Annotated in this window: 103 protein-coding genes, 3 pseudogenes and 2 riboswitches (2 of these 108 only partly in view); of the genes and pseudogenes, 54 read left to right on the forward strand and 52 right to left on the reverse strand. The window is 72.7% G+C overall.

Annotation, left to right across the window (positions count from 1 at the left end):
* A protein-coding gene (locus MILUP08_RS11220; RefSeq protein ID WP_051065693.1) for a hypothetical protein crosses the window boundary here: on the reverse strand, window positions 1–279 show its 5' portion. 420 nt of this gene lie to the left of the window's left edge; the window shows 279 of its 699 coding nt (coding positions 1–279); it begins with the start codon at window positions 277–279; its stop codon lies off the left edge, out of view.
* A gap of 121 nt (window positions 280–400) precedes the next feature.
* On the opposite strand from MILUP08_RS11220, the gene MILUP08_RS11225 reads away from it, so the two are divergent.
* Window positions 401–1,060, forward strand: coding sequence for a M23 family metallopeptidase (locus MILUP08_RS11225; protein WP_051065694.1), 660 nt, complete (start codon window positions 401–403; stop codon window positions 1,058–1,060).
* Between the two features lie 73 nt (window positions 1,061–1,133).
* The gene (locus MILUP08_RS11230; RefSeq protein ID WP_007457642.1) at window positions 1,134–1,364 is read left to right on the forward strand and encodes a DUF2188 domain-containing protein; all 231 of its coding nucleotides are present in this window, start codon (window positions 1,134–1,136) and stop codon (window positions 1,362–1,364) included.
* Window positions 1,365–1,460: 96 nt separating this feature from the next.
* Here MILUP08_RS11230 and MILUP08_RS11235 read toward each other — a convergent pair whose 3' ends face one another.
* The gene (locus tag MILUP08_RS11235) at window positions 1,461–2,483 is read right to left on the reverse strand and encodes a DUF4331 family protein (RefSeq protein ID WP_007457643.1); all 1,023 of its coding nucleotides are present in this window, start codon (window positions 2,481–2,483) and stop codon (window positions 1,461–1,463) included.
* A 169-nt stretch (window positions 2,484–2,652) separates the two neighbouring features.
* The gene (locus tag MILUP08_RS11240) at window positions 2,653–3,909 is read right to left on the reverse strand and encodes a glycoside hydrolase family 16 protein (RefSeq protein ID WP_007457646.1); all 1,257 of its coding nucleotides are present in this window, start codon (window positions 3,907–3,909) and stop codon (window positions 2,653–2,655) included.
* Window positions 3,910–4,188: 279 nt separating this feature from the next.
* On the opposite strand from MILUP08_RS11240, the gene MILUP08_RS11245 reads away from it, so the two are divergent.
* A complete protein-coding gene (locus MILUP08_RS11245; protein ID WP_007457647.1) occupies window positions 4,189–4,587 on the forward strand; it encodes a hypothetical protein in 399 nt (132 codons plus the stop codon).
* 79 nt (window positions 4,588–4,666) lie between these two features.
* Here MILUP08_RS11245 and MILUP08_RS11250 read toward each other — a convergent pair whose 3' ends face one another.
* The gene (locus tag MILUP08_RS11250) at window positions 4,667–6,115 is read right to left on the reverse strand and encodes an aminotransferase class V-fold PLP-dependent enzyme (protein WP_007457649.1); all 1,449 of its coding nucleotides are present in this window, start codon (window positions 6,113–6,115) and stop codon (window positions 4,667–4,669) included.
* Complete coding sequence (locus tag MILUP08_RS11255) at window positions 6,105–7,850, reverse strand: ABC transporter ATP-binding protein/permease (protein WP_007457651.1); 1,746 nt, start codon at window positions 7,848–7,850, stop codon at window positions 6,105–6,107. Before MILUP08_RS11255 ends, MILUP08_RS11250 begins: the two co-directional genes overlap by 11 nt.
* A gap of 187 nt (window positions 7,851–8,037) precedes the next feature.
* Here MILUP08_RS11255 and MILUP08_RS11260 point away from each other — a divergent pair, with 187 nt between their 5' ends.
* The 6 genes from MILUP08_RS11260 to MILUP08_RS11285 all read left to right on the forward strand — a co-directional run bounded on the left by MILUP08_RS11260 (window position 8,038) and on the right by MILUP08_RS11285 (window position 16,269).
* Complete coding sequence (locus tag MILUP08_RS11260; RefSeq protein ID WP_007457655.1) at window positions 8,038–9,216, forward strand: glutathione-independent formaldehyde dehydrogenase; 1,179 nt, start codon at window positions 8,038–8,040, stop codon at window positions 9,214–9,216.
* Between the two features lie 529 nt (window positions 9,217–9,745).
* Window positions 9,746–11,293, forward strand: coding sequence for a multiple monosaccharide ABC transporter ATP-binding protein (gene mmsA, locus MILUP08_RS11265; RefSeq protein WP_007457656.1), 1,548 nt, complete (start codon window positions 9,746–9,748; stop codon window positions 11,291–11,293).
* Window positions 11,290–12,588, forward strand: coding sequence for a multiple monosaccharide ABC transporter permease (mmsB, locus tag MILUP08_RS11270; protein ID WP_007457657.1), 1,299 nt, complete (start codon window positions 11,290–11,292; stop codon window positions 12,586–12,588). Before mmsA ends, mmsB begins: the two co-directional genes overlap by 4 nt.
* 52 nt (window positions 12,589–12,640) lie before the next feature.
* A complete protein-coding gene (locus MILUP08_RS11275) occupies window positions 12,641–13,744 on the forward strand; it encodes a substrate-binding domain-containing protein (RefSeq protein WP_007457658.1) in 1,104 nt (367 codons plus the stop codon).
* 111 nt (window positions 13,745–13,855) lie between these two features.
* Window positions 13,856–15,118 carry an ROK family transcriptional regulator gene (locus MILUP08_RS11280; protein ID WP_007457659.1) on the forward strand — a complete coding sequence of 421 codons (1,263 nt, stop codon included), beginning with the start codon at window positions 13,856–13,858 and terminating at the stop codon, window positions 15,116–15,118.
* 62 nt (window positions 15,119–15,180) lie between these two features.
* The gene (locus tag MILUP08_RS11285; protein WP_007457660.1) at window positions 15,181–16,269 is read left to right on the forward strand and encodes a DNA glycosylase AlkZ-like family protein; all 1,089 of its coding nucleotides are present in this window, start codon (window positions 15,181–15,183) and stop codon (window positions 16,267–16,269) included.
* A gap of 48 nt (window positions 16,270–16,317) precedes the next feature.
* On the opposite strand, the gene MILUP08_RS11290 is transcribed toward MILUP08_RS11285, so the two are convergent.
* The 3 genes from MILUP08_RS11290 to MILUP08_RS11300 are packed head-to-tail and all read right to left on the reverse strand — an operon-like array spanning window position 16,318 to window position 18,637.
* A complete protein-coding gene (locus MILUP08_RS11290; RefSeq protein ID WP_007457661.1) occupies window positions 16,318–17,298 on the reverse strand; it encodes an ABC transporter permease in 981 nt (326 codons plus the stop codon).
* Entirely contained in the window at window positions 17,295–18,185 is an 891-nt protein-coding gene (locus MILUP08_RS11295) for an ABC transporter ATP-binding protein (RefSeq protein WP_007457662.1), read from the reverse strand. Before MILUP08_RS11295 ends, MILUP08_RS11290 begins: the two co-directional genes overlap by 4 nt.
* A gap of 44 nt (window positions 18,186–18,229) precedes the next feature.
* A complete protein-coding gene (locus MILUP08_RS11300) occupies window positions 18,230–18,637 on the reverse strand; it encodes a GntR family transcriptional regulator (RefSeq protein ID WP_007457663.1) in 408 nt (135 codons plus the stop codon).
* A gap of 179 nt (window positions 18,638–18,816) precedes the next feature.
* Here MILUP08_RS11300 and MILUP08_RS11305 point away from each other — a divergent pair, with 179 nt between their 5' ends.
* A complete protein-coding gene (locus MILUP08_RS11305) occupies window positions 18,817–20,085 on the forward strand; it encodes an Nramp family divalent metal transporter (RefSeq protein WP_007457664.1) in 1,269 nt (422 codons plus the stop codon).
* Window positions 20,086–20,253: 168 nt separating this feature from the next.
* Here MILUP08_RS11305 and MILUP08_RS11310 read toward each other — a convergent pair whose 3' ends face one another.
* The 6 genes from MILUP08_RS11310 to MILUP08_RS11335 all read right to left on the reverse strand — a co-directional run bounded on the left by MILUP08_RS11310 (window position 20,254) and on the right by MILUP08_RS11335 (window position 27,917).
* A complete protein-coding gene (locus MILUP08_RS11310; protein ID WP_007457666.1) occupies window positions 20,254–20,526 on the reverse strand; it encodes a hypothetical protein in 273 nt (90 codons plus the stop codon).
* Between the two features lie 66 nt (window positions 20,527–20,592).
* Window positions 20,593–23,445: a DUF5682 family protein gene (locus MILUP08_RS11315; RefSeq protein WP_007457668.1), complete on the reverse strand. Its 2,853-nt coding sequence runs from the start codon at window positions 23,443–23,445 to the stop codon at window positions 20,593–20,595.
* On the reverse strand, window positions 23,442–24,554 hold the full coding sequence (locus tag MILUP08_RS11320; RefSeq protein ID WP_007457671.1) for an ATP-binding protein: 1,113 nt from the start codon (window positions 24,552–24,554) through the stop codon (window positions 23,442–23,444). The genes MILUP08_RS11315 and MILUP08_RS11320 overlap by 4 nt, the downstream gene beginning before the upstream one ends.
* A gap of 14 nt (window positions 24,555–24,568) precedes the next feature.
* Complete coding sequence (locus tag MILUP08_RS11325) at window positions 24,569–26,062, reverse strand: VWA domain-containing protein (RefSeq protein WP_007457673.1); 1,494 nt, start codon at window positions 26,060–26,062, stop codon at window positions 24,569–24,571.
* Window positions 26,059–27,450 carry a hypothetical protein gene (locus MILUP08_RS11330; RefSeq protein ID WP_007457674.1) on the reverse strand — a complete coding sequence of 464 codons (1,392 nt, stop codon included), beginning with the start codon at window positions 27,448–27,450 and terminating at the stop codon, window positions 26,059–26,061. Before MILUP08_RS11330 ends, MILUP08_RS11325 begins: the two co-directional genes overlap by 4 nt.
* Window positions 27,450–27,917, reverse strand: a complete 468-nt coding sequence (locus tag MILUP08_RS11335) for a hypothetical protein (RefSeq protein WP_193376617.1) — start codon at window positions 27,915–27,917, stop codon at window positions 27,450–27,452. Before MILUP08_RS11335 ends, MILUP08_RS11330 begins: the two co-directional genes overlap by 1 nt.
* Before the next feature lie 335 nt (window positions 27,918–28,252).
* Here MILUP08_RS11335 and MILUP08_RS35830 point away from each other — a divergent pair, with 335 nt between their 5' ends.
* The 5 genes from MILUP08_RS35830 to MILUP08_RS11355 all read left to right on the forward strand — a co-directional run bounded on the left by MILUP08_RS35830 (window position 28,253) and on the right by MILUP08_RS11355 (window position 32,368).
* Window positions 28,253–28,414: a hypothetical protein gene (locus tag MILUP08_RS35830; RefSeq protein ID WP_007457679.1), complete on the forward strand. Its 162-nt coding sequence runs from the start codon at window positions 28,253–28,255 to the stop codon at window positions 28,412–28,414.
* Window positions 28,398–29,375 (forward strand): NHL repeat-containing protein, encoded by a 978-nt coding sequence (locus tag MILUP08_RS11340; RefSeq protein ID WP_007457681.1) that lies wholly within the window; start codon window positions 28,398–28,400, stop codon window positions 29,373–29,375. The genes MILUP08_RS35830 and MILUP08_RS11340 overlap by 17 nt, the downstream gene beginning before the upstream one ends.
* Window positions 29,376–29,502: 127 nt before the next feature.
* Complete coding sequence (locus MILUP08_RS11345; RefSeq protein WP_007457683.1) at window positions 29,503–30,552, forward strand: nitronate monooxygenase; 1,050 nt, start codon at window positions 29,503–29,505, stop codon at window positions 30,550–30,552.
* Between the two features lie 71 nt (window positions 30,553–30,623).
* Window positions 30,624–31,721 (forward strand): SRPBCC domain-containing protein, encoded by a 1,098-nt coding sequence (locus tag MILUP08_RS11350; RefSeq protein WP_007457684.1) that lies wholly within the window; start codon window positions 30,624–30,626, stop codon window positions 31,719–31,721.
* Between the two features lie 14 nt (window positions 31,722–31,735).
* Window positions 31,736–32,368: a CG0192-related protein gene (locus tag MILUP08_RS11355; RefSeq protein ID WP_007457686.1), complete on the forward strand. Its 633-nt coding sequence runs from the start codon at window positions 31,736–31,738 to the stop codon at window positions 32,366–32,368.
* 40 nt (window positions 32,369–32,408) lie between these two features.
* Here the strand turns inward: MILUP08_RS11355 and MILUP08_RS11360 are convergent, their stop codons facing one another.
* The gene (locus MILUP08_RS11360; RefSeq protein ID WP_007457688.1) at window positions 32,409–34,445 is read right to left on the reverse strand and encodes a glycosyl hydrolase family 28-related protein; all 2,037 of its coding nucleotides are present in this window, start codon (window positions 34,443–34,445) and stop codon (window positions 32,409–32,411) included.
* Between the two features lie 221 nt (window positions 34,446–34,666).
* Here MILUP08_RS11360 and MILUP08_RS11365 point away from each other — a divergent pair, with 221 nt between their 5' ends.
* Window positions 34,667–35,773 carry a PIN domain-containing protein gene (locus tag MILUP08_RS11365; protein WP_039907735.1) on the forward strand — a complete coding sequence of 369 codons (1,107 nt, stop codon included), beginning with the start codon at window positions 34,667–34,669 and terminating at the stop codon, window positions 35,771–35,773.
* 111 nt (window positions 35,774–35,884) lie between these two features.
* Window positions 35,885–38,551 carry an AAA family ATPase gene (locus tag MILUP08_RS11370; protein ID WP_007457690.1) on the forward strand — a complete coding sequence of 889 codons (2,667 nt, stop codon included), beginning with the start codon at window positions 35,885–35,887 and terminating at the stop codon, window positions 38,549–38,551.
* 137 nt (window positions 38,552–38,688) lie between these two features.
* On the opposite strand, the gene MILUP08_RS33735 is transcribed toward MILUP08_RS11370, so the two are convergent.
* Entirely contained in the window at window positions 38,689–39,543 is an 855-nt protein-coding gene (locus MILUP08_RS33735; protein WP_051065695.1) for an ICP22 family protein, read from the reverse strand.
* Between the two features lie 4 nt (window positions 39,544–39,547).
* On the opposite strand from MILUP08_RS33735, the gene MILUP08_RS11380 reads away from it, so the two are divergent.
* From MILUP08_RS11380 to MILUP08_RS35835, 3 genes are all read left to right on the forward strand, one after another.
* The gene (locus MILUP08_RS11380; RefSeq protein WP_007457691.1) at window positions 39,548–40,615 is read left to right on the forward strand and encodes a hypothetical protein; all 1,068 of its coding nucleotides are present in this window, start codon (window positions 39,548–39,550) and stop codon (window positions 40,613–40,615) included.
* Between the two features lie 158 nt (window positions 40,616–40,773).
* On the forward strand, window positions 40,774–40,995 hold the full coding sequence (locus MILUP08_RS11385; RefSeq protein WP_030335934.1) for a hypothetical protein: 222 nt from the start codon (window positions 40,774–40,776) through the stop codon (window positions 40,993–40,995).
* A 421-nt stretch (window positions 40,996–41,416) separates the two neighbouring features.
* Window positions 41,417–41,575 carry a hypothetical protein gene (locus MILUP08_RS35835; protein WP_007457693.1) on the forward strand — a complete coding sequence of 53 codons (159 nt, stop codon included), beginning with the start codon at window positions 41,417–41,419 and terminating at the stop codon, window positions 41,573–41,575.
* A gap of 17 nt (window positions 41,576–41,592) precedes the next feature.
* Here the strand turns inward: MILUP08_RS35835 and MILUP08_RS11395 are convergent, their stop codons facing one another.
* Together MILUP08_RS11395 and MILUP08_RS11400 are read right to left on the reverse strand one after the other, a co-directional pair.
* The gene (locus tag MILUP08_RS11395; protein WP_007457694.1) at window positions 41,593–42,102 is read right to left on the reverse strand and encodes a pyridoxamine 5'-phosphate oxidase family protein; all 510 of its coding nucleotides are present in this window, start codon (window positions 42,100–42,102) and stop codon (window positions 41,593–41,595) included.
* Window positions 42,103–42,233: 131 nt separating this feature from the next.
* On the reverse strand, window positions 42,234–42,761 hold the full coding sequence (locus tag MILUP08_RS11400) for a DUF1062 domain-containing protein (protein WP_237747055.1): 528 nt from the start codon (window positions 42,759–42,761) through the stop codon (window positions 42,234–42,236).
* A 280-nt stretch (window positions 42,762–43,041) separates the two neighbouring features.
* On the opposite strand from MILUP08_RS11400, the gene MILUP08_RS11405 reads away from it, so the two are divergent.
* Complete coding sequence (locus tag MILUP08_RS11405) at window positions 43,042–43,284, forward strand: hypothetical protein (protein WP_007457698.1); 243 nt, start codon at window positions 43,042–43,044, stop codon at window positions 43,282–43,284.
* Between the two features lie 515 nt (window positions 43,285–43,799).
* Here the strand turns inward: MILUP08_RS11405 and MILUP08_RS11410 are convergent.
* The 3 genes from MILUP08_RS11410 to MILUP08_RS11420 form a co-directional block, all read right to left on the reverse strand.
* Complete coding sequence (locus MILUP08_RS11410; RefSeq protein WP_007457702.1) at window positions 43,800–44,861, reverse strand: Gfo/Idh/MocA family oxidoreductase; 1,062 nt, start codon at window positions 44,859–44,861, stop codon at window positions 43,800–43,802.
* Window positions 44,862–44,961: 100 nt separating this feature from the next.
* Window positions 44,962–45,627, reverse strand: a complete 666-nt coding sequence (locus MILUP08_RS11415; RefSeq protein ID WP_007457703.1) for a response regulator transcription factor — start codon at window positions 45,625–45,627, stop codon at window positions 44,962–44,964.
* Window positions 45,615–46,904, reverse strand: coding sequence for a sensor histidine kinase (locus MILUP08_RS11420; RefSeq protein ID WP_039905818.1), 1,290 nt, complete (start codon window positions 46,902–46,904; stop codon window positions 45,615–45,617). Before MILUP08_RS11420 ends, MILUP08_RS11415 begins: the two co-directional genes overlap by 13 nt.
* 163 nt (window positions 46,905–47,067) lie before the next feature.
* Between MILUP08_RS11420 and MILUP08_RS33740 the strand changes: the two genes are divergently transcribed.
* The 5 genes from MILUP08_RS33740 to MILUP08_RS11445 all read left to right on the forward strand — a co-directional run bounded on the left by MILUP08_RS33740 (window position 47,068) and on the right by MILUP08_RS11445 (window position 52,068).
* Window positions 47,068–47,763, forward strand: coding sequence for an SDR family NAD(P)-dependent oxidoreductase (locus MILUP08_RS33740; protein WP_007457707.1), 696 nt, complete (start codon window positions 47,068–47,070; stop codon window positions 47,761–47,763).
* Window positions 47,757–49,391 (forward strand): MFS transporter, encoded by a 1,635-nt coding sequence (locus MILUP08_RS11430; RefSeq protein ID WP_007457709.1) that lies wholly within the window; start codon window positions 47,757–47,759, stop codon window positions 49,389–49,391. The genes MILUP08_RS33740 and MILUP08_RS11430 overlap by 7 nt, the downstream gene beginning before the upstream one ends.
* Before the next feature lie 96 nt (window positions 49,392–49,487).
* Entirely contained in the window at window positions 49,488–50,030 is a 543-nt protein-coding gene (locus MILUP08_RS11435) for an SRPBCC family protein (RefSeq protein WP_007457712.1), read from the forward strand.
* On the forward strand, window positions 50,027–51,202 hold the full coding sequence (locus tag MILUP08_RS11440; protein WP_007457714.1) for a zinc-dependent alcohol dehydrogenase: 1,176 nt from the start codon (window positions 50,027–50,029) through the stop codon (window positions 51,200–51,202). Before MILUP08_RS11435 ends, MILUP08_RS11440 begins: the two co-directional genes overlap by 4 nt.
* A gap of 98 nt (window positions 51,203–51,300) precedes the next feature.
* Entirely contained in the window at window positions 51,301–52,068 is a 768-nt protein-coding gene (locus MILUP08_RS11445) for a TetR/AcrR family transcriptional regulator (RefSeq protein WP_007457716.1), read from the forward strand.
* A 15-nt stretch (window positions 52,069–52,083) separates the two neighbouring features.
* On the opposite strand, the gene MILUP08_RS11450 is transcribed toward MILUP08_RS11445, so the two are convergent.
* On the reverse strand, window positions 52,084–52,923 hold the full coding sequence (locus MILUP08_RS11450; protein WP_007457717.1) for a helix-turn-helix domain-containing protein: 840 nt from the start codon (window positions 52,921–52,923) through the stop codon (window positions 52,084–52,086).
* A gap of 134 nt (window positions 52,924–53,057) precedes the next feature.
* On the opposite strand from MILUP08_RS11450, the gene MILUP08_RS11455 reads away from it, so the two are divergent.
* Both MILUP08_RS11455 and MILUP08_RS11460 read left to right on the forward strand, forming a co-directional pair.
* Window positions 53,058–53,975 carry an SDR family NAD(P)-dependent oxidoreductase gene (locus MILUP08_RS11455; RefSeq protein ID WP_007457719.1) on the forward strand — a complete coding sequence of 306 codons (918 nt, stop codon included), beginning with the start codon at window positions 53,058–53,060 and terminating at the stop codon, window positions 53,973–53,975.
* 8 nt (window positions 53,976–53,983) lie between these two features.
* Entirely contained in the window at window positions 53,984–56,143 is a 2,160-nt protein-coding gene (locus tag MILUP08_RS11460) for a hypothetical protein (RefSeq protein ID WP_007457721.1), read from the forward strand.
* A gap of 17 nt (window positions 56,144–56,160) precedes the next feature.
* Here MILUP08_RS11460 and MILUP08_RS11465 read toward each other — a convergent pair whose 3' ends face one another.
* From MILUP08_RS11465 to MILUP08_RS34450, 3 genes are all read right to left on the reverse strand, one after another.
* Window positions 56,161–56,556: a hypothetical protein gene (locus MILUP08_RS11465; protein WP_007457723.1), complete on the reverse strand. Its 396-nt coding sequence runs from the start codon at window positions 56,554–56,556 to the stop codon at window positions 56,161–56,163.
* Window positions 56,553–57,002, reverse strand: coding sequence for a hypothetical protein (locus MILUP08_RS11470; RefSeq protein WP_007457725.1), 450 nt, complete (start codon window positions 57,000–57,002; stop codon window positions 56,553–56,555). Before MILUP08_RS11470 ends, MILUP08_RS11465 begins: the two co-directional genes overlap by 4 nt.
* 327 nt (window positions 57,003–57,329) lie before the next feature.
* Window positions 57,330–57,506 carry a hypothetical protein gene (locus tag MILUP08_RS34450; protein ID WP_007457726.1) on the reverse strand — a complete coding sequence of 59 codons (177 nt, stop codon included), beginning with the start codon at window positions 57,504–57,506 and terminating at the stop codon, window positions 57,330–57,332.
* 146 nt (window positions 57,507–57,652) lie between these two features.
* Between MILUP08_RS34450 and MILUP08_RS11475 the strand changes: the two genes are divergently transcribed.
* The 3 genes from MILUP08_RS11475 (at window position 57,653) to MILUP08_RS11485 (ending at window position 64,257) form a co-directional block, all read left to right on the forward strand.
* Complete coding sequence (locus MILUP08_RS11475; RefSeq protein ID WP_007457728.1) at window positions 57,653–61,120, forward strand: ATP-binding protein; 3,468 nt, start codon at window positions 57,653–57,655, stop codon at window positions 61,118–61,120.
* Window positions 61,121–61,191: 71 nt separating this feature from the next.
* On the forward strand, window positions 61,192–62,814 hold the full coding sequence (locus MILUP08_RS11480) for a Na+/H+ antiporter (RefSeq protein WP_051065696.1): 1,623 nt from the start codon (window positions 61,192–61,194) through the stop codon (window positions 62,812–62,814).
* A gap of 144 nt (window positions 62,815–62,958) precedes the next feature.
* Window positions 62,959–64,257 (forward strand): hypothetical protein, encoded by a 1,299-nt coding sequence (locus tag MILUP08_RS11485; protein WP_039905821.1) that lies wholly within the window; start codon window positions 62,959–62,961, stop codon window positions 64,255–64,257.
* 9 nt (window positions 64,258–64,266) lie between these two features.
* Here MILUP08_RS11485 and MILUP08_RS11490 read toward each other — a convergent pair whose 3' ends face one another.
* From MILUP08_RS11490 to MILUP08_RS11505, 5 genes are all read right to left on the reverse strand, one after another.
* Entirely contained in the window at window positions 64,267–65,013 is a 747-nt protein-coding gene (locus tag MILUP08_RS11490; RefSeq protein ID WP_007457734.1) for an amino acid ABC transporter ATP-binding protein, read from the reverse strand.
* Window positions 65,010–65,795, reverse strand: a complete 786-nt coding sequence (locus MILUP08_RS11495; protein ID WP_007457737.1) for an amino acid ABC transporter permease — start codon at window positions 65,793–65,795, stop codon at window positions 65,010–65,012. The genes MILUP08_RS11490 and MILUP08_RS11495 overlap by 4 nt, the downstream gene beginning before the upstream one ends.
* Before the next feature lie 39 nt (window positions 65,796–65,834).
* Complete coding sequence (locus tag MILUP08_RS11500) at window positions 65,835–66,764, reverse strand: ABC transporter substrate-binding protein (RefSeq protein ID WP_007457741.1); 930 nt, start codon at window positions 66,762–66,764, stop codon at window positions 65,835–65,837.
* Window positions 66,765–66,867: 103 nt separating this feature from the next.
* On the reverse strand, window positions 66,868–66,987 hold the full coding sequence (locus tag MILUP08_RS37275; RefSeq protein WP_337588107.1) for a putative leader peptide: 120 nt from the start codon (window positions 66,985–66,987) through the stop codon (window positions 66,868–66,870).
* A 34-nt stretch (window positions 66,988–67,021) separates the two neighbouring features.
* Window positions 67,022–67,133, reverse strand: a riboswitch (SAM riboswitch).
* An 85-nt stretch (window positions 67,134–67,218) separates the two neighbouring features.
* Window positions 67,219–69,159: an APC family permease gene (locus MILUP08_RS11505; protein ID WP_007457743.1), complete on the reverse strand. Its 1,941-nt coding sequence runs from the start codon at window positions 69,157–69,159 to the stop codon at window positions 67,219–67,221.
* A gap of 227 nt (window positions 69,160–69,386) precedes the next feature.
* Here MILUP08_RS11505 and corA point away from each other — a divergent pair, with 227 nt between their 5' ends.
* Window positions 69,387–70,514 carry a magnesium/cobalt transporter CorA gene (corA, locus tag MILUP08_RS11510; protein ID WP_007457746.1) on the forward strand — a complete coding sequence of 376 codons (1,128 nt, stop codon included), beginning with the start codon at window positions 69,387–69,389 and terminating at the stop codon, window positions 70,512–70,514.
* 10 nt (window positions 70,515–70,524) lie between these two features.
* Here the strand turns inward: corA and MILUP08_RS11515 are convergent, their stop codons facing one another.
* Window positions 70,525–70,710 carry a hypothetical protein gene (locus MILUP08_RS11515; protein ID WP_007457747.1) on the reverse strand — a complete coding sequence of 62 codons (186 nt, stop codon included), beginning with the start codon at window positions 70,708–70,710 and terminating at the stop codon, window positions 70,525–70,527.
* Window positions 70,711–70,938: 228 nt separating this feature from the next.
* Between MILUP08_RS11515 and MILUP08_RS11520 the strand changes: the two genes are divergently transcribed.
* Window positions 70,939–72,156 (forward strand): MFS transporter, encoded by a 1,218-nt coding sequence (locus MILUP08_RS11520; RefSeq protein ID WP_007457748.1) that lies wholly within the window; start codon window positions 70,939–70,941, stop codon window positions 72,154–72,156.
* Window positions 72,157–72,162: 6 nt separating this feature from the next.
* Here the strand turns inward: MILUP08_RS11520 and MILUP08_RS11525 are convergent, their stop codons facing one another.
* Window positions 72,163–72,786 carry a TetR/AcrR family transcriptional regulator gene (locus MILUP08_RS11525; protein ID WP_007457749.1) on the reverse strand — a complete coding sequence of 208 codons (624 nt, stop codon included), beginning with the start codon at window positions 72,784–72,786 and terminating at the stop codon, window positions 72,163–72,165.
* An 83-nt stretch (window positions 72,787–72,869) separates the two neighbouring features.
* Here MILUP08_RS11525 and MILUP08_RS11530 point away from each other — a divergent pair, with 83 nt between their 5' ends.
* Both MILUP08_RS11530 and MILUP08_RS11535 read left to right on the forward strand, forming a co-directional pair.
* Window positions 72,870–73,670, forward strand: coding sequence for an SDR family NAD(P)-dependent oxidoreductase (locus tag MILUP08_RS11530; protein ID WP_007457750.1), 801 nt, complete (start codon window positions 72,870–72,872; stop codon window positions 73,668–73,670).
* A 231-nt stretch (window positions 73,671–73,901) separates the two neighbouring features.
* A complete protein-coding gene (locus MILUP08_RS11535) occupies window positions 73,902–74,285 on the forward strand; it encodes a nuclear transport factor 2 family protein (RefSeq protein WP_007457751.1) in 384 nt (127 codons plus the stop codon).
* On the opposite strand, the gene MILUP08_RS37280 is transcribed toward MILUP08_RS11535, so the two are convergent.
* The gene (locus MILUP08_RS37280) at window positions 74,227–74,424 is read right to left on the reverse strand and encodes a hypothetical protein (protein WP_083915820.1); all 198 of its coding nucleotides are present in this window, start codon (window positions 74,422–74,424) and stop codon (window positions 74,227–74,229) included. The two genes, MILUP08_RS11535 and MILUP08_RS37280, sit on opposite strands and share 59 nt — an antisense overlap.
* 19 nt (window positions 74,425–74,443) lie before the next feature.
* On the reverse strand, window positions 74,444–74,959 hold the full coding sequence (locus tag MILUP08_RS11540) for a 2'-5' RNA ligase family protein (protein WP_007457752.1): 516 nt from the start codon (window positions 74,957–74,959) through the stop codon (window positions 74,444–74,446).
* Window positions 74,960–75,039: 80 nt separating this feature from the next.
* Here MILUP08_RS11540 and MILUP08_RS11545 point away from each other — a divergent pair, with 80 nt between their 5' ends.
* The 3 genes from MILUP08_RS11545 to MILUP08_RS11555 all read left to right on the forward strand — a co-directional run bounded on the left by MILUP08_RS11545 (window position 75,040) and on the right by MILUP08_RS11555 (window position 78,108).
* The gene (locus MILUP08_RS11545; RefSeq protein WP_007457753.1) at window positions 75,040–75,549 is read left to right on the forward strand and encodes a mycothiol transferase; all 510 of its coding nucleotides are present in this window, start codon (window positions 75,040–75,042) and stop codon (window positions 75,547–75,549) included.
* 91 nt (window positions 75,550–75,640) lie between these two features.
* Window positions 75,641–76,030, forward strand: coding sequence for an SCP2 sterol-binding domain-containing protein (locus tag MILUP08_RS11550; RefSeq protein ID WP_007457756.1), 390 nt, complete (start codon window positions 75,641–75,643; stop codon window positions 76,028–76,030).
* Window positions 76,027–78,108, forward strand: a complete 2,082-nt coding sequence (locus MILUP08_RS11555) for an amylo-alpha-1,6-glucosidase (protein WP_007457759.1) — start codon at window positions 76,027–76,029, stop codon at window positions 78,106–78,108. Before MILUP08_RS11550 ends, MILUP08_RS11555 begins: the two co-directional genes overlap by 4 nt.
* Window positions 78,109–78,477: 369 nt before the next feature.
* Here MILUP08_RS11555 and MILUP08_RS11560 read toward each other — a convergent pair whose 3' ends face one another.
* Window positions 78,478–78,981: a DinB family protein gene (locus MILUP08_RS11560; protein WP_007457762.1), complete on the reverse strand. Its 504-nt coding sequence runs from the start codon at window positions 78,979–78,981 to the stop codon at window positions 78,478–78,480.
* 131 nt (window positions 78,982–79,112) lie between these two features.
* Between MILUP08_RS11560 and MILUP08_RS11565 the strand changes: the two genes are divergently transcribed.
* The gene (locus MILUP08_RS11565) at window positions 79,113–80,069 is read left to right on the forward strand and encodes a DUF72 domain-containing protein (RefSeq protein WP_007457764.1); all 957 of its coding nucleotides are present in this window, start codon (window positions 79,113–79,115) and stop codon (window positions 80,067–80,069) included.
* A gap of 57 nt (window positions 80,070–80,126) precedes the next feature.
* Here the strand turns inward: MILUP08_RS11565 and MILUP08_RS11570 are convergent, their stop codons facing one another.
* Together MILUP08_RS11570 and MILUP08_RS11575 are read right to left on the reverse strand one after the other, a co-directional pair.
* Window positions 80,127–80,501 carry a hypothetical protein gene (locus MILUP08_RS11570; protein ID WP_007457766.1) on the reverse strand — a complete coding sequence of 125 codons (375 nt, stop codon included), beginning with the start codon at window positions 80,499–80,501 and terminating at the stop codon, window positions 80,127–80,129.
* 156 nt (window positions 80,502–80,657) lie between these two features.
* Window positions 80,658–81,290, reverse strand: coding sequence for a hypothetical protein (locus MILUP08_RS11575; protein WP_007457767.1), 633 nt, complete (start codon window positions 81,288–81,290; stop codon window positions 80,658–80,660).
* 195 nt (window positions 81,291–81,485) lie between these two features.
* On the opposite strand from MILUP08_RS11575, the gene MILUP08_RS35840 reads away from it, so the two are divergent.
* Window positions 81,486–81,656, forward strand: a complete 171-nt coding sequence (locus MILUP08_RS35840; protein ID WP_007457769.1) for a hypothetical protein — start codon at window positions 81,486–81,488, stop codon at window positions 81,654–81,656.
* A gap of 33 nt (window positions 81,657–81,689) precedes the next feature.
* On the opposite strand, the gene MILUP08_RS11580 is transcribed toward MILUP08_RS35840, so the two are convergent.
* The 3 genes from MILUP08_RS11580 to MILUP08_RS33745 all read right to left on the reverse strand — a co-directional run bounded on the left by MILUP08_RS11580 (window position 81,690) and on the right by MILUP08_RS33745 (window position 84,736).
* The gene (locus MILUP08_RS11580) at window positions 81,690–82,553 is read right to left on the reverse strand and encodes an alpha/beta hydrolase family protein (RefSeq protein ID WP_007457770.1); all 864 of its coding nucleotides are present in this window, start codon (window positions 82,551–82,553) and stop codon (window positions 81,690–81,692) included.
* A 100-nt stretch (window positions 82,554–82,653) separates the two neighbouring features.
* On the reverse strand, window positions 82,654–83,910 hold the full coding sequence (locus MILUP08_RS11585; RefSeq protein WP_007457772.1) for an SGNH/GDSL hydrolase family protein: 1,257 nt from the start codon (window positions 83,908–83,910) through the stop codon (window positions 82,654–82,656).
* Between the two features lie 145 nt (window positions 83,911–84,055).
* The gene (locus MILUP08_RS33745; RefSeq protein WP_007457774.1) at window positions 84,056–84,736 is read right to left on the reverse strand and encodes a hypothetical protein; all 681 of its coding nucleotides are present in this window, start codon (window positions 84,734–84,736) and stop codon (window positions 84,056–84,058) included.
* 238 nt (window positions 84,737–84,974) lie between these two features.
* Between MILUP08_RS33745 and MILUP08_RS11595 the strand changes: the two genes are divergently transcribed.
* The 4 genes and pseudogenes from MILUP08_RS11595 to MILUP08_RS37295 all read left to right on the forward strand — a co-directional run bounded on the left by MILUP08_RS11595 (window position 84,975) and on the right by MILUP08_RS37295 (window position 90,853).
* On the forward strand, window positions 84,975–87,032 hold the full coding sequence (locus tag MILUP08_RS11595) for a DNA gyrase/topoisomerase IV subunit B (RefSeq protein ID WP_007457775.1): 2,058 nt from the start codon (window positions 84,975–84,977) through the stop codon (window positions 87,030–87,032).
* Window positions 87,033–87,064: 32 nt separating this feature from the next.
* Window positions 87,065–87,322, forward strand: a pseudogene (locus MILUP08_RS37285) (DNA gyrase subunit A); the annotation flags it as partial.
* A 54-nt stretch (window positions 87,323–87,376) separates the two neighbouring features.
* Window positions 87,377–88,120, forward strand: a pseudogene (locus MILUP08_RS37290) (LAGLIDADG family homing endonuclease); the annotation flags it as partial.
* A gap of 423 nt (window positions 88,121–88,543) precedes the next feature.
* On the forward strand, window positions 88,544–90,853 hold the full coding sequence (locus MILUP08_RS37295; RefSeq protein WP_337588141.1) for a DNA gyrase/topoisomerase IV subunit A: 2,310 nt from the start codon (window positions 88,544–88,546) through the stop codon (window positions 90,851–90,853).
* 158 nt (window positions 90,854–91,011) lie between these two features.
* On the opposite strand, the gene MILUP08_RS11605 is transcribed toward MILUP08_RS37295, so the two are convergent.
* From MILUP08_RS11605 to pseB, 8 genes and pseudogenes are all read right to left on the reverse strand, one after another.
* Window positions 91,012–91,647, reverse strand: coding sequence for an alpha-ketoglutarate-dependent dioxygenase AlkB (locus MILUP08_RS11605; protein ID WP_007457777.1), 636 nt, complete (start codon window positions 91,645–91,647; stop codon window positions 91,012–91,014).
* Window positions 91,648–91,681: 34 nt separating this feature from the next.
* A complete protein-coding gene (locus MILUP08_RS11610) occupies window positions 91,682–92,341 on the reverse strand; it encodes an HAD family hydrolase (RefSeq protein ID WP_007457778.1) in 660 nt (219 codons plus the stop codon).
* A gap of 53 nt (window positions 92,342–92,394) precedes the next feature.
* Window positions 92,395–93,453: a PseG/SpsG family protein gene (locus MILUP08_RS11615; protein ID WP_051065934.1), complete on the reverse strand. Its 1,059-nt coding sequence runs from the start codon at window positions 93,451–93,453 to the stop codon at window positions 92,395–92,397.
* Window positions 93,450–94,147, reverse strand: a pseudogene (locus MILUP08_RS11620) (cytidylyltransferase domain-containing protein). Before MILUP08_RS11620 ends, MILUP08_RS11615 begins: the two are co-directional and overlap by 4 nt.
* Before the next feature lie 101 nt (window positions 94,148–94,248).
* Window positions 94,249–96,078, reverse strand: a complete 1,830-nt coding sequence (locus tag MILUP08_RS11625; protein WP_007457783.1) for a hypothetical protein — start codon at window positions 96,076–96,078, stop codon at window positions 94,249–94,251.
* The gene (locus MILUP08_RS11630; protein ID WP_007457786.1) at window positions 96,068–96,919 is read right to left on the reverse strand and encodes a hypothetical protein; all 852 of its coding nucleotides are present in this window, start codon (window positions 96,917–96,919) and stop codon (window positions 96,068–96,070) included. The genes MILUP08_RS11625 and MILUP08_RS11630 overlap by 11 nt, the downstream gene beginning before the upstream one ends.
* Window positions 96,920–96,929: 10 nt before the next feature.
* A complete protein-coding gene (locus MILUP08_RS11635) occupies window positions 96,930–98,087 on the reverse strand; it encodes a DegT/DnrJ/EryC1/StrS family aminotransferase (RefSeq protein ID WP_007457788.1) in 1,158 nt (385 codons plus the stop codon).
* Entirely contained in the window at window positions 98,084–99,067 is a 984-nt protein-coding gene (gene pseB / locus MILUP08_RS11640) for a UDP-N-acetylglucosamine 4,6-dehydratase (inverting) (protein WP_007457791.1), read from the reverse strand. Before pseB ends, MILUP08_RS11635 begins: the two co-directional genes overlap by 4 nt.
* Window positions 99,068–99,433: 366 nt before the next feature.
* Here pseB and MILUP08_RS11645 point away from each other — a divergent pair, with 366 nt between their 5' ends.
* Window positions 99,434–101,167 (forward strand): hypothetical protein, encoded by a 1,734-nt coding sequence (locus MILUP08_RS11645; RefSeq protein ID WP_007457792.1) that lies wholly within the window; start codon window positions 99,434–99,436, stop codon window positions 101,165–101,167.
* A gap of 110 nt (window positions 101,168–101,277) precedes the next feature.
* Here MILUP08_RS11645 and MILUP08_RS11650 read toward each other — a convergent pair whose 3' ends face one another.
* Window positions 101,278–101,787 (reverse strand): GNAT family N-acetyltransferase, encoded by a 510-nt coding sequence (locus MILUP08_RS11650; RefSeq protein ID WP_007457794.1) that lies wholly within the window; start codon window positions 101,785–101,787, stop codon window positions 101,278–101,280.
* A 99-nt stretch (window positions 101,788–101,886) separates the two neighbouring features.
* On the opposite strand from MILUP08_RS11650, the gene MILUP08_RS11655 reads away from it, so the two are divergent.
* Genes MILUP08_RS11655 through MILUP08_RS11670 form a run of 4 tightly spaced genes read left to right on the forward strand, consistent with a single transcriptional unit; the run spans window position 101,887 to window position 104,629 of the window.
* On the forward strand, window positions 101,887–102,138 hold the full coding sequence (locus tag MILUP08_RS11655; RefSeq protein WP_039905832.1) for an acyl carrier protein: 252 nt from the start codon (window positions 101,887–101,889) through the stop codon (window positions 102,136–102,138).
* The gene (locus MILUP08_RS11660; RefSeq protein WP_007457797.1) at window positions 102,135–103,427 is read left to right on the forward strand and encodes an AMP-binding protein; all 1,293 of its coding nucleotides are present in this window, start codon (window positions 102,135–102,137) and stop codon (window positions 103,425–103,427) included. Before MILUP08_RS11655 ends, MILUP08_RS11660 begins: the two co-directional genes overlap by 4 nt.
* Entirely contained in the window at window positions 103,420–104,175 is a 756-nt protein-coding gene (locus MILUP08_RS11665) for an SDR family NAD(P)-dependent oxidoreductase (RefSeq protein WP_007457799.1), read from the forward strand. Before MILUP08_RS11660 ends, MILUP08_RS11665 begins: the two co-directional genes overlap by 8 nt.
* Window positions 104,176–104,203: 28 nt before the next feature.
* On the forward strand, window positions 104,204–104,629 hold the full coding sequence (locus MILUP08_RS11670; protein ID WP_007457801.1) for a hypothetical protein: 426 nt from the start codon (window positions 104,204–104,206) through the stop codon (window positions 104,627–104,629).
* A gap of 59 nt (window positions 104,630–104,688) precedes the next feature.
* Here MILUP08_RS11670 and pseI read toward each other — a convergent pair whose 3' ends face one another.
* Together pseI and MILUP08_RS11680 are read right to left on the reverse strand one after the other, a co-directional pair.
* On the reverse strand, window positions 104,689–105,741 hold the full coding sequence (gene pseI, locus MILUP08_RS11675) for a pseudaminic acid synthase (RefSeq protein WP_007457803.1): 1,053 nt from the start codon (window positions 105,739–105,741) through the stop codon (window positions 104,689–104,691).
* A gap of 133 nt (window positions 105,742–105,874) precedes the next feature.
* A complete protein-coding gene (locus MILUP08_RS11680; RefSeq protein WP_007457806.1) occupies window positions 105,875–107,059 on the reverse strand; it encodes a glycosyltransferase family 2 protein in 1,185 nt (394 codons plus the stop codon).
* A 247-nt stretch (window positions 107,060–107,306) separates the two neighbouring features.
* On the opposite strand from MILUP08_RS11680, the gene MILUP08_RS11685 reads away from it, so the two are divergent.
* From MILUP08_RS11685 to MILUP08_RS11705, 5 genes are all read left to right on the forward strand, one after another.
* On the forward strand, window positions 107,307–108,572 hold the full coding sequence (locus tag MILUP08_RS11685) for an acyltransferase family protein (protein WP_007457808.1): 1,266 nt from the start codon (window positions 107,307–107,309) through the stop codon (window positions 108,570–108,572).
* A 93-nt stretch (window positions 108,573–108,665) separates the two neighbouring features.
* Entirely contained in the window at window positions 108,666–109,112 is a 447-nt protein-coding gene (locus tag MILUP08_RS11690) for a hypothetical protein (protein WP_007457811.1), read from the forward strand.
* Between the two features lie 277 nt (window positions 109,113–109,389).
* Window positions 109,390–110,160 carry a hypothetical protein gene (locus tag MILUP08_RS11695; protein WP_007457813.1) on the forward strand — a complete coding sequence of 257 codons (771 nt, stop codon included), beginning with the start codon at window positions 109,390–109,392 and terminating at the stop codon, window positions 110,158–110,160.
* A 285-nt stretch (window positions 110,161–110,445) separates the two neighbouring features.
* A riboswitch (cyclic di-AMP (ydaO/yuaA leader) is annotated at window positions 110,446–110,586 on the forward strand.
* Window positions 110,587–110,818: 232 nt separating this feature from the next.
* Window positions 110,819–111,661, forward strand: coding sequence for a C39 family peptidase (locus MILUP08_RS11700; RefSeq protein WP_193376572.1), 843 nt, complete (start codon window positions 110,819–110,821; stop codon window positions 111,659–111,661).
* A 117-nt stretch (window positions 111,662–111,778) separates the two neighbouring features.
* Complete coding sequence (locus MILUP08_RS11705; protein WP_007457820.1) at window positions 111,779–112,525, forward strand: alpha/beta fold hydrolase; 747 nt, start codon at window positions 111,779–111,781, stop codon at window positions 112,523–112,525.
* A gap of 4 nt (window positions 112,526–112,529) precedes the next feature.
* On the opposite strand, the gene MILUP08_RS11710 is transcribed toward MILUP08_RS11705, so the two are convergent.
* A protein-coding gene (locus MILUP08_RS11710; protein WP_007457822.1) for a CDP-glycerol glycerophosphotransferase family protein crosses the window boundary here: on the reverse strand, window positions 112,530–112,573 show its end. The gene runs 1,627 nt beyond the window's last position; only the last 44 of its 1,671 coding nucleotides appear in the window; the start codon falls outside the window, past its right edge; the stop codon is at window positions 112,530–112,532.

Here is a 112,573-nt window from a genome sequence, read left to right on the forward strand (position 1 = left end):
GCCGAGGCCGAGCACGATCCAGCGGGCCGGCCGCCACGGCACCATGTGGGTGACGATCAGGTCGAAGATTGGAATCTCGACGACCGACAGGCCGATGAAGATGCCGAGGATCGGCTTGACCACGCCGAGGTAGCCGAACGGCTCGTCACCGGGCGCCAGCGGCAGGGGGCGGCGCCGCGTCCACGCGTAGAGGCTGCGCCACATCGCGGCCTCGGCCACTGCCGCGCGGCGCAGCAGTGCCCCCACGGTCGCCCTGGCCGACGGTTTCGTGTCGGTCATCGTCGTCGCCTCGATCTCTTTCGCGATGCAACTGCATTGCATCGCACGCTACCGCCTTTCCGATGCAACTGCAATGTCACCGGGTGGGCGGCAGGTGCTCGTGGCGTTGTCGGCGTCTGCCATGCTCGGGCGGGTGACGACCGGCAGCCCCTCCCGAGCCCGCAGCCACCGCCGCATCCGCCGCCGGCCGCTCCTCGTTCTTCTCGCGCTCGTCGCGGCGACGGCCGTTGTCGGCGTCGCCGTGGTCGTCGTGCCGTTGCTGCGGCCTGCGGGTCCCCGTCCGCTCTTCCAGATGCCTGTCGCCTGTGGGGAGACGTGGCAGCTCAGCACGTACCCCGGTCACGACGACTTCGACGTCGACCTGTTTCCGATTCAGGGCGAGGCGTGGGGACGTCCGGTGCTCGCGTCCTTCGGTGGCACGGTCACCGTGGCGGGCATCAACGGTTCGCTGGGTGGGCGTACGCCGGAGAATCCGGAGGGTCCGCGCGGACGCGGCGGCGGCTACTGGGTGAAGATCGATCACGGTGGCAAGTGGGAGACGCAGTATCTGCACCTGCTCGAACCGCCGATGGTGAAGGTCGGTCAGCGGGTCGAGCAGGGCGACCAGATCGGGAAGCTCGGCAGCACCGGCGACTCGGGGGCTCCGCACCTGCACTACGAGCAGCGTCGCGGCTGGGACAAGGTCGAAACCCACTTCGGCGGTACGCCGTCGGGCATCACCACCGACGAACGCGAACAGATACTGCGACGGGTGAGCGACAACTGCCCGGCCGTCTCCTGAGGACCGCGGTTTTGCCCACCACGACTCGGGGCACTGCACTGGTGACAGTCCAGACGCAGGGGAGGAGCGGGCGATGGTCAAGGGTGACGTCGACACGTACCAGGAAGACGGGCAGTGGAAGAACCGTCCGGAGGGCAACGACCGGGCCAGCAGCACCCATGACTCCAAGGCCGACGCGCAGGCGCAGGGTCGCGAGATGGCGGCCGACCGGGGCGTCGAGCACGTGATCAAGAAGCAGGACGGCACGATCGGTGAGAAGAACACGTACCCGCGCAGCCGCGACCCACGGGACATCGCGGGCTGACCGCCACACCGCCTGCGGACCGACCTCTTCGGCGTGACCGAGGAGGTCGGTCCGCTTCTGCGGCGGTTGCGCGTGCCCACCTGCGCCCCGACGTGTTCAGGCCGGCACCACGTACGGGAAGGAGTCGGCGCGGGCGGCCTTCGTGACGTCGGGCGTGAGGCCCGAGGTGGTCCCGGCGTTGAGGATCAGGGAGAACATCACCTCGGGTGCGTTGTCGGCCATGGTGCGGCCGTTGTGCACCGCGAAGCCGTAGTTGGCGGCAGTGCCGACCGTGTACGACAGCACGTCCGGGTAGAGCGTCCGAGCGACGCTCCAGCCGTACGCCTGCGGGTCCGGCGCGGTGCCGTTGGCCGCGACGACCCCGGCGACCGCATTGGCGATCTCCTCCCCGTCCTCGGGGAGGTCCTGGCGGGGGTGCCGGAAGTTCGCCGGGTCCGAGAAGTCGGTGTCGTGCGGCCAGAAGACGGGCCACATCATGGGGTGGCCCGCGCGGTTGATCTGCCGCCACCCGCCCGCGTCGGTGGCCAGCAGGGTCCGGCACCAGACGCCGATCTCGGTGCCCTCGCGCAGCAGCGGCTCGTCGTGGGAGACCTCCAGCACGATCGACTCGACCGTGGTGCCGGCGAAGCTGTTCTTGGCCTGGTCGACCCGCCACGCCGAGCGGTCCACCTTCGCGCCGTTCTTGACCGCGCCGTTGATCGTGGCGAGTTCGTCGAGGTCGATGTAGAACGGGTCGCTGATCCGGCCCGCCCAGATCCGGACGCGCTGCCCCGTCGTCATCTCGCCGGTCCTGCCCTGGGCGATGGGAGTGCCCATGGCGGCGTCGTCACGGGCGTCCGCGCCGGTGAGTTCGTACAGCTCCAGGGTCTGCGTGGCGTTGCCGTCCGGCTCGCCGAAGGCGAATCGGTAGGTCAGCTCCTCCAGGTCCGAGCCGTTGAAGTGAATCTTGAACTCGTAACGGGCCTCGGCGTGGAAGCCGCGCTTGATGTCGGCCTTGGTCACCGAGCTGTTGACGTCCATGACGAACACGGTGGCGCGGTCGCCGTTGAAGACGTACAGGTCGTCGATGTAGAGCTGGCCGCCCTGGGCGGCGAGGGGGGTGTCGAGGTGGTGCGACATGGGCTCACTCCCGTAACGGCTGTATCCGGATTAAACCGAACATAGCGGGCGTGACGCGGCCGTCCGCTTCATCGGCCGAATCCGGCGCGCGGCGGAGGCCGGATGTCGCACGCGACAGCGGGCCGTCCGAGGCTGGTCTCGGACGGCCCGCTCGCTCGCGGTGACCCCGTCAGAAGCGGGACCACTTCTGGTTGGCCGCGCCGAGGCAGTCCCACAGGTGCAGCTTGCCGCCGTTGTTGGGGTTGGCGTCGCGCACGTCCACGCACTTGTTGGCGCTGAGATTGACCAGGTCGCCCGCGCTGTTGAGGGTGAAGCGCTGGGCCGGATTGCCGTTGCAGCTGACCAGGTTGACCTCGGTGCCGTTGGCGGTGCCGGCCCAGGCCGGGTCCATGCACTTGCCCATCGCGCGGACGGTGCCGTCGGAGGCGAACGTCCACGCCTGCGCCGCGGTCGTGTTGCAGTCCCAGATCTGCAGCTTGGCGCCCTCGACCGGGTTGGCGCTCGGGATGTCGACGCAGCGCCCGCTCTGCGCCCCCCGGATCCGGGTGGTGCCGGGCGCCGGGTCGCCGCCGCCGGAGGTGTAACTCGACACCCGGACGTAGTCGACGAGCATCTGCTGGGGGAACTGGGTGGAGCCGTCCGGGTAGCCGGGCCAGTTACCGCCGACCGCCACGTTGAGGATCATGAAGAACGGGTGGTCGAACACCCACCGGTTGCCGCCGAGCCGGGCGGGGTCGACCCGGTGGTACTGCACCCCGTCCAGGTACCAGGTGATCGCGTTCGGCTCCCAGTCCACCCGGTAGTCGTGGAAGCCGTCGGCGAGCGGGTTGCCGATGCTCCGGCTGCCGGTGATGCCGCCGCTGCCGGAGTAGCCGGGCCCGTGCACCGTGCCGTAAACGGTGTTCGGCTCGCGGCCGATGTTCTCCATGACGTCGATCTCGCCGGCGTCGGGCCACCCGCCGCCGGTGCCGAGCATCCAGAACGCCGGCCAGATGCCCTGGCCGCGCGGGATCTTGATGCGGGCCTCGAAGCGGCCGTACGTCTGGGTGAAGGTCGCCGCCGTCAGCAGCCGTGCCGAGGTGTACTCGCAGCGACCGTAGTGGCACTGGTAGTTGGCCGGGTTCTCCCGGCGGGCGGTGATGACGAGGTTGCCCTGGCCGTCGTGCACCGCGTTGCTGGTGCTGTTGGTGTAGTACTGCCGCTCGTTGTTACCCCAGCCGCCACCGCCGGTGTCGAAGCGCCATTTGCCCTGGTCGACGGGCGTGCCGGCCGGTGCGTTGAACTCGTCCTGCCAGGTGATCGGGCCGATGGCGGCCTCGGCCCGGTCGGACTGGCCCGGAAGGGTGAGGGAGGCGAGGGTGGTGACGAGGGCGACCGCCGCGAGGGCGAGGGGCCGCAGGCGGGGTGCGGGACGGGCTGTGAACACGGGAGGCTCCTCAGCGGAGGGGGTGGCGGAGGCTGCGCGCCGGAGAGGGTCGGAGAGCGCTCTCTAGACTGAAGCATGTCGATATCATGACTTTCTGTCAAGAGTGTTTCCAATGCGACGACGGTCCTTTACCGCCGGATAGCACCCCTCGATAGCGGTCGAATCGACCCTTCCTATTGCCGTGGAGCGTCCACGCGGGACAGGATGACGAGGTTCGCAGGAAACCTCCCCGTAACCTGCGTGCTGCTGGTCTCTGTCACAAGGAAGTGGGAGTCAGTCATGAGCGACGCGTCGACGGCGCTGGGTGTGCGCCTCTACCCGGACCTGGTCGAGCGGGGTGGCCTCGCCCCCGCGCTCATCGAGACCGCTGCCCGCCACCAGCTCGACGTCGGGCGGGTGACCGCCCCCGAGCAGGGGCGCGCCCGGTTCACCTGCGCCGAGTTGCACTCCGATCAGGGTGTGGTCTGCGTGGGGCTGGGCTCGCAGGCCCGATACTTCATGATCGACCTCCGGTCGGCGGGCGAGGTTCTCGCGCGCGGCGACTGCATGGACCTCGTTCAGGTCGCGCAGGTGGCCTCGGCCTGGGGGTCCGGGGTGACGCTCGCCGAGTTGACCGCCCGGTTCGCGTTCATGGAGGAGATCAAGCACCGCCCGGCGTCGGTGGCGCAGGCCGTCTAGCCAGCAGGCGCGTCAGCAGCGCAAGCCGTCTAGGCCGCTGGGCTCGTCAGCAGCGCAGGCCGTCCGGCTCGCGGACGCGTCAGCAGCGCAGGCGGGGAGGCAGCGACGGCTCGGCGCCGACGTGCCGGTCGAGGTAGGACGCCTCGACGAAGGCGAGGAAGCGTTCCGCGTCGGAGGCGTTGGAGGCCAGGCCGAACGAGACCCGGACCGCGCCGCCGGTCGGCAACCGCAGCGCGCCGAGATACTCGTCGATCGTGTCGACCCGCGCGAGCAGCCCGCGCCGCAACGAGGTCCCGCTGATCTCGAACGCGCCCTCACCGGCGCCCGGGTTGCAGAAGCAGCCGGTCCGCAGTGAGAAGCCGGCCGCCGCGGACTCCCGCGCGACCAGCCGCTCGTCGACCGGGGAGCCGTCCGGGCGCAGGACGTTGAACGTCACGGTGCCGCCCCGACCCACGCCCGTCGTCGGCCCGTACACCCGCACCAACGGTTCACCGGTGCGGTGCCGCAGCGCGGTCAGGCGGTCCAGCAGCCACTCGGTGAGCAGACCGACCCGGGCGTGCACGAGGTCCACGCCGATCGCGTGGAGCCATCGCAGTCCGAACTCCACGTCCGGGATGCTCAGGAAGTTGAGCGTGCCGTCCTCGAACGCCGACTCGTCGTCCATCGAGCGGTACCAGTCGCCCTGCACGCTCACCGCCCGAATGGTGCCTCCGGCGAACCACGGCCGGCGCAGCCGGGCCAGCGCGTCACGGCGGGCCAGCAGCGCGCCGACGCCGGTCGGATAGCCGAAGAGCTTGTACCAGCTCAGGCAGACGAAGTCGGGTCGAACGGACCGCAGATCCAGCCGGTTCGTCGCGGCGAACGCGGCAGCGTCCAGCAGCACGTCGTAGCCGTGCCGGTGGGCCAGCTCGACCCAGTCCAACGGGTGCTGCACGCCGGAGAAGTTGCTCTGCGCCGGGTACGCGAACAGTCCACGGCGACCGGAGGGCCCCCGCCGCTCGGCGTCGAGCACCGTGACCAGGTCGGACTCGGCGACCCGCAGCTCCGGCCCGCTCAGCGGCACGTACCGCACCGGGGCGCCGGCCGCCCGGGCGTACTCCCGGATGCCGTTCACCGAGTTGTGGTTGTCCCAGGTCAGCGCGAACGGCGTGTCCTGGCCGAAGTCGTACGCCTCGCCGACCAGTCGACAGGCGCCGCTGGCGTTCGGGGTGAAGACCACCGCGTACTCGGTCGGGTCGGCGTGGAAGAAGTCGAGCACCGCCCGCCGGGTCGACTCCACAAGCGACCCGGCCGCCACGCTGGTGGGGCTCTCCGAGTGCGGATTGCCGTACAGGCTCGCGAGCAGGCGGTCGTGGTGCGCCCGCACCTGAGCCTGCGCGGTCACCCCGGCGCCGGCGTAGTCGAGGTAGACCTGGCCGTGCCGGTCGAGGTGCCGGTACTCGGTGGCCCGCAGCTCGTCGATCCGGGCGGTGTCGGCGTATCCGGGCAGGGCCGCCGGGGAGGGTGCCGGGGTCTGCTCAGGACGCACCGCGGGCCTCCCGGCGCACCAGCACCGCCCAGGTCGCGGCGAGGAAGAGCAGCGCGAACCCGCCGAGCACCAGCCAGTCGACCCAGACCGGCCGGGAGAAGCTGTCACCGTACGTCTGCAGCAGCGGCGGGCCGAGTGGCGAGCCGCCGTCGCGCCACAGCCGCTCCACGCCGGCGGTGTGCCCCAACCCCTCGAACGCCCACCGGTTCGACATCGCGTAGCTGAGCCACCGGCCGCCGGCCGCCATGGCCGGCACCGGCAGGATCGCCCCGACGAACAGTACCTGCGGGAAGCACAGCATCGGCAGCATGAGCGTCGCCTGGGCGGCGTCGGAGACGGCCGCCGAGCAGAGCAGGCCGAGCGCGAGCGCGGCCGCCGAGGAGAGCAGCAGGGTCGCGTACAGGGCGGCGAAGTCGCCGCCGTCGACCGGGGGCAGCCGGTCCATGCCGCGCAACACCCCGAGCAGGGCCAGGTCCACCAGGGCGAGCAGCGGCAGCAGCACCGCGACCTTCGCCAGCAGGTACGGGAGCAGACGGACACCCGCCAGCCGCTCCCGACGCAGGATCGGCAACTCCGTGCAGATCTGGAGCAGCCCGTAGGTCAACCCGAAGAAGAAGCCGCCGAACGCGATCCAGAACAGGATCATCACGGTGACGGTCGGACGGGGGTCGGCCGGGTCGAAGGCGCCGGGGCGGAACAGCAGCGCGAACATGCCGAGCACCATGAGGGGCGAGCCGAGCAGGATCGCCAGCGTCAGTCGGTTACGGGCGACGATCTCCGCGTTGCGCGCGGCGAGGACCAGCCACTGACGCCACCGACCGACCCGCCGCGCGGTCCCGCCCAGGTCGTCGGTCGGGCCCGGGTCATCGGTCGGGTCCTGAGCATTCCCGGCGGGGGACGGGCCGGTCGCGTCCGGGTCGACCGTGGCGTCGGCCGGGTCGGCGGCGCGGTACGCGGCGAAGCGCTCGGGCCACCCGGCCGGGTCGGACTCCTCGTCGAGCCGCAGGTGCACCTCCGCCAGCGACCGCAGGCCGAAGAACTCCCGGGCGGTGGCGGGCGTGCCGGCGTACGCCAACCGGCCCTCACGGGTGAGCACGACGACCCGGTCGCAACGGTCCACGTCGGTGACCTGGTGGGTGGTGAGCACGACTGTGGTCCCGGCGTCGGCGAGGGTGCGCAGCACCCGGAGCAGTTCCACGGCGATCGCCGGGTCCAGCCCGGAGGTGGGCTCGTCGAGGAAGAACACGCCGGGTCGGGTCAGCAGCTCGACGGCGATGCTGGCGCGCTTGCGCTCGCCGCCGCTGAGGCGACCCACCGGCACGTCGGCCCGCTCGCTGAGCCGCAGGTCGGCGAGCACCTCGGCCACCCGACGCGACGCCTCGGCCGAGCCGGTCCCGGAGGGCAGGCGCAGCCGCGCCGCGTGATGCAGGGTGCGGGCCAGCGGTAGCTCGCGGTGGATGATGTCGTCCTGCGGGACGAAGCCGACCGCTCCCGGCGCGGCGCTGCCGTCGTACGCCACGGTGCCCGCGGCCGGTCGGCGGACCCCGGCCAACGTCTCCAGCAGGGTGGTCTTGCCGGCGCCGCTGACCCCGATGATCGCGACCAGCTCGCCCGGCGCGACGGTCAGCGAGATGTCGTCCAGGACGCGTCGTCCACCTCGGACGGTCTGGCCCAGGCCGTCGGCCACGACGGCGACGCCGGTACGCGATGGTGCGGTGGTCTGCTCGGTCGTCATGTCGAAGGTGCCCGATCCGGTCGGTGACGTGGTGCGCCTGACATCGTGCCTCGCCGATGCTACGTCGCGCCGGGGGTGCCGCCGGGGCCCTCGATCACGACGTGCGACCGTTGCCGGGCGACCAACACCGGCATGAACCGCCCGGCGGGGGGAAGGCCGACACTCCACCACCGGAAGGGGAGTCGGGATGAGAGCCGTCGTCTACGCGGACGTCCGGACCGTAGCGGTGCGGGAGGTGCCCGACGCGACGGTGGAGGCCCCGACGGACGCGCTCGTGCGGATCACGTCCACCGCGCTGTGCGGCACCGACCTGCACATGTACGACGGGCGCACCGGCGCCGACCCCGGGCTGGTGCTCGGTCACGAACCGCTGGGCGTGGTGCAGGAGGTCGGCTCGGCGGTGCAGACCGTGCGTCCGGGCACCCGCGTGGTGATCCCCACGCACCTGTTCTGCGGTACCTGCGTGATGTGCGCCCGCGGACTGTCGGCCGCCTGCCTGCGGGCCCGGGCCGAGGGGCCGGGCGCCGCGTACGGCTACGCCGGGATGGGCCCGTACCGGGGGGCCCAGGCCGAGCTGCTGCGCGTGCCGTGGGCCGACGCCAACTGTGTGCCCGTGCCGGGGGAGCCGGGTGACGCGTACGAGGACGACTTCGTGCTGCTCGCCGACGCGTTCGTCACCGGGTGGCACGCCGCGGCCACCCTCGCCGGAGTCGAGGCCGGTGACACGGTGGCCGTGTTCGGCGCCGGCGCCGTGGGCCTGCTCGGGGCGTACTCGGCGCTGCTGCGGGGCGCCCGGGTCGTCTACTGCGTCGACGGTGTCGACGCGCGGCTGGACAAGGCCGGCGAGATCGGGGCGGTTCCGATCGACTTCCGCCTCGGCGACCCGGTCGAGCAGATCCGTGCCGACCGCGCGCGGGCGGGCCTGCCGCTCGGCGAGGAGAAGCTGGGCGGGATCGACCGGGTCATCGACGCGGTCGGGTTCCAGGCGCGCGACCGTGAGCGCCCCGACCAGGAGCGCCCGGATCAGGTCATCGCCGACGCGGCCCGGCTGGTCAACCCGGCCGGCTCGATCGGGGTCGCCGGCGTCTACCCGGACAAGGACCTGCACCCCCGGCCCGGCGCGAGCGCCCGCGAGGAGCTGGTCGCGCCGTGGGGGACGTTGTTCAGCAAGGGCGTCGCGGTCCGGTTCGGCCGTACGCACGACCGCCGCTACACAGTGCTGCTGCGCGATCTGGTCGTCGCCGGTCGCGCCCGGCCCGGCATCATCGTGACCCACCACGGCACCCTCGCCGACGCGCCGGAGCTGTACCGCGGCTTCGACCGGCGGGAGAACGGTGTGATCAAGGCGGTGCTGCGCCCGAGCTGACCGGCCAATGCGCCCTCTGGGGCCGGATCCACACTTAAGGGACGTCAAGTCGTCACTCCGTCCGCTGGTGGTGGGCGAGACGAGGTGGTCGGCGTCGATACGTCCGGCCCGGAGAGGCGTGGGTCACACCGTCGGTCGAGGGTGGTCGTTGCGCCCGCAGGGCGGTGCCGACGGCGCGGCTTGATCAAGAGTTGCCGATAGTTTCGTACTCGCGGGTAGGCTATCTTTTGCCCCGCCGCCGCGGATCGTGCCTGGTGGCGGGCCTGGTGGCAGCGACCGGAGCTGATCGTCCCACGATCCGGCATTTGACAACGTTGCCACGGACAGGCGATGGTGCCAGGAGGGGCTGCGGGGGCGGCTGTGACGGGCGAATACTCTGCTTCGTCTATATTGCCGGATTGTTACATTTTCAACAGGCTCTCGCCTTGCGGATGGCCTCTTCGCCGCAATACGTTGCCAGCAACAACAAAACCAAGTGAAGGTTCAACCTTCCGGAGGCAACGATGACGTTGGCGAGGTGGTACGAGCGATGAACGACGTGCCCACCCTCCTTGAGATGCGCTCCATCACCAAGGAGTTCCCCGGAGTCAAGGCCCTCTCCGACGTCAACCTGGTGGTTCGCGCCGGCGAGATCCATGCCATCTGCGGCGAGAACGGTGCGGGCAAGTCCACGCTGATGAAGGTCCTCAGCGGTGTCTACCCGTACGGAAGCTACGACGGCCAGATCATCTACCAGGGGTCGGAGAGCAGGTTCTCCGACATCCGGGCCAGTGAGAACGCCGGAATCGTGATCATCCACCAGGAGCTCGCGCTCATCCCGGGCATGTCGATCGCCGAGAACATCTTCCTCGGCAACGAGCCGCGCAAGCACGGCGCGATCGACTGGAAGGCCGCGAACCGGATGGCGCTGGACCTGATGGCCCGGGTCGGCCTCCAGGAGGACCCGGACACCCTGATCAAGGACATCGGTGTCGGCAAGCAGCAGCTCGTGGAGATCGCCAAGGCGTTCGCCAAGGACGTGAAGCTGCTCATCCTGGACGAGCCGACGGCGGCGCTCAACGAGGCGGACTCCAAGCACCTGCTGGACCTGCTGCGCGGGTTCCGCTCGCGCGGCATCACCTCGATCATGATCTCGCACAAGCTGAACGAGATCGAGGCGATCGCCGACCAGATCACCATCCTGCGCGACGGCCGGACCGTGGAGACCCTCGACGTCAAGGCGGACGGGGTCGACGAGGACCGGATCGTGCGGGGCATGGTCGGCCGGGAGCTGGGCAGCCGGTTCCCGGACCACACCCCGAAGATCGGCGAGGTCTTCTTCGAGGTCCGCAACTGGAACGTCCGGCACCCGATCTCCGCCGAGCGCCAGGTCTGCAAGAACGAGAGCTTCGTGGTGCGCCGCGGCGAGATCGTCGGCTTCGCCGGCCTGATGGGCGCGGGCCGCACGGAACTCGCGATGAGTGTCTTCGGCCGCTCCTACGGGGTGTACGAGTCGGGCACGATCATCAAGGACGGCAAGGAGATCGTCCTGAAGTCGGTCGCTGACGCGATCGACAACGGGCTCGCGTACGTCAGCGAGGACCGCAAGGCGATCGGCCTCAACCTGCTCGACGACATCAAGACGTCGACGGTGGCCGCCAAGCTGTCCAAGATCTCGCACCGCGGCGTCCTGGACGAGGTCGAGGAATACCAGGCGGCCGAGGCGTACCGCAAGGAGTTGCGGACCAAGGCCCCGACGGTCGACGAGAGCGTCTCCAAGCTCTCCGGCGGCAACCAGCAGAAGGTCGTCCTGGCCAAGTGGATGTTCACCGACCCGGACCTGCTGATCCTCGACGAGCCGACGCGCGGCATCGACGTGGGCGCCAAGTACGAGATCTACGGCATCATCCAGCGGCTCGCCGACCAGGGGAAGGGCGTCGTCGTCATCTCCTCGGAGCTGCCTGAGCTGATCGGGCTCTGCGACCGCATCTACACCGTGTTCGAAGGCGCCATCACGGGCGAGATCGCCCGGGCGGACGCCACCCCGGAAAACCTCATGAAGCAGATGACCTCGACGAAGAAGTTGGCCTCCCGATGAGCCGTATCAAGGACCTTCAGAAGAATCTGTTTGGAGGTACGACCTCCAACGCGCGCCAGTTCGGGATGATCTTCACCCTGGTGGCGATCGTCCTGATCTTCCAGATCTGGACCAACGGGCTGACGCTGCGCTCGGACAACCTGATCGCGCTGTTCCAGCAGAATTCGTACATCCTGATCCTGGCCATCGGCATGCTCATGGTGATCGTCGCCGGGCACATCGACCTCTCGGTCGGCTCGGTCGCGGCCTTCACCGGCATCCTGGTCGCCAAGTCGATGACCGAGTGGGATCTGCCCTGGCCCGCCGCCATCGTGTTCGGCCTCGCCATCGGCGCGGTGATCGGCGCGTGGCAGGGCTTCTGGGTGGCGTACGTCGGGGTGCCGGCGTTCATCGTCACCCTGGCCGGCATGCTGCTCTTCCGCGGTGGCAACCAGTTCATCGGCAACGCGCAGAGCATCCCGGTGCCGGAGGGCTTCCGCGACATCGGCTCCGGGTTCCTGCCCGAGTTCGGGCCGAACACCGGCTACAACAACGCGACGCTGCTGCTCGGCCTGGCCGCCGCGGTGGCCGTGGTGTGGCGCGAGCTGCAGGCCCGTAAGACCCGTCGGGCCATGGACGCCGACCCGGCGCCCATGTGGATCTCGGTCCTGCGGATGGCCATCATGGTCGGCGTGATCGCCTTCGCGGCGCTGCGCTTCGCCAGCGGTCGCGTCGGCACCAGCTTCCCGATCTCCGGGATCATCCTGCTGGTGCTGGTGATCGCCTACTCCTTCTACACCCGCAACACGGCCGGTGGCCGGCACATCTACGCGGTGGGCGGCAACTCCCGCGCGGCCGAGCTGTCGGGCGTGAAGCTCAAGCGGGTCAACTTCTTCGTCATGATGAACATGTCCGTCCTGGCCGCACTGGCCGGCATGATCTTCGTGGCCCGTTCGGCGGCCTCCGGTCCGCAGGACGGCAACGGCTGGGAGTTGGACGCCATCGCCGCGGTCTTCATCGGTGGCGCGGCCGTCGCCGGCGGTATCGGCACCATCAGCGGCTCGATCGTCGGTGGTCTCGTCATGGCCGTGCTCAACAACGGCCTCCAGCTCGAAGGCGTGGGCACCGACAAGGTCCAGATCATCAAGGGCCTGGTCCTGCTGCTGGCCGTCGCGGTCGACGTCTACAACAAGAGCCAGGGCCGCTTCTCCATCATCGGGAGCCTGATGCGGCCGTTCCGCCGCGACGACTCCGTCCCACCCGCCTCACCGCCGGACGCGGAGCGCGAGCCCGCCAAGGCAGCGGTGTCCGGCTGACGGTCACCGACCTCTCCACCCCGCTCCACTTCCAGAAAGGCAAGTCCTCACCATGCGTAAATTCTTCGGCACGTCGGTGGTCGCTGTCAGCGCCGCCGCCATGCTGGCCCTCGCTGGCTGCGGCTCCGGCCGCGACGGCGACTCCGACACCAAGGGCGGCGAGGCCAAGGGCTTCGCGGCGAACTCCCTGATCGGTGTCGCCCTGCCGGCCAAGACCTCCGAGAACTGGGTTCTCGCCGGTGACCTGTTCACCAACGGTCTCAAGGAGGCCGGCTTCCAGGGTGACGTGCAGTACGCCGGCGCGTCGACCACTGTCGCCGACCAGCAGGCCCAGATCACCGCCATGGTCACCAAGGGCGCCAAGGTCATCGTCATCGGCGCGACCGACGCCGCGCAGCTGTCGACCCAGGTCGCCGCGGCCCACCAGGCCGGCGTGAAGGTCATCGCGTACGACCGGCTGATCAAGAACACGCCGGACCTCGACTACTACGTCGCGTTCGACAACTTCAAGGTCGGCCAGCTCCAGGGCCAGGCCCTGCTGGACGGCATGAAGGCCAAGAAGCCGAACGGCCCGTACAACATCGAGCTGTTCTCCGGCTCGCCGGACGACAACAACGCAGGTGTCTTCTTCGACGGCGCGATGAGCGTGCTCAAGCCGGAGATCGACAAGGGCAACGTCGTCGTCGCCTCGGGTCAGAAGGACGTCAAGCAGACCGCCATCCAGGGCTGGAAGGCCGAGGGTGCGCAGGCCCGCATGGACCAGCTGCTGACCTCGACCTACGGCAGCAAGGAGCTGGACGGCGTCCTCTCCCCGAACGACACCCTGGCCCGCGCGATCCTGACCTCGGTCAAGGGCGCCGGCAAGCCGACCCCGATCGTCACCGGCCAGGACTCCGAGGTGGAGTCGGTCAAGTCGATCGTCAAGGGCGAGCAGTACATGACGATCAACAAGGACACCCGCAACCTGGTGAAGGAGACCATCAACATGGTCAAGGCTCTCCAGGCCGGTAACGCCCCGCAGGTGAACGACACCAAGTCGTACAACAACGGCAGCAAGGTCGTCGACACGTTCCTGCTCCCGCCGGTCGCCGTCACCAAGGCGAACGCGGCCGAGGCGTACGCGAACGACCCGAAGCTCGCGCCGCTCACCAAGTAATCACCACACGGTAGGCAGCAAGGCCGATGGGTCCCGGATCTCCTCTTCCGGGACCCATCGTCGTCCGTGCCGCCTCGCCCACCCGGCACCGATCCGGAAGGAGGTCTGACCGTGGAGACACCCGTACGGTCCAGGCCAGCCGGCGCCGGCCGTAACCCCGAATCCCCGCTGCCCCCGGTCCCCGGCGCGAGCCAGGAGGAGATCCGACGGCAGAACCTCGGCGCGGTGCTGCGCTACGTGCACCTGCACGGGCCGACGTCCCGGGCCGAACTGACCAGCCGCCTCGGTCTCAACCGCAGCACCATCGGCGCACTCGCCGCCGACCTGACCGCCAGCGGCCTCGTCACCGAGGAGGCGCCGACCACCGCCCGGCGGGCCGGCCGCCCCTCCCTCGTGGTCAGCCCCCGCTCCGACCGGGTCTACGCGCACGCGCTCAGCATCGACGCGGACCGCCTGCGCGCGGCGCGGGTCGGCCTCGGCGGTCGCATCCTCGACCTGCGCGAGGTCGCCCGTCCCGGTGGCATGTCGGCGGTCGACGCCGTCGGCCCGCTGGCCGATCTCGTCCGCGACATGGAACGCGGCGTCGCCTCCGACGCGCTCCTGGTCGGCGGGGCGGTCGCCGTCACCGACACCACCCGCGACGCGGACGGCAGGCTCCGGATCGTCGGCGTCGACGAGGGCCTCAGCGTGGCGCTCGAGGCCGAACTCACCGCCGGCCCGGGGTTCGTGGCCGGCGACCTCGCCGACATCGCGGGCCTGGCCGAGCACATCCGGGGCGTGGCCCCCGGCATCGACGACCTCATCTACCTGCACGGCGACCTGGGCATCAGCGCCGGCATCGTGGTCGGCGGCCGGTTGATGATCGGCCACCGGGGCCACAGCGGCAAGGTCGGCCACATGGTCGTCAACCCGAACGGCCTGCCGTGCGGCTGCGGCTCACGAGGCTGCTGGGAGACCGAGATCGGTGAGGCCGCGCTGCTGCGCCACGCCGGCCGCGACCCCGACGACCGTGCCGCGGTGACCGAGGTGCTGCGCGCGGCGGCGGACGGCGATCCGGCCGCCCTCCGAGCCGTCGAGCAGGTCGCCGACTGGCTCGGCTTCGGCGTGGCCAACCTGGTGAACGTGGTCAATCCCGACGCCGTGGTGTTCGGTGGCTCGCTGCGCGACATCTTCATCGCCGGCGCGGACACGGTGCGGCGGCGGCTGGACGCCATGCCCCTGCCAGCCTCCCGCGAGCACCTCCGCCTGCGGGCCGCGGCGCTCGGCCGCGACGCCGTCCTGATCGGCGCCGCCGAGCTGGCGTTCGACAAGCTCCTGGCCGACCCGCTCAACGTCGGCGTGGTGGGTCAGGCGGGCTCCGCCGAGCCGGCCTGACCCGCACTGTCCTGCTGGCCATCGTCGCGGTCCTGTCGGTGGCCGCCGTTAGGCTCTGCGGCGTGGTTCCCCACCAGCTCGATCGCGCGCAGGCACGGCGGATCGCCGTGCGGGCGCAACTGCTGGCCGCCCCGCGGCCGACCGACCTGCTGACCGTGGTGCGTCAGCTGACCCTCGTGCAGATCGACCCGACCGCCGCCGTCGCGCCGAGCGCGGACCTGGTCTGCTGGAGCCGGCTCGGCTCGTCCTACGAGCCGGCGCACCTGCAACAGGCCCTTGAGAGGGACCGGACGCTCTTCGAGCACCAGGCGATGGTGCGTCCCATGGACGACCTGGGGCTCCACCTCGCCGCGATGGCGGCCTGGCCCACGCACGAGCGGCCGCGTGCGTGGCTGCGGAGCAACGACTCGTTCCGTCGCGACGTGCTCGACCTGCTCGCCCGCAGCGGGCCGCTGCTCTCCCGCGACATCCCCGACACGTGCGTGGTGCCCTGGCCGTCGTCCGGGTGGACCAACAACCGCAACGTCACCCAGATGCTGGAGTTCCTGGTGCTGCGCGGCGAGGTCGCGGTCGCCGGCCGCCGGGGCCGGCAGCGCCTGTGGGACGTGGCCGAGCGGGTCTACCCGGCCGGCACACCCGCCGTCGGGTTGGAGGAGGCACACCGGCTCCGCAACGAACGCCGCCTGCGGGCCCTGGGCATCGCGCGGGAGAAGGCGATGGTCGTCCCGGGCGAGCCGGCCGACGTCGGCGACGCGGGGGAGCCGGCGGTCGTGGAGGGCGTCGCGGGCGTCTGGCGGGTGGACCCGGCAGCGCTCGGGCAACCCTTCACCGGGCGTACGGCGGTGTTGTCGCCCTTCGACCGGCTGGTGCACGACCGGGTCCGCCTCGCCGAGCTCTTCGAGTACGAGTACGTGCTGGAGATGTACAAGCCGAAGGCCAGCCGGCGGTGGGGCTACTTCGCGCTGCCGATCCTGCACGGCGACCGGCTGGTCGGGAAGGTCGACGCCACGGCCGACCGCCGACGCGGCACGTTCACGGTGCACACCGTCCACGAGGACGTGCCCTTCACCCCGGAGCTGACCCGAGCCGTGCACGACGAGCTGCGCGACCTCGCGTCCTGGCTCAAACTGAGCGCCGAGGGCCTGCGCTGACGGGTGATCGCCGGGGCCCCCGTGGCTCCGGCGATCACCAGTGGTCGGCTACGCGATCCGACGCACCCGGCGGATGGCGAGGTAGAGCAGGAGCACGGCGAGGGCGACGAAGATGCCCGTCTCGATCCCCTGGAACAGCCAGAACCGGTCCGCCGGCTGGTACATCTCCCAGTTGTACGCGCCCGGCTTGAGACCCAGCTCGGCGCCGCAGACCCGACCGTCCGGCCCCTTGCCGCCCGGCGGGCACTGGATCCGGGTGTTCTCTGCGACCATCGTTCCGTCGGGGTTCCGGATGCCCACGGCGAGAACCCAGTTGCCCCGGTCTCCCTCCGGAATCCCAGGCCCCTCGATCGGGAAGGTCTGGGTACGGGCGGGCTGGTAGTGCGGTCGGGCCAGCATCTCCACCGCTGCCCGTACGCCGATGAACCCGGCGAGGGTGATGCCCATGGCGGGCAGCATCCGCTTCCAGATGGTGCCGGCGAAGATGCCGAGCGCCACGGCGAAGAGGGTGTAGCCGATCGGCACGATGCCCTGCAGGTCGAAGACGATCACGCCGAGCCGGCCCTCGTGCGCGGCCTTGGTGAGCGGGTCGACCCACCACGACACACCCAGTCCGTAGCAGGCCGCGAGGAGCACGACGGCCCCGCCGACCAGCCCGAACTTCACAAGCGCCCAGCGGGTGCGGCCGACGCCCTGGGTCCAGACGAACCGGTGCGTGCCCTGCTCCACCTCGCGAGCGACAAGCGGTGCGCCCCAGAACAGGCCGACCAGCACCGGCAGGGTGATCAGCAGCACCGCCACCAGGTTCAGGCTGTCGTACCTGTCGCTGAAACGGCGCAGGCTCACGTCGCAGGTCTGCGCGGCGGCCTCGCTGAGGGTGGACGGGTGTAGACACCCCGCCAGCCCGAGGTCGGTGAAGGTGTGCCGCATCGACAGGCCGATCGGCACCAGCACGGCGGCGAGCACCGCGAGCCCCAGCAGGGTGTAGAACGCCAGCTTGCGGTGTTGCCGCCAGGTCAGCCAGATCATGCCGCCACTCCCCACTCGCTGTGACTGGTCTGCGCGACGCCGTCGGCCAGGTAGGCCAGGACGACGTCCTCCAGGCTGACGTCGCGGACCGTCCAGGCGGGGTCGGTGACCGGCCCGTCGGTGCGTACCAGCAGCGTGGACTGCCGGTCGGTATGGCTGGCCCGGACCACCTGCGCGACGCCGCCGATCGGAGCGCCGTCGTGGCGCGGGCCGACGAGCTGCCGGTGTGCCGCCACCAGCTCGTCGACCGAGCCGGTGAGCTGCACCTGGGCGGCGTTGAGCACGATCAGGTAGTCGCAGACGCGCTCCAGGTCGGCCAGCAGGTGCGAGGAGAGCAGGACTGTGGTCCCGGAGTCCGCGACGCTGCCCATCAGCGACTGGAGGAACTCCCGCCGGGCCAGCGGATCGAGGCTGGCCACCGGCTCGTCGAGCAGCAGCAGCCGGGGTTGCTTGGCCAGCGCCAGAGCGAGCGCCACCTGGGCCCGTTGCCCGCCGGAGAGTTTGCCGACCGGCTTGTCGGGCGGTATGCCGAGCTGCGCCAACCGGGTCCGGGCCAGCGCCGCGTCCCACCGTCTGTTCAGCTTGCCGCCGGCGATGACCAGCTCGGCGGCGGTGAAGTCCCGGTACAGCGGGGTGTCCTGGGCGACGAACCCGATGTCGGCCAGCCCCTCCGTGTCGCCGTACGTCGACCTGCCGAACACCCGTACCGTGCCCTCGTCGGGCTTGAGCAGCCCGACGGCCAGGTGCAGCAACGTGCTCTTGCCCGCCCCGTTGGGCCCGACCAGCGCGGCGATCCGGCCGGCCGGCAGGTGCAGCGAACAGTCCCGTAGCGCCCACGTCCTGCCGTACCGCTTGCCCAGCCGGTCGGCCTCCAAGACCAAGTCCATCCTCTGTCCTCTCGTCGCGCCGCGTGCTCGCTGCGCTCGCCCGCTCACGCGGGCTCCTTCTGTGGGGTGTCGTCGGTGAGGGTGGCGCGCAGCGTGGTCTCCACCAGGGCGACGACGTCCTCGGCCGTGAGGCCGGCGGCCTGCGCCCGGTGCAGCCACGCCACGAGGTCGTCGCGCAGCTCGGCCTGGTTGGGCAGGGACGCGCCGGCCAGGGTGCGCTGGACGAACGTGCCCACCCCCGGTCGGCCGCCGACCAGACCCTCGATCTCCAGCTCCCGGTACGCCTTCAGCACCGTGTTCGGGTTGATCGCCAGCGACTGGGCGACGTCCCGGACCTTCGGCAGCTGGTCGCCGGGTGCGAGCAGGCCGACCCGCAGCGCCTGCTTCACCTGCTGCACGAGCTGCATGTAGGTGTTCACCTTCGACCGGCTGTCCAGCACGAACTCGATCACTCGTGATGATCCTTCCTGTTGTCCTACGACAGTAGGACTAATAGACAGCTTGGTGCCGCGCGTGCCCCCTGTCAAGCGGCTACTCCGCCCTGGCACCCCCGGGCCAGGGATTGGCACCGGCGGGTCAACCGCCCGGGAAGGGAACAGGCACGCGATCCGTGCGGAGAGGGAGGTGCTCGATGGTCACCAACGAACTCACGACGCCGACGGCGACGCCGTTGCAGGTCGCCCGCGCCCGGGGTCGGGTACGCGGGCGGCTGATCCTGCTCGGTCCGGCGTTCGTCGCCGCCGTCGCGTACGTCGACCCGGGCAACTTCGCCACCAACTCGGCAGCCGGCGCCCGCTACGGCTACCTGCTCGTCTGGGTCGTGGTCGTGGCCAACCTGATGGCCATGCTGGTGCAGACCCTCACCGCCAAGCTGGGCCTGGCCACCGGCCGTAGCCTGCCCGAGCTGTGCCGCGAGCGCCTGCCCCGTCCGGTGAACCGGATGATGTGGGTGCAGGCCGAACTCGTCGCGATGGCCACCGACCTGGCGGAGGTGATCGGTGGCGCGGTCGCCCTGTACCTCCTCTTCGGCATTCCACTACTGCCCGGCGGGCTCATCATCGGCGGCGCCGCGTTCGTCGTGCTCGCCCTGCGCTCGCGCGGGTTCCGCGCGTTCGAGATCGCCATCGCCGTGCTGCTCGGCGTCATAGTCCTGGCCTTCGCGGCCAACCTGCTCGCCGCCGGTTCCGATCCGGGCTCCGCCATGGCCGGCCTGGTACCCCGGCTCCAGGGCACCGACAGCGTGCTGCTGGCCGCCGGAATCCTCGGCGCCACAGTCATGCCGCACGTCATCTACGTGCACTCCGCGCTCACCCGTGACCGCATCCCCGCGACCGACGACGCCGAGCGTCGTACCCTCTTCCGCGGCCAGCGCACCGACGTGCTGCTGGCCCTGACGGCGGCCGGCGCGGTAAACCTCGCCATGCTGCTGATCGCCGCGGCCAGCTTCCGGGGCGGCGGCCCGGTGGGCGCCGACAGCCTGGAGGGGGTGCACGCCGGCCTCGGTCAGAGCATCGGCACCGCCGCCGCGTTCGGGTTCGCGGTCGCCCTGCTGGTCTCCGGGCTCGCCTCCACGAGCGTCGGCACCTACGCCGGTGAGGTGATCATGCAGGGTTTCCTGCGCCGCCGGGTCCCGCTGCTGCTGCGTCGGCTGGTCACCCTCGTGCCCGCGCTGGTCGTGCTCGCCATCGGCCTCGACCCCACCCGCGCCCTGGTGCTGTCGCAGGTCATCCTCAGCTTCGGCATCCCGTTCGCACTGATCCCGGTGGTTGCCTTCACCCGCCGCCGCGACCTCATGGGCAACCTGGTCAACCACCCGCTCACCACCGCCGCAGCGGCCCTGGTGGCCGTCCTGGTCGTCGCGCTCAACGCGTTCCTGCTGTGGCAGGTCGTCGCCGGCTGAGCCGGCTGGTCAGCGTCGCCGGCTGAGCCGGCTGAGCTGGCGCTGCCGGCTGAGCCGGCCGGTCGGCGCTGCCGGCTGAGCCGGCCGGTCGGCGCTGCCGGCTGAGCCGGCGCGGACGGGCCCGATCGGTCCGCCGGTCGCGGCCCGGCCGGGCCGCGACCGGCGCGGTCAGGTGCGGCGGCCCTCGTCGCGCGCGGGGATCTCCTGACGCTGTTCGAGGGCGTCCGCCGGGTTGGCGTCGGCCGGCAGCGACGTGAACTCCTCGAGCGTGCCCGCCGGCAGGGCGCCCTGTTCGGCCAGGTCGGCCTCGGACGCCTCTGGGTCGACGTCGCCGGACACCCGGTCCGGCGGCCCGACGTCGAACGCGTCCTGCCGCTGCTCGGCGGCGTCCGCCTCCGGAGGAGGAATCGTCTCGCCCTGTTCATCCCGGTACGTGCTCATCGCAAGCCTCCTGCCCGGCGGGTGTCGACATGCCGCCGGGCCGCTGCCTACCCGCCGTCGTGGCGCTCACGCCTGGCCCACCACCCGCGCGGCGACGGCCTCGACCGTGTCGGGATGCGCCGCCAACAGCGCGGCAACGCCGCCCGGGTCGGCGGGGGCGTCGGTGGCCGGCAGCCACCCGCCGTCGTGTCCGAGCAGTGCGGCGATCGCGTCGACGGCCTCCGGATGCGCGGCGAGGAGGACGCCCACCCGCCGCGGTGGCGCGGCGACGAGGCGCTCGTCGTCCACCCCCGGCTGGGGCGGGGAGGCCACCCACGGCGGCACCCAGGAATCCAGTTCCGGCAGCGCCTCCGGAAAGGTGCGCCCCGCCTCGCGGATCAGCAGCGGTACCAGCTCCGGACCCTGGTCCCGCAGTGTCGTGATCAGGGTCGGCAGCCACGGCAGCAGCACCGGGTCGGGTAGCCGGGCGAAGGCCGTGGACATCGTCTCGACGACGAACGGCGCCAGCGCGGGCACCGGCTCCAGCGCGTGCACGAACCCGGCCAGATACTGGGGGAAGGCCGGCACCACAAGCGGGTTTGCCAGCAACTCGGCACACCGGGCCCGCAGCTCGGCCAGCGGCAGCAGGCCGAGCTGGTGTCGGCCCGCCCAGAGCAGGGCGACCTTCGCCGGCGCCGTCGGGTGCGACTGCCCGACGGCCAACTCCAACTGGGACCGGTCGCAACCCAGCGACAGCGCCAGACCCTCCATGGAGAACAGGAAGCCGAGCATCGCGCCGACCTGCCGGACCCCCGTCTCCTCGGCGGCGATGGCGGTCGGCAGCAGGGTGCAGTAGTGCGCGTACCCGGTGGTCACGAACGCCGCGCACCAGGGCGGAAGGGCCGGCGCGGTGGCCCGGTAGTGGGCCAGCAGACGCCGGATGCGGCGCAGCACGTCCGGGGCGTCGTCGACGGTGCGCTCGGCGGCGAGCAGGTCCACCGCACGCGCCCCCAACTCGTCGACCAGGCGAGGGCTGTCGAGCAGCCGGATGGCGTCCTCGACTGCGGCCAGCGCGCCCGAGGCGGTGGCGTCGGGCCCGCGTACCGCCCGGCGCAACCGCTGCTCCAGGACCTGCTCGACGGTCACGCCCTCGTAGCCCAGCTCGATGAGCGCCCGCTGGTGGCGGCCGAGCGCCAGGTCCCAGCTCTCCTGGACCGAGCGGTGCCCGAGCCGCCGCTCGCCCATGATCGGGCGGACCGCGGCCGGTGGCAGCAGGTGCCGCAGGATCCACAGCAGGTCCGAGCAGCGGCCCAGCTCCGGCTGGGCGGCCAGATCCAGCAGCGCCCGCTGCACTGTCCGCTTGTCCAGCGCCAGGCCGAGGGGCTGGAGCCGATCGAGCACGTCGCGGGCCAGCGGCGGGAGGGCGTCGTAGCCGACCTGGCCGATCCGGTCGCCGCCCAGCAGGATCTCGCAGAGCCGCCGGACGTCGCGCCGGCCGGGCACCACGTCCTTCTCGATGCAGGTGACCGCCGCGTCGGCGAAGTCGTACGGGGTGGGCCGGGCACGGTTGCGCAGGCCGGCCAGCAGGACCGAGGTCTCGAAGACGGCGATCGCGTCGGCGGTGCTGGCCAGGTATCCGTTGCGCCGGGTCAGCCGGACGATGTCCACGCACCAGCCGCGCAGCTCCGCCTCGTCCAGGCCGTCCAGGTCGGGCGCCGCGGCGAGGAAGCTGGTGAGCCGGTCGCTGACCGGCCCGACGGGGGAGGGCGCCGTCGTGGTCCGGCTCCGCCGCCCCCGGGTGCCCGCCGCGCGCTGGCCGTCCAGCCGGTACGGGGACAGCCCGTGCCTGCTCACCGCCTTCGTCCAGGTCGCCGCCGCGATCGACACCGAGCCCGGCGCCAGCCCGAACTGGGCCTCGATCGCGGAGTGGCTGGACGGGATCAGCCCGTACCGCCAGCGGGTGTCGGTGCGCGGCGTGATCTCGAAGTCGGCCGCCGTGGAGTCCAGCCCGAACTGCTCGACCCGGCTGGCGGCGTGGAACGCGCCGCAGACGTAGAGGCAGTCGGCCGGATCGACGCCGGAGGCGGCGAGGTGCTGACGCATCCGCGCCCACATGTACCGCTCGCGGTCCTCGTCGCGGTCCAGCCGATCCGAGCCGGTCGGGCGCAGCCGCCGGAACAGGCTGCCGATCAGCACCATCACCTGCCGGTAGGTGTCGTGGTCGGCGTCGGCGAGCGGCCGTTCCACGTACTGGTCCCACCACTCCGACCAGTGCCGCACCTTGCCGTGGTGCAGCAGGTACGCCTCCAGCTCCGCGAACCCGGGCCGCAGGTCACCGATCTCCACCCCGACGGCGTCGCCGTGCAGCCCGGACTCCTCCCCGATGGGGGTCGGCGCGGCCGTACCGCTCCCGTCGGTCGGCCCGGCCGTACCGCTCCCGCCGGGCGATCGGTCGCGCGGTGACCACTGGAAGACGTGGTCGGTGGAGCGGTCCACCAGCACCAGCTCCACGCCGGGGGTCTCCAGCGCGTACGCGATGGCCTGGTATTCCGCCGACGCCTCGGTGACGGGCGCGACGACGCTGAGTGGCCCCCAGTCGGCGGGAAAGCCGGACAGCTCCGACGCGAACGCCTGCACCGCGACGGGCAGACGGCAGTTGCGCAGCTCCCCGAGCAGTGGCTGGAGATCTTCGCACAGCTCCAGGTAGATCACCCGGGGCTGCTTGGCCCGCAGCCGACGCACCATTGCCAGCGCGGACGCCGGTGAGTGGTGGCAGACCGGGAAGATCTCCAGCCGCTCGCCGAGCGCCCGGTCGACGTCGTCGACGATGCCGGCGAGGATCGTGCCGAGCGCGTCGGCGGAGCCCGTGAACGCGGCAGCCGCGTCGGTCAGCTGCCCGCGGAGCGCGCCGAACGGGCCGGCGACGGTGGACGCGGTCACGACAGGGACGCGATCGCCTGACGACCGCCGTCGAGGAAGCCCGCCCACCCGTCGTCGTCCTTGCGGGCCCGGGGCTCCACCACGCCGTGCAGGTACTTGTTGAGGATCGCCAGGTCCTCCGGGCTACGCCGGGCCAGCGTCCCGACAAGCGACCCGGCGAGCGTCGCCGCGCGCAGCGTACGGTCGCCGAAGAACTGGCTGTGCAGGATCGCGTCCTCCAGCACACCGATCTGCTCGGCGGTGGACAGCGCGGACTCCAACTTCTCGTCGTCGCTTGTCGCGGCGGCGGCGCCGGCGCGCAGGTCGGCGAAGCTCTGCAACAGGATGTCCAGGAGGGTGGGCGGCACGTCCAGCTCGATGCGGTGTCGGCGCAGCAGCTCCTCCGTGCGGAACCGGACGATCTCCGCCTCGCTGCGCTTGTTGGTCACCACCGGGATCCGTACGAAGTTGAACCGCCGCTTGAGTGCCGAGGAGAGGTCGTTGACGCCCCGGTCCCGGCTGTTGGCGGTGGCGATGATCGAGAAACCGGGTTGGGCGAAGACGATGTTGTCCTGGTCCAGCTCGGGGATGGCGACGTACTTCTCGGACAGGATCGAGATCAGGGCGTCCTGCACGTCGCTCGTGGAGCGGGTCAGCTCCTCGAAACGACCGACCACGCCACGCTCCATCGCCGTCATGATCGGTGACGGGATCATCGACTCGCGGGACTGACCCTTGGCGATCACCATGGAGACGTTCCACGAGTACTTGATGTGGTCCTCCGTCGTGCCCGCGGTGCCCTGCACGACAAGCGTCGAGTTGCGGCAGATCGCGGCGGCCAGCAGCTCGGCCAGCCAGCTCTTGCCGGTGCCGGGATCGCCGATCAGCAGCAGGCCCCGGTCCGAGGCGAGGGTGACGATGGCCCGTTCGACGAAGCTGCGGTCGCCGAACCACTTCTGGGGGATCTCCCGGGACAGGCCGTCGGCCCGCTCCGAGCCGAGGACGAAGAGCCGGACCATGCGCGGGCTCAGGCGCCACGAGAACGGCTTCGGGCCGGTGTCGACCGACTCCAGGAAATCCAGCTCGTCGGCGTACGTGACCTCGGCGGGGGCGCGCAGCATCTCGGACATGAGGGGTTGCTCTCCTAGGTGAGGAAGTTCTTCAGCTCGACGACGAGCTTGCGGATGTGACCGGAGATGACCGGGGTGCCCTGGTCCTTCAGGCGCTGCCGGAACCAGGGGTTGACGCTCTGCTGCCCGGAGCTGCTGACCGAGCCGACCGGAATGACCTTGACGCCGGAACGGTGCACGGCCTGGAGCCCGTCGAAGACCGCCTGGTGGTTGACCTCGTAGAAGTCGGAGATCCACACCAGCACCGTGTTCTTCGGCTCGGCGATCTTGGGTCGGGCCAGCGTCAGCGCCGCCGTGCCGTCGGTGCCGCCGCCCAACTGGGTACGCAGCAGCACCTCGAACGGGTCGTGCACCCACGGGGTGAGGTCCAGGGCCCGGGTGTCGTACGCGACGAGGTGCACGTCGACCTTCGGCAGCCCGGCGAAGATCGAGGCGAGGATCGTGCAGTTGACCATCGCGTCGACCATCGAGCCGGACTGGTCGACCACGACGATGAGCCGCGACGGCGTCGTACGCCGCGCGGTGTGCCGGTAGTAGAGCCGGTCGACGTAGAGCCGCTCGTCGTCCGGGCTCCAGTTGGTCAGGTTCTGCCAGATGGTCCGGTCGAGGTCCAGGTTGCGGAACACCCGCTTGGGCGGCACCGACCGGTCCAGCGCGCCGACGCTGGTCTGTTGCACCTGCGTACGGAGCACCTCGGCGACCTCGTCGACGAAGCGCCTGATCAGCGCCTTCGCATTCGCCAGCGCCACACCGGACAGGTTGGCCTTGTCGCGCAGCAACTGCTCGATCAGCGACATGCTCGGGGTCAGCTGGCTGGCCAGCGCCGGGTCGGCCAGCACCTCCCGCAGGTGCATCCGCCGGACCAGGTCACCCTCCAGCCCGGCGAGGGTGCCGCCCAGCCCGCCGCCCTGGCGGCGCAGCTCACCGGGCTCGCAGCCGAGGGCCTGCTCGAACCAGCCGGCGTCGGACTGCCAGCGGGCCAGCTGGGTGGCGCTGACCGGACCGGATCCGGTGGCGAACACGTTCAGCAGCACCTTCGACACCAGCGCAGCCCGGCGCACCTCGGCCGCACCCGGCCGGTAGGCCGAGCCGTCGCCCGCCGGATCGCCCGCCGGCCCTTCCGGCCCGGTGCCATCCGGCGCGGCGGCGTGCGCCTCGCCGTTGTTCGCGGCGTCGTCCGGTTCGTCGCCGCCCGGCCCGGCCACGTGCGGCCCGCCGGCGTGCGACTGGGCGTCGTGCGTCCCGTCGGCGTGCGGCTGGGCTTCGGCGGAGGTGAGCAGGCCGCGCAGCTCTGCCGCGAGTGCCGGGAAGCGTTGCACGATGGTGTCCACCGAGACCGACGGGTCCAACAGGGCGGCGGGCAGCCCGAGGTCGTCGACCACCGCGACACTCGCCGACTCCAGGCCGGGCTGTTCGTCGCGGTCGAAGAGGCGGGACAGCAGCCGCCAGTAGAGGACCTGACGGCGGTTGGCGTCGGCGTACCCGCCGGTGGGGATCGGCGCGGTCATCGGCGCAGCAGCCGTCCCGCGCGCTCGCGCAGCACGGCCACGGCGTCGCCCGCCCGGGCCTCCTCCTTGGCGACCTTCGGATCGGTGACGCCGCACGCCCAGTCGCCGTTGTGCGCCTGCACCGTCCGTCGCTTGACGGTGGCCCGCACCGCCAACGGCTGGAGCAGCCAGCGGCCGTCGTCCCAGCGCAGGAGGCCCAGGCAGGCCGACGCGGCGGCGACCAGGTCGGCGGTCAGTGGGCCGGCCGCCGGTAGCCGGTCGACGGCCAGCGCGACCCGTTCGCCGTCCACCTCGACGGCGAGCGTGCCGTCCTCGTCGCGGATCGCGGTGCCCTCGACGAGCACCGGCTCGGCGATGCCCGTCGGGTGGCGATCGAGTGGGTCGCTCGCGGCGGTGCTCGCGACCGGCAGCAGCACCCGGGCGGTGGCGAACGGGTCGGCGGGCTCGTCGAGCTGGACCCGGTCGTCGAACCAGCTGAGGTCGCCACCGCGCAGCGGCAGATCGGTCACGGTCAGCGTCCGCCGCTCGGCCAGCGCGGTGAGCAGCAGCGGGTGTGCCGACAGCAGTCGCCAGATCGCCGGACCGACGATCGTGTCGACCTTCGCGGCGGCGACCCCTGTGCGGACCAGCAGCGCCGGACCGCCGTCCGCCGGCTCCAGGACGGCGTGCACCTGGACCTGCACGGCGGTGTCGTGGCTGTGCACGTCCACGCCGAGCGGCAACAGCCGCCCGGAGACCGTCGACGCCTCACCGGTCGGCGGTGCGCCCTGGGTGAGCAGGACGCCCCGGGCCCACAGGTCGGCCCAGCGGCGGGCCGGCACCTGCGCCATGGTGGCGACCGGCACGCAGGCCCGCAGCTCCGCGGCGAGCCCGTCGAGCAGCACCGCGGTCCGGCGCAGCTCCGGCACGGCCAGGCAGGCCTCGACCACCCCGGCGGCGGCGGAGAGCAGCTCGTGGTCGACGCCACGCCAGCCGGTGACCGCCACCTCGTGCCACCACGCCCGTGCCGCGGTGAGCGCGGGTGGCGCCTCGGAGGGCCCGGTGGTCGGCGTCGTCCAGGGCGACCGGGCGCGGCCCAACGCCTCGTCGAGCTGCCCGAGCAGGGCGTCGTGCGCCGCGCCGAGCAGCGCCGAGCGTGCGCCGGCGAGCGCGGCGAGATGCTCCGGGGCGGCCGATCCGGCGGTGACCGCGTCGACCGCGGCGGTCACCGGGCCGTCCAGTGGGGTGCCGGCCAGTGCGTCGGCGAGCGCGGCGAGCGCCGCGACACCGCGCTCGCCGATCCGACCGAAGCCGTCGGTGAGGGCGTCGTCGAAGCCGGCGACCACGTCGAGCGCGTCGCTCAGGCCGGCCGGGACCGCGTGCAGGCGCGCGACCTGGGTGCCGCGCATCAGCGGCCCGCCCCGGTGGCCGGGAACCAGTGCAGCTCGGGCAGCGCGACAGTGCTGACCGGAAGCTCCAGGTAGGCGAGGTGGCGCAGAAAGCGACTGAACACCACCGCCGCCGAGGCCGGCTCGGCCTGGCCGTCGAGTCGGGCCAGCAGTTCGCCGCCGTCGGCCAGCCCGTCGCCGACGTCGACCCGCAGGTAGCGGGCCACCCGGTCCACGCCGTACTGGAGGACTGCCTCGTCGGCGAGCGCGTGCAGGTGCTTGCACGGCATGCCGCGCAGGCCGCCGCAGGGCCGGTTGTTGTTGGTGCTGCACTGGTAGGCGTGGGTGCCGGCGGTGACCGACGAGACGTAGACCCGCTCGACGTCCGACCCGCTGGAGACCACGCCCTGCAACCGCCCGTCGGCCAGCTCGACGAAGGGCACCTTGGCCAGCTTGCGCGGGCGGGCGGGCGGCATCACCGCCACCACGCTGCGTCGCCGCCAGTCGGCTCCGTCGGCGTTCGTCACGTCACGGCCTCCCACATCGACAAGAATCCAGGATGGTGCGCACGCCGGCCGGAGCCGGCGGCGCCACGACGACACGATCATGGACCACGGGTACGACAGATCCGGTGGCGGTGCCGGTCCCCGAGAAACCGTTCGGCGCAACAAGCGCGGCGCCGGTTCGCGAGGCAGTCGGTCCACCTCGCGCCGGTTCGGCGGCGGGGATGTCGTCGGGTCCGCGCGGATGGTCGCCGCCGCTGGTCGCGATCGGCCAGGATGGGCGGGACGGCCGGGCCACGGCCGCGGCGAGGAGGCGGGCGATGCGGGTACGCGGCTGGGTGACCCGGGGGCGGCACGCCCGCGCGGCAGCGACGCTTGCCGCTCTCGTGGCCGGCGCGGCGCCGCTGGCCGCGGTGCAGTCGCCGGGCCCGGCGGCCGCCGGCGCGGCGTCGGCGGGGGCGGACGGTGTGCCAGGTCCGTGACGACCGGCTCACCGAGATCTCCGGCATGGTCGCCACCGACGACGGGTACGTGGTGGTCAACGACGGCGCCGACGACGAGGCCCGCCTCCGGATCTTCTTCCTGGACCGGCGCTGCGCGGTGGCGCGGACGGTCAGCTACCCCTCGCGGCCCCGCGACACCGAGGACCTGGCCCTCGGCCGGGACGGCACCATCTGGGTGGCCGACACCGGTGACAACGACCGCAACCGGGAGACCATCGCGCTGTGGCGCCTTGCGCCGGGGGCGGACCGGCCGGTGCTGTACCGGATGACGTACCCGGACAATCCGCACGACGCCGAGGCGCTGCTGCTCGACGCGGCCGGCCAACCGTTGATCGTCACGAAGGGCGGCAGCGGCACCGTCGTCCTGTACGCGCCGGCCACCGCGCTGAAGCCGGGGGCCACGACACCGCTGACCTCCGTCGGCAAGGTGGTCCTCCCGGCCAGCACCACAAGCAACCCCTTCTCGTTCCTCGGGCGGGGCGTCGTCACCGGTGCGGCGAACGCCCCGGACGGCCGCCGGGTGGTGCTGCGCAGCTACGCCGACGCGTTCGAGTACGACGTGGCCGGCGGCGACGTGGTCGCCGCGCTGACCAGCGGCACCCCACGGGTCACGCCGCTGCCCGACGAGCCGCAGGGCGAGTCGATCACCTACAGCCGCGACGGCCGGTCCCTGCTCACCGTCTCCGAGTCCGCCGACCAACCGGCCGGCAGCCGCCCGACGATCCTGCGGTATCCCGCCGCGACGACGACGGCGGCCGCCCCGCACCCGGCGGAGTCCACCACCGCGGCCCCGCCGTCACCCACGGCGGCCCGCCCGGCGGCACAGACGGCAGGCATCGGGGGCGGTCGGACCTGGCCGCTGGCCGCCGGCGCCGGGACACTGCTGGCGCTCCTCGCCGTGGCCGGCGTGCTGTGGCGGCGGCACACCGACCGACGCTGACCGGCCGACGGGTCGGCCGGCGGCACACCGGCCACCGCTGGCCGGCGACGGCGGGCCTGGTGCGGGCACGGCGGGTGGGTGCCGCGCCGCGGGCCGGGGGACCGGCACGGTGCGGCAGGATGGGTGGATGTCCGTGCTGTCCGAGCTGCGCCACCCGATCGTCGCCGCCCCGATGGCCGGTGGTCCGTCCACCCCGGCCCTCGCGTCGGCCGTCTCCGCCGTCGGCGGGCTGGGCTTCCTGGCCGCCGGCATGATCGACACCGCGCGGCTGGCCGCCGACATCGCCGAGGTGCGCGCCCGTACCGACCGACCGTTCGGGGTCAACGTCTTCCTGCCCGGCGACGGCACCGTCGACGAGGCCGCCATCGGGGCGTACGCGCAGCGACTCGCCCCGCAGGCCGACCGCCTCGGCGTGCGGTTGGGCGAGCCGCTGGGCGGCGACGACGCGTACCCGGAGAAGCTGGCCGCGCTTCTCGCGGACCCGGTCCCGGTGGTGTCCTTCGCGTTCGGGCTGCCCGACCGGGCCGTGGTGGCCGCCCTGCGGGAGCGCGGCACCGAGGTCTGGGCCACGGTCACCGGCCCGGCCGGTGCCACGGCCGCCGCCGAGCTGGGTGTGGACGCCGTCGTGGTGCAGGGCACCGAGGCGGGTGGGCACCGGGGCGGGGTCCCGGACGACGACGACTACGCGCTGTTGCCGCTGCTCCGGTTGGCCGCCGCGCGGTGTGACCGGCCGTTGGTGGCCGCCGGTGGCATCGCCGACGGCCCCGCCCTGGCGGCAGCGCTGACCGCCGGGGCGCAGGCCGCCCAACTCGGCACCATGTTCCTGCGCTGCCCGGAGGCGGGCAGCTCACCCCTGCACCGGGCGGCGGTGGCCAGTGCCGCGCCGACGGCGTTGACCCGGGCGTTCACCGGCAAGCGGGCCCGTGGCGTGGTCAACGACTTCCTGCGCGCCCATGACGCGGCGGCGCCGGCCGGCTACCCGCAGGTGCTGCACCTGACCCGCCCGCTGCTCGCCGCCGCCCGGCGCGACGGCGACGCCTCGGTGGCCAATCTGTGGGCCGGGCAGGCGCACAGCCTCGCCCGGGACGTGCCGGCGGCCGAGCTGGTCGTCGAGGTCAGCGCCGACGCCCGGGTCGCGCTGGCGGCGGCGGCGCAGCGGGCGACCCGCTGGGGCTGACCAGGCCACCGGTCGTCGGTTCGGGCGGGCGGGCGGAACGGGCCGGACGAGGAACCCGTTAGAGTCTCGCCGTGATCGAGATCGGCGCGCACGTCGACCTGTCCCACCCGCCCGACCGGGTCTGGCTCGCACTGACGGATCGGGAGCTGCTCGGCCGCTGGTTCGCCGAGGCGGACATGGTGGAGGGTGTGCCGGACCGGCTGGTGCTGCACACGGCCGGCCTGCCCGGCTTCGACGCCGACGTCGAGGTCGAGGTGACCGAGCGGTGGGTGCCGGAGCTGCTGGTGCTGCGCTGCGACGAGGCCGGTCGGCTCACCGAGCTGACCTGCGCGGTCACCGCCACCAAGCAGGGCAGCCGGTTGACCGTGCGGGAGGTCCCGACGCACGGCTCCTGGTCCGAGGAGCAGCACGATCCACGCGAGCAGCAGCTCCGGCAGGCGCTGACCGTGCGCCTGCCGGCCATTCTCGACTGGCTCGCGTTCCAGCAGGTCGACCTGCGGCGCGGCGAGGTCGGGATGACGACCGAGCTGCCGGTGCTCGGCGCGGCCGGCCCGGCGCGGGCCCGCCGTCGCCGACGTGCGGCGGTCGCGGGACTGGCCGGGGTCGTGCTCGCGGCGGGGCTGGTGGCGTGGCTGACGCTGCCCGGCGAGCAGGGCCCCTCCGCCGCCGCGCCGAGTGGGTCCCCGACGCCGACGACACCGTCGCCGAGCATGGCGGCGGCCGCGCCGACCGCGCAACCGAAGGCGACCCCGTCGGCGCGACCGACGCGCAGCCCCACGCCGACCACCAGCGTCCGTCCGAGCCGCACCCCGTCCGCGAAGCCGTCGCGTACGTCCACGGCGGCGCCGCCACCCCCACCGCCGCTGGTGGCGCGCTACGACACCGACTCCAGCCGGCTGTTCGGCTACACGGGGGAGGTGGTGGTCGACAACCCGGGCCCCGCGCCCGCCGAGCAGTGGGTAGTGGTGGTGACCCTCGCGGAGGGCAGCAGCGTCGACGACGTCGAGGGAGCGGACTGGCGACAGGACGGACAGTCCATCACCTTCAGCGGCCTGGCGGTGCCGGCCGGCGGTACGCGGACGATCCGGTTCGACGTCCGCGACAGCCGGCCGAAGGCCCGGGAGCCGGAGGGTTGCACGGTGGGCGGCAACCCGTGCGCAGGGCTCTGACTAGGCTTCTCGGCATGGCACTGCTGCACCGGGCGACGCTGCGCCCCACCAAGCTCGAACTGCTGACGACCTGGCTGCCCGGCCGACCCTGGTGGCAGGGGCCGGCCGACGTCGAGGTGGTGAGCCGGGGCGCGTACCGCTTCGACGACCCGACCGGCGAGGTCGGCATCGAGACCATCCTGGTCACCGCCGCCGACGGGCCGGTCCACCAGGTGCCGCTCACCTACCGCGCCGCGCCCCTCGCCGACGCCGACGAGTGGCTGATCGGCACGACCGAACACTCGGCACTCGGCCGCCGCTGGGTGTACGACGCCTGCGCCGACCCGGTGTACGCGACGGCGCTGACCCACGCCATCCTGGCCGGCCCTGGTCAGGCCGAGCAGTACTTCGAGGTCGACGGCCGGCGCGAGGTGCGACCGCCGACGATGACGATCGACGTCAGCGGCGACGGCGGGGCCGTGCCGGCGATCGGTGCCGTCCGGGAGGTCGTCGACGAGGTCGACACGGTCATCGTCACCGACGCGGTGGAACTGGTCGTGGTCCGCCGGCCGGACGCCGGGGCGGCCGGGGCCCGGGGCGCGATCCTGAGCGGCGCCTGGGACGGGCAGCCGACGCCCCTGCCGCTGGCGTACGCCCGGAGGCTCTGACGACGGTGGGCGGCCCGATCGTCCGGGCCGCCCACCGCGTTCACCACTGGGCCGGAGGCGGTGGCGGTGCCACCGGCGGTCGGTCGTCGCAGGTGATGGTGTTGGGCAGCAGCCACGGGGCGAGCCAGCCACCGTCGTTGCCGCCCAGGTCGGTCACCGTGAACTCGGACCCGGCCGGGGTGAAGTGGAACGATCCGCAGTTGTTGACGCCTACCGCTCCCACGTTGCGGGCGTCCACGTTTGCGAACGAGGCCGACCCGGCGGAGCGGGCGCTGAGCACCGAGGTGCCGGTGCCGTCGACCCGGACGTCGCGGAAGCGTACGTTGGTGATCGAGTAGAGGTCCTTCACCGGCCAGTCGCTGACCAGCATGATCGCGTTGTAGGTGCTGTCCAGGTACGCGTCGCCGGTCACCTCGACGAACGCGTCGATGCTGCGGTCCAGCGCGAACATCCAGATGGCGCCGAGCCCGATGTTCCAGTTCAGCTCGTACGTGCCGGCGCGGGCGGTGGTGTTGTTGGTGAACCGCAGGTGCCCGGCGAACGGCTCCGCGCCGAAGCGGGCGCCGGCGTGCAGACCGCTGCCCTCGCGGACCGGGTCGGCGACGAGGTTGTGCGAGACGGTGGTGTCGGTGCCGCCGTAGATGGCGATGCCGTTGGCCAGGGTCGGCGACTGCACGGTGTTGTGGTCGAACGTGTTGCGCGCGTCGGCGGTCTTCTCCGACCACATCGCCAGGCCGTCGTCACCGGTGTTGCGGACGAAGGTGTGCGCCACGAGGGAGTCGGTCACGCCGGTGTGGAAGTTGAGCGCGTCCGCGATCTGGTCGACGACCATGGTGTTGGTGACCCGGACGTTGCGCATCGGCCCGTCGAACCACAGGCCCGCCTTGGTGTGCCGCAGGTGCAGCCCGTCGATGGTGGAGTCGGTCATCGCCCCGCCGACCGCGTTGACCTGGTCGGTGTCGATGCGCTCCCGCACGTCGCCCTCGATGGCGAAGCCGGAGAGGTGCACGTTACGGCTGCCACCGTCGGCGGCGTCGCGGCCGTAGAAGCCGACGCCCGTGTGCACCGAGCCGTCCGGCGCGGGTGTCGGCAGGGCGACCTCGCGGCCCTTGAAGGTCGTGTACCAGTTGCCGGCGCCCTCGATGGTCACGTCGTCGACGATGATGTGCCTGTTGACCTGGTAGGTGCCCGGCGGCACGTAGACCTTCAGATGGGTACGCCGAGCGAAGGCGATGGCCCGGTCCAGGGCGTCGGCCGAGTCCCGCCGGCCGGTGGGGTCGGCGCCGAACGCCAGCACGTTCGCCGCGAGCAGCCGCACGCGCGGCGGTGCGACCAGTTCGGAGTCGAGCAGGTCGATGACCGTCCACGCGGCGGCGCTGCCGGCCGGCGCGGTGAGCCGGATCTTGTCGCCGGCCCGGTAGGTGCGCCCGAGCAGCAGCCGCTGCTCGTCGTAGAAGTGGGTGGGCCGGAACGGCTTGTCGATGCTCGGGGACGGAGTGGTGGCCGACGGCACGCACTGGCACTCGGTGATCCACCAGTCCGGGTGCAGCAGCCCGGCCTGCGGGTCGTTGGTGAACGGGTACTGGTTGTAGAGCCACGAGTACTGCGAGGTGAGCGTCATGGTGCGGAGGTGCTTGCCGTTGACGGCCACCCGCAGCGGCGCGGTGATCCCGCCGCCGGTGGGCGCGTCCGGGATGCTGTACCGCACGGTGATCCCGTTGGCCGCGCTGGGCAGGACGAATTCGACGTACTCGCCGGGGGTGAGCCGGACGGCCCGGCGGCCGGACGCCTCGGCGGGCAGCGTGTAGGCGGTCCGGTCGGGGCCGATGACCTCGCCGGTGGTCCGGGCGTTCTCGGCCTCCTGTTCGAGGAAGTCGACGTCGGCGCCGCGCCCGGCGACAAGCGCCGGGTCGAGGGCGGCGCGGGTGACCACCGGCCGCGCGGCGTCGGACACGGACGGGCCGGCGACGGCGACGGCGGGCGCGGCGGCCAGCACGGCGAGGCCGGTCGCGAGCGCGAGCGCCGCTGTGGCCGGCCGGCCCGGGCGTCCCCGTGGCGGCAGAATGCTGCGAAACATCGGTGATCCTCCTGGGTGGATGGTGGTGGAGGTCCGCCCGGCGTTCCCCCGGACGCCCGACATTGATCGTCATGATGCAGCACCGAACAGTGCACTGCAAGACGACAATTGAATATTGAAAAGAGTCGACTAGCAGGCCGCAAGAAATGGACGATCGACGAGTTGAGGTGTCGCGCGTCGCCTGCGCCCCGACGGCCCACGCCCGGCGTACGCTGGGCCGCGTGGATCAAGAAGACCGGATCGCCCTTTTCCTCGACTACGAGAACCTGGCGTTGGGAGCCCGCGACCACCGTGGCGGCGCGGCCTTCGACTTCCGGCCGATCGCCGACGCGCTGGCCGAGCGGGGGCGGGTCGTGGTGCGCCGGGCGTACGCCGACTGGTCGTACTTCGACGAGGACCGCCGGATGCTCACCCGGTCCCACGTCGAGCTCATCGAGATCCCCCAGCGCATGGGCGCGTCCCGCAAGAACGCCGCCGACATCAAGATGGCAGTGGACGCCATCGAGCTGGCGTTCGAGCGCGACTACATCTCCACCTTCGTCATCTGCAGCGGCGACAGCGACTTCACCCCTCTGGTCCACAAGCTCCGCGAGCTGAACAAGCGGGTCATCGGTGTCGGCGTCGAGGGGTCCACCTCGGCGCTGCTGCCCCCGGCGTGCGACGAGTTCCTCTACTACGACCGGCTGGAGGGCGTGGACATCCCGCCGCCGCGCGGTCGGCGCGCTCGTCCCACCGCCCGCCAGGCCGGCCCGGACCAGCGCCCGCCCGAGCCGGAGCGGGAGCACGAGCCCGAGCCCGAGCCGGAGGTGGACCGCCGGCCGGCGGGGGAGGAGCCCGGCCGCGACGTCGACGCGCTCGCCGTGCAGGTCGCCCAGACGGTGGCCGGGTTGCAGGGCAGCGCCAACGGTGAGGTCACCGCCTCCCGGCTCAAGCGCACCCTCTTGCGCAAGGACCCGACGTTCAGCGAGTCCGACTACGGCTTCCGCACCTTCGGCGAGTTGCTGCGCCACCTCGGTGAGCGCAACGTGATCGAGCTGGCCGAGGGGCCCGCGAAGGGCGACCCCGAGGTGTCCCTGCCCGAGCACGGCGACCGGGAGGTGGCGTTCGGCCTGCTCCGGGGCGTCGTCGCGGACCTGGGCAGCAGCGGCAACCCGGTGGCGTTGTCCGGGCTGAAGAACCAGGTGCGCCGGGCCCGTCCCGACTTCAGCGAGAAGAAGCTCGGCTACCGCAGCTTCCTCCAGTTCTGCAAGGCCGCCGCCACCGCCGGCGTACTCGACCTGCGATGGAGCCCCGAGGCCGACGACTACCTGCTCACCACCGCGGGGTGAACGCCGCAGCCCGGTAGCCCGGGCCAGCCATCGACCGCCGTCGAGCGGAAGTGTCGGGACTGCCCATAGGGTGGACGGCAGGGCTGCCCCGAGGGCGAGGTGAGGGTCGGCATGTCGGGACGTGGCGAATGGACACTCGTCGGCCGCGACGACGAGCTGAAGACCATCGAGGACGTCGTGTCGGCGCGGGCCCCCGGCCTGGTGCTTGTCGGCGACGCCGGGGTGGGCAAGACGCGGCTGCTGCGCGAGGCGCTGGCGCGGGCCGCCGAGGACGGCGTGGAGTGTCACTGGGTCTCCGCGACCGGCGCGGCCCGCTCCATCCCGTTCGGCGCGGTCTCCCACCTCATCCCCGCGCCCAGTCGGCCGCGCGCCGACCCGATGAGCCTGGTCGTCACCGTCGAGCGCGACTTCGCCCGCCGCAGCGCCGGCCGCCCGGTCATGATCGGCATTGACGACGCGCACCTGCTCGACGACCCCTCGGCCGGGCTGCTGCACCAACTCGCCGTGCACGGGCTGGCGGTGGCGGTGGCGACGGTCCGCGCGGGCGAACCACTCTCCGACGCCCTCACCTCGCTGTGGACCGGCTCCGGCCGGCGGCTGGAGGTGCGTCCCCTGCCCGCCACCGCCGTGGACCACCTGCTCGACGAGGCGGCGCCGGGCCCGCTCGACGCGCTCAGCCGCCGCCGCCTGCGCCAGCTCGCCGACGGCAACCCGCTGCTGCTGCGGGAGCTGCTGGCCGACGCGCTGGACACCGGCGGGTTGCGGGAGTCGCGGGGCGTCTGGCGCTGGCGCGGCACCGCGTCGGGCAGCCCTCGCCTGGCCGAGCTGGTCAGCGCCCGGCAGCGAGCCCTGGAACCGGCCGCCCGTCAGGTGCTGGAGGTGGTCGCCTGCGGTGAACCGCTCTCCCTCGCCCTGCTGGAACGGTTCGTCGACCCGGCCGCCATCGAGGCCGCCGAGCGCAGCGGCATGGTGGTCGCCGAGCGCTCCGGCGCGCGTACGGCGCTGCGCATGGCCCATCCGCTCTACGGCGAGGCGCTGCGCGCCAGCATGCCCGCCAGCCGGTCCCGCACCGTGTTCGGGCAGCTCGCCGACGTGTTGGCGAGCATGCCGCTGCGCCGCCGCGACGACGCGCTCGTCGCCGGTGTGTGGCAACTACGCTCGGGCAGCGTCCGGCATCCGGGCATCGCCCTGGCCGCCGCGCGGCAGGCAATCGACCGGTTCGACATCGACCTGGCCGAGCGGCTGGCCCGCACGGCGTACGACGCCGGGCAGGGCTGGGAGGCGCAGTGGCTGCTGGCCCGGGTGCTGCAGTACCAGGCGCGCAGCCAGGAGGCGTTCGACATGCTGCCACCGGCGCCACCGCCGGGCAGCAAACGCCTCGCCATCTGGGCGATCACCCGGGCCGGGCTGCTCTACTGGGGCCTGGACCGGATCGACGAGGCGCACGAGACATTGCGGATGGTGCCGTCGGGCTCGCCCGGACACGACCTGACCGAGGCCACCCGGTCGTGGGTGCTGTTCTACGACGGCCGGTGCGAGGCGGCGCTCGCGGTGGGCCAGGCCGTGCTGGCCCGGGCCGACACCGGCGTACGCGCAGCCAGTTGGGCGACCATGGGCGCCGCCTCGGCGGCCGGGATGCTCGGCCGGCTCGACCTCGCCGCGGAGCTGGCCCAGCGCGGCCGGGCGGTGCTCGCCGCCGAGCCGGAGCACCTGCCGTGGAACGAGGCGCAGGTCGGGCTGGGGCTCTGCTACGCCCGGTACGCCGCCGGCGAGCTGGCCGGAGCCGTCGAGCTGGCCGACGAGGGCTACCGCGCGGCGGTGGCAAGCGACGCGCGGGGGATGGTCGCCGTGTGGGCCGGGTTCCGGGGGATCATCGCCAAGTCGCAGGGGCGGCTCGACGGCGCCGAGGCCAACCTGCGCGAGGCCGTCGCCCTGGTCGAGGAGAACGACCAGTACCACCTGGTGCGGACGTACTGGGCCGAGCTGGCCGGCGTCCGGGCGCTGGCCGGTGACCTGCCCGGCGCCCGCCGCTGGCTGGCCGCGGCGGACGCGCGGGAGCGGACCGCGAACCGGATCTTCCACCCCTGGGTGGAGCTGAACCGCGCCTGGGTGCAGGTGGCCGAGGGAGATCTCACCGCCGCGATCCGTACTGCCCGGCACGCCGCCGACCTGGCTCGGGGCAGCGAGCAGCCCACCATCGAGGCGGTGGCGCTCTACGAGTGCGCGCGGCTGGGCGCTCCGGAGCCGGTGCGGGAACGGCTTACCGCCCTCGCCGACCTGCTCGGCGGGTTCGCGTCGACCCTCGCCAGCGCGGCCGACGGTCTGCTCCGTGACGACGGGTCGACCCTGGAGGCGGCCGTGGACGACCTCGTCGCCCGTGGCCACACCCTGCTCGCCGCCGAGGCGCTGGGCGCCGCCGCCCGGGCGTACGCCCGCCGTGGTCGACCTCGCCTGGCGGTGGCGCAGCGGGCCGCGACGCTGGCCCAGGCCTGCCAGGGCGTACGCACACCACTGCTGGCCGCGACCGCTCCGGGCGCGGAGCAGGCGACGCTTACCCGCCGCGAGCGGGACGTCGCGCTGCTCGCGGTGGCCCTGTCCAGCCGCAGCATCGCTGACCGGCTGGGACTGTCGGTCAACACCGTCAACAACAACCTGGCCCGCGTCTTCACCAAGCTGGGCGTCCGCAACCGCCGGGAACTCGCCGTGGTGCTCGGGCAGGAACGGCCGGACGTACGGGGGACAGGTCACCGCGAGCGATCCAGCCTCGACAGTAGGTAAGGGCGACTGATCTACCGGGTTACCGCACACCTCCCTACCGTGCGGTAACACACCTACCGGTGCACTCAGTCCCTGGAGGACGGCATGAGCCAACTGGATCCAAGCGGACCGCCAGGACGGCGACCCACCAGGTCGTTTCACGTCCACAATGTTCTGTTCGCCGCCGGGATGGCGGTGGCGGTGGCAATGGTCACCGCGGTCGTCGCCCCGGCAGCCGGTGGCGCCTCGACCACCCCGGTGAGCGCCGCGCCGGCGGCGGTGTCGTACGACGCGCCGCCCTGCACCCGCGAGCTGGAGGGCACGACCTGGCTGCTCGATCCGTGCGTCAAGCCGGGCGGGAAACTTCCGGTGGAGGTCGAGGCGCGGCTCGCGCAGATCCGTACCCAGAAGGCGGTTGCCGCCGCCGACTGCCCGGACCCGACGGGTTCGCCGTCGGCCTCGACGTCGGCGACGCCGACCCGCCAGACCCGGCCGCCGGTGACGGCCGAGCCGGTCGCGCAGCGGGCCCCCGCCGCAACCGCGACCGCACCCACCTCGACGGCTTCGCCAAGCGGTTCGCCCTCCGCGTCGGCGTCGCCCACCGGCTCGCCCTGCCCCTCGGGCAGCGCGTCCCCCTCCGGGAGCGCGTCCCCGTCGGGCAGTGCGTCCCCGTCGGGTAGCTCCTCGCCGTCGGGGAGCGCATCCCCCTCTGGCAGCTCATCGCCGTCGGGCAGCGCGTCCCCGTCGGGCAGCGCGTCGCCCTCGGGCAGCGCGTCGCCGTCGGGCAGCTCCTCCCCGTCGGGCAGCTCGTCGCCCTCCGGTAGCTCCTCGCCGTCGGGCAGCGCGTCCCCCTCGGGCAGCTCGTCGCCCTCGGGCAGTGCCTCGCCCAGCGGCTCGTCGTCGCCCACCGACGACCCGACCGACCCGACCGACCCGCCGACCGGGCCCACCGGGACGCCTCCGCCGCCACCCCCGCCGCCGACCGGCTGCCCGCAGGTCAACGGCAACCCCACCCTGGTGGACGCGAACAAGGACCGCATCCGCTGCCGCGAGGTGCAGACCGTCGAAGACGACACGGTCCTGACCCTGACCGGGGACTCGATCAGCTCCTCGCACCACCAGTTCGGCTTCGGCGTGGGCCCCGGCTGCCCGATGACCTCGTCCGACAACCGCGGCATGCCCGGCAACAACGGCGTCTACAGCTACGGCCGGCGCTACTTCGACATGGACGGCAGCATCGTCGACTACGACAACTACGCGCGCACCGGGTACGGCACCGGCGACATCATCTTCGGTCGCGCCGGCCCCGACGCGTGCGGCAACGGCTGGGGTCGGGTGGCCAGCCCGCTCGGCCTCGCCACCGCGCGCATCGCCAAGGCCAAGGCGGGCGGGCACAACGCGTACCACGCCACCACCGGCGGAGTGAACAACACCAACTGGACCACCGTGCTGACCCGGCTCGGCATGTGCCGGGGCCTGGAATTCGCGGCCGAGGCCCTGGATCCGTACGGCGTGTTCCGCTTCGAATGGGCGGCCGTGGGCGGCAAACAGGGCATCGTCACCAACGGCGGTGGTTGCAACTTCTGGCTCGACCTGCCGGTCGGCGAGGACTACTACATCAACATCGGGGTGCCGCGCTATGACGGCCCGGCCCAGTACGCAGGCATCACCGCCGACGCCACCACCATCGTCAACTCGCTGCTGGGCGCCGGTGCCGACAAGGTGGTGTGGATGCTGTACTACGACATCACCCCGGCGAACCTCGACGTCGGCCAGTACGGCTGGGCCAAGCTCAAGTCGCTGCTGCCGACCGGATTGCAGTCCTACCTGCCCTCGGCGCCCGTGTCGACGCTGCAACCACTGATCGACCCGTTGTGGGTGGGCACCGTACGAGGTGTGATCAGCGATCTCAACTGGGCCATTCAGCTCGGCGTCCCGTTCGACCCGGCCGTCCGGGTGGCCTTCCCGCCGCCGATCACTCCGGGTGACATTCAGGTCACCGCGGAGGGAGGGTCGCCGCACCCCAGCCCGTCCGGGCAGGACAAGTTGGCCAACACCCTGGCGGGCGTCCTCAGCGGCATGTGACACCGGCCTGATTCATCGCTCAGGACGGGGAGGAATCGCCGATGCGGTTCCTCCCCGTCGCCCGCACAGGTGGAAGTGTGTCTGAATTACGGCTATCACGGCGGTTCATGCTCACCTGCGCCGTACCCCCAGCACGAAAATTGCGTTACGGTCGGCGAATGAAGGTGGAGGAACACTGGTGGAACGGTGACACGACCCCGCGCGGGCGCCGGGACGTGTACATCCGTACTGACGGGCAGGGTTGGGAGGTCCGCGCCCAGATCGGTGGGGCGTCGGGTCGTGAGCGGGTGCAGCAGTGCCCAAGCCGGGCCTCGGCGGCCATCCTCGCCGACGCCTGGCGCGGCACCCACCCATCCTGGCGCGAGCTGAAGCAGCGCTGATCCGGCACCGGGCCGGGCCGGCAACGCTCCTGGGCTCCCCGCCCGGTGCGCCCCGGCCCGCCCGGTGTCCGACTTCCACTCAGGCGGCGGTCCTCCCGCCGCCCGGCGACTGTTCACTCGTAGGTCACCTCCTTCGCAGCATGACCGAGGCGACGTCAGCCGCGAACGCCGCGGGCTCGTCGATCGGCATGGCCGGCACCTTTCGCGAGATCACGGTCAGCCCCGCCCAGAGGGCTGGCGGCAACCACCGTGCCCGGTAGCCGAGGAGTTGGGTCCGGCTTGATCACGTGACGAAAAGTAGGTCGGAGAGGACTCCTGGGCCTATTTCCCATCACCTGATCAAGGGCTGGTCCGCGCATCCCCGTGTTCCCCGCGGCAGGCCGGGTACGCGGGGTTGGTCCGCGCCCGATGGAGGTCGCCCATGTCCCAGGCTCCCGACGAGGAGAACCCCAGGCTCGACGAGGAGGTCCGGGAGGCCGAGCGCCGGCTCGCCGCCCTCGCCACCCCGTCGGACGACGCAATGACCGACGACGACGCCCGGACGCCGGACGACGCCCCTTCGGAGCTGGACACCGACTAGGCAGGTCCTGTCGTCCCTCAGCGACGCCAGAACTGGCGGGGTGCCAACCCCTCACGACGCAGCCAGTGCTCCGTGTAGACGATCCGCTCGGCCTCAACGACCACCAGGGTGTCCTCGGGCGGCTCGGACAGCGGTCGCCCCCGCTCGGCGTGCTCGTTCTCCCAGCGGAACGCCTCCCAGTAGTGCGCGCGGTCCGGATGCCCCGGGTCGAGCACCCGGGCGGCGCCGAACACCTGAGCCCCGCGGCTGCTGGCCAGCCCGACCAGCGGTGCGAAGATCCCGACGGACACCCGTGGGTCGGCAGCGATGTTGCGCATCTTCGGCGAACGGGGCGCGACCGTGAACAGCACCGAGAAGTCGAGCGAGTAGTACCGCACCGGCGTGGCAATCGGTCCGTCCGGACCCGTGGTCGCGAGCACGCACATGTTCTGCGACGACAGCAGGTTGAGAATGCGCTCTTCAAGCCGCTCGCGATCGAGCCGCCCCGCAGGCGTGGGACCGGCCAGCCACGGATTCGTCAACGGCATGCCGGGTCCTCGATCATGGCGAGCACCTTACCCACACGGCCGAGCCGATCGGGTACCACGATCGGCCGGACGCGGGACCACGGGCCTGCCCGGCGAGACAACGCCGGACAGGCCCGTGGTCCCGAGGAAGCTCAGTGCTTGAGCGTGAAGGTGAAGTCGCCGGACAGCTTGCCGGTCAGGCGGACTGTCGAGACGAGCATCCCCTCCTCACTCATCCTGTCGACCTCGGCCCGCGAAAGGCCGAAACCCGCGGCGATCAGTCGTGCGGGCCGGACGGGGATGCGCGCCGCGAAGCGGACCGCGACCTCGACGATGTCGCGGTCCAGGTGCGCGGATCCGTTGGTGTCGAGACGCCAGGCGTCGTCCCAGTCCAGGACGAATCGATTGCGACGCTGCACGATCGGATCCTGAAGCAGCTCGGCGATCAGGCGACTGTCGTTGTCGTGCAGCCGGTCGAGCAGCTCAGCGGGGATGGAGCGCACGGTCGTCCGCTCCAGGACCTCGAGCTTGACCGTGTCTCCGCATCCGGTGCAGAGCGCGAGGAGCCAGATGTCGATGAGCTTGTGGTTGGCGTTGAGGCGGAATCTGCCGCTCGGCCGGAAGCGTGCGGACGCGCACGCATGGCAACGGCGGCGGATTATGGGCAGGCAGGTGGGCACGACGGCCCAGTTGATGAGCACAGAGGTACACCGGTTTCAGTGAGAAGTCCGCAGCAAAAAGGAGCGCGGCGCACAGGCGCGACGCGCGAATCAGCGCTCGGGAGGTCTCACAGGGTGTACAACGGCACGTCCTCGCCTAGACGACAGGTTGAGGCAGGACGCTAGCGGCGCCGGCGGCGGGGCTCCACCGGTTTTCGGGCACCACATGAATCCGGCGGCCCGGGCCTGTCCTGCCGATCGCAGACCGGTGCGGGCACGGCATCTTGGCTAGAGTCTCGCCGTGGTTGTGGTCAACATGGTGGAGAAGTTCGGTGTGGACGATGTCCTCGAACGTTCATGGGAACTGCCCCCAGACGTCGTCGAGCCGCTGCGCACGCATGTCGACGTGGCGCCCGGCGAGTGGGTCGTGAACTCGTGGCCCATGACAGCGCAGCTTGCCTCCATCGTGCAGCCCTGGGTTGATGAGCCCATCGATCTCACGACGAATTCCTGGTTCGTCAGCTCTGCGCAGGCCACTGCTTGACGCGAGTCCTTGGGTCATCGGAGGCGGTCAAAGCTGCGTTCCACGACATCGCGCTTGCGGTAACAACTCAATCGGTGGCAGATCTTGGACACTTTCCGTTAGTCAGGAACGGAAAGTGTCCAAGATCTAGCCCGCCAACTCTCCCTCGCGCCCCAGTCGGCGTCGCGCAACGGACGGGACCCTCAGCAGCGGTCTCCTCGGCCAGTTGTCGACTAAGCGTCCGCCCCTGCTCGCTCCGCGCCCGGTGCTGCTCGTCGGTGGCGACCCGGCCACCGCCGTACTCGCTGTGTTGGTCCTTCCAGTCCGACCACGCCCGCAGCCCGGCGGCCAGCTCGGCCGAGAGGCCGAGCGTCTCCGGGCTCACCATGCCCACGGCCTCGCGGCTGGAACGCCCACCGCGAGCGGAAAGCATTCCCCCACGTCGAGACCGGGAACGCGCCGTAGTCGAACGCGACGTCCAGTCGCCGCACACCGGGCAGGCCAGGCCACGCCGCCGGAACTCCCGCATCCCCGGGTCAGGCGGTCGGGACCGGCAGCACCACGCCCTCGGCCGCCGACCGGTGCGCCAGCTCGATCAGCTCGACCGTGGCGACCGAGTCGCGCGGGTCCACCGGCAGCGGCGTGCCGTCGCGCAGCGCCGCCGCCACCTGGGCGTAGAAGCTCTGGTACGACCCGGGCACGGTCGGCACCGGCCGCAGGTCGCCGTCGACGCCGAGCAGGCCGTACCGCTCCGGCGGCACCTCGCCCCAGCCGGGCTGGTCCGGCCGGCCGCCGTCGTGCAGCGCCGCCTCCTGCACGTCCAGCCCGTAGGTCGTGTAGCCGGCCCGGTCGCCCAGCACCCGCAGCCGCGGCCCGAGCTGAGCGGTGATCGCACCCATCCACAGGTGCGAGTGCACGCCGTTGGCGTGCGTCAACGCCACGAACGCGTCGTCGTCGACCTCGGCGCCCGCGCGGCGGCGGTCGACCTCGGCGTAGACCCGCTCGACAGTGCCGAAGAGCTGCACGGCCTGGTCGATGAGGTGCGCGCCCAGGTCGAACAGAGCCCCACCGGCCTCCTCCGGCCCGGCAAGCTCCCGCCAGCCCGGCTTGATCGCGGGGCGGAACCGCTCGAAGCGGGACTCGAAGCGCAGCACCCGCCCCAGCTCGCCCCGCTCCACGAGCCCACGGGCGGTCAGGAAGTCGCCGTCCCAGCGGCGGTTCTGGAACACCGTCAGCGGCACTCGGAGGCGGTCGGCCTCCTCGACCAGCGCCCGGGCGTCGGCGGCGGTGGGGGCCAGGGGCTTGTCGACGACGACCGGCAGGCCGGCCGCGAGGGCCGCCCGCGCCATCGGCACGTGCTGCCGGTTCGGCGTGGCGACCACCACCAGGTCCAGAGCTTCCGGGGTACGCCACAGCTCGTCGGCGTCGTCGACCAGGCGGGCGTCCGGGAAGTGCTGGTGCGCCTGCTCGCGTCGCTGCGGATCGCGGGTGACGATGGCGTCCAGCCGCAGACCGGGTGTCGCGGCGATCAGCGGCGCGTGGAACACCCGACCCGCCAGCCCGTACCCCAGCAGACCAACCCGCAGCGCCTCCGCCATGCCGTACTCCCATCTCCTGGCCCGCGCCCTGGACCGGCGGCGGTGCCGGTGCTCGAATCTACGCCGCGCGCCGCCGGGCCCGATCCGGGCCCGGCGCTGGTCAGCCCACCGGGTCGGCGCGTAGATAGGTGAGCACGGCGAGCACCCGGCGGTTGGTGTCGTCGCTGGGTGGTAGGTCGAGCTTCAGCAGGATGTTGCCGACGTGCTTGCCGACGGCGGCCTCGGTGACGTGCAGACGGGCGGCGATCGAGGCGTTGGAGCGGCCCTCGGCAAGCAGCGCCAGCACCTCCCGTTCCCGGGCGGAGAGCGCGGCGAGCGGGTCGCGGGGGCGGTGCAGCAGTTGCCGCACCACGTCCGGGTCGATGGCGGTACCCCCGTCGGTGACCCGCCGCAGTGTGTCGACGAACTCGGTCACCTCGGCCACCCGGTCCTTGAGCAGGTAGCCGACCCGCTGGCCGTCGCCGCTGTCCAGCAGCGCCGCGGCGTACCCCGTCTGCACGAACTGGCTGAGCACCACCACCGGCAGGCCGGGCCGCTCGGCGCGCAGCGCGACGGCCGCCCGCAGCCCGTCGTCGCGCCGACCGGGTGGCATCCGGATGTCGGTAAGCACCAGATCGGGCTGGTGTGTGCGGGCCGCCTCCAGCAGTTCCGGCGCGGAGCCGACGGCGGCGCACACCGTGAAGTCGAAGCGGGTCAGCAGCGCGACCAGGCCCTCGCGCAGCAGTACCTCGTCCTCGGCGAGCACCACCCGGGTCACCTGCGACATGGCAGCTCCACCCGGACCAGGGTAGGCCCGCCGGGCGGGCTGGACAGCAACAGCCGTCCCTCGGCGGCGGCGACCCGGTCGGCGAGACCGGTCAGGCCGGTTCCCCGGGCCGGGTCCGCGCCGCCGTGCCCGTCGTCGGACACCTCGACCACGAGGTCGCCGCCGACCCGGGACAGGCGCACCCCGGCGCCTGTCGCCCCGGAATGCCGGGCCACGTTGCTCAACGCCTCGGACACCACGAAGTACGCGGTGGTCTCGACGATCTCCGGCAGCGCGCCGTCGACGTCGGCGTGCACGGTCACCGCGACGGGAGCGGCGTCGGCCAGCTCGCGTACCGCGCCGGCGAGACCGAGGTCGGTGAGGCTCTGCGGCCGGATGCCGTGCACCAACTGCCGCAACATCACCATCAGCCCGCGCGCCTGGTCGTGCGCCACGGCGAGGGGCCGGGCGGCGGGGGAGTCCTCCGGCACGTCCAGCCGGGCCAGGCCGAGCTGGAGGGTGAGGCTGGTCAGCCTGGGCTGCGCCCCGTCGTGCAGGTCCCGTTCGATGCGGCGCCGTTCCGCCTCGTACGCGCCGACCAGCCGGGTACGGGAGCGGGCGACCTCGCGCAGCGCGGCCGCGTCGACAGGCGAGGTCAGCGCCCACCGGGCCACGGCGGCCTGACCGGCGGCGAGCAGCCCCACCCCGTAGCAGAGCACCGGGAGGAGCAGCACTCCGACGATCGCGTACGGGACGGCTTCGCCGGTGCTGTCGATCGGCTGCCAGATCACGACCGGTTCGTTGTCCCCGGCCAGCCAGGGGCTGGTGACCATCCCGACGTCGAGCAGCACCAGCACCAGGAACACCCAGTACGCGACAGGCACGAAACCGCCCAGCCAGAACAGGTACGCGACCTCCCGCCAGGTCGCGGCGCTGCGGTAGCGGGCGGCCAGGCCCGGCCACGGCGACGAGGGCAGCGGACGGTTGTCGACGAGCCGGACCCGCCACCGCTCGACGGCGCCCACCACGACGCTCAGGAGCGGGGCCAACACCACCAGGATGATGCTGCCGGTGATCAGGAACAGCATCAGCGCGATGCTCGGCGGTCGGCCCTGCCGCCGGAGCGTGCTGACGACGGGCAGCAGGGGCGCGCCGATGACGAGCAGCCCGACGGCGAGCACGCCGGCGATCGGCACGGTGCTGACCAGGTAGGCCAGCGCCCGCCACGGCCAGGCGGAGATCAGCCAGCCGCGGCGACGCAGCGACGCGGCCAGGTGCGAAGGGTGTTCCGAGGTCATGCCGCAGACGCTAATCGCCGGTGAGGAGCCGACCCAGCCGTCCAGATCCCCTTTTCGGGGTATGCCCAGCACTACCCGCCAACGGGTGTGCGGGGTCCGGAAACGGGAAGAACGCGCCGTCACGCGATCCGTGTGACCTGGTGGCGTCGGCGGCTGGAGAGACATGGGTGCCAGAACCTTCGTGGTGGTCGGCGGTACCAGCGGGCTGGGTCTCGCGGTGGCCCGACTGCTTGTCGACGAGCACCAGGTGGTGGTGTTCGGCAACGAGCCGGCCGAGGTCGCCGCGACGACCGACGAGCTGGGGTGCGGCGGCGCGGTCTGCGACGTCTCCTCCTACGAACAGGTCCGGGACGCGTTCGCCGAGGTGGTGGGTCGCTACGGCACCGTCGACGGAGTGGCGGCGTGCGCGTCGATGTGGGCGGGCGGCGACCTCGGGGACCTGTCCGTGGAGCACATCCGGCGGGCCGTGGACATCAACGTCCTGGGTACGACGTACCTGCTGCGGGAGGCGCTGGAGCAGCTGCACCGGCAGGGCTACGGGAACGTGGTGTACATCGGCGCGATGGCGCTGGCGGCCCCCCGGCCCGGCATCCCGATCTACCGGGCGACCAAGAGCTACGGCAGCAGTCTCGTCGAGTCGCTGGCCCAGGCCCAGCACAGCAACCGGGTCAAGGTGATGCAGCTGCATCCCGGGCCGATGCCGACGCGCCTCCAGGAACGCGTCGGCGCCGAGTTCCTCGACGAGGTGTACGCCCTGCCCGAGCAGGTCGCCGCCGAGGTCGTCCGGCTGCTGCTGCTGCAACCCGACGACCTCTACGTCTCCGGCGAGCGCGTGCTGCGCGCGGACGGGCGGTGGTGACGGCGGCAGCCGGACCGGGGGACCGTCCGGCCTCCGCGTGGGCGCCGCTGCGCGGCGCCGTCTACCGCAACCTCTGGCTGGCCCTGCTCGCCGCCAACATCGGCACCTGGATGCAGACCGTCGGGGCGCAGTGGCTGCTGATCCACCACTCCAACGCCTCCACGCTCGTCGCGTTGGTGCAGACCGCCAGCCTGCTGCCGGTGCTGCTGCTGGCGCTGCCCGCCGGGGTGCTGGCCGACAACTTCGACCGCCGGCACCTGCTGATCGCGGTGCAGCTGTTCCTGGTGGCGGTCGCGGTGGCGTTGACCCTGCTCACCCTTACCGACCGGATGCCGCCGGCCCTGCTGCTCACCCTCACCTTCGCGTTCGGGGTCGGGCAGGCGCTCACCCTGCCGGCCTGGGCGGCGGTGATCCCGGAGCTGGTGCCGCAGGAGCAACTGCGGTCGGCGTCCGCGCTCGGCTCGATAAGCGTGAACGTGGCCCGGGCGGTGGGGCCCGCGGTGGCCGGCGTGCTGATCGCCCGGATCGGCGTCGCCCCGGTCTTCGGCCTCAACGCGGTCGCGTTCGCCGTCTTCGCGTACGCGCTGTGGCGCTGGCGGCCGACCACCGCCCGTGCCGTCGAGGTGCCCGAACGGTTCACCGCCGCGCTGCGCGCCGGCAGCCGCTACGTACGCCACTCACCGATCGTGCGCCGGCTGCTGCGCCGCGCGTTGGTCTTCGTGATCCCGGCCAGCGCGTTGTGGGCGCTGCTGCCGCTGGTGGCGGCCCGGCGGCTCGGGTTGGGTTCCGGCGGGTACGGGCTGCTGCTGGCCGCCCTCGGGGTGGGCGCCATCGCGGGCGGTGTGCTGCTGGCCGTGATCCGGACCCGGCTGTCGGCCAACCAGCTCCTGCTCATCGCGGGTGCGCTGTTCACCGTCGCGCTGGCGGTGCTGGGCACCGTACGGGTGGTGCCGCTGGTGCTTCTCGCCCTGCTGCCGGCCGGGATGGCCTGGGTGACGGTGCTGGCCAACGTCAACGCCGAGATGCAGCTCTTCCTGCCGAGCTGGGTACGGGCCCGGGGGCTCGCCGTCTACCAGGTGTGTTTCGCCGGTGGGCAGGCCGTCGGCGCCCTCGCGTGGGGTCTGGTTGCCGACATGGGCGGGCTGGTCCTCGCCTACCTCGCGGCGGCGGCGCTGATGTTCCTCGGGACCGTGACGAGCCGGATCTGGCCGCTGCCGGACCTGCGGTCGGTGAACCGCGAACCGTCGGCCTACTGGCCGCAACTGCACCTGGCGCACGAGCCGGACCCGGGCGTGGGGCCGGTGCTGGTGACGGTGCAGTACACGGTCCGGCCGGAGCGGACGGGACCGTTCCTCGCGGCCATGGACGTGGTGCGCGGCGCCCGGCAGCGCACCGGCGCGATGCGTTGGGGGCTGTTCCGGCCGGCCGAGACGACGGACCGGTTCGTCGAGGTGTACCTGGTGCCGTCCTGGGACGAGCACCTGCGCCAGCACGGCGGCCGGTTGACGGGGGAGGACCGCGAGGCCGAGGCGCGGGCGCGGGAGCTGACCGACGGCGACCCGGAGGTACGCCACCTCGTGCCGGCCGCCGCCGGGCCGGCGCTGTCCGACGACCGCGAAGGGCTCTGATCTCCGTACGCCTCATCTCGTTTCCGATTTCTGCCCACGTCATGTGCAGGACGTGATTGTCGGGGTACGAGGGGGCTCGGAGAGGGGAGGGAACCCATGGATCTGCTGGCTACCACGACCATCCGCCGGCCGGTGTCCGACGTGTACGCCTTCTGGCGTCGTCTGGAGAACCTGCCGACGTTCATGGCTCATCTGCAGGAGGTGCGCAGCACCGGGGACCGCACGACTCATTGGACGGCGAGCGCGCCGTTCGACCGCAGCGTCGAGTGGGACGCGGAGATCACCGACGAGGTGCCCGACGAGCGCATCGGCTGGCGGTCCACCGGCGACGCCGACGTGCCGAACACCGGCAAGGTGTGGTTCGTGCCCGCGCCCGACGGCGTGAGCACCGAGGTGCACGTGCTGCTGGTGTACGACATCCCCGGCGGCAAGCTCGGCGAGGCCGTGGCCCGGTACTTCGGCGAGGAGCCGCACCAGCAGCTCGACGACGACCTGCGCCGACTCAAGCAGGTCCTGGAGACCGGCGAGGTGGTGCGCTCCGACGGTGCGCCGTGGGGCAAGCGCGCCCGCAAGGAGTTTCCGCAGCGGCCGGCGCAGCCGCTGTCCAGCGACGAGATCGCCAAGGGGGAGGCGGCATGAGGGCGAACACCTGGGCCGGTCGCAACAAGGTCGAGGTCCGCGACGTGCCGGACCCGAGCATCCTCAACCGGCGCGACGCGATCGTGAAGGTCACCTCGACCGCGATCTGCGGGTCGGACCTGCATCTGGTCGACGGGTACGTGCCGACCATGCAGGACGGTGACGTGCTGGGTCACGAGTTCATGGGCGAGGTGGTGGAGGTCGGCGCCGGCGTCGACCCGGGCCGGCTGCGCGTCGGCGACCGGGTCGTGGTGCCGTTCCCGATCGCCTGCGGCGCCTGCGCGGCGTGTGCGGCGGAGCTGTGGTCGTGCTGCGAGAACAGCAACCCCAACGCCGGGATCGCGGAGAAGATGTTCGGTCATCCGGTCGCCGGCATCTTCGGCTACTCCCACCTGACCGGAGGCTTCGCCGGCGGCCAGTCCGAGTACGTGCGGGTGCCGTTCGCCGACGTCGGGCCGCTGAAGATCGAGTCGGACCTGACCGACGAGCAGGTGCTGTTCCTGTCCGACATCCTGCCGACCGGCTACATGGGCGCCGAGATGTGCGACATCCAGCCCAGCGACGTCGTCGCCGTGTGGGGCGCCGGCCCGGTCGGGCAGTTCGCGATGGACAGCGCCCGACTGCTCGGCGCCGCCACTGTCATCGCCATCGACAAGGAGCCGTACCGCCTGCGGATGGCGGAGGAGGCCGGCCACACCACGATCAACTTCGAGGAGGTGGACGTCCGCTCCCGGCTGTTGGAGCTGACCGGCGGACGCGGGCCGGACAAGTGCATCGACGCGGTCGGCATGGAGGCCAGCCACGGCAGCGCGCACCTGCACGCGTACGACCGGGTGAAGCAGGCCGTGCGGTCGGAGACCGAGCGGCCGCACGCGTTGCGGCAGGCGATCCTGTCCTGCCGCAGCGGCGGCATCGTGTCGGTCATCGGCGTGTACGGCGGCTTCCTCGACAAGTTCCCCTCCGGCGCGTGGATGAACAGGTCGCTGACCCTGCGCACGGGTCAGTGCCACGTCCAGCGGTACATGACGCCGCTGCTGCGCCACATCGAGAACGGCGAGCTGGATCCCACCCGCGTGATCACCCACACGCTGCCGTTGCAGGACGCGGCACGTGGCTTCGACCTGTTCAAGAACAAGCAGGACGGCTGCGAGAAGGTCGTGCTGAAGCCGTGACCGGGTGAGTGCCGGCGAGCGGCCGTCAGCAGGCCCTCGCCGGCACCGTACGGCGCGTGACGTACGGCGTACGACCGCGTTGTTAGGATGGCCGCACCATGGCGAGTGAGCGCAAGGCGACCGCGGATCCGGCCCGCAGCCTGGCCATCCTCTGGCGCACCCGGGAACCGACCAGCCGCAGCGCCGGGCAGGGGCTCAGCGTCGACCGGATCGTCCGGGCCGCGATCGACATCGCCGACGCCGAGGGTCTCGACGCGTTGACCATGCGTCGGGTCGGTGAGGCGTTGGGCGTCGGCACGATGTCCGTCTACACGTACGTGCCGGGCAAGGCCGAACTCGTCGACGTCATGATCGACACCGCGTACGGCGAGATGCCGCGTTCCGCCGTCGAGGGGGACTGGCGGGCGCGGCTGGAGCGGATCGCCCGCGACAACCTGGCGCTCTACCAGCGCCACAGGTGGATGCTGCGCGCCGAGACGACCCGCCCGGTGCTCGGCCCGCACCTGGTGGCCAAGTACGACCACGAACTCGGCGCGGTCGCCGACATCGGGCTCACCGACGTCGAGATGGACGCGGTGCTCACCCTCGTCCTCGGGCACGTGAAGAGTTCCGCGCGCGCCGCGTCCGAGGTGGTCGACCTGGAGCGGGAGACCGGCATGACCGACGGCCAGTGGTGGCAGTCGCACGCGCCCTGGCTGGAGACGTTCCTGACGGCCGACCGCTACCCGACCGCGTCCCGGGTCGGCACCGCCGCCGGCCAGCAGCACGGCGGGGCGTACGGCCCGGAGTACGCCTTCGAGTTCGGCCTGCAACGCGTCCTCGACGGCATCTCGGTGGTGGTCGCCGAGCGGGCGGCCACCCCATAGGCCGGAACGGCTCCTTCAATTTTTCTGGCTCGTGTCTGGCGCTGAAACGGCTGCGCCCAGCCGGGCGAGCGCACGGTCGGACGGGCTGTCCGGCTCGGCGTGGTAGACGACCAGGGACTGACTCGTACCGTTGATCGTGAGCTTCTCGTAGCGCAGCTCCAGCTCGCCCACGACCGGATGCCGGAACACCCGTAGTCCACCGCCCGCGCGGACGGCGACGTCGTGCCGGGCCCACAACCGCCGGAACCGCTCGCTGCCGGCGGACAACTCCTCCACCAGCGCGGTGAGTCGGGGATCGTCCACCTCGACGCCGACCTGGGCCCGCAGGCCGGCCACCGCGTTGGCCGCGACCGCCTCCGCGGCCGGGTAGAGCGCCGGCACGCTCGGGTCCAGGAAGACCGCGCGCAGCAGATTCACCCCGACCCGGTAGATCGGCGTCAGCGCGGTCGCCATCGGGTTGGCGAAGAGCACGTCCAGGTGCCGGCCGTGCACGAAGGCGGGCGTCCGCGCCCACGAACCGACAAGCTGTCGGATGCCCACCGGTACCCGTTCCGGGCGTCGTACCGGCCGGCCGGCGGGCGCCTGACCGCCGAGGCGCCGCAGGTGCGCCGCGGCCTCCACGTCGAGCAGCAACGCCCGGGCCAGCGCGTCGAGCACCTGCGCGGACGGGCGCCGGTCGCGGCCCTGCTCCAGCCGCAGGTAGTAGTCGGCGCTGATGCCGGCCAGCAGGGCCAGCTCCTCGCGCCGCAGGCCGGGCACCCGCCGCCGGCCGTGCGCGGGAAGCCCGACGTCGAGGGGACCGATCAGGTCGCGCCGGGCGCGCAGGAATTCGCCCAGCGGGCCGGCCGTGCTCACCCGCCCATCGTAGGAGGCCCGCCCGGCCCGCCCAGCCTGGTCCTGCCACTACCAGGAAAACCAGGAACCCGGATAACGGGCGGTTGCCGGGTGACAGTGTTTGACAGGAAGCGTGATCGAGACAGGGGCTGCAGATGACCGAGCGAATCAGGACGCCATTCGGTTTCGCCTCGACCGCCGACGAGGTCCTCGCCGGAGTCGACCTCAGCGGTAGGCGGGCCATCATCACCGGAGGCGCCGCCGGCATCGGCGTCGAGACCGCCCGCGCGCTGGCCGCCGCCGGTGCCGAGGTGGTGCTCGCGGTACGCCGGGTCAGCGCGGGTGAGCAGGCCGCCGCCGACATCGCGGCCAGCATCGGCGCGGACCGGGTCACGGCCCGCGAGCTGGACCTGGCCGACCAGGATTCGGTACGCCGATTCGTCGCCGGCTGGGACCAGCCGCTGCACATCCTGGTCAACAACGCCGGGATCATGGCGCTGCCCGAGCTGGAGCGCACCGCCGAGGGCTGGGAGATGCAGTTCGCCACCAACTTCATGGGGCACTTCGCGCTTACCGTCGGCCTGCACGACGCGCTCGCCGCGGCCGGTGGCGCCCGGGTGGTGTCGGTGAGCTCCAGCGGCAACCTCTTCTCGCCTGTGGTCTTCGACGACCTGCACTTCGCGTTCCGGCCGTACGACCCGCTGCTTGCGTACGGGCAGTCCAAGAGCGCCGAGGCGTTGCTTGCCGTCGAGGCGACCCGCCGCTGGTCCGGCGAGGGCATCCACGCCAACGCGCTGAACCCCGGCGCGATCGCCACCGGCCTGCAGAAGCACACGGGCGGGCTGCGTACGCCCAAGGAGCGGCAGAAGACACCGCAGCAGGGCGCCGCCACCTCGGTGCTGCTCGCCGCGTCCCCCCTGCTGGACGGCGTCGGCGGTCGCTACTTCGAGGACTGCGCCGAGGCGCCGGTGGTCACCGAGCGGCCCGCCGACTACACAGGCGTCGCGGCGTACGCGGTCGATCCGGGCAATGCCGAGCGGCTCTGGACCGTGGCGTCGGACCTCCTCGCGTAGCGGCCCCGATGCCGCAGGCAGCGCCGCGCCACGGCGACCAACCGCGCTGCGACGACGTGGTGGAGTTGCGGGTGCACGGCGTGTCGGGGGCGCGGCCCTCGGTCATCCTGGGCGCGGAGCGGGTACGGCAGGTCGCGGGCGACGCCCGGGGAGGCTTCCACCGCCGCGACGGGCCGGACAGCACCGACCCGGACGGGGTGACGCTGGAGGCGTACCGCTGGGGTGATCTGCCCTCGGGCACTGTGGGCCGGACGCTCGCCATGGTCCTCCTGCTGCCGTTCATGCTCAGCAACGCGGCGGTGTGGATGCGGCCCACCGGCAGCGGCGCCGCCGGGGTCACCGTCCTGTGCCGGCTCCTCGCGCTCAACCTCACAGTGGTGTACGTGGTGTCCATCGCCGGGGTCGCCCTCGACCTGCTCGCCTGGCGGTGTCTCGGCGCGGCCGCCTGCCGCGCGCCCTTCGACACCCTGGCCGGGCTCGACGACCGACCCGTCGGGCAGCGGCTGGCCATGTCGGCGCTGCTGCCGATCGTCGCCGTCGGGGTCCTGCGACTGCTCGGCACCCGCCGCCCCCGCCCGGCCGGCAACCCCCTGTGGGCGGTGGAGCCGCTCGTGGTGCGGCTGCGGGCGATCCACGTCGCGGCCGCGCTCGCCGTCCTCGACCTTCTGCTCCTCACGGCCCGTCGCGGCGGCGGCGCGACGCCCGGGACGACGGTGCTGCTGACGCTCAGCGCCGCGGTCCTGGTGGCCTGCGTGGGCCTGCTCGTCGCCCCGGGGTTGATCGACCGGGCAGCGACCGCCCGCATCGCCACGGTGACCGCCCGAGCGACGGGCGTTCTGGCGGCGGGTCTGACGGTGGCGACTCTCGTGGCTGTCGCGCGCGACGAGCGCGGCTGGCAGTCGTCGGCCGGGCTCCCCGGCTACGACGGGATCACCGGGGGCGCCCTGCTCGGCCAGATGGTGCTGCTGGTGGTGCTCAGCGGCGTGGTGCTGTGGCACCGCGGCCGGTCCGCGCTGCCCCGAGGGCTGGGCGCGGCGCTGATCGCGGCCATCGCGGTTGGCCTGACCGGCGCGTTCTCCGCCGGTCTGGTCTACCAGGCGGGGGTGCTGCTCGGTGGCTACCGCGGCGACGGAGGGCCGCCGTTGCCGTACCGCTGGACGTTGCTGGCCTTCTTCCTGCACGTGGCCGTGGCGGTGCTGCTGTGCGGGGCGATGACCCTCCTGTCCCGGCGTCGCCGTCGCGGGGCGGCGGAGGCGATCGTCGCCCGCGACTTTCCCGCGCCGCCGCCGGAGGCGACCGGACGGTTGCGGCGGGTCACCAAGGCGGTGGCCCGGGCGCGGTTCACCGAGTGGGTGGGCCTGCTGGCGGCCACGTACGCGTCTCTGGCGGTGGTCGGGCTGGCCACGAGCCTGCTCGGGCAGTTCGGGCGCGAGCCGGACGAGCTGGCGCGGCACTATCTCCGGCTGCCGGCCGGTGCGGTCGGGATGGGGCTCGCGGGGGGTACGTACCTCCTCGCCGCGGTGCTCCTCGCGTTGGTGTTGGGAGGTCTGTTCGCCTATCGGAGGGCGTGGTTCCGCCGGTACGTCGGGATCCTCTGGGACCTGGGCACCTTCTGGCCCCGGGCCGCACACCCGTTCGCGCCCCCGAGCTACGCCGACCGGGCGGTGCCGGAGTTGGCCGACCGGATCGGCCAGCTGACCGAGCGGCACGCCGGGGTGCTGCTGTGCGGGCACAGCCACGGCTCGGCGTTGCTGGCCCTCGCGGTGCTGCGGCTGCCCCCGAGCGTGCGCCGCCGGGTCGCGCTGCTCACCTACGGCTCCCCGCTGGACCGCCTCTACGCCCGGCTCTTTCCGGCGTACCTCGACGAGAAGGTGCTGCGCGAGGTCGGGGAGCGGGTCGGGTGGCGGTGGCTCAACCTCTGGCGGGACACCGACCCGGTCGGCGGTTGGATCTTCGCGGCGCACCGACCCGGTGAGCCGCCGTCGGAGACGACCGATCCGGCCGGCCGCGTCGACCGGCGGCTGCGCGACCCCGCCGGCCTGCTGCCGTCAGCGGGGGAGCGTCGACCGCCACCGGTGCGCGGCCACCACCCGGGCGAGTCCGACCCCGCGTTCCGGGCGGCCGTCCGTGACCTCGTCGGCCGGCTGCGCTCCCCGGACGGCGGTTGAGCCGCCGGCCGGGCCCGTCACCGGTCCTCGGACAGCCGCTCGGACTCCGCGACCACCGAACGGATCTTGCGCAGGGTGGCGTCGGGGGCGTGCACGGCGGTACGCCACCGATCGAGCGTGCGGGTCAGCACCCGGACGACGAACTGCAACTGGTTGACCTGCTCGCGCAGCAGCCCCAGCTCGGATCGCGAGGTCACCGCCTGGCCCTCCAGCTCGGTGATCCGCGTCTGCAAGGGCTGCACGAGTGTCAGTGCGGCCTCCGTCAGCGTGTCGGCGGCGTCGGCCTTGAACTTGCCGCGCTGCGACACGACAGTGGCGATGGCGGCCAGGCCGGTCGTCCCGCCGAGGATGCCGAGCAGGCTGAGCAGCGCCTGGACCCACTGCGGCGCTTCGGGTGTCGGCGCCGAGATCACGTGACACCTCCCACGACCCGTCGGTGCGTCGCGCACTGGTGGTCGTACGCCAGACAGCGCAGGTCGGCGGCGACCTGGGCGGCCCGCCAGAAGGCGCCCAGTGGCATCGCGCTGATCAACGACGCCGCGACGAGGCCCTGTGTGCCGGACACCGCCACCAGCGCCACCGCGTACATGCCGGTGATGGTGCCGAGCACCAGGACGGACGCGAACTCGATGCCGAGGCCGGTGGACAGTCGACCGGGCCACAGGATGCCCGACAGCCCGCCCACGCCGACCACGATCAGGGCGACCTCCCAGCCGAGCTGGAGGGGTTCCGGCATGGACAGTTGGACCGACGGTGACCGGACGTCGAGCACGAGCAGGAGGAACCCACAGATGGGCGTCGTGACAAGTGCGGCGACCTCGAACGGCTGGTTCTTGGCCCGGGGGCGGAGATGTCCCACGGCGACTCCTTGATCGGACCACGATCGCCGGCTCCCCACCGGGTCGAGGTCGTGCCAGCTCGCGCGCACGATCAGGTTCGCCGGTGGCGTGTGGACGGTCGATGGTCGAGGCGATGGACGACTCGCCGTCGTTGGCTGCCGGTATCTGCTTGTGTAGCACCGGCGACCGGGTTCCGTCCACCCGACGCGACGTCGTCTTTCCGCAGGTCAGAGGCGGTTTACCGGACGTGTGGGTGGTTCACGCGCGAGGGGTGGCGGGCACGCCGGCGACCCGTCGCGATTGCTGACGGAAGTGTCGGAAATGCTACGGCGTCGTCCGGCCCCGGATCAGCGCAGCAGCAGGTCGCGCAGCGCCCGGACGACCACTGCCGGCGCCTCCTCCGCCATGAAGTGACCGCAGGTGACCGTCTGGTGCTCCAGGTCCGGGGCCCAGGCCCGCCACACCGCCGCCGCGTCGTAGCCGAGCGCCGCGCCCCAGTCCTGCTGGAGCACGGTCACCGGCATCCGCAGCCGGTTGCCGGCCGTCCGGTCGGCCGTGTCGTGGACGGAGCGCCCGTCGCCGTCGTACGTCGTCGAGGCTGCCCGGCGATGATCACCAGACGGTCAGCGCCGAATCAGTGCGGGCCGGCACGGCCGCCTAGATTGGTGCCATGACCAGGCAACCGACGCCATCGGTGGGGGTGACGTTCGGCGTGCTCGGACCGGTGACCGCCAGCACCGCGGGCGGTCCGGTCCCGCTGCGGGGGCCCCGGCAGCGCCTGGTGCTGGCCCGGTTGCTGATCGCCCACGGCCGGGTGGTGCCTGTGGAACGCCTCGTCGACGACCTGTGGGAGGTCCCCCCGGACGGCGCGGTGGGCGCGATCCGCACCTTCGTCGCCGACCTGCGTCGGGCGTTGGAGCCCGACCGGCCGCCCCGGCAGCCACCCCGCCTCCTGGTCACCGAGCCTCCGGGGTACGCGCTGCGGGCCGCCCCGGACGCGGTGGACGCCTACCGCTTCGAGGCGGCAGTCGGCGAGGCGGGACGGCTGCTGACCGGGGAACTCCCCGGGCCGGCCCTGACCGCGCTGGACGAGGCGCTCGCGCTCTGGCGCGGGCCCGCGTACGCGGACTGCGCGGGCGCCCTCTGGGCCGTCGCGGAGATCAACCGCCTGGACGAGTCGCGGATGCTCGCCGTCGAGCGGCGTGCCGAGGCGCTGCTCGCGCTGGGCCGTCCGGACGAGGCCGCCGCCGACCTGCCCGCCCACCTCGCCGGCCATCCACTGCGGGAGGACGCGTGGCGGCTGCTCGCGCTGGCCCGGTACCGCGCAGGCCGGCAGGGCGAGGCGCTGGCAGCGCTGCGCGAGGCCCGCGACGTGCTGGTGGCGGAGCTGGGTCTGGACCCGGGGCCGGAGCTGCGTCGGCTGGAGGCCGACATCCTGGCCCAGGCGGCACACCTGACCCCCGCCGTGGCCGTCCCGGACCGTGCCGGACCCGTTCGCGACGGCGCGTCGGGACCGGCGCCGCGGCGGCCGTTCGTCGGACGGGACGTGGAGCTGGAGCGGCTGCGGCACGCCGGCCGGGTCGCCACCGCGTCCGGGCGGCCCACGCTCGCCCTGCTCAGTGGGGATCCGGGCGCCGGCAAGACCGCCCTGGCCGAGGCGCTGACCCGGCAGCTCGCCGCCGAGGGCTGGACCACGGCCTGGGGCCGCAGCCCCGAGTACGAGGGCGCCCCGGCCGCCTGGCCGTGGACCCAGATCACCGACACGCTCACCGAGCCGGCAGCGTCGCGCGGGCCGGTGGGGCCGGGCGGGCCGGTGGGGTCGGGCGGGCCGGTGGGGTCGGGCGGGCTTTCCGGGTCCGGCGAGCCTTCCGGGGTCGACGTGCCGGTGGACGGTGGCGGGACGGCCGGGACCGGCGACGCGGCCGATCCCGCCGTGGCCCGCTTCCGTCGGCACCGGGCGGTGGCGTCGGTGGTCTCCGCCGTCGCCGACCGGGCGCCCGTCCTGCTGGTCCTGGACGACCTGCACCGCGCCGACGGCGACACACTGGATCTGCTCACCGCCCTGCTCACCGGGCCGCAGCCGGCCACCGGGCCGGTGCTGGTCCTGGGCACCTACCGGGCCACCGAGATCAGCCCGGAGCTGACCGCCGCCCTGGCCCGCTCCGCCGGGCTCGAACCGGTGCGCGTGTACCTCGGCGGCCTGTCTCCCGAGGCGACCGGCGAGCTGGCCCGCGCCCTCGTCGCAACGGAGCTTGACCCGCCGACCGTCGGGCTGATCCACCACCGCAGCGGCGGCAACCCGTTCTTCGTCCGGGAACTGGTCCAGTTGTACGCCGGCGCGGGAGGCTCGGCGCTGGCGGAGGTGCCGCCCGGGGTGCGTGACGTCATCCGGCACCGCCTCGCACAACTGCCCGCGGCGACCCGTACCGTGCTGCGGCAGGCGGCGGTGCTCGGCCGGGACGTCGACCCCACGGTGCTCGGCGCGCTGACCGGCGACCCGGCGGTGCTGCTGGACGCCGTGGACCGCGCGTTGCAGGCCGGGTTCCTGACCGAGCGCGAGCCCGACGGTCAACTGCGGTTCACCCACATCCTGGTCCGCGACACGCTCTACGCCGACCTGTCCGCGGCGCGTCGCGCGGCCTGGCACGCCGCCGTGGCCGAGGCGTTGCAGCGGTGTCAGCCCGTCGACCCCGCCACGCTCGCCCACCACCTGCTGAGCGCCGGCGGGCCGGCCGCAGCGCTCCGGGCCGCGGGCTACGCCCGCACCGCTGCCGAACAGGCCGAACGCGACGGCAACCCGCACGAGGCGGCCCGGCTGTGGGCGCAGGTCGTCGACGCGTACGACCGGGCCGGCGGGACCGAGCGGCGCGAGCGGTTGAGCGCGGTGCTCGGTCTGGGGCGGGCTCTGGCGGTGACGGGCCGGTTGGCGCGGGCGCGCGGATGCCGCGCCGAGGCGATAGCCGACGCCGAGGCGGTCGGTGACCCCCGGCTGGCGGCGGAGGTGCTGGCCGGGTTCGACGTGCCCGCCATCTGGACCCGCAACGACGACGACAGGCTCTCCGAGCGGATCGTCCGCGCCGCCGAGCACGCCCTGACCGGCCTCGGCCCGACCGGCTCGGCGCAGCGCAGCCGGCTGCTGAGCACGCTCGCGCTGGAGCTGCGCGGCACCACAGGTGACCGAGGTCGCCGGGCCGCCGCCGAGGCCGAGCGGATCGCCCGGACCGTCGCGGACCCGGGGTTGCTGGCCTTCGCGCTGAACGCGCGCTTCATGCACGCCTTCCACCGCGTCGGGCTGGCCGCCGAGCGGGCCCGGATCGGCGCGGAGCTGGTCGACCTGGCCGCCGCGCGCCAGTTGGTGACCTTCGAGGTACTGGGTCACCTCATCGGAGTCCAGTCGTGCTGCGCGCGGGCGGACCGGGCCGGAGCGGACGGGCACGCCCGCGCCGCCGACCGCCTCGCGCAGCGGTACGAGCTGCCGCTGGTCGGGGTCTTCACCGGCTGGTACGCCGCGCTGCGCCAAGCGTTGGACGGCGACCGGGAGGCGGCGGCGACCGCGTACCGGGCGGCTGCCGAACGGCTCCCCGCCGAGGCCATGCCGGGGTTGGCCCACGGTCTGCTGCCCCTCGCCCTGCTCGGTCTGCGCCTGTCCGACGCCGTCGGCGCCGACCCACTGGCGCACGCCCCGGCAGGTGCGCGCCGAACACGTGTCGACGTGCCGGCCGGTCAGCAGCCGATCCCCGGGCCGGACGACGAGGACTGGGCGAGCCTGGACTGGGGGCCGTACGAGCCGTGGGTCCGACCGCTGCTGCTCGCCGCGGACGGCGACCACGCCGCCGCCCGTGCGGCGCTGCGGGTCCTCCCGGACGGGCCGCACGACCTGCTGCGGGAGGTGCGGCTGTGCCTCACCGCCCGGGCCGCCGTCGCCGTCGGCGACCGGCCCACCATGGAGCGGGTCGCCGCCGCGCTCCGGCCGGCCGCCGACGAACTGGCCGCCGGCAGCGGGGTGCTCACCGTCGGCCCGGTGGCCGGGCACCTCGCCGACCTGGCCACCGCCCTGGGCCGCGACGAGGAAGCCGCCGGGCACCGCCGTACGGCCCGCCTGCTCGTCGCGCGCGCCCGCGCCGACGATCCGACCTGAGCCCGGCCGGGGCCTTTCCGTGGCCGGCGACTTGCCGGTTCGTGTGGAACGGGCATCCGGGGTGCGGTCAGATGGAACCGCCGGCGTCCGTCGCCGGCCGGGGATCGAGGGGGTACGCCGTGGAGGTGCTCGTCCTGATCGTGGTGCTGGGCGGCACCGTCCTGGTCGGGACCACCCTCGGCGGCAGGTACCGGGTCGCGCCGCCGGTGCTGCTCATCGCCTTCGGAGTGCTGCTCGGGTTGGTGCCGCCGCTGTCCGAGGTGACCCTGGAGCCGGACCTGGTGCTGCTGATCTTCCTGCCCGCGATCCTCTACCGGGAGAGCCTCACCATCAGCCTGCGCGAGATCCGGGCCAACCTGCCGGTGATCGGGCTGCTCGCCGTGGTGCTCGTGGTGCTCACCATGGTCACGGTGTCGCTTACCGCGCAGGCGTTCGGCGTGAACCCGGCGGCCGCCTGGGTGCTCGGCGCGGTCCTCGCGCCGACCGACGCCGCCGCGGTCACCGGCCTGGCCAAGCGGCTGCCCCGGAAGCTGCTCACCACCCTGCACGCGGAGAGCCTGATCAACGACGGCAGCGCCCTGGTGATCTTCGCGGTGACCGTGGGTCTGCTCACGCACAGCGACAAGCCGGGGGTGCTGGGCATCGGCGAGGAGTTCGTCGGCGCCGGCGTCGGTGGGGTGGTCGCCGGTCTGCTGGTGGGCGCCGTCGTGGTGCTCATCCGGAAGCGACTCGACGACCCGTTGCGCGAGGGGGCGTTGAGCGTGCTGACGCCGTTCGGCGCGTTCCTGCTCGCCGACTCGGTGCACGCCAGCGGTGTGCTGGCGGTCGTTGTCGCCGGCCTGGTGCTGGCCTACGCCGGTCCCCGGGTGATCCGCGCCCGGTCCCGGGTGCTGGCGTACGCGTTCTGGGACCTGTCCACGTTCCTCATCAACGGCGGACTGTTCGTGCTGCTCGGCACGCAGATCCCCCGCGCGGTGCGGAGCATCTCCAGCACCTCGCCGGGCCGGGCCCTGGCGATCGTGCTGGTGGTCACCCCGGTCGTCGTCGCCACCCGACTGCTGTTCGTCTACCTGACGACGGAGTCGGCGAGGCTGCGCCGCCGCCGGATGCTGGACCAGGACCAGCCGACATCCGGCTGGCGGGTGGGGACCGTGGCCGGCTGGTCCGGTTTCCGGGGCGCCGTGTCGCTCGCCGCCGCACTGGCCGTCCCGACGATGACGGCCGCCGGCACACCGGTGGCCGAACGCGACCTGATCATCTTCGTCACCGCGCTGGTGATCGTCCTGATCATGCTGGTGCAGGGCACCACCCTGCCGCTCGTGGTGCGCTGGGCGGGGCTGACCGGCGACCCCGAACGCGTCGACGAGACCCGGCAGGCCCGCCAGCGCGCCACCCAGGCCGGCCTGGACGCGCTGCCCCGCGTCGCCGCCGAGGTCGGCGTCGAGGGGGAGACGGTACGTCGGTTGCAGGCCGAGTACCAGCGGCACCTGGAGGACTTCAACGAGAGCGGTGGGCGTACCGCCGAGGAACGCCGGCTGGACCGCCGACTGCGCCTCGGGGTCCTCGCGCACAAGCGGCGGGAGCTGACCCGGCTGCGCGACAACCGGGAGATCGACGACCTGGTGCTCCAGGAGCTTCAGGCCGCCCTGGACAACGAGGAGATCCGGCTGCTGGGGCGGGGACCCAACGACTGAAAACCCGCCGGGACCGCTGGTTCGGGCCTGACGGATTGGTGACACCGCCCCACGCAGGTGCGGGACGTTCGGCCACGTCGTCGGCGGGTACGGTGAAAGGCGGTTCGGCGTCCGTCGATGTGTTCGGTCCGCGAGGGGGTGCCCGTGACCACCGGAGCGAGCGAGGCCGACCTGCGGGCGGTCACCGAGCGCGAGTTCCTCGACGAGCTGGTGGCGGTCACCCGCGAGCGCGTCGCCACCGAGTTCCTCTACCTGATGGCGTCCGACGACGCGGTCGTCGGTGTCCAGTGGGAGCAGCCCGGCGTGGACCATCTGCGCCGCTACCGGGTGCGCGACGCCTGCCCGCACTGCGTCGTCCTCGCGGGGGTGCTGGCGCTGGCGCCGGTGCTGCCGCTGGACGTGCTGCGCGCCGGGCGCGCCCGACCCCAGTACGAGACGGTGCTGCGCACCGGCCGGCTGCCCCACCTGGCGTTCGCCCGTCCGTCCGGTCCGCCCGGCGCGAGCTGGCTGGGCGACTGCCACGCGGTCGACGGTGACCCGCACTCGACCGCCGACTGTCCCCGCCACGCCATGCCCCCGCCCACCGGCGACCCGCTGGAGCTGCGCCTCGGGTCGCTGTCCCGGGCCGTCCGTGAGCTGTACCCGCACGACGGCGCCGCGACCGCCGACCTCCACCAGCGGCTGCGGATCGCCCAGGACTGGCGTGCCGACGCGCAGGCCGTGGCGAGCGGCATCCGTGAGGCGGCGGCGACCTGGGCGTTCCTGCGCAACTCCTGCGTGCTGGGCGTGCCGGTGCCCGGCGTCGACGGTCTCGTGCTCACCCTGCCGCCGGGCCGGGCCCCGGACGACCGGCCCCTGGCCGAGCTGCACGCCGCGACGGTGCGCGCCGTGCCCCAGGGTGGTGGCCCGCTGCCCTACCAGGAGCGGGCCTGCCTGCTGCCGGAGTCGGCGTCGGGAACGCGCCGCATGCCGACGTACGCCGGGGCGGTGGACCTGACCGCCGCGGCGCCGGTGCGCACGCTGCGTCTGCCGTCGCCGCGGCGGCCGTTGAGCACCACCGGCCGGGGCGTGCTGCTGCTGTACGAGGCCCGACACGCCATGGGCCGGCACGTGGCGAGCGCCCCGGTGCGCGACAGCGCGTACTGGGATTCCGAGGCGGCGTTGAACGTCTTCGAGTTCACCCTGCTGGAGCGGGTCGCCGGTCGGCACTACCAGGAGGCGGTGGCCGCCTACGTCCAGGCGCTGCGCCGCGAGGGCGACCTGCTCGCCCGCCCGCACAAGGTGCTCGACCGGCGTCGACGCAAGGCGTTGTCGCTGGCGTTCGGCGGGCTGGACGACGAGGAGCTGCACCTGTGGGCGTCGGTCGCGTACCGCAACGCCATCCTGGAACTGCTCGGCGACCTGAAGGCGTTCGCCGGGCACCTGCGCCGCCAGGCGGGCTGAGCGCCTGGCTCAGAGCACCTGGGCGAGGAAGCGGCGCAGCCGGGGATGCTCGGCCCCCTCGAAGATCCTTTCCGGCGGGCCGGCCTCCAGCACCACACCCCGGTCCATGAAGGCGACGGTGTCGGCGACGTGCCGGGCGAAGCCCATCTCGTGGGTGACCACCACCATGGTCATTCCGGCGGCGGACAGGTCGGCCATCACCCCGAGCACCCCCTTGACCAGCTCCGGGTCGAGCGCCGAGGTGGCCTCGTCGAAGAGCATCACCTCGGGCCGCAACGCCAGCGCCCGGGCGATCGCCACCCGCTGCTGCTGACCACCGGAGAGCTGCGCCGGCCGGGAGTCGGCCCTGCCGGCGATCCCCACCAGCTCCAGGTGGGCGCGGGCGACAGCCACCGCCTCGTCCTCGCCGAGCTTGCGCAGCCGACGCAGCGCCAGGGTGATGTTGCGCAGCACGCTCAGGTGCGGGAACAGGTTGAACTGCTGGAAGACCATGCCCACCCGCTGGCGCAGCGCGTCCGGGTCGTCGCGCAGGACGCTGCGTCCGTCCAGCAGCACGTCGCCGCGGTCGGGCTCGATGAGCCGGTTGAGGGTACGCAGCAGAGTGGACTTGCCCGACCCGGACGGTCCGATCACGCAGGCCGTCGCACCGCGCGGCACGGTCAGGTCGACGCCGCGCAGCACGCGGTTCGGCCCGAAGGCCAGGTGGACGTCGCGCGCCTCAAGGCTGACCGAGGTGGTGGTCGCGAGGGTGGTCATCGCCGGTCCCCTTCCGTGCTGCCGTCCGTGACGCCGGACAGCGCCACGTCCTCGTCCTCGTCGTCGGGCGCGGTGGCCGGCCGGCCGTGGCGCAGCCGCCTGTCGATCGCGTTCACGACGTGCGTCAGCGGGACGGTCAACGCCAGGTAGAACAGGCCCGCCAGCAGCAACGCGGACTCGTTGCCGGTGGTGGCCGCGTAGTCCTGCCCGATGCGGAACAGCTCCCGCTGGCTGGCCACCAGGCCGAGGAAGTAGACCAGGCTGGAGTCCTTGATCAGCGCGATGAGCTGGTTGACCCAGGCGGGCAGCACCCGCCGGATGCCCTGCGGGATGATCACCAGCCGCATCGCGTCGGCCCAGGAGAAGCCGAGCGCCCGCGCGCCCTCCAACTGGGTGGCCTCCACCGACTGGATGCCGGAGCGGAAGATCTCCCCGATGTACGCCGCCGCGATCAGCGACAGCGCGAGGATGCCCAGCGGGTACGGGTCCGGTCCCCAGACCCGCATGCCGAGCGGTGCCAGCCCGACGCCGATCAGCAGGATCGTCGCCGCGGCCGGCAGCCCCCGGAACACGTCGGTGTAGACGCGGGCCGGCCAGCGCAGCCACCGACTGCGGGAGATGCCGGCGACGGCCAGCAGCAGGCCGAACACCGTGCCGAGCAGGGCGGCGGAGACCGCCAGGATCAGCGTGTTGGGCAGCCCGACGGTAAGCATCTCGGGCAACGCCTCGCGCATCGCGTCGGCGTCGAAGAAGGTCTCCCACAGCGTGCTCAACGGATCCATCGGTCGCCTCTCCTACCGCCCCGCTCGCTCGTCACCGGTTCAGGACGCGGCCGACGCCGACGGCACGGCCGACGCCGACGGCACGGCCGACGCCGACGGCACGGCGGACGCGGACGGCACGGCGGACGCGGACGGCGCCGCGACGGTGCCGCTGCCCGGGGTGAAGTCCGCCGGGATCGGCCGGCCCGGGTAGTACTGGGCCTGCAACCGGCTCCAGGTGCCGTCGGCGATCACCTCGTCGAGGCCCTTGTTCAGCGCCTCGCGCAGCTTGTCGCTGCCCTTGGCCACTGCGTACGCGGTCGGCGCCGGGCTGAGCTGCTTGGCCGCCACGGTGATCTTGCCGTTGCTGTCGGCGGCCGACTTCTCGCCGATCTCCGCCGGGGCGATCCACGCGTCGGCGGTGCCCGCCTTGAGCTGGTTGATCGCGCCGTTGTAGTCGGGTACCCGCACCGGGTCGAGCTGCTTGCCGGTGGCGTAGTCGTCCTGGACCGTGCCCTGCACCACGACGACCCGCTTGCCGGCGAGCTGGTCGAACCCGGTGATCGGCGAGCCGGCCGGCACGTCCAGGCCGAAGTAGCCGAAGTCGTAGCCGTTGCCGAAGTCGACTGTCTTCCTGCGCGCCTCGGTGATCGTGATCGAGGAGCTGCCCACGTCGAACTTGTGGTTGTTGACCTGGGAGAGCAGCGCGGAGAAGTCGGTGCCGACGAACTCGACGGTGAGGCCGAGCTTGCCGGCGACCGCGGTCAGCAGGTCGTTGTCGAAGCCGGTGAACTTACCGTCCTTGAGGTACACGTTCGGCGGGGCGTCGGTGAGCGTGCCGGCTCGCAGCACGCCGGCCTGCGCCAGGCCGTACGGGTTGGCGGCGGTGTCGGTCGACGCGTCGTCGCCGCAGGCGGTCAGCGCCGTGGTGGCCAGGACGGCGGCCGCGCCCAGGGCGGCGACGCGGGTCAGGGCAGGAAGGAATCGCACAGGTGTCTCCGAAAGGGGTGCGTCTCGGCGGGCACGGACATGCGCCGCCGACGGTCCGCCCGATGGGCGTACCGCGGGAAATGGGTGTGGGGAGAGGGACGCGTCAGTGCGCGGTGCGGCGGCGACACGCCGCGCTGCACATTCGCATCAGGTCCACGTGCCGTCGCCGGGTCAGGGTCGGCGTGAGCCGACCGGCCGGTGGGGTGGAGCTGAGGATGCGCATACGGTCTCCCGGGTCTGGTGCTGACCTGGGTGCCAGGCCACGCTTGCACCGGCGTCCTGCCGGTGCCTGGTCTTCACCCGGGGCACCCCACCGCGGAGGAGGGTTGCCGGCCAGCGAGCCGGGGCTTCGCGCTGGCGCTCATGACCTGCGCCGAGGCTAGCAGCCCCGCCCGGTGCACCGTCCAGCCGTTATGACCACGCTCACCCGCCACGCGACGGTTCGACCCGCAGGTCAACCGGCGTGCACGTGCGGCCGGCGGCGCGGGTCGGGCTCCTGGCGACGCAGGATCTCCCGGGTGACCGAGGCGATGGCGCCCTGCCCGAACGCCAGGTAGCGCAGGATGTTGCGACCCGGGCCACCCTCGCTCCACTCGAAGTAGATGTGGGGGCGTCGCCGGCTCCGGTCGCGGATCTCCAGCAGCAGGGCGGCGAGCGCGGTGGGCACCGAGGAGCCGGTCAGGCTGAGCACCGGGTAGCTGTCGTGCGCCACGCTGCCGCGCACCAGCAGGTCGGTCTCGAAGTCCGACGGGTCGCTGACGTGGACCTCGACGAAGATGACGTCGCTGTCGTCGGGGAAGTCGTTGTCCGCCATGGTCTGTGCCAGCTTGGCGCGGTACTCGGCCGGATCGCGGCGCTGCGGCTCGTGCGCGATGAGGCGGATCCGACGGGTGGCGCGCTCGTCGATCATCCGGGCGGCCGCCCGGTCCAGCTCGACGTGGTCGACCCGCAGCTCGTAGGCCCGCATGATCCGGGACAGCACCGACACCAGGATCATCCCGCCGATGAAACAGGCCGCGATCTTGACGCCGTCGGGGCGTTCCACGACGTTCGCGACTGTGGTGTAAACGAAGATCAGCGCGATGGCGCCGAACGCCCACGTCCGCGCCCGCTGCCGCCGTCGCCGGGCCGCGAGGGTCACGGCCGTCGCCGCCGAGGTGATCAACACCAAAACCCCGGTGGCGTACGCGCCGCCCTGCGCGTCCACGCTTGCGGAGAAGACCACCGTGATCAGGAACGCCACTGCCGTGAAGACCAGCACCAGCGGCCGGACCGCCCGCGCCCAGGCAGGCGCCATGCCGTAGCGCGGCAGATACCGGGGTACGAGATTGAGCAGCCCGGCCATCGCCGACGCCCCCGCGAACCACAGGATCGCGATCGTGGACAGGTCGTAGACGGTGCCGAACACCCCACCGAGGTGCTGGTGCGCCAGGTAGGCCAGCGCCCGGCCGTTCGCCGGACCGCCGGGCTGGAACGCCTCCGGTGGGATCAGCACTGTGGTGGTCACGCTGCTGGTGATCAGGAAGACGCTCATCGTCGCGGCGGCGGTGGTGAGCAGCCGCCGCGCGCCCCGGATCCGGCCCAGCGGCCGGTCCTCCGAGTCCTGGCGGTCCCCCCGGATGTGCGGCATCACAGCCACCCCGGTCTCGAAACCGGACAGGCCCAACGCCAGCTTCGGGAACACCAGCAGGGACAGCCCGACCACAAGCAGGGGATCGCCGTGCCCGGTGCTCAGCGCGGTCGTCCAGTCCCCGACCGCGCTGGGGTGGGTCACCACCCGCCAGAGCGCGTCGGCGATGACCACCGCGTTCAGCGCCAGGTAGACCGCGACCAGGACGACCGCGATGCCGATGGCCTCCCCGAATCCCTTGAGGAACACCGCGCCCAGCAACGCCACCAGCAGCAGCGTGATGGCCACCTCGTGTCCCTTGAGCCCGCTCGGCCAGAACGGGTTCTCGTCGATGTGGGCTGTCGCGTCGGCCGCCGAGAGGGTGATGGTGATGATGAAGTCGGTGGCCGCGAAACCGAGCAGCACCAGCACGAACAGCTTGCCCGGCCAGTAGCTCAACAGGCGTACGAGCATCGCGATCGAGCCCTCACCGTGCGGGCTCTCCACCGCCACCCGGCGGTACACCGGCAGCGCGCCCAGCAGCGTCACCAGCACCAGCACCAGCGTCGCCACCGGCGACAGCGCCCCGGCGGCCAGCGCCGCGATGCCCGGCTGGTAGCCCAGCGTCGAGAAGTAGTCGACACCGGTCAGGCACATCACCTTCCACCACGGGTGGTGCCGGTCCTCCGGCGGGCGGCCGTGCGGGCCGGGATGCCGCGCGGCCTGCTCCGTACCGCCGTCGAGCAGCCAACCGCGCAGCCGCCCGGCGCGCCTGTTGCCCTGCACCGGCGCTTCCCCCGTCCTCCGCCCATGGTCACCGCGAGTATCCGCCCCGTCGCGCGCGCCCGTCCCGGGTACGCCGAACCCGCCCGTCGCCTGTGGCGACGGCCGGCCCGTCGGAGGGTTTCGGCCCGGGGGCAGGGGGGATGCAGCGCCTCCGGCGCCCCCGCGCAGAACCGTCCGGTCGGGCCGGGTGGCCGCCGGACGGGATGCCACCGGGGAAGGAGCGGGTCATGGTCGGCGGCCGTCGCTTCCGCCCGGGTGGTGGCTTCGGTCGCCAACTCGACGAGCACGAGACCCACGTCGGCGTGCCGCCACCGCCCGAGCCGCCACCGCCCGCCGGTGGCATGGTGGACAGTGCCGTCTACATCCGGGGGCACCGGTTCGCCTCGCCGGCCGGCCTCGCCGAGACGTACTCCTGCCTGCAGGAGCAGGACGACGCGATGGCCTGGATCGGGTTGTACCGGCCCGACATCGACCAGATCTCCTCGCTGGCGCGCGAGTTCCGCCTGCACGACCTGGCGGTGGAGGACGCGATCAACGCCCACCAGCGTCCCAAGCTGGAGCGGTACGGGCACACGCTCTTCGTGGTGCTGCGTGCCGCCCGCTACGACGACCTGCGGGAGGAGGTCGAGTTCTCCGAACTGCACCTGTTCATCGGACCCGGTTTCGTGGTGACGGTCCGCCACGGCGAGGTCCCCGACCTGGCCGCGGTCCGGCGGCGCATGGAGGCCGACGCGCCGATGCTCGCCCGGGGCCCCGAGGCGGTCCTGTACGCGATCCTCGACCAGGTCGTCGACGGGTACGCGCCGGTGGTCGCCGGGCTGGAGAACGACATCGACGAGATCGAGACCCAGGTCTTCGGCGGCGACCCGAACGCCAGCCGGCGCATCTACGGGCTCAGCCGGGAGGTCATCGAGTTCCAGCGGGCCGCCCGCCCACTGCTCGGCATGCTCGACGCGTTGGCCACCGGTGCCGGCAGCTACGGCACCGACGAGGAGTTGCGCCGCTACCTGCGCGACGTGACCGACCACCTCACCCAGGTGGTCGAGCGGGTGGACGGCTTCCGGCACCTGCTGCAGAACATCCTCACCGTCAACGCCACCCTCGTCTCGCAGCAGCAGAACGAGGAGATGCGCAGCCTGACCGCGGCCAGCTACGCGCAGAACGAGGAGCTGAAGAAGGTCTCCTCGTGGGCCGCGATCCTGTTCGCTCCGACGCTCATCGGCACCGTGTACGGAATGAACTTCGTCCACATGCCGGAGCTGAACTGGCGCTTCGGCTACCTGTTCGCGCTGCTGCTGATGCTGCTGGTCTGCGGCACCCTCTACCTGGTCTTCAAGCGGCGCGGCTGGCTCTGAGGCGCGAGGCTCACTCGATGCCGCGCAGGATGTGCCGCTCGTCCTCGCTGTCGTCGTCACCGGCGCCGATGCGACCGAGCAGCACGGCGGCGGCCCAGATGGTCAGTGGGGTGGCCGCCCCGGTCATCCCGCCACCGGTCCGGTCGTGGCTGGTCTGGCTCCGCTCCGTGCGCGGTGGCCTGCGCTGAGCCTGCATGGGCCCTGCCTCTCCTCGTCGAAGCCGCCGCGGGCGGCGCGGTGTGCGCCCGCGCCCCCGGCCGGGCGCCCACTCGCGCGGGTCGCCACCGGTACGGCATCCACGTCGAACCATCCCACGCCCGGGCGCATCCGCACCCCCTGTTTTCGGTTTCCCGACTGTCGCCCGCCAAACCGGACATCTCGCCTCGAGGTTGCATCGACCGGTCGACCGGGTAGCGAGGCACGGGTGAGTGAAGCTCTCGACACGGCCGCACCCGCCGTTCCCAGCCGCCGGTCGTTGCCCCACTACCTCGTCGCGGCGACGCTCGCCCGGGGTGCGGATGCCGGTGCCGCGGTGGGGGTGGTCCTGTTGGCCACCCTGCCGGAGGTCGGGGCCGGTCGTCCGGCGCTGCTGGGCGGGCTACTGGCCACCTGCCTGACCGCGCCGCATCTGCTGGGGCCGTTGCTCGCCCGTCCGCTGGACCGGGCACGGGACGGTCGGGGCCTGCTTGCCGCCGCCTTCGCCACGTACGCCGGAGCGGTCGCGCTGGCGGCGCTGCTGCTCGGCCGGGTGCCGGTGGGTGTGCCCGCCGCGCTGCTGATCGTGGCCGGGGCCTGCGGGCCGCTGCTGACGGGGGGTCTGAGCAGCCGGCTGGCCGCGCTCCTCGCCCCGGACGAGCGGGCGCAGCGCCGGGGACAGGGCTGGGACGCGGTGACGTACGGGGTGGGCGGCAGCGCCGGCCCGGCCCTCGTGGCAGTGCTCGCCGCGGTGGCCGGACCCCGGATGTCCCTGCTCGGGTTGGCCGCCGCCACAGTGGTCGCGGCGGCCCTGGTGGGCACACTGCCGGCGCGCGTGCCCGGAGGCGGTCCGGCGCGGAGCGTGCCCGCCGCGCGCGGCGGACTGCGGGCGCTGCTCGGACCCGGGCCGCTGCGCCGGGTCACCGGGGTCACCATGGTCGGCGCGCTCACCGGTGGGGCGATCTCGGTGCTCGCCGTCATGCTGGCGGCGGACCTCGGCCGGGAGGCGGTCTCCGGTGCGCTGCTCGCCGCCGCCTACGGAGGCGGAAACCTCGTCGCCGCGCTCCTGGTCACGGCGTTCCCGCTGACCGGCCCGCCGGAGCGGCTCACCATGAGATGGGCGGCGCTCGGCGCGGTGGCGGTCGCGCTCTGCGGAGCCGTGCCCGGCTTCCCGGTGGCGGTCGCCGCGTTCGCGCTGGCCGGGGCGGCGACCGCGCCGCTCTTCGCGGCCACCCTGGCCGCCCGGTCGGCGTACGCGCCGGACGCCGTGCGGGCACAGGTGTTCGTGTCCACGGCCGCGCTGAAGGTGGCTGCCGCCTCGCTCGGCACCGGCCTGGCCGGGGTGCTCGCCCCGCTGGGTCCGCGCCTGTTGCTTGTCGCCGGGGCGTCGGTCACGCTCGCCGCGACGGCCGGGGCGACGGTCTCGCGGCGGAGACGCGAGAGGTGACGAGGGCTAGGACCCGTCGGAGCCGCCGCCGCTGGTGGACGGCGGTGCGTTGACGAGGACCTCCATCAGATCGTGCAGTTGGCGGGTGAGGGCGCCTTGATCCATGTCGGTGAGTGCCGGGGTCGCGATGACCTTTCGCATCAACCACACTCCGGCGATCAGGGAGAGAAGCAGTTCCGCGCGTGGGGCGGCATCGGGCCCGGGCAGGAGGTCGGTCAGGTGTCGTCCCACGTGCTTCTCGATGCCCGCACGGATGATCTCCGCGGCCCGGGGACTGGCCACTGATCGCAGCATCAGCACGAACGGGTCCAGGTCGTCTGCCTCTGGCGAGGTGCGCGCCGCCAACCTGGCCGCCGTCCGTTCGCTCAGCGCGCTCGGGTCGTCGCTGACGACCGTTCGCGGAGTGAACGAGCGGTCGACCGCCTCGGCGAACAACTGTTCCTTGGAGCCGAAGTAGCGGTTGACAAGCATCGCGGTCACTCCGGCGCCCCCGGCGACCTCCCGTACGCCAGCGCCGTCGTAGCCCAGCCGGGTGAACGCCTCTATCGCGGAGTTCAGGATCGCCTCACGGGTGGCGCGGGCGTCGCGCCGTCGCTGCCCGTCTCGGGGTTCGTCTGTGTCTGCGGTCACGTCTACGAGTGTAGACTACTGCGTTCCGTGATGTATACAGTCGTAGACATAGCAGCCTGACGCCGAGAGTGAAGGAGAATCTGATGGACCTGCAGCTGACTGGCAAGCATGCCCTGGTGACCGGTTCGAGCTCCGGGCTCGGTGCGGCGATGGCGCGACTGCTCGCCACCGAAGGCGCGCAGGTGATCGTGCACGGGCGCAGCGAGAAGCGGGCCACGGCGGTGGCCGAGGCGATCCGCGCAGACGGCGGGAAAGCCGACGTCGCGCTCGGTGATCTCACCACCGACGAGGGTGCGGACGCGGTGGCCGCGGCGGCTCTGGCCGCAGGCCCGGTCGACATCCTGGTCAACAACGCCGGCGCCTACAAGCACCTGTCCTGGACCGACGCCACCCCGGACACCTGGCGCGAGACCTACGAGGGCAACGTCATCTCCGGCGTACGGATGATCCAGCGGTTTGTGCCAGCCATGCGCGAGCGTGGCTGGGGACGCGTCATCACCATTGGTGGTGGCCTCGCGACCCAGCCGTTGTTCCAGCACCCGCAGTACAACGCCACTCTCGCCGCCCGACACAACCTGGCGGTGTCGCTCGCCCGGGAACTGAAGGGCACCGGCGTGACGTCCAACATCGTCGCGCCCGGAGCGATCCTCGTCGACGCCGTCAAGGATCTGCTGATCGAGATCGCTCCGGAGCGGGGCTGGGGCGAGACCTGGGAGCAGATCGAGCTGGGCGCGACGAACGAGTTGGTGCCCAACGACGTCGACCGACTCGGCCGGCCGGAGGAGATCGCCACGGCGGTCGCCTTCCTCGCCAGTCCGCTGGCCGGCTACATCAGTGGCGCCAACATCCGCGTCGACGGCGGCACCATCCGCAACGTCACCTGACCCCCGCACCATCGCCGCCACGAGGCGACGACGTGTGGCGGCGCCGGTGGGCGTACGAAACGTCCATGCGGCAGTTGTTGACGCTGTGGGTCTGACCGGTACCGGTCCGACCCACAGCGGCCCCTCGGGTCGATGAGCGGGCGGGCGTCGTGCTCCTCGTACGGCGTCCGGGAGTGGACACACTCCAGCCCGCATCGACCTGGCAAAGAGCCGATTCAGAAGGAACACACAATGAGCGACGATGTTCGAGTGATCGCCAACGCGGCGTACGACGCCCTGATCCAGGGGTTCCAGACCGGTGCGTGGGAGAGCTTCTTCGACCTGTTCGACGATGAGGTGGACGTGATCCTCCCGGCTCCGCAGACCGGGCACTTCACCGGCACCGAAGGGCGCGAGAAACTGGTCGGGTTCTTCAGCGTGTTCGCGCCTGGTGCCAGCCGTTTCGACAAGGTCGAGGTGATTTCCCAGACCGTCGCCGAGGATCGCGTCGTCTTCGAGGACTGGGCCCGGGGCGTCTTCTTCAACGAGCCGTACGCCGCCCGGCACTGCATTCACATCATGGTCCGCAACGGCAAGGTCGTCGGCTTCCACGAATACAACCGACCGCTCGACTGAGTACGGCTCGTCGAGGCGCGTCGACGAGACGAACAGCCCGCAGGTGCGGCACGATGACCCGGTAGCCCGCGTCGGTCAGCAGGGGCACGACCTCGACAAAACTGTGAATGTCGTACGGCCAGCCGTGCAGAAGCAGCACGACAGCCGGTCCTGGGCTACTAGGGCAGCGGGTGGGCGATGCCGCGGGCGTGGTCGGTGAGCGCCGCGCCGACCACTGTCGCCGCCAGCGGCAGCACCTCCAGGCAGCGGCGCACCGCCGTCGCCATCAGCGCGTTCGGCACCCGCATGGACAGCGTGCAGTGCGGCACCCAGCGCCCCGGCTGGTAGTGCCCGGCCAGGGTGATGCCGGCGTCGGCGAGCAGACCGTGCACCAACCGGTGGTGGGCCAGCAACTCCGGTGTGGGCGTCGGACCGAGCCAGAGCACCCGTCCGACGAACTGCCCCGCGTGCTGGAAGTCGAGTTGCAGGGGGGCCGCCACGACGGTTCCGCGCAGCGCCTCGGCGACCTGCTCGGGGTCGAAGCGGGGCGCCACCGCGAGCGAGAGGTGCGGACGGTGACGCTGCTCCAGCAGCGAGCGCATGCTCTGCACGCCCTCGGCCTCCAACGCGTCCCACAGCACCCGGATCCGCCGAGTGGCATCCGGGTCCAGATACAGTTCCAGCGCCGCGACCACGTGATCACCGTAGCGGCCGAGGTTTGGCGGTCCCTGTCCGGCGGTACCGTGCTCGGAAACAGACCAGGAGGCGTGACCCCGTGGACGTGAGTGACCTGCTGACCGAGACGTACGACCGGCTGCCCGACCTCGTCCGCGCGGCGGTCGACGGCCTCACCCCGGAGCAGTTGCTCCGGGCGCCCGCCGAGGGCGCCAACCCGGTCGGGTGGCTGGTCTGGCACCTGACCCGCGTCCAGGACCACCACGTCGCCGACCTGCTCGACGCCGAGCAGATCTGGGTGAGCGGGGACTGGGCGGGGCGGTTCGGGCTCACCGCCGACCCGGACAACACCGGCTACGGCCACACGCCCGCACAGGTGGCGAAGGTGCGGCCGGAGAGCGCACAGGCGCTGATCGACTACTTCGAGGCGGTCGCGGCGCGTACCGGATCGTTCCTGGCCGGGCTGCGACCGGCGGACCTGGACCGCGTCGTCGACGAGTCGTGGGACCCGCCGGTCACCCTCGGCGTGCGGCTGGTCAGCATCGCCGACGACGACCTGCAACACGCCGGGCAGGCCGCCTACGTCCGGGGCCTCGTCAAGGCCGACTAGTCCCTCACCCGCGTCCTCCGGTTCACCCGGTTCGGGTGACTCCCGCTCACCCCGCGCCGGGTGATCCTGTCGGGATGCGGGAGGTGACCTGATGGGCACGACGGCGGCGCGGTTCCTGCAGGACCTCGACCAGGGCCGGCGCCCCGACCTGCCCGCGACGACCGCCGGGACGCTGCGCCTGGACATGCGCGGCGAGGGCTGCACCGATCACTGGTACCTGACCGTCGCCGACCAGCACGTGCGGGTGACCCGGTCGGCCGACGACGCCGATCTGCTGGTCCGCGCGGATCGGGCGGTCTTCGACCAGCTCGCCACCGGCCAACTGCACCTCGCCGAGGCGTTGCTGCGCAACGAGCTGACCGTGCGCGGCGACATGGCGCTGCTGATGCTGCTGCGCCGGATCTTCCCCGGCCCGGCCGGTGCCCGCCATCCCCGTGCGCTGGGCCGGGCGGCCCTCGCGGAACGGGAGGGGTCGCGATGAGGCAGGAGCAGGTGCACGTGATCGCCGGCAACGTGTTCGCGATCAGCGACGCCCAGGGCGACATGGAGGTCGATCCGCAGGCGCCTGTCGGTCTCTTCTCGTTCGACACCCGGTTCCTGTCCCGGTGGGTGCTCAGCGTCGACGGGGAACGTCTCAACGCGCTCTCCCGCGACGACATGACGTACTTCGAGACCCGGTTCTTCCTGGTGCCGGGCGCGGCGAGCCACTACGTGGACGCCGACGTGTCGATCATCCGCCACCGCTCGGTGCACGACTGCCTGCACGAGCAGATCACCGTGCTCAACCACTCGGCGACGCCCGCCGACTTCACCGTGCGGATGGAGGTGAGCGCCGACTTCACCGACATCGCCGAGATCGCCGACGTCGCACAGCCCCGACCGCGGGTCGTCCACGTCGAGACCGACACCGACCGCGCGGCACTCGTGCTGCGCTACGAGCGGGAGCGGTTCGGCCGCGTCACCACGGTGCGCAGCACCGCCCCCGCCGAGGTCGACGAGGCGGGGTTCACGTTCCGGATCCGGGTCCCGTCCGAGGGGACGTGGGAGACCACCCTGCACGTCAGCATGACGATGCAGGGCGAGGGTGACCGGGACATGCGCGCCGAACTGGAGTCGCACCAACGGATCGTGCGGGACGGAATGAGTGACGACCTGACCGCGTGGCTGAGCCGGGCCCCGCAGTTGGTGGCCGAACGGGACGGCCTGGAGGAGACGTACCAGGGCGCTCTGGCCGCCCTGGCGGCGCTGCGGTACCAACCGCTCGCGTACCCCGACCGGGTTCCGGTCGGCGGCCTGCCGTGGGCGATGGGAATGTGCGGGCGGGACGCCATCATCGCCTGCCTGCAGAGCCTGGCGTTCACCCCCGAGCTGGCCCGCGCGACGCTGCGGATGCTGGCGCTTCTCCAGGGTGGCCAGCTCGACGACGACCACGACGAGGAGCCGGGCAAGATCCTGGTCCAGCTGCGCTACGGCGAGCTGGCCGCGTTCGGCGAGCGGCCGAACGCGCTGTACTACGGCGCGGCCGACACCACCCCGCTGTTCGTGATCCTGCTCGACGAGTACGAGCGCTGGTCCGGCGACGCGGACCTGGTCCGCGAGCTGCGCCACCCGGCCCGCCTGGCGCTGGACTGGATCGACGAGTACGGCGACCTGACCGGTGACGGCTACCTGCGCTACCAGCGCCGCAACGAGCGGCACGGCGTGGTGAACCAGTCCTGGAAGGACTCCCGGGACGCGATCGTCGACGCGCACGGTCGGCTGCCCGCGCTTCCCCGCGCCACCTGCGAGTTGCAGGGCTACGCGTACGACGCGAAGCGGCGCGGCGCCCGGCTGGCTCGCGAGTTCTGGGGCGAGCCCGAGTACGCCGACCGGCTCGACCGGGAGGCGGCGGCGCTCAAGCAGCGGTTCAACCGGGACTTCTGGCTGCCGCACCGGGAGTACTACGCCTTGGCGCTGGACCCGTACGGCGAGCCGGTCGACGCGCTGGCGTCCAACATCGGGCACCTGCTGTGGAGCGGGATCGTCGCGGACGATCGTGCCGAGGCGGTCGCCGAGCATCTGCTCGGGCCGCGGCTGTTCAACGGCTGGGGCGTGCGGACGTTCGCCACCGGGCAGCGCCCGTACAACCCGGTGGGCTCGCACCTGGGGGCGGTGTGGCCGTCGGACAACGCCCTGATCGCCGCCGGTCTGCGGCACTACCGTTTCGACGTGCACGCGGCCCGGATCGCGGCCGGCATCTTCGACATGGCGCAGACGCTCGGCGGGGCGGTGCCGGAGCTGATCGCCGGCTACGAGCGGAGCCTGACGAAGTATCCGGTCCAGTTGCCCTCGGCCGGTCGTCCCCAGTCGTGGTCCTCGGGTGCGCTGCTGATGTTGCTGGGCACCGTGCTGGGCCTGCGACCCACCGGCGAGGACCTGCTGGTGAATCCGGCCCTGCCCAACGGCTTCGGTGGTGTCGAACTGCTCGACATCCCCGGCCGTTGGGGGCACACCGACGCGTACGCCGGTGACCGCTCCACCCACCCGGGGGCCCGCCCGCGGACCCGACGGCGACCGTGAGTCAGCGGCCGTCGATCCGGCCAGTCGTACCGTCGGCGTCCTGATCGGGGGACGGAACGCGGGGGCCGGGGGAGTGCGTCGGCGGTGCGCCTGGGCGCGGCGGAAACCCTGCACGGCGAGGCCCAGGCCGGCCAGCTCGTCGGGGCGCGGCGCGGCGCGCACCGCCGTCAGGAGCAGCACCACCGGACGGGTGCCGGTCGACGGGTCGACGGGGAAACCGCCGAGCAGCCGCTCGACGGTTTCCTGGTCCATCCGGTAGGCGCTCATCTCTGTCCCTCAGCGCCGACCCCGCGGGCGATGTCACATCCTCATCCCGGGCGGGAACGGTGGTGACAGCACGAGGCGAAGCGCCCGAGGGTCGACCGGGGCTCAGCCCATGGTCTTCGACCCGTCGATCGCCTCGCGCAGGATGTCGGCGTGCCCCGCGTGCTGCGACGTCTCGGCGATGAGGTGCAGCAGCACCCGGCGGACGGTCCAACTCGCACCCGGCTCGAACCACGGGGCCTGCGGCAGCGGGTGGGCCGCGTCCAGATCGAGGGTGGCGATCAGCCCGTCGGTGTGGTCGGCCACGGCGCGGAACCGTTCGACCAGCCCGGCCAGGGTCTCGCCCGGCGCCATCCGGAACTGACCGACCCAGTCGATCTCCTCGCGCTGCATCGCCTCGGCGCCACCCACGGCGAACAGCATCCACCGCTCCTCGGTGCCGGCGACGTGCTTGATGAGCCCGCCGGGGCAGAGCTCGCTCACCGTGCTCCGCGCGGCGGCCTGCTCGTCGGTCAGCCCGTCGACGGTCTGCAGGAGGAAGCCCCGGTGCCGGCGCAGCGTCTGCAGCAGGTCGGCTCGTTCCCCGGTGAGCTGCGCGGTGCTGGTCATGGTGGTGCCCTTCCGTCGAGGTCCGGTCGGCCTCAGCGTAGGACCGGGCACCGACACTTCGAGGTGGACACGACGAGAGCGCCGGCCGCCAGCGGTTGCCGATCGGGGCGCGGGACTGTCCACTGAACGACATGGGTGTGATCAAGGTGGGCACGTCGTCCTGGGCGGACCAGACGTTGCTGCGCTCCGGCTGGTATCCGCGCTCCGCCAACACGCCGGCCGGCCGGTTGGCCTTCTACGCCGGCCGGTTCCCGCTTGTCGAGGTGGACACGTCCTACTACGCCGTTCCGGTGCCGGAGACCACGCACGGCTGGGTCGACGCGACGCCCGACGACTTCACCTTCGACGTCAAGGCGTTCAGCCTCTTCACCGGTCATCCGACGCCGGTCGCCGCGCTGCCCCGGGACCTGCGGCCGGCCGCCGGTCCGAGCCGGATCCGCCGTCGCGACCTGCCCGAGCAGGCGTACGACGAGCTGTGGGCCCGTTTCCGCGCGGCGCTGGACCCGATCGCGGCCGCCGGCAAGCTGGGTGCGGTGCTGTTGCAGTTTCCGCCCTGGTTGGCGCGCGGCGCCGCCGCCGAACGCCGGATCGTCGAGCTGGCGCAGCGGTGCCGGCCGTGGCGGGTGGCGGTGGAGCTGCGGCACGGCTCCTGGTTCGACGGGGCCGCGACGGCCACGACCCTGGACCTGCTGCGCGCGCACGACCTCTCCCTGGTCTGCGTCGACATGCCGCAGGGGCATCCGTCGTCGGTGCCGCCGATCCTGACCCGCACGTCGGAGCCGGCGATCGTCCGCTTCCACGGTCACAGCGACGCGTGGCGCGACGGCGACAAGCAGGACAAGTTCCGCTACGCGTACGACGAGTCGGAGCTGCGGGACTGGGCCGGGCGGCTGGCGGAGCTGGCCGCGGACGTCGACGACCTGCACGTGCTGTTCAACAACTGCTGCGCCGGGCAGGCCCAGCGCGACGCCACCCGGCTCGCACAGGTGCTCGCCGAGACGATGTTCGCCGAGCCCCGGGCGCCCGCCGGGCCGCGTCGAGCGGCCGACGGTGCGACGGTCGCGGCGCGGGCCGCGTCGACCGGCTGACGGCCTGCTGCCCGCGTACCCCCCGTTCCGGGCGGGGCACGCGGGCAGCGGGGCTGATCAGGAGCGTCGACCTCGGCTGCGTAGCGCGTCCTGGGTCCGCTCGTTGACGTCCGCGTCGTCGGGGAAGCTCCGGCCGCTGGGCGCCGGGTCCGGTGGCGCGCCCGGCCCGGCCATCGTGGTCCGGGTGGGCTCGACCGAACCGAAGCCGTGCCGACCGGCCGGACCGCTCTTTCCGGCCGGAGCGCCGGCGCGTCGTTCACCGCGTCGCCCCTCGGGCACCGCCGTCTCCTCGCTGCCCTCGTCCATCGGCGAGTCGTTGTCCGCGCCCCAGGGCGCGTCGGCGTCGAAACCGTCGCCGGTGCCCCACGGGTTGACCGCCTCCGGTTCCGGCCGGTCACCGCCGTGACTACTGCGTCCCTCGTGTGCCGTCATGGCCACCTCGCTCGTCGGTCCGCCGCTACCGACGGACGGATTGCCCGTCACCGGGCCGGTCCTGCCCGCTCGGCACGCCGTGCGGCGTGGCGGGCTCGCAGGGCCGGCCGGTGCCCCGTCGTCGACGGTCCGGCGGGATGCCGGCCGGCCCGACGCTCAGCGTCCCGCCATGGCCATCTGCCGCTTGCCGGCGCCCATACCCATGCCCATCTTGGCGATGCCCATCGGGGCGTTGCGCATCCCGCCGGTGCGGCTGAGGATCCCGCGCAGCACCTGCCCGGGCTTCTGCTGTTCACCCATGTACGCGGTGACCACGACCAGCGATCCGGTCAACGCCGGAATCGCCCACTGGAGCAGCTTCATCTGCCGCTGTGAGGAGGCGACGCTTGCCGGCGTCTGGTGGTTGGGCTCGGTGGCGCCGTTCACCGGTGGACCGCCGGCCTTCTCCAGCCGCATGCCGACCAACCGGCTGTAGCCGGTGACCGCGAGCGCGCCGATCGTCAGTGCCGTCTTGAGGGCGCTGGCCCGGCCCACTCCGCGCTGGGCCGCCACCCGAGGGCTCTCCGTGACCAGTTCGCCGACCGCCCCCGCCAGGTGCGCGCCGATCGCGGCCGCGTTGACAGGTGTCCACTTCGACCATCCGGCCGAGGCGACCGGAAGTCGCTGGGTGGAGTCGTTGATTTTCGCCGCTGCGCCGTTGACGCCGAAGGCACCCATGAGGGAGCCGCCGAACCAGGCCGCCAGACCCAGATCGTGCATCGAGCGCAGTGCGGTGTGTCGTTCGGACATGTGATCCCCTTCCGCCGTGTCGGGCGATGCGGCTTACCCGCCGCCCGAGCGGCTAACCCCGTCGCCTGCCGGCCGATCGCCGCCGCACCACCACGACCGGGACATCCGCGCGTCGCGGTCCGCAATCGCCGCCGGGAGGAGTCGTCGGCGCGGTGGCGGGTAGATCCCCCCGAACCTGACGGAGAGGGGAACGACATGTCGCAGCCGGACGAGGTCCGCGAGAAGACCCCCAAGACCGATGCGGTGCTCATGCACCCGGACAACGATCCGCACCGGAACACCGCGGAGGTCGCGCCGCGCAAGGATCACGCGCAGATCCAGGTGGAACGCGACGACGAGCTGGTGCCGCTGGACCAGGAGGAGTGAGCCGGGCGGGCCGCCCCGAGCAGCCGGTACGGCTCAGCGGGGCGGCAGGTCGGCGGCGAAACGGGCGATCCGCCCGGCCAGCGGGGCGCCGGCGCGGACCCAGGTGAAATGGTCCAGCGGCGCCCCGGCCTCCGCCACCGTGTACCGCTCCCGGGTCACCGGGGCCGCGGTGAGCTTCGCGCAGAGGTGGTCCATCGTCTCGTGCGGGGTGTACTGGTCGTCGTCGACGCTTATCGCCAGCACCGGTGTGCGCACCGCGCGTACGGCCGCTTCGGTGTCCGTGCCGTCGAGCCGGGGAAAACGACCTGTCCGCGCGGTGTGTGCCCAGTCGCGGATCACGCCGCGCGCCTGCCGGCCGCCGAAGCCCCACCCCGGCCAGACGCCGAGCAGCGCCGCGGTGGCGGCGATGCCCTGGGTGTACGGCAGCACGCCGAGCCCTCGGCGACCCGGATAGGTGCGCCAGTAGGGGACTCCGACCGCGATCAGCGCCAGAGCGTCCACCGCGTCGCCGCCGTTGCGGGCGAGGTGCAGCAACGCGGCCTGCCCGCCGAGGGAGTGGCCGAGCAGCACCCGGGTACGCCCGTCCAGCCGCGACTTGAGCGCCGCCAGGACAGCGTCGACGTCGCTGGCCAGCTCGACGTAGCCGTACCGGTCGGCGCGGCTCGGGGCGGGCGTGCTCGCTCCGGTGCCCCGCAGGTCCGCGACGACCACGGCCAGGCCGGCGGAGCGCAGCGCGGCGGCGAACGGCCGGTAGTAGCGGGCGCGGACCCCCATCGCGGGCCAGATCACCACCACGGGTGCGCCGGGCGGGCCGGCCGGCTCGGGATAGACCTGCACGCCGAGGCGAGCGCCGTCGACGTCGACGAACTCCTGCGCGTACTCCGGGTCCCCGTTCACCGGCTCAGCTTACGGCCCGACGTTACCGGCGGGTAGCCGAGGCGGTCCGGACGCGACGGAGGCCCCGCCGGGTGGCGGGGCCTCCGGTGGCGCGACCCGGTCAGGAGACGGAGATCGTCCCGTCGCCGGCGCGGACGCACGACACGGCGCGGGAGGCGGTGGCGGCGGCGCCGGCGAGGCACTGGCCGAGCACCTGGTGCCCGGTGGCGTTCGGGTGCCACGACTCCTGGCAGGTCTGGAAGTAGCTGACGCAGGTGTTGGCGATCCGCTGGATGGCGATCTTGTCCTTGCCGGCGAGGCTGGTCACGAACGTGCCGGTCGCGCCGTCCTGCAGCCGGATGGGCGTGGCCAGCGCGCCGGCCGGGCTGGACGTCGACTCGCACAGCCGCGCGCCGTCGAAGGCCCGCTGCACGTTGAGGTAGACGAGGTCGTCGGCGGGGAACTCGGCGGCCAGGGTGTCCCGGGTGGACTTCACGATCCCGCCCAGGCCCTGCGAGAAGCGGTGCCCGGGGGCGAGGCTGGCCCGGTGGATCGGGCAGCCGGCCGCGTACCGCTCGGCGCCGAGGTCACGGAACTTGTCCCGGGTGTCGTCCCGGCCGTCCTCCTCGTAGTACGCCGGGTTCAGGTCCAGCGGCAGCGGGTTGGTGTAGTCCTGGAACACCACCCGGTGCTGGCCGTCCGCGTCCACCTGGTCGAGGGTGGTCAGGATCTGGCGTACGGCGGCGGTGGTCTCCGCGGTCGCGGCGCTGATCTGCGCGGCGGTGGCCAGGTCGGCGTCGCTGCACGGCTTCTGCTCCACCGGCCCGCCGAGGTACGCCCAGAACTCCCACCAGCCCGTCCAGGCGTCGGCGATGAACCGGTTGGCGCACTTCTCCGCGACGCTGCCGAAGGTGAACGAGCTGTTGTTGGAACCCAGGCCGATCAGCACCAGGTCGATGTCCTGGGTCTGCGCGACGGCGCGCAGCTGGTCGAGCTGGGCGGCCACCGTGCGGCCCTTCTCCCGTGCCGCGGAGGCGGTGGCGATGTCGCGTGGCTGGCCGCCGGAGCAGGCCAGGTTGAACCGGTTCTGGATACCCGGCAGGTTCGCCTGGTTGAGCGAGGCGTTCGCCGACCGGTGGCAGAAGTACGCGTTGTTGTTCGGCGCCGTCCAACCGGGGAAGCCCTGGGTGACCCCGTTGGTGTCGACCACCGGGGTGTACGCCCCCGCGCCCTCACCGCTGATGAAGCTGTCGCCGAGCGCCACGGCGGCGGTGGGCAGCGCGGCGGTCGCGGGGGCGGGCAGCGCGACGGCTGTCGACAGCGCTGCCGTGACGATCGTGAGTGCCGCGGCGAGCGCGGTACGGCGGAACCTGGGCATGGGGCCCCCAACCATCGAAAGATGAAAGATTCTCTGAGAGCGCGATCAGATCACCCCTGTGCAACGGGCGTCAATGGCCCGTAACAGAATCGTTCGATGAAAGACACGCACGCCTGGTGCGCGAGGCTGTGGGTCGGTCGGGCTGTTAACGACGCCGCAGCACGGCCGCGCCGGCCGCGTTCAGACCCACACCCCAGAGCAGGAGTACGCACAGCCACTGCGCCCACCGCAGCAGGGTCATGTCCCCGGCGAGCAGGTTGCGGACGCTGCCCAACGGGGTGAGCCACGGCTGCGCCGGACGAAGGGCCTCCACTGCCCCCAGCAACCCGAACAGCCCCAGCGGCACGACGATCGTGGCGAGGAACGCGACCACCGGCGAACGCAGCAGCAGGCCCAGCCCGGTGCCCACCAGGCCGGCGACGATCTGCACCAGCACACTGCCCACCGCGACCGTGCCGGCGAACCGCCACGGCTCGTCGGCCACCGGCCCCGGGGTGAGGGCCAGCGTCGCCGCGCAGATCAGCACCCCGGCCACGCCGATCACGGTGGCCGGCAGCACCACCGCGAGCACGGTCGGGAGCACCCCGACGGTGCCGGACGCCCGACGCCTGTCGCGCACGAGCAGGACACCGAAGAGCGGCGTCAGGACCGACATCAGGCTCTGCACCTCGCCGGAGAGCGCGGCGAACGTCAGGTCGGCGCGCGGCGCGGCGACGACCAGCACCACGGCGCAGAGCAGCCCCGCCGCCAGGGTGCCCGCGAGCAACCACCGGCGGGCCCGCGTGTCGAGGGAGCGTCGCAGAGCATTGCGGGTCGTCACGTCCACCGCGAGCACCTTCCGACGGCTGGCCGGGAGGCGAGCGTACCGAGGGCTGCTTCTCTGCGTGGTCCCGTGATCACTGTGCGGTTGTTTGGTTTCTCACGTCCGACGGCGCGGGCGCGGCGGGTCGCGTAGGTCCTCCGGGAGTTGTCTCAGCCTCGGGCTAGGCTCGCTGCGGCGCGCCACGCCGGCTGACATCGCCGGTGCCGGGCAGCACACCGCCGAGACCGGGGAGTACGACCAGTTGACCGCAGAGCCTGACACCCTGTACGGGGCCGATGACCTCACCCACCTTGAGGGGCTGGACGCCGTCCGCAAGCGGCCCGGCATGTACATCGGTTCCACCGACAGCCGTGGCGTGGGTCACCTCGTCAACGAGATCCTCGACAACTCCACCGACGAGGGTGTCGCCGGTCACGCCAGAGCCGTCGAGGTGATCCTGCACGCCGACGGATCGGTCCAGGTCGACGACGACGGCCGCGGCATCCCCACCGACGTGCACGCCAAGTCCGGCATCTCCGGCGTCGAGCTGGTGCTGACCCGGCTGCACGCCGGCGGCAAGTTCGGCGGCTCCGGCTACAAGACCTCCGGCGGCCTGCACGGCGTCGGCGCCTCGGCGGTAAACGCGCTGTCCCGCCGCTTCGACGTGACCGTCCGCCGGGCCGGCAAGGTCCACGCCATGTCGTTCCGGCACGGCGTCCCGGGAATCTTCGACGGCGACGGGCCGGACGCGCCCTTCACCGCCGGCCCCGGCCTCCAGGTGATCGGCGCGATGAAGCGCGGCCAGCGCACCGGCACCTCGATCCGCTGGTGGCACGACGCCCGCTACTTCGAGACCGGCGCGGCGCTCGACGTCGACGCCGTCCGGATGAAGCTGCGCAACACCGCGTTCCTGGTCCCCGGCGTGACGTACCTGCTGCGCGACCTCACCGGCGAGGCCGCCGCCGAGGAGCGGTTCCACTACCCCAACGGGCTCAGCGACATGGTCGAGTTCCTCGCGCCGGCAGGCGACCGGCCGGTCTCCGGCATGCTGCTGGTCAACGGCGAGGGGACGTACCGGGAGAACGCCGCCGACGCCAACGGTGTCATGCAGTCCAACGTGCAGCGCCGCGCCGAGGTCGAGGTGGCGTTCCGGTGGGGCACCGGCTACGAGCGCACCGTCGAGTGCTTCACCAACACCATCCGTAACGCCCACGGCGGCACCCACCGCAAGGGCTTCGAGCGGGCCCTCGTCCGCACCCTGGCCGACGCCGTCCGCAACACCCGCGGCCTGCTCAAGGCCAAGGAGGAGCCGCCCACCCTGGACGACGTCCTGGAGGGGATGACCGCGGTGGTGCACGTGCGGATCCCCGAGCCGCAGTTCACCTCGCAGACCAAGGACGAGCTGTCCACCACCGGCATCACCAAGGTCATCCAGACCCTGGTGGACGCGCACATCAAGGCCTGGCTGGAGGACCGGCGCACCAAGGCCGAGGCGCGCGTCGTCCTGCAGAAGATCGTCGACGCGGCGCGGGTCCGGCTCACCCAGAAGCAGCAGAAGGACGCCGCCCGGCGCAAGACCGCCCTGGAGGGCGCGTCCATGCCGCCGAAGCTTGTCGACTGCCGCGCGACAGGCATCGACCGCAGCGAGTTGTTCATCGTGGAGGGCGACAGCGCCCTCGGCACGAGCCGCATGGCCCGTTCGTCCGAATATCAGGCGCTGCTGCCGATCCGGGGCAAGATCCTCAACGTGCAGAAGGCCAACCTCCAGCAGGTTCTGGACAATGCCGAGTGCGCCGCGATCGTCCAGGTGCTCGGGGCCGGCTCGGGGCGGACGTTCGACCTCGCCGCGCTGCGCTACGGCCGGGTGCTGATCATGGCCGACGCCGACGTGGACGGCGCCCACATCCGTACGCTGCTGATCACCCTCTTCGCCCGCTACATGCGGCCGTTGATCGAGGCCGGTCGGCTCTACGCCGCCATGCCGCCCCTGCACAAGATCACCACCAAGGGGCGCAACGCGCAGACGGTCTACACCTACACCCAGGCCGAGATGGAGGCGACGGTGCGCAAGCTGGAGAAGGCCGGCAAGCAGATCGTCACGCCCATCCCACGCTTCAAGGGCCTCGGTGAGATGGACGCCGACGAGCTGTGGGACACCACGATGAACCCCGCCACCCGCGCCGTCCGCCGGATCACCCTCGACGACGTGGACGCCGCCGAGCGCATCCTCGAACTGCTGATGGGCGAGAAGGTCGAGCCGCGCCGCAACTGGCTCATCGACTCGGCCGACCGTGTCGACCGCGATGCGATCGACGCATGAGCACCGCTGCCGTTCAAGGGGAAAGCTGAGTCATGGCACGCCGTAAGGAAAACAAGGTCGACCTCTCCTCGTTCGACCAGGCCGGCGCGCGGGTCTTCGACAACCCGCTGGTCACCGAGGTCTCCGACTCCTACCTGGAGTACGCGTTCTCGGTCATCCACTCCCGTGCGCTGCCCGACGCGCGCGACGGCCTCAAGCCCGTGCACAGGCGCATCCTCTGGTCGATGTACGAGCAGGGCCACCGCCCCGACCGTGGGCATGTGAAGTCCGCTCGCATCGTCGGCGACTGCTTCGTAGCTGGCACACTCGTCTCGACGCCTGATGGTCTGCGGGCCATCGAAGAGATCGAGGTCGGGGACCTCGTGCTGGACGGCGACGGAGCTTCGGTGCCGGTGACTGCTGTCTATCAAAACCCGGCCTCCAACCTCGTGCGCGTTACCTGGAGCAACGGGCACACGATGCTCGTCACCCCGGGCCAGCGGTTCCGCGTGGTCGCCGATGACCTCTCGGTCCAATGGATGGCGGCTCGGGATCTACCGGGGCATCTGACTCTGGCCTACGGGAGCAGCCGCAGCGCGGTGTCGCCGTCGGCTGGGGATGTCTACGACTATGTGCGTGGGCTGATGGTGGCCGAGGGCTTCCCTGTCCATCGGTCCCGCGAGGCGGACGGTCGTGTCCGGATCCACATGTGTGACGTCGAGCCGCTGGATGTTGCTCACGGTTGGGCCATCGCCAATGGATTGAACGTCTCGCGAGGCAAGCGTGAGGCCCGCAATCCCCGCCACCAAGACCAGCACATTCTGACCTTCAGTCGGCACGAGGGGCTGATGGAGGCGACACGGCCACTCAGCCGGGACAAGCACGTACCGCGCGACATCATCGAGAACCGGTCAGCGTGGGCACCGTTCCTCGCCGGCTTCTTCGACGGGGACGGCTACGTCCGTAAGCGCTTCAGGGAGATCGTCTTCGTCAGCACGAGTGAGGTGCTGGTGCGGCAGATCTATGCCATGCTTGCCGACCTGGGGCTGCACGGGCACCACTGGACCAGCGGTCGCGCCTCCGCGGGTAACCCGCTCTTTGGTCTCTCGGTCAGCGGGCGGGACGCCGCAGACCTTGCCCGGTTGTTGCTGCCCTGGGTGCGGATCGGATACAAGTACGACGGCTTGCAGCGGGTCGCCGAGATCGGCTACGAGTACAGCGGCAAGCAGGGCAACGATCGGCTTCCGTACGGTCCGGTCATTGCGGAGTTCACGGCCGCGCACCAGGGCGGCGGGTGGTTCCGGGACCAGGACGGCCAGCCCTTCCGCGCCTCCCTGTCGGCGAGCGGTGGACCGAAGGTGCGGTATGGCAAGGACCGCAACGGCGTCCCGCTTGCGGACCGGTCGTTCCAGTTGGAGCGTGCGGTACGAGACGGCTGGATCCACAAGCTCCAGCGTCTTGGCTCACCGCTCGCGGCCCGGCTGGACGCGTTGGTCGGTGGCTCGTTCCTGCGGGTCACCTCCGTCGAGGCGGTGTCGCCCGATGTCACGTACGACATCCAGGTCGGCAGCGACGAGCACGCGTTCGTCACCGAGGGCTACGTCGTTCACAACTGCATGGGCAAGTACCATCCGCACGGCGACACGGCGATCTACGACGCGATGGTCCGCCTCGCGCAGGACTTCTCCCTCAACGTGCCGCTCATCGACGGGCATGGAAATTTTGGATCTCCCGACGACGGCCCGGCTGCGGCGAGATACACGGAAGCGCGGATGTCGCGCGAGGCCATGCTCCTCGTCGGTGAGCTGGGCGAGGACACCGTCGACGTCGAGCCCAACTACGACGGGTCGCTGACCCAGCCGACAGTGCTGCCGGCCGCGTTCCCCAACCTGCTGGTCAACGGCGCGTCCGGGATCGCGGTCGGGATGGCCACCAACATGATCCCGCACAACCTCGCCGAGGTCGTCTCCGCGGCCCGTTGGCTGATCAACCACCCGGACGCCACTCTGGACCGGCTCATGGAGTTCGTCCCCGGCCCCGACCTGCCCACCGGCGGTGTGCTGCTCGGGCTGGACGAGGTGCGCCGGGCGTACGAGACGGGGCGCGGTGTCGTGCGCATGCGCGGCAAGGTGGAGATCGGCCCGATCGAGGGCAGCCGGGGCCGCCAGGCGATCACCGTCGTCGAGTTGCCCTACGGTGTCGGCGCGGAGAAGGTCATCGCCGCGATCACCAACGAGGTCACCAAGACCAAGCGGCTGACCGGTATCGCGGACGTCAAGGACCTCACCGACCGGGAGAGCGGCACCCGGCTGGTCGTCGAGTGCAAGGTGGGGGTCAACCCCCAGGCGCTGCTCGCCGATCTCTACCGGTTGACCCCGTTGGAGCAGTCCTTCGGCGTCAACAACCTCGTGCTTGTCGACGGCCAGCCCCGTACCCTCGGGTTGAAGGCGCTGCTGGAGGTCTTCCTGGCCCACCGGTACGAGGTGGTCACCCGGCGCAGCGCGTACCGCCGCCGCAAGCGTCAGGAGCGGCTGCACCTGGTCGATGGTCTGCTTATCGCACTGCTGGACATCGACCGGGTGGTCCGGTTGATCCGGGGCAGCGACGACGCGCAGGCGGCCAAGGACGGGCTGATGAGCCAGTTCGGCCTCTCCGACATCCAGGCCACCTACATCCTGGACACTCCGCTGCGCCGGTTGACCAAGTACGACCGGATCGAGTTGGAGGCCGAGCAGGAGCGGCTGCGCGGCGAGATCACCGAGCTGTCCACGATCCTCGACGACGAGCGGGTGCTCAAGAAGCTGGTCTCCGACGAGCTGGCGGCCGTGGTCAAGCAGTTCGGCAGCGAACGGCGGACGACCCTGGTCGACGGCGATCTCAAGGAGGTGCTGGCGGCGTCCGTGCCGGCCGGCCCGCTGGAGGTCGCCGACGACCCGTGCCAGGTCATCCTCTCCGCGACCGGGCTGGTCGCCCGGACCGCGGCCGAGTCGGAGGAGAGCGCCGAGGGGCGTCGGCGCAACGGCCGGGTCAAGCACGACACGGTACGCGCGATCGTGCACTCCACCGCTCGTGGTCGGGTGCTGCTGGTCACCAGCGCGGGTCGCGCCTTCAAGATCGACGTGCTGCCGCTGCCGGTGCTGCCCGAGCAGGCCGGAACGGTGTCGCTGCGCGGCGGGATGTCCGCCGCCGAGCTGGTGCCGCTGGAGGCGGGGGAGACCGTTGTCGGTCTGGCGCCGCTCGGCGGTGCGGCGGACGGGTCACCCGGGCTGGCGCTGGGCACCCGGCAGGGTGTGGTGAAGGTCTGCGCGCCGGAGTGGCCGGTGCGGTCCGACGAGTTCGACGTGATCGGCCTGCGCGACGGTGACGAGGTGGTCGGGGCGACCTGGCTGACCGACGGCGCGGAGACGCTCACCTTCGTCACCTCGGAGGCGTCGTTGCTGCGTTTCGCCGCGGGGATGGTGCGCCCGCAGGGCCCCAAGGGCGGTGGGATGGCCGGCATCAACCTGCCGGCCGGGGCTCGGGTGGTGTTCTTCGGCGCGGTACGCACCGACGATGCGGGGCACGGCGAGCCGATGGTGGTCACGTCCACCGGGGCGACGGTCAAGGTGACGCCGTTCAAGGCGTACCCCGCGAAGGGCCGGGCGACCGGCGGCGTCCGCGCGCACCGCTTCCTCAAGGACGAGACCGACGTGGCCGTCGCCTGGGTGGGGCCGCGCCCGGTCGGCGCGACCGGCACCGGCGAACCGGTGGAGCTGCCCGCGGCCGATCCCCGCCGCGACGGCAGCGGCTTCGCCGTGATGCTCGGCCCCACGGTGGTGGGCCACCTGATCGAACGCGACTAAACCCCTACCCACCTCGGGTGTCGCGCCGTCCCCCGGGCGTGCCCGGCGCGCCCTGCGCATCTTGGCGCTCGGGCCGCCGGCAGCCGAATGGTCGCCGGCCGCAGCCGGCTGCGCTCACCTCCCCGGCCGGGGTTGGGAATTACTCGCCCAGCTTCGGATCAGGCGACGTTGTGCGGGCGGAACTGGACGCTTACCCGGGGGCCCACCGGGCGGGCGGTCTTGGGGATGGCGTGTTCCCAGGTGCGCTGGCAGGAGCCGCCCATCACGATCAGGTCGCCGTGGCCCACCGGGAACCGCAGGCTGTCGCCGCCGCCGCGCGGGCGCAGCAGCAGCGGCCGGGGTGACCCGAACGAGACGATCGCGACGATGGTGTCGCTGTGCGCGGAGCGGCCGATCGTGTCGCCGTGCCAGGCGACGCTGTCGCGGCCGGAGCGGTAGAGACACATGCCGGCGGTGACGAACGGCTCGCCCAGCTCGGGTGCGTAGTGCCGGGTCAGCTCGGCGCGTGCCGCGGTGAGCACGGGGTGTGGCAGTTGCCTGTCGACGCCGTACCAGCAGAGCAGGCGGGGCACGTCGACCTCGCTGTCGTACATGTGGCGTCGCTCCGCGCGCCAGGGGACCTCGGCGAGCAGGGTGTCGAGGACCGCGTCGGAGCCGCTCACCCAGCCCGGGAGGTGGTCGACCCAGGCGCCGCGGCTGAGCTGGTGTCGCCGGAGCTGGCCGGGCAGTGGCCCCAGAGTCGGCTCCGCGTCGGTCAGGTCGAGCATCGACGGCTGGTAGGCGGCAGGCGTCATGCAGCCACCCTAGCAGCACTTTCGTACACCCGTGCTAGCGCGCGGCTGTCGCGTTGTGCCTCGCCACCAGGCCCGGGAGGTCGTCAAGCGTGTCGATCCGGAACAGGCACCGCTCGGCGACGGCCGGCAGGTCGAGGATGTGCCCCCAGGGGCCGCGCCGGATCAGGCACGTCTGCATGCCGGCCTCGACGGCCGGGCGTACGTCGTTGTCGGGCCGGTCGCCGACGTACAGGATCGACGACGCGTCGCCGCCTCCCGCCCGCACGACCCGGTCGAAGAAGGCCGGTGACGGTTTCGCCACGCCCCAACCGGTCGAGGTGCCGATCGTGTCCACGGGGAGGTCGAGGGCGTGCAGGAGCGCCTCGGCGTGGGCGGCCTGGTTGCCGGCCAGGCCGACGAACAGGCCCTGCTCCTTGAGCGAGGTCAGGCAGCCGCGCGCGTCGGGGTAGAGGTCCTCCTCGCCGAACCACTCGGATTTGCCGGCGGCGGCGCGACGTTCCAGCTCGGTGGCGAGGTCGAAGTCGGGCCGGAAGGTCCGGAACGTCTCCTGGTAGTCCAGGCCACGGGCGATCACGGCGCCGAGGACCGCCGAGAGTGTGTGCCGGGGAACCCCGAACCAGTCCGCCCAGCCCGCGAACTCGCGGGACTCGTCGAGGATCGTCCCGCCGACGTCGAAGAAGACAGCTCCGATCACGTGCGTCCCCCGTTCGCCTTGTCGACGGATCATAGGCGGGAGAACGCGCGTCGTCAGTCCGCGACGGCTTTGGGACGTACGGCGTCGAACACCGCGTCGACGACGCGCGCCCGCCCCCGGCCGTCCACGGTGGACCACGCTCGCGCGGCCAGCGCCGCGCGGCGCTGCGGCGAGCTGAGCAGCCCGTTGAGGGTCCGCGCCGCCGTCGCGCGGGCGGCCCGCCCGGGCACCCCGGCGCCGGTCAGCTCCGCCAGTTCGCCGAGGCCGGCGGCCAGGCCGTGCCGGACCACCCGGGTGTACGACTCGCGTTGGTTGTCGACGACGCAGACCAGCGCGGCGGGTGCCCCGAGGCAGCACAGTTCCCAGGTGGAGGTGCCGGCGGCGCTGACCACCAGGTCCGCCTCGGTGATCAGGGCCGGCAGCGAGCCGGTGGGTGGGACGGGACGGACGATTTGTCCCCGCCCGGGGGTGATGTCCTCGAGTTCGGCCTCGACCTCGGGCCGGCCGACGACGACCGTGAGGTCCATCGGGTGTCCGGTGGCCAGCAGCACCCGGGTCAGCACCGGGGCCGCGCCGACCGCGTCGGTGCCGCCGAAGAAGGCCAGCACCCGGGGCCTGCTGACGGCCGTGGCCGCTCGGGGCGCCGTCGGGCGGGCGGTCACGACCGAGTCGCGCAGCAGGGCGTACGCGCTGCCGGCGAGCAGCCGTCCGGGCAGCGCCGGAAGCTGCGCTCCGAAGTTCTGGTCGAGGTAGAGGTCGGCGTCCTGGCCGCGGCTGTCCCCGTCGATCACGGCGAGGGTGAACACGCCGGCCGCGCGCAGGGCGCCCGCCCCGGCCGGGTCCAGTTCGTAGGAGTCGAGGACCACCACGTCGAGGTCGTGTCGCCGGGCCGTCTCGACCAGCTCGGCCGGCGACTCGGGGCCGGGGTGCAGGTCGATGCCGCGCGCGGCCAGTTCGGCGGTGGCCCAGCCGAGCCGTTCCACAGTGCCGAACACCGCGACCTGGGCGCCCCGGGCCAGGAACTCCTCGGCGAGCGCCAGGCAGCGGACGAGGTGCCCGACGCCGCGCCGCGGCCCGGCGTCGCAGCGCAGTCCGACCCGTAGCGTGCTCAGGACTCCTCCAGCCGCTTCTGGCGTACGTCGGCGTTGAGCGCGCGCAGCCGGGGTTGCCCGTCGAGCCAGTCGGCGAGCTTGGCCAGCGGCACGCTGACGTCGCCGAAATGGTCGGCGACGGCGCTCACCAGCGCCCAGTCCTGCTCGGTGTCGAGGGTCAGGCGCAGCGCCGAACGGTCCGGAGTGAGGGTCACCCCGAGCACCCGGAACAGGTCCGGATGGGTGTACGCGTAGGACGTGACGTGCACCCGGTGGTGCCCGGTGGCGAGCCGGTCGAGGGTCCGCAGGGTCTCCGCACGGATGATCTCGACGTCCAGCCCGCGGGGCAGGGTGCGGGCGATCGACGTGCTCGCGTAGTCCAGGCCGGGCACGGCCCGGTACACCGAGGCGACAAGCGTGACGATCTCCGGGTCGAGCAGCGGGCAGTCGGCGGTGAACCGCATGACCGCGTCGCCGGGTGCGCGGCGAGCGCGCCCACGAACCGGCCCAGCACGTCGTCGACCGGCCCGCGGTGGCACGGCACGCCGAGCCGCCGGCACTCGTCGACCACCGCGTCGTCGACGGTGTCCGTGCTCGTCGCGACCACCAGGTCGGCGAGGACGCCGCTGTCGCGGGCGGCGCGGACCACGCGACCCAGCACGGACCGCCCGGCCAGCGGGCGGAGCACCTTGCCGGGCAGCCGCGACGAGCCCATCCGGGCCTGCACGATCCCGACGATCCGGGGCCCGACGGCCGCTCCCGTGTCGGCCGTCGGGTCCGGTCGGCTCGCCGTCGCGGACGCGTTGTCGTCGCCTGTCACTGCTGCTCCTCCTGCCTCGGCGCGAGCGCCGACCGGGCTCGCCGCTTGGCGGCACGCGCACCCCGCTTGGCCAGCCGGGCCGGGGTGATGGCGAGCCGGCCGACGCGGTAGCTGATGGACCCGCTGAGCAGGCCGATCTTCGCCTCGGCGCGGCGCAGCGCCCGCTCCCGGGAGGTGAGCAGCTCGTCGGTCCACCGGGTCAGGGCGGCCAGTCGGCTGATCTCCTCCCGTTGCCGCAGCCACGCCTCGCGCAGTTGCTGGTAGCTGTGCGCGCCGACCGGCGGGTCGGTGGGCGCGACGGCCTGCAGTTCGGTGGCGAGGGCCGCGCGGCGCTCGGCGTCCAGGCCGTGCAGGGTGGCCGCGATCGCCGCCTCGGCCCGCACCGCCTCGGCGACTGTCGCCCGGTCCAGGTCGTGGCCGGCGAGCCCGCCGAGCACCACTGTCAGGCCCGCGACGTCGAGGGTGGACGACCACGGGTGGGCGTACCCGCCGGTGAGCAGGGCCGCCGCGAAGCGCCACAGGCCGCGGGCCAGCGCCACGTCGCCGGGCAGCGTGTCGGTGGCCCGCCAGCTCGGGTCGAGCACCGCGTAGCGTTCCCCGTCGACCACCACGTTGTCGGTGCTGGCCAGCGCCGCCGCGCCGGCGAGCCGGCCGTCGGCGCCGGCCTGGCCGGCGAGCCAGCCCGCGTACCCGTGCAGGAGCGTGCGCAGCGTCGCCAGGTCGCGGCGCAGCGCGGCGTCGAGCAGCAGGGTGTGCAGCAGCCGCCCGGTCGGCACCGGCCCGGACAGCGCGGCCGGGTCCCGGTACGCGGCCTCGCGGCTGGCGAACGGCGCGGCCGCCGTGGTCGTGCCGGCGTCAGCGCCGGCGTGGTGGCCCCACCGCCAACCCGACGGGTCGTCGAGCACCTCCAGCACACCGGTCCCGGGCTGGCCGGACTGCCCGGTCTGCGCCAGCGCCACCGGCAGGTTCCCGTCGGCGCCCGGGTCGGTGGGCCCGCCCGGTCGGCGGGCCAGCATCAGCCAGGCCGGCGCGAGATCTGCGGCACGCCCGGCGTGCAGGGCGTCCACCGCCAGCCGGGCCGGATCCTGGAGCACTGTCGCGGCGCCGAACGCTCCGGCGCAGGCGCCGTGCAGCACCGCGTCGAACAGCCCGCAGCCCGCGCCCCGGTCGAGCTGGTCGGCGTCGAGCAGCGCCGTCGCGGTCGCGCCATCGGGGTACGCGGCCCAGCAGGCCCTCGGGCGCAGCCCGGCGCCGGTGAGCCGCTCGCGCAGCTGGTCCCGGTTGGCGGGGTGCGCCTGGTCGAGCACGCCACCGATGACCCAGGCGGAGTCGTCGCGGGCGGCGTGCCAGGGGGTGGTGGAGACCAGCCGGTGCAGACCGAGCGGGTTGTCCAGGCGCAGCAGCAGCGCGCCGCCGGGGCGGACCGCGGCGACCAGCCGTGTCAGCACGCCGTTCCAGCCCAGCCGGGTGCCCTCCACCGACTCCACCTGGTCCAGCCCGGCGGCGGCGATCACCACGTCGTACGTCTCGTCGTCGGGCAGCCCGGCCGGGCCGCCCACGATCACGCGGGCGGCCCGCTGGGCCAGCGCCACCGCGTCCGGGTGGCTGCGCAGCAGGCAGGTCACCTCGGCGTGGGCGAGCCGGTCGAGCAGCGCCGGGTCGTGCGGGCCGGCCAGCAGGACCCGGGCGCCGGGCGGCACGATCCGGGCGGCCAGCGCGGCGAGGGGCCCTCCGTCGGCCAGCCGCTCCTTCGGCAGGTCGGACCAGGCCAGCATCTCGCCGCCCGGCAGGGTGATCCGGCCGGCGGGTGCCGTCTCAGTCGTCACTGTCGTCCTCTTCTTCTTCCGGAAGGTTCGCCCAACCGAGCAGCTCCCGCAGCTCGGCAGGGGTGCAGCGGTGGTCGGTGCCCAGTTCCGCGCGGGCGATCGCGACGGCCGTCGGCAGGTCGACCGCCGCGCCGTGCAGCTCGGGCCACTGCCGGCGGATGCGGGCGGTCCCGCCGAAGGTCGGGTCCTCGTTGGACAGGATCATCGGATCGCCGTAGACCGCGGGTTCGCAGCCGGCCGCGATGCCGTAGAAGATCGCGCTGGTCAGCCGGTTGGATGCTACCCGCTTGTGCCGGCGCAGCTCGGTCAGCTGCTTGTCGAGGAACTCCGGGTCGGTGTCCTTCCACCAGTGCCCCCGGTAACCGTGGCAGATCACCCGGAACCCGGCGCGCTCGTAGAGGCGGCGGACGTGGCGCATGCCGTACTCGTGCCAGTAGAGGCACACCGTGACGGGGCCGGGCTCGGTGTCGCGGATGCGGGCGATCAGCTCCCGGTGGTCGCCCTTGACGTGCTGACCCTCCCAGCCGTGGAACGGGTACCAGATGGTGCCCTCCCGCTCCTGCGCCGGCGGGTCCTCCGGCCGCAAGGCAAGCAGGTAGGTGAACGGCGCGCCGATCACCACCACGTTGCGCCGCCCCACCGACCAGGCCCGCCGGCGGGTCTGCTCGGACCAGAGCAGGCTCGGGGTGCGGTCGGCGTACGGGTGGCCCGGGGCCAGGCCGTCGCCGATGTTCCAGCCGTGCTGCACGTACCCGTTGATCCGCGGGGGGTGCCGGTCGCCGAGGCCGGCGTAACGGGCCAGCACGTGGGCGTGGCCGTAGAAGTGGTTCGCGTGGTGCATCAGGTTCCCATCAGGCGGCGGTACGCACCGAGCCGGCCCGCAGGACCGCGGTCAGCGCGTCGATGACGCGGTCCTGGTCGGCGTCGCTGAGTCCCGGGTACAGCGGCAGCGACAGCTGCTGGGAGTAGAACGACTCGGCCACCGGGCACGATCCGCGCCGGTAGCCCAGGTCGGCGAAGGCGGGGTGCCAGTGCACGGGCAGGTAGTTGACCTGCACGCCGATTCCGGCGGCCCGCATCCGGTCGTACACCTCGCGGCGACGCCCGTCGAGCACCCGGATCGGGTAGAGGTGCCAGGCCGGATCGGCCCACGACCTGCGGGTCGGCAGCAGCACGCCGTCCAGGTCGGCAAGCGCCTCGTCGTAGCGGGCGACAAGCGCGCTGCGGCGGGCCTTGAACGCGGCGAGCCGGCGGAGCTGACTGCGGCCCAGGGCGCACAGCACGTCCGGCAGGCGGTAGTTCAGCCCGAACTCGTGCACCTCCTGGTGCCAGCCACCCTCGTCGGCGAAGCGCAGCTCGGCGCGGTCGCGAACCATGCCGACGCCGCGGAACCGGCGGGCCCGCTTCAGGATCTCCGGGTCGAGCGCGGCGACGGCGCCGCCCTCGGCGGTGGTCAGGTTCTTCGTGGGGAAGAACGAGAACGTGGTCAGGTCGGCGAGCGAGCCCACCGGACGGCCGCGGTACGTCCCGCCGATCGAGTGCGCCGCGTCGGCGAGCAGCAACGCGTTCGAGCCCTCGACGGACGTGCGCAGGGCGTCGTAGTCGGCCGGGTGACCGGCGTAGTCGACAGCCGAGACGACCCGGGTACGCGAGGTGACCGCCGCGGCGGCCGCAGCCGGGTCCAGGCAGAACGTCTCGTCCTCGACGTCGGCGAACACGATCGTCGCGCCGAGGGCCACGGCGCTGCTGGCGGTCGCCACGAACGTCATCGGCGGGACCACCACCTCGTCGCCCGGTCCCACCCCGGCGGCCGCGTACGCCACGTGCAGCGCCGCGGTGCCGTTGGAGACGCTGGCGACGCCCACCCCGCCGGTCCACCGCGCGAGGTCGGCCTCGAACGCGTCGACCTGCGGCCCGGTGGTGAGCCAGTCGCCGCGCAGCACGTCGGCGACTGCCGCGATGTCGTCCTCGGTGATCGACTGCCGGCCGTACGGGAGCATCCCCGTCATGCGGTGAGGCCGAGCATCACGCGCAGCTGCTCCACACTGAGCCACTCGTCGTTGGTGTCCGACTGGTAGGCGAAGCCGTCCGGCACCGGCTCGCAGTCGACCGGCGGCTGGTAACCCCAGCCCGCGATGGTCGGCTGGACGATGTAGCGGTCCTTGGCGCGCAGCGTCCGACGGCTGTCGTCCGGGGCGATCATCTCCTCGTGCAGCTTCTCGCCGGGCCGGATGCCGATCTCGTGGGTGGTGGCGTCCGGGGCGACGGCCTCGACCAGGTCGAGGATGCGCATGCTGGGAATGCGCGGCACGAACAGCTCGCCGCCCTGCATCTGGTCGAACGAGTCCATGACGAACTGGACGGCCTGCTCCAGCGTGATCCAGAACCGGGTCATCCGCTTGTCGGTGATCGGCAGGCTCTTGCCCTCGGCGGCAAGCCGGTGGAACAGCGGGACGACCGAACCGCGGCTGCCGACCACGTTGCCGTAGCGGACGACCGAGAACCGGGTCGGGTGGTGCGCGGCGTAGTGGTTGGCCGAGACGAACAGCTTGTCGCCGACCAGCTTGGTGGCGCCGTACAGGTTGATCGGGCTGGACGCCTTGTCCGTGGAGAGCGCGATGACCTTCTTGACGCCGGCCTCGATCGCGGCGTCGACCACGTGCTGCGAGCCGGTGATGTTGGTGGCGATGAACTCGGAGGGGTTGTACTCCGCGGTGTCCACCTGCTTCAGGGCGGCGGCGTGCACCACGTGGTCCACGCCGTGCATCGCCCGGGTGAGGCGGTGCCGGTCCCGGATGTCGCCGATGAACCAGCGCAGGCGCGGGTCGTCACCGAGCTGCTGGCGCAGTTCGTACTGCTTGAGCTCGTCGCGGGAGAAGACCACCACCCGGGCGGGGTCGGCCTCGGTGAGGATGTGCCGGAGGAAGGTCCTGCCGAAGGAACCCGTTCCCCCGGTGATCAGAATGGACGATCCATTCAACTCACTCAATTTGGTGCTCCCGTGATCGTGGATGAACCGGCGGCCCTCGGCCGGCCGACCGGGGTGAGACGCTAACGGCGGCGGGTTAACGCCTCGGCGCTCGCGGGTTAACCGCTGCCCCTGCCGTCGTGAATGGCGGGCACCGCGCAGGCGAACACTTCCAACCGTCTTCAGAGTGGGCTGACCAGGCCCGATCCGGCCGCTACAGTGGCCGCGCGAGCGACCGGCAGCCTCTGCGCGCCGTCGTTTCCTCGCGTTCACCCGACATCCGCACCGCCTCGGTGCGAGCGGGTCATCCCCGAGCGTCACCGACCGGTCGGCGTGCCCACCGGCGGGCATGCCCGTCCGGCCCGGCCGGCAGTTCAGGAGGCGTTGATGGCATCCGGCAGCGACGTGATGGAACGGCCGGCGGTCCCGACCGGGACACCGCCCGCGGCGCCCGCGCGACGGTGGCTCGTGCCGCTGCTGTTGTGCGCCGGCTGGGTGCTCGGCGTCGCCTGGCGGATGTGGCTGTCGCGGCACATCGCGCTGCCGATCGCCCACACCGACGAGGACAGCTATCTGAACACCGCCCGCGCGCTGGCCGGCGGGCCGGGCGGGTTCAGCAGCGAGAACGACCTGCTCCGCCGGGTCGGCTACCCGATGCTGATCTCGCCCGCGTTCCTCGGCGACCGGGACTTCGCCGACAGCTACCGCCTCGTCCAGCTGATCAACGCGATGGTCAACTCGGCGCTGCTGCCGCTGGCGTACCTGCTCGGCCGACGGGTGCTGCGACTGCCCCGCGCGTCCGCGCTGCTCGCGGCGGTGGTGGCGGCGACGCTGCCGGCCACCGCCTTCTACGCCGGTGTCGCCATGATCGACACCGTGATGGCGCCGCTCGTGGTCGCCTGGCTTCTCGCCGTACACCGGTGGATCGAACGTCCCGGCCCTCTCGCCGCGGCCACCGTCGGCCTGCTGGTGGGCGCGTTCCACCTGCTGCACTCGCGCGGCCTGGTGATCGTGGCGGTGCACGCCGGGCTGGTCCTGCTGCTGTTCGTCCGCCGACGGATCACCGCCGTCGCGGTGCTCGCGGCGCTGCTGCCGGTGCTGGCCATGGCGCTTGTCAACGAGGCCGGCATCCACGTCCTCGGGAACAAGGTCTACCTGCTGGGCAGCACCCCGGGCGGCGGTACGGTCGCGGCGGTCGCGTCGGGTCAGGGGGTCGTCCGTGTCGCGGCGGCCGTCACCACCCAGCTCTGGTACCTCGTGGTGATCACGTTCGGGCTGGCCGGGATCGCCTGGGCCGCCGCCGTCCGGGAACTGTGGCGTCCGCGCCACGGCGACGCCACCCGTTGGACGATGGGTGTGGCGCTTGTGGTCAGCGTCGGGGTGGCCAGCGGCGCGTCGGTGATCCTGGCCGGGATCACCGGCAAGCCGTTGGACGCGATCTACGGCCGCTACGTGCAGATGCTGGCCCCGTTCTGGCTCCTGGTCGGACTCGGGGTGCTGCTCACCGCCCAGCGCCGGGTGGTGCTGCGCCGGGCGGCGGTCGCGGTGGGCCTGCTGGTCGCCGGTGGCGCGCTGGTCGCCGTCCGGCTCGCGTACGTGGCCAGTCGGGGGCACTCGCTGCGCTACGGCGGCTTCGGAGCGCCGGACCTGATGGCGTTGACCGGCGGCTGGCGGGAGATGCGCCCGGTGGTCGGGACGCTGCTCGCCATCGGCGCGTGCGTGCTGCTCGTGGCCACGGTCCGGGTGCCCCGGCTGCGGTTGCCGGTGCTCGGCGCCCTGGTCGTGGTCAACCTCGTCACCATGCAGGTGATCGATCAGCGCCTGGTGCGGCCGATGGCGGCGAGCACCGCGCCGACCCCCCGGGTCGCCGACGTCGGGGTACGCCCCGGCGAGCGCGTCTGGGCCTCCACCGGCGTGCACTACATCCTGCGGTTCAACCTCAGCCACCAGGTGACCTGGACCGACGTGCGGTGGTTCCGTGAGCAGCCGCCCGCCGCCGCGCAGGTGGTGTTCACCCGGTGGGCGCCCGGCGAGCCGGACGACTGGGACGGCGCACGGTACGGCTTCGTCCGGCTCGGTGGCAACGTGCGGCAGCACTGGGCGGCCTGGCGCCGAGTCTGACCCACGGGCCCCGTTTCGCCCGGTGGACATCGTGTTTCGTGAACGGCGGATGTCCACCGGGCGCACGGGCAGTTAATAGTGTCGGACCATTGCGGGAATTGCGTCGACAATCAGCGCTGGCGACGGTCGTCCCGAGCCAGCGAAATCGGGATGACGGTGATTTCCCGACCGTCGGACAACTCCTGTCGCGGCGTGCCCTCGACGAATCGGAAACGCCTGTTCATCTGCCGCACGACGGTGTTGTGTTCCAGCACCTCCCCGTCGAGCCGCTCCAGGTGCAGCCCGTCGAAGGCGTACTCCACGGCCTCCCGCATCACCGCGAGCCAGGCCGGCAGTGTCTCGCCGCGCTCGGCCAGCCCGTCGGCGTCCAGGTAGAAGCCCCACGCGCCGGTCCGTGGGCCGTCCAACCGCAGGTCGAAGAAGGTGACCACGCCGCAGGGCGTGTCGTCGCGGACGTACACCAGCACCCGCCGCGTCGGGTCGTCGCGCACCGCCGACCACCACCGCGCGTGCTCCTCGGCGGTGATCTCGTGGCTGGTCTTGCTGACCTGACGGTTGGTTTCCTGATTACGCCAGGACAACATCAGATGAACGTCGTCCGCCGTCGCTTCGCGCAGCACGTGCTCTCGCTTTCCTGTCTGTTCACGTCCGGTCGGAGCACCTTACCCGGGCCCACCTGGAAAGCAGTTATCCAATTGCTGGGTTGTACACTTCCGCGCATGAACGAATTGAGTCGCGCGCAGATCCGCGACCTCATGGCTCAGGTGTTGAAGAACCAGGACAAGGAGTTGCCCGCCGACGACGCGGCGCAGCTGCGGGACATCGGCTTCCGCTCCCTGGACTTCTCCGAGCTGGCCCTGCGGGTGGAGGACGAGACGGGGGAGGAGCTCAACTTCGACGCCCCCGGCCTGCGCCGCATCGCCACCGTCTCCGACGTCCTCGACTTCCTCGTCGAGTTGCAGCAGCAGTGACCGTCGCGACACCCCGCCCGGCCGTCGCCGGCCCGGAACCGGCCGGTGTCGACAACCGGCTCGTCGTGGGCGGCACCCCGCTGACCTGGCGGACGTTGCCGACGCCGACGCTGTCCGACCCCGCCGCGGTGCTGGCGCACTCCGCCGGGCACGCGCTCGCCGCCGCGCGGCAGCATGCCGTGCACGGCACCGAGCTGCTGCTCAGCACCGCGAGCCGGGTCGACGCCACGATGCGCGCCGAGCTGCTGGACGCCGGGTTCACCGTCACCGAACTCGACGACGACGGCGTACGCCCCAGCGCACCGGCCCGGCCGCGTACCGCCGAGCCGGGCCGGCTGTGGCTGCTCACCTCCGGTTCGACGGGCCGTCCCAAGCGGGTCGGCCACACCCTCGACACGTTGACCACCGTGCGGGCCGACCAGCCCGACCGGACGTGGCTGTGCCCCTACGCGCCCGGCACGTACGCCTGGTGGCAGGTGGTGACCCTGTCGCTGACCCAGCCCGGCCAGCACCTGGTGGTGGTCGAGCCGGACGAGCTGGACGACTGGCCCGCGGTCGCCGCCGCGCACGGGGTCGACGCCGCGTCCGGCACACCGACCTTCTGGCGGCGCACCCTCTACCGGGACGCCGCCGCGCTGGCCCGGGTGCCGCTGCGCCAGCTCACCCTGGGCGGCGAGCCGGTGGACCAGGCGATCCTGGACCAGTTGCGGGACGTCTTTCCCGCCGCGCGGATCTCCTGGATCTACGCGTCCTCCGAGGTGGGCGCGTCCATCGTGGTGCACGACGGGCGGGCCGGGTTCCCGGTCGAGTGGCTGGACCGGGAAACCCCCGGCCGACCCACCCTCTCCGTCCACGACGACGAGCTGGTCGTCACCTCCCCGTACCACGGGGCCGGGCTGGCCGGCCCGGTGCGCACCGGGGACCGTGTGCAGGTCGTCGACGGGCGGGTGCTGATCACCGGCCGGCTCGACTCCGACGAGATCAACGTCGGTGGCAGCAAGGTCTCCGCCGGTGTGGTCCGCGGCGTGTTGACCGGGCACCCCGGCGTGGCCTGGGCCCGGGTCACCGGCCGTCGCGCCCCGGTGCTCGGCCGGATGGTGGTCGCCGACGTGGTCCTCACCCCGCCCGACGGTCCCGCCGACCCGGCCGACCGTTCGACCACCGGCGTGCCGGACGAGGCGGCGCTGGTTCGCTGGTGCGCCGACCGGCTGCCCGAGCACGCGGTGCCCCGCAGGATCCGCGTGCTGACCGAGATCCCCGTCAAGGAGACCCTGAAGAGCGATGTCTGACACCGCCGACACCCAGCTCGTTCCCCCCAGCTCCGTGGTCCTCGTCTCCGGCGGTTCCCGAGGGCTGGGCCTGGCCATCGTCACCGACCTGCTCGACGCGGGCGTACGGGTGGCCGCGTTCGCCCGTACCGTCACGCCGGAGCTGGAGAAGCTCGCCGCCGAGCACCCCGACCGGGTGCACGTCGGCGCGGTCGACGTCACCGATCTGCGTGCCGCCCAGGGCTTCGTCCGCGAGGTGGAGCAGCGTCTCGGCCCGATCGACGGCCTCGTCAACAACGCAGCCGTCGGGCAGGACTCCCTGCACGTGCACACCGCCACCGACGACATCGCCCGGATCATCGAGACCAACCTGACCGCGCCACTGCACCTGACCCGGCTGGTGATCCGCCGAATGCTCGGCAAAGGGCTGCGCGGGCGGATCGTCAACATCACCTCGATCTGCGCGCAACGCGGCTTCCCGGGCCTGGTCGCGTACTCGGCCACCAAGGGCGGCATGGACGCCGCCACCCGCTCGCTCGCCCGTGAGCTCGGCGGGCGGATGCTCGTCAACGCGGTGGCGCCCGGCTTCTTCGCCTCGGAGATGTCCGCCGTGCTCGGCCCGACCCAGCTCGACCAGATCGTGCGCCGCACCCCCACCGGCCACCTGACCGAGCCGGTGGAGGTCGTACCCGTGGTGCGGATGCTGCTGCGCGACCAGACCAACATCAACGGCCAGGTCATCGTGGTGGACGGTGCCGCCTCCATCTGACCCGGACCGGCCAGGCCGGCCTCGCCCGGTGCCGGGGCTGCTCGTCGCCGCCGAGCGGCACCTGCGCGTCGGCGTCCCCGCCGACCTGGCCGGCGCGGTGACCCGCAGCCACCTCGCCGACGGACGCTGCGTCGGCTGGTACGGCCCGCCGACGCCCGGTTGGCGGGTGGCGATCGACGCGGAACGCGCGGACGCCCCGGTGCCCCCGGCCCTGGCCCGTCGCTTCGGCACGGCGGACTTCTGGGCACGATGGACCCGGGCCGAGTGCTGGTGCAAGCTGGCCGACGTGCCGGTGGCGGCCTGGTGGCGTCGCTACGGCCTGGGGACGCCCGCCGACGGCACGGCCGTCTGGCGCACGCTACGGATGGCCGACCTGGTGGTCACCGTCGGCTTCGCCCCGACGTCTGCGCCTGCGCGGGCTTCTGCGCCTGCGCGGGCTTCTGCGCGGGGCTGACGCGTCGAGGTCCGGCGGTGCCCGACGCCCACTTCAGGGCGCCGGGCACGGCCGTACGCTCAGATCAGGTCCCAGCTCAGCGGAGTGCCGCGCGGGACGTCGGTGGCGAAGGTGCGGCCCAGCACCCGGTCGATCTCCACCGGTGCCAGCCCGCCGGCCGGCCGGATCGACCGGACGTTGCGCGCGGTCACCGGGTCGCCGGCGCGCACGTCCTCGACCACGAACAGCGAACGGCGGAACCGCAGCCCCTCGCGCTCGGCCGGTGTCGGGCCGATCGCGGTGCCGCCCAGCGCCGCGTACGCCCGGCCCGACTCGGCGACAAGCGCCGTCAGCTCCGCCGGGTTCAACGAGAAGTCCGAGTCCACGCCGCCGTCGGCCCGGTCCAGGGTCACGTGCTTCTCGATGAAGCAGGCGCCCAGCGCCACCGAGGCGACCGCCACACCGATGCCGGGCGTGTGGTCGGAGAGCCCGACCGCGACGTCGAACGCGCCGGCCAACACGGGCAGGCGGCGCAGGTTGCTGTCGGCGGGCGGCGCCGGGTAGGACGCGGTGCAGGCCAGCAACACGATGCCCACCGCGCCACCGTCGCGGGCGGTGCGTACGGCGGCGTCGATCTCGGCCATCGTCGCCATCCCGGTCGAGATCACCATCGGCTTGCCGGTGCTTGCCACCAACCGGATCAGCGGCAGGTCCACAAGCTCCGACGAAGCGATCTTGTACGCCGGCGCGTCCAGCGACTCCAGCAGCTCCACGGCTGTCGCGTCGAACGGTGACGAGAAGACCGTCAGCCCGCGCTCCCGGGCCCGCGCGAAGATCGGGGCGTGCCACTCGTACGGGGTGTGCGCCCGCTCGTAGAGGCGGTACAGGTTCTCCCCGCCCCACAGCTCGTGCCCGCTGGAGATACGGAAGGCCGGGGTGTCGACGTCGATCGTGATCGTGTCCGGCCGGTACGTCTGGAGCTTGAGCGCGTGCGCCCCGCTCTCGGCCACCGCGTCGACGATGGCCAGCGCCCGGTCCAGGTCGCCGTTGTGGTTACCGGACATCTCGGCGACCACGAAGGGTCGCTCCCCGGCACCGACCGCGTGCGGTCCGATCTTGATTGTCGCCGTCATTCCGACCTCTGCTCAGGTACGCCCGCACCGGGGTGCGGTGGTGCTGTCGTCGTCCACCCGACGGGCGGACGACCTGGAAAACTCCGGCGCCGGGAGCCGCAGCGGCTCCCGGCGTGGTGTGCGGTGCGACGGGTCACGGCAGGCGACCGCCGGCCAGCGCGCCCGACCGCTCCGACGTGACCTCGCCAGCGGTGTGCCCGGCGTCCGACCTGCTCGCGGGCGTCGCCGGTCGGGAGGGATCGTCGTCGGCCGACGGCGACCCCGTGCTCCCGTCGGCGCCGGCCGGCCCGGGCCGGCGCAGCCGCCCCGCCACCCGGTGCGCCTGGCGCAGCGCCGAGTACGCCAGCCAGTCACCGCGCCCCACCAGGCGGTGCTTGAGTCCGGTCACGCCCGGGGGCATCGGATAGCCGTCGGCGGGCAGGTAACGGCGGTAGTGCTCGGCGACCCGGTGGAAGAAGGCCCGCCGCAGGTGCGGGTGCAGCCGGCCGTCGTTGCCGACCACCACGAGGTAGTGGCTGATCATCAGCTGGAACAGTTCGGCGTGCAGGTCCCCGTCGTCCGGGTGCCGGCGGCGGACCCAGTCCATCAGCCGCTCGTACTGGCCGAACGCGTCGAAGTGCCGCCCGCTGCGGGTGGAGGTGATCGCGCCCTGACGACCCTGCCGGTAGAGGTAGCAGACCCGGTCCAGCACGGAGATCTTCTCCGCGCCGATCAGCAGGGGATGGCTGAACGGGATGTCCTCGTACCAGCCGGGGAAGAAGCGCAGCTCCAACTCGTCGAGGAAGGCCCGGCGGACGACCTTGTTCCACGCGGTGTGCTGCACCCGCAGCAACTGCGGCTGGTCGGCCATCCGGACCACGCCCGGCACACCGCGCAGCAGGTGGCTGCTCGCGTCGGCCTCACGCCGCCCGTCCTCGTGCACCCGCAGGTGGTCAAGCATCAGCACGTCGGGTTGGTGCTCGCGCAGCCGGTCCAGCACCGCCGCGATAGTGCCCGGCGGCAGCCAGTCGTCGCTGTCGACGAACCAGACGTACCGGCCGGTGGCCACGTCGAGGCCCGCGTTGCGGGCCAGGCCCAGACCCACGTTGCTGCTCAGGTGTACGACGCGGACGCCGTCGCGCCCGGCGGCGTAGGACCGCAGCATCGTTCCGCAGCCGTCGGGGGAGGCGTCGTCGACGGCGATCAGCTCGACCGCGTCCGACTCACCCGCTGGGATGTCCGCCCGGATCGACTCGAGGCACTGGTACAGGTACGCCTCGACGCCGTAGACGGGCACGACGATGCTCAGCAGCGGCGCGTGCGTCGGCTCATTGACCACGTCGCCACCTTCGACGACGCGAATGGCCAGCCCCGGAACCACACGTGGCCGAGGACTGTGGAATCACTGAACACCCGCGAAGCGGAAGGTTAACAACGGCCGTCCGGTTCACCCGGGAGTGACCCGGTAGGGTGCCTCGGTGCGGTCCTGCAGGGCCGTCGCGGGCGTCGCCGTCGCGCCGTCCGACGCCGCGCGCCGAGGAGGAGACGTACGTGCTGGTGACCCTGCGAAGCGTCGGGACCCCGGCATGACGAGCACCACCGACGCGCCGGCCGCGCCGCCCGCGCCCACCGTCGCCCGGCTGCCCTCCCTGACGGGGCTGCGGTGGATCGCCGCGCTGCTGGTCTTCGGATTCCACGCCGGGACGATGCGGATCATCGCCGAACCGGACTACAAGGCGGTGATCGACGCGCTGTTCACCCTCGGCCTGTCCGGGGTGCAGTTCTTCTTCATCCTCAGCGGCTTCGTGCTGGTCTGGTCGGCCCGCCCGGGCGGCTCCCGGCTGACCTTCTGGCGGCGGCGGATCGCGAAGATCTATCCGAACCACCTGGTGCTGTTCGCCGCCACGCTGGGGGTCGCCTGGTGGTTCGCCGACCCCGTCCTGCCGGCGGCCGCGGTGGAGAACCTGCTGCTGTTGCAGGCGTGGGACCCGAGGCCCGGCTGGTTCTACAGCATCAACACGGTGAGCTGGTCGCTGTCCTGCGAGTTCTTCTTCTACCTGTGCCTACCGCTGGCGCTGCCCCTGCTGCGCCGCGCCCGGCCGTCGGTGCTCTGGACGCTGATCATCGCGTTGCCGCTGCTGATCCTCGCGCTCTGGCCGGCGCAGCACCTGGTGCCCGAGGTCAGCCGCTGGTGGTTCACCCAGATCTTCCCGCCGGCGCGGTCGCTGGAGTTCTGGCTGGGCGCGGTGGCGGCGGAACTGATGCTGCGCGGCCTCTGGCGCGGGCCACGGCTCACGGCGGCCACCGCGATCTTCGTGGTCACCTGGGTGACCGCCGCGCAGTGGATCCCCGCCCAGTGGTGGACCACCCTGCTCGCCGTCGCGTACCTGCTGGTGATCACCGCTGCCGCCGACGCGGACGTGAGCGGCCGGCGCTCGCCGTGGCGCTCCCGCCCGCTGGTCTGGCTCGGCGAGGTCTCCTTCGCCTTCTACCTGGTGCACGTGCTGGTCATGACGAGCGTGCTGCGGTACAGCGGCGACTGGGGGACCGGCTTCCGGGGCTGGCGCGGCCCGGCGGTGGTGCTCGGATTCCTGCTGGTGAACCTGGTGCTCGCCGGGTTGCTGCACCGCTTCGTCGAGACCCCGATGATGCGCCGGCTCGCGCCGCGCCGCCCGAGGCGACCACCGGTCGTCCCCCGACAGCGAGCCGGCGACACCGACACCGCTGTGGGCGGCAGCGCACAAGCCGCCGTCGCGGATGCCCGCGGAGCCGAAGCCGGCAGCGCCCCGACCGACGCCGGTGGCGGCAGCGGTCGGACCGACGAACGATCGTCGTACGTCGACCTGCGCTGACCCGTCCACCCTGGTCGGAAGCGGTCGGCGCGGCGTGGGCCGACACGCCCGGCGTCGATGCGCGTGGGTCGCCGTCGGCGGTAGCGTGGGAACGTGCTTCCGGTCGCGCTCACCTGTCCCCTGTGGTGGGTGGCGCGCTGGGCGACACGGGTGCTGACCAGCCTCGCTGTCATCGCCGCCCTGGCCCTCGGCGCCGCCGCGCCCCTTCCCGGCTCGCCGGCGCCGACCGCCGCGGCGTCGACGTTCGCCGTCGAGCCGCCCGCGTCGTCCGACCGACCCGCCGTAACCGCCACCCGGCCCGCGCCGCCCACCGTCGACGGCCAGGCCGTCCCCCGCGACAGCGCCACCGTCGGCGAGGCTGGCTCGGCGTGGTCGGCCGACCCGCCGCCTGTGCTGCACGGCCGTCCGGGCGACCTGCCCGCCGCGTCGACAGGCGTGGCGTCGGCGCCTGCGACCTCCGACTGGTCACCCCGCGTCGACACCGCGGGCAGCCGGGCTCCCCGGGCCCCACCGGAGCGGCGCATCACACCGGGCCGCTGACCCCACCCGGGCCGCTGACCCCACCCGGGCCGCTGACCCGCCCGGGCCGCACCCATCGGGCCGCAGCAGCCTCACCCGGGCCGCTGACCCGTACCGGGCTCTGACGCCCAGGGCCCCCGCTCCGCACGGAAGCACCGAGCCGTCAGACCGGAGCACCGAGGCGCCGGGCCCAGCGTCCCGCCGCACCTGTCGACACACCAACTCCACACCAGCCGACCCGTGGGCCATCGACCCTCGTTCGGCTTCCCCATCGCAACGTGCCTCCGAGGTGCCGACAATGGAAACCGTCGTCTTCTATCAGTTCCTGACCGAGGTGCCCCAGGCTGCCGCCATCTGGTCGGCCCTGTTCCTGCTGGCACTGACCGTCCTCGCCGTGCTGGTGGCCCGTCCGGAGCGGGACTCGCCGGCGTCCGAGCCGGCGCCGCCGGCACCCACCCCCCGCGAGGTGGCCGCCGCCGAGGTCGCCGATCTGCGCCGGTACGCCGAGGAGGTGGCCGTGGCCGCCGCCCGCGCCGCCCAGACCGCCCGGCGACGACGCGCTGACTGGCTGATCACTCAGGAGGAGGCGCAGGGGGCCTGGTCCCGGTACGACGAGGCGGACACCGCGGCCCGCCGCCTCGCCGGCGCCGGTGCGCTGCCGACCCCGCGTACCCCGCACACCCCTGCCGAGTACGCCGCACGGGAGCGCTACCTGCACCGCGCCGCGATGGCCGCGCACTGGCGTGGAGAGTTGACCATGGCGCAGCTCGCGGACGTGTTCGGGCACCGGCGCGGCTGGGATCCCCGCCGGCACCCGGTCGAGCAGGAGGTGCGGCTCATCCGGGCGATCCGTGACGCGCGGCTGGCCGACCACCGGGCAGCCGCCGAGCGGGAGCGGTCGGCCTGGCGGGACGCGGAGCTGGCCGCGGAGTCGGCGCGCGCCCTCGCCGAGGAGGCGTACGCGGCGACGGCCCGGTTGTGGCCGGACCCGGTGCCGTCCCGTCGCGCGACGATCGGGGCGTCGCGTCCGGCCGTCGTGGCGCGCTGGCGTCCGGTCCGGGCGGGTTGAGCCCGATCTGTTATGTGAGGCCGGTCACCGGCAGCGAAAATCGGGCGACCGGCTCGATCGGTGGGCATTGTTCCCGCAATTGTCGCGGTGTTTCCAGCGGCCTGTCCGGTTGTCGCCCATGGACGCCTCGGCAACCGGTTGTCCCATCGAGTCACGTCAGCGGCAATACGCGCAGAAATTGTCGCGCCGGACGACGTTCACGCAGGTGGACACCGCTTGGCAGGGTGAGTCTCGGCCAGTACTGTCGTCCCGTCCGGTGCGGTAACCGATCGCAGGATGCGACGCCGCGCCGACCCGCTCAATCGTGATCAACGAACCGGGGACCCACAGTAAGTCCGGGGTGAATCCGCGAGCCACGGCCCGCGGTAGGGCGATCTTCCCGCCCGAATCCGTCAGCTAACCCGGTAGGCGGTGACGGAAGGAGTTCCATCCTCGTGCAGCACCTTTCCACCCCTCGATTGTTCCCACGCCTCCACGGCGTCGCGGTGCCCCCGCTCATCCGCCTCGTGACGGTGAGCTGACCCCCCGGGTCGCCGCCTTTTCCGCCCGGCCGCGCCGGGCGATCCCCTGAGCGGTTCACCATCCGCGGACGACGGTCCGCGCGCTGGCGCCTGCCCGGATACCGGCCGCGCCCGGTGTGCCGCTCTCCCCCCGAACCGTGGAGGACCCCGTGAAGCACACCCTGCAGCGTCAGCTCCGTCGCCTCGCGACCGAGCGCCCGTACCAGATCGTCGCCGCCTCCGCCGCGGCCCTCGCGATCGCCACCACGACCGGTGTCCTGCTCGCCGACGCCGATGGAGCCCCGGCCAGCGAGCACACCGCGACCACAGTCGCCGAGATGCGCAGCGACGCCATCGCATCGCGCGGCCAGGCACGCGTCGCGCCCTCCTCGGCCGCGCCGAGCACCGCCGCCCCGGCCACCAGTGCCGCCTCGCCCGCCGCGAAGGCCACGAGCAACCCCGACCTCACCCGTAAGCCGACGCCCCCGAAGCCGCCCGCGACCAAGGTGCTCGACTACGACTACGAGGCGCAGAACACGTACTACAACTGCGGCCCGGCAGCCACCCGCAACGCCCTCAGCGCCAGCGGCATCGACCGTACGCAGGAGGAGCTCGGCGCCGAGCTGGGCACCACCGAGATGGGCACCAACTCGGCCGAGGACACCACCCGGGTGCTCAACGCCGAGGTGAAGGGCTCCCCGTACCGGACCCGGATGTTCGAGGGCGCGCCCAGCCCGGCGCAGATGGACCGTCTCCAAGCCGACGTCGTCAAGGCCATCACCGACGGCCGCGGCGTGGTCGCCAACGTCGTCGGCGACGCCACCGACACCGACGGCGGCTGGCACTCCTACGGCGGCGGGCACTACATCGCCGTCGTGGGCTACAAGGACAACGGCCGCACCGTGCGGATCGCCGACTCGGCGAACCCGGCCGACCCGTCGTACTGGATCACCACGATCGACCTGGCCAACTGGATCGCCAGCCGGGGCTACTCCGCCTGACCCAGGCGCTGACGCCGCGGGCGCCGTCCCCCACGAGGGGCCGGTGCCCGCGGCGTCGTCGTGTCGCTGCCGATGACGGCTCTCGTACCGGGCCGTGAACCGTGGGAGACTGCGGCCGTGGTGGACGAATCGGGTGGTCACGCCGGCCGTGGGCCGATCCTGCTGCTGCTGCACGGCATGGGAGCGACGGGCGACGTGTGGCTACCCTGGGCGCCACTGCTGGAGCAGCACTGGCCAGGGCGGTGGTTGGCGCCGGATCTCGCCGGCCACGGCTGGTCGGCGCCGCTGTCGTCGTACTCCTTCGAGGCGTTCGCCCAGCGGATCGGGCAGGGCCTGGCCTCCGACGACCGCGTCGTCGTGCTCGGCCACTCGCTGGGTGGAGTGGTCGGCCTGACGCTTGCGGCCCGCGCCGCCCGGCTGCCGGTCGACGCGGTGGTCGGGTTGGGCATCAAGGCGGTCTGGTCACCCGCCGAGCTGACCCGCGCGGCGGAGCTCGCCGCCCGTCCGGTCGGCTGGTTCGCCAGCCGCGCCGAGGCCGCCCGCCGCTACCTGCGGGTCGCCGGCCTCACCGGCCTGGTCTCCCCGGACGACCCGATGGTGGACGCCGGCCTGCGTCAGGTCGACGGCCGGTGGTGGCTCGCGATGGACACGACCGCGTTCGCCGTCGGCGAGCCCGACCTGACCGGGCTGCTGGCGGCGACCGACGTGCCGGTGCTGCTGGCGCGCGGCGAGCACGACCCGATGGTCACCGACGCGCAGCTCAAGGAGTACGGCGTGCCGGTCGCCACGCTGCCGGGCCTCGGCCACAACGCGCACCTGGAGGACCCGGCCGCCGTGCTGGCGCTGCTGGACCCGTACCGCTGAGCTGCTAGACCGGTGCGGACGTGACCAGGTGCTCCGCCGGCTCCAGTT

Source organism: Micromonospora lupini str. Lupac 08 (assembly GCF_000297395.2).
GTDB classification, from domain to species: domain Bacteria; phylum Actinomycetota; class Actinomycetes; order Mycobacteriales; family Micromonosporaceae; genus Micromonospora; species Micromonospora lupini.

What these genes read in the sequence shown, in the direction of transcription:
- MILUP08_RS11655 (WP_039905832.1), top strand. Translation starts at nt 101,887, where the DNA reads ATGAACGAATTGAGTCGCGCGCAGATCCGCGACCTCATGGCTCAGGTG.
- MILUP08_RS11410 (WP_007457702.1), bottom strand. Translation starts at nt 44,861, where the DNA reads ATGGCGGAGGCGCTGCGGGTTGGTCTGCTGGGGTACGGGCTGGCGGGT.
- MILUP08_RS11345 (WP_007457683.1), top strand. Translation starts at nt 29,503, where the DNA reads ATGTCCGTGCTGTCCGAGCTGCGCCACCCGATCGTCGCCGCCCCGATG.
- MILUP08_RS11260 (WP_007457655.1), top strand. Translation starts at nt 8,038, where the DNA reads ATGAGAGCCGTCGTCTACGCGGACGTCCGGACCGTAGCGGTGCGGGAG.
- MILUP08_RS34450 (WP_007457726.1), bottom strand. Translation starts at nt 57,506, where the DNA reads ATGCCGGTGACCGTGCTCCAGCAGGACTGGGGCGCGGCGCTCGGCTAC.
- MILUP08_RS11695 (WP_007457813.1), top strand. Translation starts at nt 109,390, where the DNA reads ATGGAAACCGTCGTCTTCTATCAGTTCCTGACCGAGGTGCCCCAGGCT.
- MILUP08_RS11550 (WP_007457756.1), top strand. Translation starts at nt 75,641, where the DNA reads ATGGGCACGACGGCGGCGCGGTTCCTGCAGGACCTCGACCAGGGCCGG.
- MILUP08_RS11475 (WP_007457728.1), top strand. Translation starts at nt 57,653, where the DNA reads ATGACCAGGCAACCGACGCCATCGGTGGGGGTGACGTTCGGCGTGCTC.
- mmsB (WP_007457657.1), top strand. Translation starts at nt 11,290, where the DNA reads ATGAGCCGTATCAAGGACCTTCAGAAGAATCTGTTTGGAGGTACGACC.
- MILUP08_RS11440 (WP_007457714.1), top strand. Translation starts at nt 50,027, where the DNA reads ATGAGGGCGAACACCTGGGCCGGTCGCAACAAGGTCGAGGTCCGCGAC.
- MILUP08_RS11330 (WP_007457674.1), bottom strand. Translation starts at nt 27,450, where the DNA reads ATGCGCGGCACCCAGGTCGCGCGCCTGCACGCGGTCCCGGCCGGCCTG.
- MILUP08_RS11530 (WP_007457750.1), top strand. Translation starts at nt 72,870, where the DNA reads ATGGACCTGCAGCTGACTGGCAAGCATGCCCTGGTGACCGGTTCGAGC.
- MILUP08_RS11310 (WP_007457666.1), bottom strand. Translation starts at nt 20,526, where the DNA reads ATGAGCACGTACCGGGATGAACAGGGCGAGACGATTCCTCCTCCGGAG.
- MILUP08_RS11685 (WP_007457808.1), top strand. Translation starts at nt 107,307, where the DNA reads ATGACGAGCACCACCGACGCGCCGGCCGCGCCGCCCGCGCCCACCGTC.
- MILUP08_RS11665 (WP_007457799.1), top strand. Translation starts at nt 103,420, where the DNA reads ATGTCTGACACCGCCGACACCCAGCTCGTTCCCCCCAGCTCCGTGGTC.
- MILUP08_RS11245 (WP_007457647.1), top strand. Translation starts at nt 4,189, where the DNA reads ATGAGCGACGCGTCGACGGCGCTGGGTGTGCGCCTCTACCCGGACCTG.
- MILUP08_RS11570 (WP_007457766.1), bottom strand. Translation starts at nt 80,501, where the DNA reads ATGACGGCACACGAGGGACGCAGTAGTCACGGCGGTGACCGGCCGGAA.
- MILUP08_RS11495 (WP_007457737.1), bottom strand. Translation starts at nt 65,795, where the DNA reads ATGGATCCGTTGAGCACGCTGTGGGAGACCTTCTTCGACGCCGACGCG.
- MILUP08_RS11575 (WP_007457767.1), bottom strand. Translation starts at nt 81,290, where the DNA reads ATGTCCGAACGACACACCGCACTGCGCTCGATGCACGATCTGGGTCTG.
- MILUP08_RS11435 (WP_007457712.1), top strand. Translation starts at nt 49,488, where the DNA reads ATGGATCTGCTGGCTACCACGACCATCCGCCGGCCGGTGTCCGACGTG.
- MILUP08_RS11235 (WP_007457643.1), bottom strand. Translation starts at nt 2,483, where the DNA reads ATGTCGCACCACCTCGACACCCCCCTCGCCGCCCAGGGCGGCCAGCTC.
- MILUP08_RS11585 (WP_007457772.1), bottom strand. Translation starts at nt 83,910, where the DNA reads ATGCCCAGGTTCCGCCGTACCGCGCTCGCCGCGGCACTCACGATCGTC.
- MILUP08_RS33740 (WP_007457707.1), top strand. Translation starts at nt 47,068, where the DNA reads ATGGGTGCCAGAACCTTCGTGGTGGTCGGCGGTACCAGCGGGCTGGGT.
- MILUP08_RS11445 (WP_007457716.1), top strand. Translation starts at nt 51,301, where the DNA reads ATGGCGAGTGAGCGCAAGGCGACCGCGGATCCGGCCCGCAGCCTGGCC.
- pseI (WP_007457803.1), bottom strand. Translation starts at nt 105,741, where the DNA reads ATGACGGCGACAATCAAGATCGGACCGCACGCGGTCGGTGCCGGGGAG.
- MILUP08_RS35840 (WP_007457769.1), top strand. Translation starts at nt 81,486, where the DNA reads ATGTCGCAGCCGGACGAGGTCCGCGAGAAGACCCCCAAGACCGATGCG.
- MILUP08_RS11605 (WP_007457777.1), bottom strand. Translation starts at nt 91,647, where the DNA reads ATGACGCCTGCCGCCTACCAGCCGTCGATGCTCGACCTGACCGACGCG.
- MILUP08_RS11325 (WP_007457673.1), bottom strand. Translation starts at nt 26,062, where the DNA reads ATGACCGCGCCGATCCCCACCGGCGGGTACGCCGACGCCAACCGCCGT.
- MILUP08_RS11480 (WP_051065696.1), top strand. Translation starts at nt 61,192, where the DNA reads ATGGAACCGCCGGCGTCCGTCGCCGGCCGGGGATCGAGGGGGTACGCC.
- MILUP08_RS11370 (WP_007457690.1), top strand. Translation starts at nt 35,885, where the DNA reads ATGTCGGGACGTGGCGAATGGACACTCGTCGGCCGCGACGACGAGCTG.
- MILUP08_RS11395 (WP_007457694.1), bottom strand. Translation starts at nt 42,102, where the DNA reads ATGCCGTTGACGAATCCGTGGCTGGCCGGTCCCACGCCTGCGGGGCGG.
- MILUP08_RS11255 (WP_007457651.1), bottom strand. Translation starts at nt 7,850, where the DNA reads ATGACGACCGAGCAGACCACCGCACCATCGCGTACCGGCGTCGCCGTC.
- MILUP08_RS11295 (WP_007457662.1), bottom strand. Translation starts at nt 18,185, where the DNA reads ATGGACTTGGTCTTGGAGGCCGACCGGCTGGGCAAGCGGTACGGCAGG.
- MILUP08_RS37275 (WP_337588107.1), bottom strand. Translation starts at nt 66,987, where the DNA reads ATGCGCATCCTCAGCTCCACCCCACCGGCCGGTCGGCTCACGCCGACC.
- MILUP08_RS11385 (WP_030335934.1), top strand. Translation starts at nt 40,774, where the DNA reads ATGAAGGTGGAGGAACACTGGTGGAACGGTGACACGACCCCGCGCGGG.
- MILUP08_RS11225 (WP_051065694.1), top strand. Translation starts at nt 401, where the DNA reads ATGCTCGGGCGGGTGACGACCGGCAGCCCCTCCCGAGCCCGCAGCCAC.
- MILUP08_RS11320 (WP_007457671.1), bottom strand. Translation starts at nt 24,554, where the DNA reads ATGTCCGAGATGCTGCGCGCCCCCGCCGAGGTCACGTACGCCGACGAG.
- MILUP08_RS11305 (WP_007457664.1), top strand. Translation starts at nt 18,817, where the DNA reads ATGGTCACCAACGAACTCACGACGCCGACGGCGACGCCGTTGCAGGTC.
- MILUP08_RS11230 (WP_007457642.1), top strand. Translation starts at nt 1,134, where the DNA reads ATGGTCAAGGGTGACGTCGACACGTACCAGGAAGACGGGCAGTGGAAG.
- MILUP08_RS11630 (WP_007457786.1), bottom strand. Translation starts at nt 96,919, where the DNA reads ATGCACCACGCGAACCACTTCTACGGCCACGCCCACGTGCTGGCCCGT.
- MILUP08_RS35830 (WP_007457679.1), top strand. Translation starts at nt 28,253, where the DNA reads ATGCGGGTACGCGGCTGGGTGACCCGGGGGCGGCACGCCCGCGCGGCA.
- MILUP08_RS11490 (WP_007457734.1), bottom strand. Translation starts at nt 65,013, where the DNA reads ATGACCACCCTCGCGACCACCACCTCGGTCAGCCTTGAGGCGCGCGAC.
- MILUP08_RS11455 (WP_007457719.1), top strand. Translation starts at nt 53,058, where the DNA reads ATGACCGAGCGAATCAGGACGCCATTCGGTTTCGCCTCGACCGCCGAC.
- MILUP08_RS11565 (WP_007457764.1), top strand. Translation starts at nt 79,113, where the DNA reads ATGGGTGTGATCAAGGTGGGCACGTCGTCCTGGGCGGACCAGACGTTG.
- MILUP08_RS11560 (WP_007457762.1), bottom strand. Translation starts at nt 78,981, where the DNA reads ATGACCAGCACCGCGCAGCTCACCGGGGAACGAGCCGACCTGCTGCAG.
- MILUP08_RS11515 (WP_007457747.1), bottom strand. Translation starts at nt 70,710, where the DNA reads ATGCAGGCTCAGCGCAGGCCACCGCGCACGGAGCGGAGCCAGACCAGC.
- MILUP08_RS35835 (WP_007457693.1), top strand. Translation starts at nt 41,417, where the DNA reads ATGTCCCAGGCTCCCGACGAGGAGAACCCCAGGCTCGACGAGGAGGTC.
- MILUP08_RS11535 (WP_007457751.1), top strand. Translation starts at nt 73,902, where the DNA reads ATGAGCGACGATGTTCGAGTGATCGCCAACGCGGCGTACGACGCCCTG.
- MILUP08_RS11415 (WP_007457703.1), bottom strand. Translation starts at nt 45,627, where the DNA reads ATGTCGCAGGTGACCCGGGTGGTGCTCGCCGAGGACGAGGTACTGCTG.
- MILUP08_RS11645 (WP_007457792.1), top strand. Translation starts at nt 99,434, where the DNA reads ATGGCATCCGGCAGCGACGTGATGGAACGGCCGGCGGTCCCGACCGGG.
- corA (WP_007457746.1), top strand. Translation starts at nt 69,387, where the DNA reads ATGGTCGGCGGCCGTCGCTTCCGCCCGGGTGGTGGCTTCGGTCGCCAA.
- MILUP08_RS11290 (WP_007457661.1), bottom strand. Translation starts at nt 17,298, where the DNA reads ATGATCTGGCTGACCTGGCGGCAACACCGCAAGCTGGCGTTCTACACC.
- MILUP08_RS11360 (WP_007457688.1), bottom strand. Translation starts at nt 34,445, where the DNA reads ATGTTTCGCAGCATTCTGCCGCCACGGGGACGCCCGGGCCGGCCGGCC.
- mmsA (WP_007457656.1), top strand. Translation starts at nt 9,746, where the DNA reads ATGAACGACGTGCCCACCCTCCTTGAGATGCGCTCCATCACCAAGGAG.
- MILUP08_RS11355 (WP_007457686.1), top strand. Translation starts at nt 31,736, where the DNA reads ATGGCACTGCTGCACCGGGCGACGCTGCGCCCCACCAAGCTCGAACTG.
- MILUP08_RS11555 (WP_007457759.1), top strand. Translation starts at nt 76,027, where the DNA reads ATGAGGCAGGAGCAGGTGCACGTGATCGCCGGCAACGTGTTCGCGATC.
- MILUP08_RS11420 (WP_039905818.1), bottom strand. Translation starts at nt 46,904, where the DNA reads ATGACCTCGGAACACCCTTCGCACCTGGCCGCGTCGCTGCGTCGCCGC.
- MILUP08_RS11460 (WP_007457721.1), top strand. Translation starts at nt 53,984, where the DNA reads ATGCCGCAGGCAGCGCCGCGCCACGGCGACCAACCGCGCTGCGACGAC.
- MILUP08_RS11635 (WP_007457788.1), bottom strand. Translation starts at nt 98,087, where the DNA reads ATGACGGGGATGCTCCCGTACGGCCGGCAGTCGATCACCGAGGACGAC.
- MILUP08_RS11275 (WP_007457658.1), top strand. Translation starts at nt 12,641, where the DNA reads ATGCGTAAATTCTTCGGCACGTCGGTGGTCGCTGTCAGCGCCGCCGCC.